Below are 114227 nucleotides of genomic sequence, written 5' to 3'. Positions count from 1 at the left end.
GTCGAGCACTGGGACGCCTGCGTCGACGAGGTCGGCGTCGGCACGGCGCGGGTGTGGGGGCTGTACATGGCCGGCTCCCGGTTCGCCTTCGAACGCAACCAGATCCAGCTCCACCAGATCCTGGGCACGAAGACCACCCGCCTGGGCGACTCCTCCTACCCGTTGCGGCCCGACTGGACCGCCTGACCTCCTCTGCAAGACAGGGCGCCTTCGGGCGCCTTGTTTTCGGGCCCATATATCTGTTAGAAATATCTGACAGATATATGAGGTGGTCATGAGCAGATCCAGTCAGACACAGGTCGCGGTCCTGGGCGGGCTGAGCGTCGAGCCGATGACGGCCTACGCGTTGCGCGAGGCGATCCGGGACGTGCTCGGGCACTTCTGGAGCGAGAGCTTCGGCCAGATCTACCCCACGCTGCAGGCCCTCGAGGACGCGGGCCACGTCGAGCGCCGGGGCGGCGCCAGGGCCCGCTCGTCGGTCTTCGCCATCACCGAGTCCGGCACGGCCAGGCTGATCGAGCTGCTGAACGAGCCCGTGCAGGAGAGCCCGCCGCGAAACGGGCTGCTGCTGCGGCTCTTCTTCGGCCGGGTGCTCGGCCGGGACCGGTGCCGGGAGCTGCTGCGGTCGGCCCGGGACGCGGCCTCGTCGCAGCTCGCCGAATACGAGCGGCTCCTCGCGGGGCTGCAGGCCGCGGAGGGCGACACGCCCGACTGGCCGTTCATCCGCATGACCGTCCTCGCCGGGATCCACCATGCCCGGGCATCGGTCGCCTGGGCCGACGAATGCCTCGACACCCTGCAGGGGGAGCAATGACCCGCGCCCGGCGCAACTTCGTCCTCTTCACCGTCGCGGTCGTCGGCGCCGGTTGGCTCGGCGTCGCCGCCGACCTGGCCGCCGGCACCGACCTCGCCAACGACGCCGCCTTCAGCGACAGCGGCGGCACCCCCGGCATGCTGCTGTTCATCCTCGGCCCGGTGATCGCCGCGGTCGTGCTCCACTTCGCCTCCCGCGACGGCGCCGGCCCACTGGGCCTCACCCTCCGGTTCCCGCACCGCACCCGCTGGTTCGCCGCCGCCGCGCTGCTGTATCCGGTGATCACCGCCGTCAGCGTCGGCGCCGGCGTCGCCGTGGGCGCGGTGACGTTCTCCTGGACGGGCGACGCACCGCTGATCGCCGCCTTCCTCACCGTCTTCGCGGTCCAGGTGATCAAGAATCCGCTCGAGGAGTTCATCTTCCGCGGGTACGGCACGCGCACGGCGATGGCGCTCGGCCTGCCCGGCCGCCTGGCACCGCACCTGCTGGTCGGGGTCGTCTGGTCGGCGTGGCATCTGCCGCTCTACCTGATGTGGACCTCCGCCGCCGACCTGCGCCTCGTGACGTCACTGTCGTGGCCGCTCTTCCTGGTGCTGATGTTCGCCGGCCTCACCGTGGCCGCCGTGCTCTACGGTGAGATGCGGGTCCGCACCGGCTCGATCTGGCCGGGTGTCGTCCTGCACAGCGTGACCAACGCGATCGCGACGCCGCTGGTCGTCGACGGTCACCTCGGCTTCAGCGGTCACGCCGACGCGCTGTTCTCCCCGGTCGCCAGTTCGGTCGTGGTGACGGTGCTGCTCGGCGCGGCGGGCCTGCTCCTGGTGTCCCGCCGTCGCCCCGACGGCGTGCCGGCGCTGGTCGACCGTGACCCGGTGGTGGCACGCTGAGCACCGTGCGCGAGGCTCACGGCGAGTTCCCAGGATAAGTCCAGTTTGGGCGGAGGTGCGTTGTGCAAGGTGGACATCATGAGTGACGAGGACCGCCAGTGGAGCGCACCGCCCGCCGCAGCACATCCCGCGACGCCGGGTCAGCCGCCGGGTGCGCACAGCTCGCCGGAGACCTCTGACCTCCCGCAGACCTCCGGGCCGGCGCCGATCTGGGCCAGGCCGGCTGGTGCGCCGGCCGGTGCGCCGGCCGGTGCGCAGGGCGCCGGGGACAGCACCGGGCCGGTCCCGGCGGGACCGTTCCCGCCGGCGTTGTCCGGCGCCTCGACCACGCCGCTGCCGGGACATCCGCAGCACGTCACCGGTGCCCAGACGCCCGGGCTGCCCGCCGCCCAGGTCGTCCCGGGGATGCCGGGGCGGGCCGCGCCGGGCACGCAGACCTGGCCGACGACCCCGATGACGCAGCACACCGGCGCGTTCCCGACGACCGGCGCGCCGGGCAACGGCTCCACCACTGCCGCGTTCCCGGCGGTCGGCGCGCTGGGACAGGCACCTGGACACGTGCCCGGACACATGCCCGGACAAGCACCCGGACACGTGCCCGGGCAGACGCCCGGTCAGCACCCCGTGAGCGGTCCGGCGTACCCCGGCCAGTACGGCTACAACGGCCAGCAACCCGCGTCCGGTGGCCCGCTGGGCTACCCGCCGGTGTCCGGCCAGCCCGGCTACGGGCACCAGCCGCAGCAGCCCATCCGGGGCGGGCGGGTCGCCGGGCTCATCGTGGCCGGGGTCGTGATCGCGGTCGTGTCGGCGTTCGGCGGCGGGCTCGTGGCGACCAACTTCGCCGACGACCAGGCCGGTCCGACGACCGTCGTCACCCGCAACGCCGCGCCGAACCTCGAGCGTGGCTCGGTCGGCGCCGTCGCCGAGGCGGTCCTGCCGAGCGTCGTGGACATCACGACGCAGGAGGGCGAGGGCTCCGGCGTCATCATGAGCACCGACGGCACCATCATCACCAACAACCACGTGGTGGCCGGCGCGACGAAGCTGACCGTCACGTTCAGCAGCGGCAAGACCGCCAGCGCCACGGTCGTCGGCACGGACCCGGCCGGGGACATCGCGGTGATCAAGGCGCAGAACGTGTCGGGGCTGACCGCGGCGAAGTTCGGCGACAGCGACGCGCTGCGGGTCGGCGACACCGTCCTGGCCGTCGGCAGCCCGCTCGGCCTGCAGGGTTCCGTCACGGCGGGCATCGTCAGCGCGCTGCACCGCACGATCAGCTCGGGGGAGCAGGGCGCGAAGTCGATCGCCGACGCGATCCAGACCGACGCGGCGATCAACCCCGGCAACTCCGGTGGCGCGCTGGTGAACCTGGCCGGCGAGGTCGTCGGCATCAACACCGCGATCCTCACCGCCGGCCAGGACAGCAACGGCAACATCGGCGTCGGCTTCGCGATCTCCGCGAACCGGGCCCGCTCCGCCGCCGACCAGCTGGCGAAGGGCGGGAAGGTCAGCCACCCGTACCTCGGGGTGCAGCTCGGCGACGGCGACAACGGCGCCCTGATCGGCGGGGTCGTGGCCAGCGGGCCGGCGGACAAGGCCGGCATCAAGACCGGCGACCTGGTGACGAAGATCGGCACCACGACGATCAACGGCGCGACCGACCTCATCAACGCCGTCCAGGCCGCGAAGGTCGGCGACCAGGTCACGATGACCATCAAGCGCAACAACGCCGAGCAGCAGGTCACCGTCACGCTCGGCGAGTCGCCCTGAGACAGCAACTCCCTTTCGCAGCAACGGCCCGCGCTCGCCACAGCGCGGGCCGTTGTGTGTCACGGCCCCAGTTCACCGATCAGCGAGCGGAACCGCGCGAACGCGGGTTTCGGCGTGTAGTCCGAGCGGACCAGCCCGAACTGGAACATGAGGTCCGCGTGGTCCGAATCGGCGTCGCGCAGTGAGAAGTGCTCGTACGCGGTGATGTGCAGCGGCCCGGACAGCTCGTCGACGGTCCGCACCACCGTTTCCAGGACGTCGGCCTGCCGCTGGAACGAGCGGTCCGGGCCGGTCGCCCAGCCGTGCTCGGTCACGTGGATCGGCACCGACGCGGGGATGCCCGCCGCGGCGAGGCTGGCGGAGCGAAACCCGTCCAGCACCGCGCCGACGGCGCCGGCGAACGCCTCCACCGGTATCGGACGGAACACGTCGGGAAAGAAGTCCAGGCCGACGTAGCCGAGCGCGCCGGTGAACTCGGCGCCGCCGAGGCGGCCCAGCGCGGTCCAGAAGTCCTGCCCGGGGTCGAAGACCGGGGTGGAGTTGCAGCCGATCAGCACGTCCAGCCCGAGCCGGTCCACCTCGTCCCGGGCGGCCAGGACGCCTTCCACGATCGCCCGCCGGACCTGCGGGAACCCGCCGTCGCCACCGGGGCCGGCGTGGTTGGCCTCCTCGCCGACCTGCAGCGTCGCCAGGACGTCGCCGTGGTCGCGGATGAGCCCGCGCAGGTATGCCAGCCAGCCGGAGAGGTCGTCGCCCGGCTCGTGGAAGCAGGCGACGAGGTCGAGCCGCCGGCCGTTGGTGGCGTGCCGGGCCGGGCGGGGCGGCGCCTCCTGGTGCCCGCCGAGGGCGTCGCTGTAGTGCACGTAGCCGCGCACGAGCTGTGGTCGCAGCTCATCGAGCCGCTCGTCGATGCGGGCCGCGTCCTCCGGCGGTCCAGGGGTGATGACGCCGTTCAGGTCGGCGCCGAGGCCGCCCGGATAGATCCCGAAGTGCAACATGCGGCCACGGTACGACTAATCTTGGTGTGACACCAAATTTGTGGTGACGCTATGATTGTGGGCGTGGCACTGCGGGCGGAGAAGAAGGCGGCGACCAGGACGGCGATCGCGGACGCGGCGCTCGGCCTGTTCCTGGCGAAGGGGTTCGACCGGGTCACGGTCGCGGAGGTGGCCGACGCGGCCCGGGTCTCGGTGAACACCGCGTTCAACTACTTCCCGACGAAGGAGGACCTGTTCTTCGACCGGCAGGACGAGGTCGTCCAGCGCCTCGCCGGCGCGGTGCGCGCCCGCCGGCCGGGGGAGTCACCGGTCGCCGCGGTGCGACGGCTGTTCCTGGAGGAGCTCGACCGTGGCGAGCCGACCCTCGGCCTGTCCCCGGACGTGGCCGTGTTCTGGCAGGTCATCGACGACTCGCCGGCGCTGCAGGCCAGGGCCAGGCTGCTCTCCCAGCGCGCGGAGGAGGCCCTGGCCGAGGTGCTCGGCGGTGCGACCTGGCGGGCCGCCGTGCTGGCCGCCGTCGACCGGGCGTTGCACGCTGTCATCCGCGACCGGATGCGCGCCGGTGACGACCCGGCGGCCGTGCGCGCCGCCGTGCGGGACGAGGCGGAGACCGCCTACGCCGCGCTCGATCAGGTGCTGTGAACCAGGCTCGCCGGCAGGTCGAACAGCGGGAACAGGTCGGATCGGCCCAGGTAGGCGACCGACGACGTGATCAGCGGCCCGCCGGTGAGCAGCAGCAGCGCGAACGGCCGGCCGTCGCGGTACTGCCCGAACGCCGGCCCGCCGTTGGCCCGCACCTGCAGCAGGACGTCGCCCCGGCAGGCGTCGGAGGCGCGCATCGTGGCGCCGATCGCGTCCCGGCCGGACAGCCACCACGAGAACGGCGGCATCGACATCGTCGCGTCCTCGTGCAGCAGCGTCACGAGCGTGTCGACGTCGTGGTTGGTGAACGCGTCGACGTAGCGGTCCAGCAGCGCCTGGTCGATCTCCCCGTCGGTGGTCCGTCGCGGCGCGGGGACGGAGGGCAGTGCGGCCCTGGCCCGTTGCAGGGCGCTGTTGACCGACGGCACGGACGTCTCCAGCAGCGTGGCGACCTCCGCCGCCGACCACGACAGGACCTCGCGCAGGATCAGCACCGCCCGCTGCTTCGGCGGCAGCACCTGCAGCGCCGCGACGAACGCGAGCCGGATCGTGTCCCGCTGCACGGCCAGGTCCGCGGGGTCACCGCCGTCCGGCAGCACCCTGGCGTCCGGGACGGGGCCGACGAACGCGGACTCCGGCAGCGGCGCCCCGAAGTCCCCGCCGGGCGCCCCGGCCGGCGCCAGGTCGACGGCGAGGGCGCGGCGGCCGGCGGCGCGCAGCACGTCCGTGCACACGTTGGTGGCGATCGCGAACAGCCAGGTCCGCAGGCTGGCCCGGCGCTCGTCATACCGGCCGGCGGCGCGCCAGGCCCGCAGCATCGTCTCCTGCACCGCGTCCTCGGCGTCGAACGCGGAGCCCAGCATGCGGTAGCAGTACCCGGTGAGCGCCACCCGGTGCGTGTCGAGGTCCGGCCCGGAGATCACGTCCGGACACCGACCGCGGCCAGGACGGCGTAGGCGTCCGGGTCCTCGACCGGCGGGTCGCCCGGGTCGGCGTGCCACAGCGGCAGGTGGACCAGTCCCGGGTCGAGCAGCTCCCAGCCGTCGAGCAGGCCGAGGATCGCGGCCCGGTCGCGCAGCACCAGCGGTGTGCCGGTGCGCACGTACAGGTTCGCGAGGTCCTCCAGCCGGTCGGGGTGCGAGCCGGCGGTGCCGTGCGACACGGCGAGGACGCTGCCCGGGGCGAGCGCGTCCCGGTAACGGCGCAGGGCCGTGTGCAGCTCCGGCGAGTCCGGGATGAAGTGCAGCATTGCCACCAACAATAGGCAGACCGGCCGGTCGAAGTCGACCAGCGCGCGCACCGCCGGGTCGTCGAGGATCTGGTCCACGTGGTGCAGGTCCGCCTGCAGGACCACGGTGCGCGGGTCGTCACCGAGGATCTGCCGTGAGTGGATCACCGCGATCGGGTCGACGTCGACGTAGACGACCCTGGCGTCGGGGTCGGCGGCGTGGGCGGCCTCGTGGACGTTGCCCTCGGTCGGGATGCCGGAGCCGATGTCGATGAACTGGCGGATGCCGCGGGACGCGGCGAGCCGCACCGCGCGGCGCAGGAACGCCCGGTTGTCCCTGGCCATCTGCGGCAGGTCCGGGACCAGGGTGAACGCCCGTTCGGCGACCTCCCGGTCGACCGCGAAGTTGTGCGTGCCACCGAGGAAGTAGTCGTAGATGCGGGCGGCGCTGGGGCGGTTGGGATCAACGCTCACGCCACCACCTCTTTCCGAAACTCGACTACTGTCCGTTTTTGTCACCTTACGCTGAGTGTTTGGCGCATACGTGCGGGGGCGGTCAGGTGCGGTGGACGGAGACGCTCGCGAGCGGCCTGTTAGAGGTGGCGCCGGACGCGATCGTGGTGAGCGACGGATACGGCGAGATCGCGTTCGCCAACGCGGCCGCGCGGGACATGTTCGGCGCCGACGACCTCGTCGGCCAGTCCGTCAACGTGCTCGTGCCCCCGGCGAACCCGCCGATGGCCGAGCGGGTCCGCGCGTACCTGGGGGTCGCCCAGCCCGACAAGCGCGTGGGACAGCCGCTGCGGGCGGTCCGCCGCGACGGGACGCTGTTCTCCGCGGAGATCACGCTGTCGGTCGTGGAGGGGCACATCTTCGCGGTCCTGCACGACCTCGGCGGCCAGAGCGGCGCCGACCGGGCCCGGTCGCTGCTCGCCTCGATCGTGCAGTCCTCGCACGACGCGATCGTCTCCACCGACCTCGACGGGCTCGTCCTGTCCTGGAACCCGGGTGCCGAGCGGCTCTACGGCTACACCGCGGGGGAGGTGCTCGGCCGGTCGAAGGACCTCATCATCCCGCCGTCGCGCCGGGCCGACGAGGCGGAGATCCGCACGATCGTCGCGGCGGGAGGTCGCGTCGACCCGTACCGGACGCTGCGCCAACGCGCGGACGGCACCGTCTTCACCGTCTCGATGCTGGTCTCGCCCCTCACCGCGCCCGACGGCCGCACGATCGGCGTCACGACGACCACCCGTGACATCAGCGAGCGGGAGCGCGCCGAGGCGCAGATGCAGGCCGTCATCGACGCCGGACCGGACGCGCTCATCGGCGTCGACGAGAGCAACCGGGTCGCGCTGGTCAACAGCCAGGCGGAGCGGCTCTTCGGCTACCCCCGCTACGACCTGCTGGACCTGCCGGTGCGGCAGCTGCTGCCCGACGGCGCCGTGGCCGACGGCTGGTCCGGCCCGGCCGCCCGGCACCGCGACGGCACGCTCGTCCCGGTCGACATCACCCGCAGCGTCCTGCGCACCGACGAGGGCATGATCGAGCTGGCCGGCATCCGTGACGTCACCGACCGCATCGCCGCCCGGGCCGAGCAGGAGCGGCTGCGCGCCGAGGCGGAGCGGCAGATGGACGAGGTCCGCCAGCAGCGCACCCAGCGCCTGGAGAGCCTCGGCCAGCTCGCCGGCGGCGTCGCGCACGACTTCAACAACCTGCTCGCCGTCATCCTCAACTACGCCGAGTTCATCGTCGAGGACGGCGCCGGCACCCCGTTCGCCGAGGACGCCAAACAGATCCTGCGGGCCGGGCAGCGCGGCAGCGACCTCACCCACCAGCTGCTCGCGTTCGCCCGGCGGGAGGTGATCCGGCCCGTGCCGCTGGACGTCAACCGGGTCATCGCCGAGGTCGAGCAGATGCTGACCCGTTCCATCGGCGAGCACATCGAGCTCAGCACCACCCTCGCGGACGGGCTCCCGTCCGTCGTCGCCGACCCCGGCCAGCTCGAACAGGTCCTCGTCAACCTCGCCGTCAACGCCCGCGACGCGATGCCCGAAGGCGGCCGGCTCACCGTCGACACCGGCACCGTCGCCGTCGACGACGAGCACTCCATGACCCGCGACGGCTTCAAACCCGGCCTGTACGTGCGGCTCCGCGTCTCCGACACCGGCACCGGCATGCCCCGCGACGTGCAGGACAAGGCATTCGAGCCGTTCTTCACCACCAAGCCCAGCGGCGCCGGCACCGGCCTCGGCCTGGCCACCGTCTACGGCATCGTCGTGCAGGCCGGCGGCACCGTGCGCCTCTACTCGGAGCCGGGTCTCGGCACCACCATCACGATCCTGCTGCCGGCCACCGACGCCGCACCGCTCACCGCCGGCGACAGCCCGTGCGCCGACCTGCCCGGCGGCACCGGCCAGACGGTCCTCGTCGCCGAGGACGAGGAGGCGCTGCGCGAGGTCACCACCCGCATCCTCGGCCGCGGCGGATACACCGTCCTCGCCGCCTCCGACGGCGCCGACGCCCTGGAGGTCGCGGCCGCCCACGAAGGCCCGATCGACCTGCTGCTCAGCGACGTCGTCATGCCCGGCATGCTGGGCCGGGTCCTCGCCGAACGGCTCCGCCTGGCCCGGCCCGACACCAGGGTGCTGTTCATGTCCGGCTACGCCCAGCCGGTCCTGACCAGCAACGGCATCCTCGACCCCGGCGTCCACCTGGTGGAGAAGCCCTTCACCGGCGCCGACCTCCTCGCCGCCGTGGCGGAGCAACTCACCGCGTAGCGCGCCCGGTACGGTGCTGCGCATGGACTTCGATGCGATCGTGGTCGGGGCACGCGTCGCCGGCGCACCCACCGCCATGCTCCTGGCCCGCCGTGGCCACCGCGTGCTGCTGCTGGACCGGGCCGCCTTCCCCAGCGACGTGCTGTCCACGCACCTGCTGCACGTGCCGGCGATGGCACTGCTGCGGCAGTGGGGTCTGCACGAGCGGGTCGCCGCCTCGGGCGCGCCGCCCCTCGCCGGCTTCCGCATGGACTTCGGCCCGTTCGCCATCAGCGGCCCGCCACCGGCGGTCGACGGCGCCGCCCACCCGTACTGTGTCCGCCGCACCGTCCTGGACAAGATCCTGCTCGACGCCGCGGCCGCGGCCGGCGCCACCGTCCGCGAGTCCACCACGGTGCACGGCCTGCTGCGCGACGGCACCGGCCGGGTCGTCGGCGTGCACGGTGCCGACTTCGAGGCCCGGGCGCCGGTCGTCGTCGGCGCCGACGGGCTGCACTCGCTGGTGGCCCGCGAGGCCGGCGCCACGCTGTACGACGCGACGCCCTCCGCGACCGCCTGCTACTACACGTACTACCGCCTGCCTGCTTCGACCGTCGCGGAGATCTACCAGCTCGGCGACCGTGCCGTGGTGGTGTTCCCGACCAACGACGACCTCGCCTGCGTCTTCGTCGCCTGCCCCACCGCCCAGTTCCACGACTTCCGCACCGACATCGAGGGCAACTTCCTCGCCGCCGTCGCCCGCGTGCCCGGTCTCGCCGCTCGCGTCGCGGCGGGTACGCGGGCCGAACGCTTCCGCGGCACCGCCGACGTGCCGAACTTCTTCCGCACCTCACACGGCCCCGGCTGGGCGCTCGTCGGCGACGCCGGCTACCACAAGGACCCGTGCACCGCGTCCGGCATCACCGACGCCTTCGTCGGCGCCACCCTGCTCGCCGACGCGATCGACGCCGGCCTGCCGTCGGACCTCGACGCCGCGCTCGCCGAGTACCAACGCCGCCGCGACGAACGCTTCCTGCCGGCGCTGCACCTGACCCGCGACCTCGCCTCGATGGAACCGCCGGCCCCGGAGATGGCCGCGCTGTTCGCCACGATCGCCGCGTCGCCGGCGGAGAGCACCCGCTTCCTCGGCGCGATGCAGGGCAGCACCCCGATCCCGGAGTACTTCGCCCCGGACAACATCGCCCGCATCATGTCCACGGCGTGACCGCCCTCACGGCGCCTTGACCTTCCAATCGATGTGAAGGTTTAGCGTCGCCGCATGACCACCAGGAACGCCACCATGCGAGCCCTGCGGCAGGCCACGCTTGCCGGCCCCGACGACCTGCACCTGGTCACCGACGTGCCCGTGCCGGCACCGGGCCCCGGGGAGATCCTCGTCCGGGTCACCGCCGCCGGCGTCAACTTCGCCGACGTGATGCAGGGCCACGGGACGTACGGCGGGGGACCGCGGGCGCCGTACCTCGCCGGTTTCGAAGCGGCCGGCGAGGTCGTCGCGCTGGGCGACGGCGTGGCCGGGCCGCCGGTCGGTGCGCGCGTGGTGGGTGCCGGGCCGGGCGCGTTCGCCGAATACGTGGCGATGCCGGCGGTTTCGGCGGTACGCGTCCCGCCCGGCTGGGCCGACGAACAGGCGCTCGGCCTGGTCCTGAACTGGGCCACCGCCCTGGCCGCCCTCAAGCCGCTGGGCCGCGTCGGCGCCGGCGAGACCGTCGTGATCCACGCCGCGGCCGGCGGGGTCGGGCAGGCCGCGGTCCGCCTGGCCAAGCACTACGGCGCCACCGTCATCGGCGCCGCAGCGAGGGAGAAGCACGGCGTGGTGCGCGCCCTCGGCGCAGACCATGTGCTCGACCGTGCGGACATCGCCGCCGGGGTGCTCGAGCTGACCGCCGGCGCGGGCGCCGACCTGGTCCTGGAGTCGGCCGGCGGCAGCGCGTTCGCCGCCGGCCTGGCGGCCACCCGGCGTGTCACCGGCCGGGTCGTCGTCTACGGCCTGGCGTCCGGCGAGGCCGCGGTCACCAACGCGGACCTCGTGTTCCGGTACCCCATCCAGCTCATCGGCCTGCACATCGGCGTCCTGGCACAGTCGGCGCCGCACGTCTTCGCCTGGCTGACCGGGGAACTGCGCGCGCTCATCGCCGCCGGGGTCTACCCACCCGGGGCGCCGGCCGTCCACGACCTGGCGGACGGTCCGAAGGTGCTGGCGCAGCTCGCCGCCGGGTCCACCACCGGCAAGCTGGCCCTGCGTCCGTGATCGTCAGCGCCGCGCGTAGGGCGCGGCCCACTCGTGCCGGTCGGCGGCGTCGAGGCGCTCCACCTGGTCCGGGGTGAGCTTGAGCTCGACCCCGTCCAGCGCGGCGTCGAGCTGGTCGAGCTTGCTGCCGCCGAGCATCGGCCGGATACCCCGGCTCAGCAGCCAGGCCAGCACCACCTGGCCGCGGGCCGCCCCGGTCTCGGCGGTCACCGCGTCCAGGGCCGCCAGGCGGGCCGTGTTGCCGGGGTGGTCGTACACGTCGGGGATGTCCTTGGCCGGGTTGTCGTAGGCGCCGGACAGCAGCGGCGTGTACGCCCACACCTCCAGCCCGTGCACCGCGGCGTAATCGGCCTGCTCGTCGCTGAGCACGCCGAACCGGTGCGCGACGCCGGGCGGGAGGGTGCCGGGCCGCGGCCGCAGGTAGGTCGCGTTGAGCTGCAGCGCGTCGAACGGCGGCGCGCCGATCGTGCGGGCGTGCGCCCGGCCGCGCTCGACCAGCCAGGCCGGGTGGTTGGAGACACCGACCCGGTCCGCGGGCAGCCCGGCCAGGGCCTCGACGGTCTCCTCGATCGGCGTCGAGCGGTCCTCCTGGTGCAGCCACAGCAGGTCGACCCGGTCGATCCCGAGCCGGTCGAGGCTGCCGGCGAACGCGTCCCGCACGGCGGCGGGGGAGAGCCCCTCCCGGCGCTCCGGCCAGGAACCGGCCTCCAGGGGCTCGGCGCCGAGCTTGGTGGCGATCCGGAGGCCGCGGACGCCGGGCCGGGCGGCCAGCCAGCGGCCGATGACCCGCTCGCTGTCGCCGCCGAGGCCGGTGTCGCTCGCCCAGAACGCATAGCAGTTCGCGGTGTCGATCCACTCGCCGCCACGCTCGACGAACCGGTCCAGCAGGGCGAACGAGGTGTCCTCGTCGATGGTGGTGCCGAACATCATCGCCCCGAGCACCAGCGGGGACCGCGCCGTTTCCGTCATGGCACCGACCCTGGCACCTGGAGCGCGCTCCAGGTCAACCGCGGCCGGCAACCTCGGGGAAGGACCGCCGGAGCTCGGCGAGGAACACCGGGTGCCGGTCGGCGTACGTGGTGACCGCCGCCCAGACCGCCTCGAGGGCCGCCTGCAGCGGGTCCGGCGCCGCCGCGGCCAGCAGGGCGGGCAGCGCCATCGCCCGCGGCTCCACCGGTCCCTTCAGCGCGCTGTGGACCAGGTCCTCGCCCCTGCGGCGGCCCGCCGGGCGCAGCGAGCTGATGGAGTACGTGAAGGTCCGCGCACTCAGGATCCGGGTCAGCAGCGCCGCCATGTCGGTGAACTCGGCCGGCAGCGGGTCGCCGCGGTCCAGCGCCGCCCACGCCGGAGCCATCCAGTCGAGATCGGCGATGCGGGCAACGGTGAACGCCCGCCGCGCCGCCCAGATCGCCACCCGCCGCTGCGTGGCCGGGTCGGCTTGCGCCAGTCCGTCGACCAGGTCCCGGTCCACCAGGACGATGCCGTGGACGTTGCCGCGGACCTGCCGGAGCCGCTCGCTGGGCGCCCGGCCGCCCCACTGCCGCAGGTCGTCGAGCCGTCGGTACTCCTCGTCGCGTCGCTGCCGTTCCAACCGCTGCCGCAACTCCTCCTCGACCCGCTGCCACAGGCTCGGCGGGGGCGGCAGCTCGGCCGCCCAGCGGTGCCAGTACGCGGCGACGTCGCTGCCCTGCCGCAGGACCGCGTCGGCGCGCCCCGCGTCCGGCCCTGTCGGCCCTGTCGGCCCTGTCGGCCCTGTCGGCCAGAAGCACAGCAGGTAGCGGTCCGGCCGTTGGTCCGGGTAACCGATCTCGTCGATCTCGTCGGGGTCGAGCCCGCCGAACGGGTCCCGCCCTTCGTCCATGCCGGCGGCGCAGTACCGCACCCGGAAGGCGGGCAGCGGGCCGGTGCCGTCGGGGATCAGCGGCAGGTGCGCCAGCGACCCGTCGCCCCACGGGACCAGGTCGACGGTCGCGGCCCTCGGCACGAACGACACCTCCACCACGTCCTCCCACGCCCCGGCGGTGGGCGGCGCGGCGTCGTGCAGCTCGACCCTGAACCGGACCCGCCCGGTGTGCGTCCCGGTCATGAGGAACAACGCGCCTGCGTCGCCGGCCCCGCACAACCCGTTCACCTGTCCGGCGAACGCCCTGCTCATGTCCGGCAGCTCGCGGCTGGTGACGTAGATCTGGCCGTACGCGACCGGTGCCGTGCCGTCGAAGAGAACCCGCATCGACCGATCCTGCCATCGACGGACGCGAACCGACCGCGGGGCGGCAGACCTTGCCCTCAGGTCTGGCGGGGGAAGCCCATGGTCAGGCGCGGCGGGCCGCCCAGGGCCGTGGAAAGGATGTCGACGAGGTCCCATGTGGACCCGTCTCCGCTCGAGGTCAGGCTGGCCAGATCGTTCGCGATCAGCTTCCAGCGTGACCCGGTCATGGTGACCGGGGCCTGGGCCGTGCCGGGTGCGGCGCGCCGCACGGCGTCCTCGATCGGGGCCTGCTCCGGCCGGTCGCCGCCGGGGGAGGGCGGCACCGGTCCGAGGACCCGCAGGATCGCCTGCCACCTCGCGGTGGGCAGCGTGACCGTGTACGTGCGGCCGTCGTCCAGGTCCAGGGCGTCGGGTGCGGTCGCGGCGACGGTGAACTCGCACCACGACGACCAGCCGGCGTCGTCGCCGGGGTTCAGGTCCGGGGTGCCGCGGACCCGCCAGCGGTAGGTCACCCCATGCGCGAGGGTCGTGTGCCGGCGCAGGTCCAGGGTCGAGGTCCGCCCGGCGGCGACGGGTTCGCCGGGCAACGTCCCGGCCGGGTCGACGGCGTCGGTGTCGCGGCGGAGCTGGAACGTGGGCTGGACGTACTGCTCGGCCGGCACCCCGGTGAACGACGCGGACAGGGTCGGGTGGACGGTGTCCAGGACCGGGCGGTCCGGGCCGGTCACGCAGCCCCCGCCCGCCGTGGACAGGCCGACCGGCTGCGCGGCGGTGGCGGCCCGCGGCAGCCCGGCGCCCGGTTGTGGTGTTGCCGCCGGCTGTCGCGGGGCCGGCGGGTGCTGTGGGGTCGCCGGGTGCTTTGGGGTCGCCGTCCGGCCGGGATCCGAGGGGCGGGCCGCGACGGCGACGGCGAGCGCCAGGACGACGGCCACCGCGCCACCGACCGCCATCGGCACCAGCGACCGCCGGGCCTGTCTGTCCACAGTGGATGGCTCTGCGGTGAGCGGTCCGACGGTGGGCGGCTCATCGGCGAAAGGTCCGGCGGCGGAAGGCGTCATGGCCGTCGGAGGGTCGGCGGACGGCGACCGGACGTGGAGCGGCGGGTCGGTCGGCGCTGCTGCGGGCGGGACGAACTGCCTGGTCCGGACCTTGCGAGCGGCGGCGTACGCGCCGCCGGCGACGGCACCGGTCACCGCGAGCAGGGCCATCCAGTGGGAGCGGCGGGGCGTGGTCACGGCATGTGCCATCGGCGGCGCGCACCCGGATCTGAGCGGTTTCCGGCGGGACACATGGGGCGCGTGTGGTGTGCGAGACTGTCGCCGCTTTCGAGATCCACGTCGCGCCCGGAGACCTGATGACGCTGCACTACCGCCGCCCGAACTTCTTCCTGCTCGCGCTCTACTTCGCGGCCGGCCTCGGGATCATCTACGGGTCGCAGAACGGCTGGAGTGTGAGCCTGCTGTTCATCATCCCGCTGGGATCGACCGCGCTGCTGGTGCTCGGCGCCGTCGTCGTGCTGTTCGCGTTGTGGAGCGTGCGGCAGGCGTTCCGGCCCGACCCGGTGACCATCGAGCCGGCCGGCCTCCGGCTGCGCGTGGCCGGGATCAACCGGGAGGTGCCGTGGAGCGCGATCGACGCCGTGTTCCTTGAGCCTTACGTCAACCCCGGCGACGACTCCGGCACCCACCGTCTGGTCATCGTGCCGGCGGCCGGCGTCGACCTCGGCACGGCGGCGGACCACCGCAACCAGGCGGACGGGCGGCCGTCGATCGTCCTGCTCGCCCTCGACGAGACCCTCGAGAGCGCGGCCGAAGTGCACCAGGCCCTCGCCGCGCTCGCCGGTCCGCGGTTCGCGCCGCCGGCCGCGGCCGGCCCGTTCATCGCGGAGGGCTGAGCGCGGCCGGCCCGTTCACTGCGGAGGCCCGTTCACTGCGGAGGCCCGTTCACTGCGGAGGACTGGGCGGCGGGGGACTGAGCGCGGCCCGCAGCAGGTGTTCGGCGGCGGCGGCGAGCCGCTCGTGGTCCAGGGTGTCGTCGAGGACGGTCTGCAGCAGCAGGCCCTGATACACGGCGATGAAGATCCTGACCACCGCGTCCACGTCGACGCCCGGCGGCAAGGGGTTGCCGGCGAGCAGGTCCGCGGCGTGCGAGGCGGGACGGTCGACACCCGAACGGACCAGGGCGCGGATCGGCTCCGAGCGGACCGTCTCCGCCCACACCTGCAACGACAGCCGCAGGGCGTCGCGCCCGGCCGGGTCGGCGAGGCCGCGCAGCAGGTCGGCGTACGCGGCGAACGGATCCTCCCGCAGGCGGCGTTCGCGCTGCTCGTGGCGCTCGGCGACGATGGCGGCGATCATGTCGTCCTTGCTGGTGAAGTATCGGTAGACGAGGCCGGCGCTGACCCCCGACTCGCGGACGATGTCCTGCACCGACGTGCGGTGGAACCCTTCCCGGGCGAAGCACGCGGCGGCGGCGTCGAGGATCTGCCGGCGCCGCGCGGCGAAGTGGGCGTCGTCGACCTTCGGCATCAGCGACCACCGATCCCGGAAGCAGCGCCGCCTCCGGAAGCAGCGCCGTCCCCGGAAACGCCGACGTGAGCCAGGGCGACCCGGTAGAACTCGGCCGTCGGCTCGGCCTGGCGGGACGCGGGCAGGAGCCGCCGCGCCGCGTCCCGCGTCGACAGGTCCTCGACCAGGTCCAGCCCACGCTGCCGCAGGTAGCCGGGGACCTCGGCCGGGTCGAGGCCGAACGTCCACGGCTCGCCCTCGCGCCGGACCGCGTCGTGCCACTCGGCGGCGCCGGGGAACGTCGCGGTGCCGTCCAGGACGCCGCGGTCGACGTAGGTGAAGATGACGGTGCTGCCCGGTGGGCACAGCGCGGTGAGGTCCCGCAGCGTCGCGTCGACGGCCGCCGCGGTCAGGTAGTTGGTGACGCCTTCCCAGATGGCCACGGTGCGCACCGACGGCGCGAACCCCGCGTCCCGCAGCACCCTGCCGAGGTCGTCGACGCCCAGGTCGGCCGGCGCGAACACCACCCCCGGGCGGGCGTCGCGCCCGAGCCGCCGCAGCTTGGTCGCCTGGGTCGCGGGGTGGTCGACCTCGAAGAACGTCGCGCCGTCGAAGCGGGTGGCGCGGCTGTCGAACCCGGCGCCGAGCAGCACCACCTGCCGGGCACCGCCGGCCAGGGCGGCCGCCAGCCACTCGTCGATCAGCCGGGTCCGCACGACGGCGGAGGCGCGCGGGCCGCCGGACCAGCGCCGGTCGATGTAGCGCACCAGGGCGCCGTGCACTCCCGGCACCCGGCACAGGTCGATCACCGTGCGGTGCCGCCGGGGCAGCAACCGCCGCGCGGGCGGGTCGCGGAACAGGCCGCCGCCGGGGCGGACCGTCTCCAGGGCGCGGAACAGGGCGACGTGCTCGGCGGTGCGGCTGCTGCGGTCGATCACACCGTCGAGAATAATGAACGAACACCCATTTTTGAAGGGATGCCGTACGCCGCGTCGAGCACCTGCATCGCCGCGCCCGCCGCGATCACGTCGGCGCCCAGGTCGGCCAGGGTCACCGAGACGTCCAGCCAGTGCGAGCGGGGGATGGCGTCGCGCGTCGTCGTCTCGTACACCTCGGAAGAACGGAGCAGATCCGCGCCGGCGAGGACCACGTGGTTGACGTCCGTGGTCTGCAACAGGTTGACGATGCCGGTCGCCAGCACCCGGGCGGCCGTGCCCAGCTGCCCGTCCGCCACCGCGGTGTCGTGCAGGATCTCCAGGCAGCCGGACCGGCCGCAGACGCATCGAGGGCCGTCGAGCTGCAGGACCGTGTGGCCGAACTCGCCCGCGTTGGTGTGCGCGCCCCGGTAGGCCGCGCCGCCGAGCCACAGGCCCGCGCCGATGCCCGACTCCACCATGATGAGCGCGCCGTCGCGGAAGGCGGGCCCACGCCGCCAGGCCTCCGCGGTGACGCCGGCCGTGACGTCCTTGTCCAGGTGCACGGGCAGCGCCAGGCACTCCTGGGCCAGCTCGCGCAGCGGCACGTCGTGCCAGTGCCGCAGCCGGTGGGCGTCGCGGACGATGCCGGCGGCGTGGTCGAGCGGGCCGACCATGCCGATGCCGGCGCCGACCGGGTTGACGCCGGCCTTCCGCACCGCTTCGCGCATGGCGTCCAGCAGCTGGCCGGGCGTGAAGTCGGGCGGCAGCGGCGTGACGGTCGAGGTGAGCACGGTGCCGGCGAGGTCGGTCAGGACCGTGCGCAGCGTGCGGCGGGCCACGTGGAAGCCGACCGCGTGCCGGCTGCCCGGCACGAGCCGGTAGATGCTGGCCGGCTTGCCGACGCCTTGCCGGCGGACCCCGCAGACCTCGACCAGGCCGTGCTCGACGAGACGGCCGAGCACCTTCGACACGGCCTGCGGTGTCAGCCCGGTCGCCTCGGCGACGCCGGCCCGGTCGAACTCGGCCCGGCTCCGGGCGAGCGCGACGACGAGCGACTCGTTGTAGTCGCGCAGGTGCTCCAGGTGCGCGCCGGGCGTGTCCATCACCACATCGTATAACGCAACAGCGTTGCTAAACTCCCCTCATGGACCACCTCACCGCGTCCCGGCGCTGGACCGCGCTGCTCGCCCTCGCCCTGGGCGGCTTCGCCATCGGGCTGACCGAGTTCGTCGCGATGGGGCTGCTCCCCGACATCGCCCGCAACCTCCTGCCGTCGCTGTACGAACGCTCCAGCGCCAGAGCCGTCGCCCACGGCGGCTGGATGATCACCGTCTACGCCCTCGGTGTCGTGGTCGGCGCCCCGACCATCGCCGCGCTGACCGCCCGCGTGCCCCGCAAGCTGCTGGTCGTCGGGCTCCTCGCCCTGTTCACCCTGGGCACCGTCGCGTCCGCGCTCGCCCCGACGTTCGAGCTGGTCCTGGTCGCCCGCTTCGTCGCCGCGCTGCCCCACGGCGCCTACTTCGGCGCCGCCGGCCTCCTCGCCGCGGCGATCATGGGCCCCGGCAACCGGGCCAAGGGCTTCGCGATCGTCCTCGGCGGCCTCACCGCCGCCAACCTCGTCGGTGTCCCCGCCATCACCAGGCTCGGCCAGGCCGCCAGCTGGCGCACCGCGTACATGGTGATCGCCCTCATGTTCCTCCTGACGCTCTTCGCCGTGGCCGCCACCGTCCCCGCCGTCGCCGCGGCCGTCGACGGCTCACCCCGCGCCGAGCTCGCCGCCTTCCGCGCCCCGCAGGTGTGGCTCGTCGCCGCCATCGCCGCCCTGGGCTTCGCCGGCTTCTTCGCCATCGACAGCTACATCGCCCCCGTCACCACCCATGTCGCCGGCCTGTCCACCGGCGCCGTCCCCTGGGTCCTCGTCGCCGTCGGCCTCGGCATGACCGTCGGCAACGCCGCCGGCGGCTACTTCTCCGACCGCGACCTGCGCCGCAGCATCCTCGGTGGCTTCGTCGTGTTCATCGCCGCCATGGTCGTCTTCGCCCTCGTCGCCGGCTCCGCCACCGGCCTGTTCGTCGGCGCGTTCCTGATCGGCGCCAGCGGCCTCTTCCTTGGCCCCGCCATGCAGTCCCGCCTGATCAGCGTCGCCCCGACCGCCCAGCTCATGGGCGCCGCGGTCAACCAGTCCGCGATGAACATCGCCAACAGCCTCGGCGCCGCCCTCGGCGGTCTGGTGATCGCCCGCGGCTGGGGCTACGTCGCGCCGGCCTGGGTCGGCGTCGCCCTCGGCGTCGTGGGCCTGGTTCTGGCCGCGGTGAGCTTCGCCGTCGAGGACCGCACCACCCGCCGCACCGCCACCCACGAACCGGCACTCACCCTCGGCTGACCGCGCGCGGGCGTCTCCTGCGAGGGACTGGTTCCAGATCGACCGACCGCCGAATAACATGCCTCTATGTCACCAGAGGTACGGGGTGTCGACACGGTCGGCAACATTGATGATCGCAATTGTCACCCCGACGCTTCCATTGCGCTCCAACGGGTGACGCGAGGCACCGGGGCGGCCCGTGCCTGAAACGGATCAGCAGCCCAACGCCGAGGCGATCGCCCACCGGCGCCGCATCCGCAAGGAGCTGATCCAGGCGCTGGCGGCGGCGTCGGTGCTTCAGGACGCGGACGGCTGGTCGCTGTTTCTGCAGGAGTTGAGCCTGACGCTGGGGTCCGGCGTTCCTGCGGTCGGCCACAGTTCGTTTCACGTCCGCGTGATCAAGGTGGTCAACCATTGCTCCCGGCGGGCCGATGGGATGCGATCAATCGCCGAGAGTGTCAACCTGCTCGATCCCGAGAGCACGGATACGGCCGCCATCCTTCGCTGCGTGGACGAATGGCACGTTGTCGACCTGTTCGCCGACGTCGATGTCCTCTGGCTCCGGGAAGAACTGCAGGTGCTCCGTGCGACGACCGGTGACCTGCACCGGTGGGCGATCGAGATCCGGATGACCGAACAGCCCGGCTACTGCACCACCGCATGGCAGTTGTTCGCCAGTCTGGCCGGCGAGAACGCCAGCGAGGGGGTGCTGCCCTGCCTCCGCTTTCTGGAGAGAATCCCCCCGCTGCTCTCCGCGGCGGCCGGCGCACGGCTGCGGGAACTGCTGGCCACCCTCTCGAACCGGTGGGAACTGGCCGACTACCGCGCCGAGCACCCGGCCGAGTCGGCCGTGCCGGCGGCGCCCGCCGACATGGCATACCTGATCATCCAGTTCGACAAGTACGGGGGTGACGGCGACTCGTACCTGGTCTCGCACTGGCGCCAATGGGCGACCGTGTGGCAGCCGGTGCGGGGAGAGGACCGCCGGGTGCTCGAATCGGACCTCGAGGCCACCGTGGTGGAGATCGTCGCCGAAGCGGAGCGCAGATGGGCGGAGCACATGGGGCCGGTGACGATCGAGTTCATTCTCCCGGATCCGCTTCTCGACCTGCCGGTCGAGGAATTTCGACGGGAGCTCCAATCGGTCGAGGCGACCCCACTGGCCATCAAATATCCGGTCTACGTCCGGAGCTTGAATCGCCTGCGGTCAACGGAGTGGCACCGGGTCTGGCGAAACCGGTGGCAGCGACGGGCGACTGCCCGGGTCGCCGACCATGTGGTGCATTGCGCCGCGGACGGAAGCGGGGCCGTTCAGGTCGAGGCAAGCCTCGGTGGCGGAGCCGTGGTCATGATGCTCAGCGAACCGCCGCAACTCGGAAGCGCGGGCGAACGGCAACTCCTGGCCGGACTCCGGGCCGGACTTCCCGCGGTCCTCTGGCATCGCCGGACGTATCCACGCCCGCAACGATGCGAAACGGTCACATCGATGATCCGTGATGCCCTTTTGGGCTCAGGGCTGGCGGAACTTCCGATTCATGTTGCAGAGTTGAGAAAACGGGCCTGGGGAGAGGACCCGGCGCAGCGGCATTACCACGTCGGCAATGGAATCGTGATTCTGTGGGACGACCCCGATCGTCTGCCAGACCGTGCCGCGGCCGGCCCGATTACCGGAGAGGCCCGCGGATGAGCGGCAACGGAAACCACGGTGCGGCGGGATCCGGCTGGTGGATCTATGGCGGATCCGACCGGTCGGTCGGGATCGCCGCCGAGACCGATTGGCCGGCCCCGCCGCCGTGGCGTGACTTTCGCGGTGGTCCCGATCTCCTCCCGCCCCCCGATGATCCCGACGAGGCCGCACGCAGGCTCGGCCGGACTGCGGCAATGCGCCCGAAGCGCGACCAGCTCGACATCATCAACGCCGCACTGATGCTGCGCCGTCCTCTCCTGGTGACCGGCAATCCGGGCGTGGGGAAGTCCGGTCTCGCCTATCAGATCGCCCGCGACCTCGGGCTCGGCCGGGTCCTGCACTGGTCGATCACGTCGAGGTCGACGATGCGCTCCGGACTCTACGACTACGACGCGATCGGTCGGGCGCAGGCGGCGGCCGACGCCGGTGACGCCACCACCGGCGCATCGCTTGTCGGGGACTTCATCCACCTCGGACCACTCGGCACGGCGTTGCTTCCGCACGCCCGTCCACGTGTGCTGCTCATCGACGAGCTCGACAAGTGCGACGTCGACCTGCCGAACGACCTGCTCAACGTCTTCGAGGACGGCACCTACACCGTGCCGGAGCTGATCCGGCTGCGGAGCCGGCAGGAAGCGGTCGAGGTGCACATCGCCGACCCGGGCCGCCGGGCCACGATCCGGGACGGCGTGGTGACCTGCCACGCGTTCCCGGTCATCGTCATCACCTCCAACGGGGAGCGCGACTTCCCCGCGCCGTTCCTGCGTCGCTGTCTGCGGCTCGACCTGCCGGACCTCGACGAGTCCGCCCTGGCTGACCTGGTCGCGGCGCATCTGTCGGTGTCCGACGAGCACGTCCGGGAACTCATCAGGACGTTCGTCGAGCGGCGCGGGGAGCACGGGACCGTCGCTGCCGACCAACTGCTCAATGCGGTGTTCCTCGCCCTGTCGGGCGTCGACTCGCTGGCCTCGGCGAGCGAGTGGGACAGGCTCTTCGACGCGGTATGGCGCAGGCTCGCCCCAGGCAGGCTGTAGTGGTCGATTCCACGCCGTCCGCGCGTCCGTCGCCGGGGGTTCCCCGCCAGTGGCCCACGGTGGCCGGGCTCGCCGGGTTCGAGATCGCCGACGCGCTGTGGCTGGCCAGCCGTCCGGGGTTCGGCCGGGCCGCTGTGGACGACGGCGCCGCGACCGAGGCGCCGCGGAAGTCACCGGACGACGTCGTCGACGTCGCGGATCCGCCCACCGGGGGTCCGGGCCTGCCCACCGCCCGGCCGCCGGCGGACGACGGTCCCTACTTCGTTCCGGTCCCGCCGGACGGCTCCGGCGAGACCGGATCCGCGGTCTGGGAGGGCCGGCTCGCAGCCAGATCCGTGGTCGGGTCGCACCGCGTGCCGAGCCGGGCCGACACGCTGGGCGCGCTGCGCCTGGTTGTGGCGTCGCCCGTGACCCGCGAACTCGACGAGGAGTCGACGGCCGAGCTGGGTGTCGTCACCCGGCGATGGACGCCGGTCCTGCGACCGACCGCCGAACGCCGCTGGGACGCGGTCGTCGTCATCGACGAGAGTCCGCTGATCGACGCCTGGCACGACGCCATCGCCGACTTCGTGGCCGGCCTGCGCCGCCAGGCGGTGTTCCGCACCATCCAGGTGCGATGGCTGGTCGAGGGCGAGCACGGCGGCGTCATGCTCCGGTCGGGTCCGGGCGGCGCGCCTGAGACGGCCGCGAGCGTGGTCGACCTCACGGGCCGGCGGATGGTCTTCGTGCTGACCCAGAGCTGGTCCGGGCTGTGGCGCCGCGGTGCCGTGCAACGGGTCGCGGCGAGGTGGGCGGCGAGCATGGTCGTCACCACCGTGCACCTGATGCCGCAGGAGCTCTGGCGGCAGACGCTCGCCACCACCGCGGTCACGTGGCATCCGGACGGGCCGGCCAGGTGCACCGGAAGCATGTCCTGGACGGAGAGCGGCCTCGGCAGGCGGGGAGCGTCCGACTTCCCGGAGCCCGGCACGGTGGCCATTCCCGTGCTCGAACTCGGCGAGGGGTGGCTGAGGCGGTGGTCCCGGCTGGTGGCCGGCACCGGAACGGGTCCGGTCACCATGCCGGCGGTGATCACCTCGCCGCATTACCAGCCACCACCGGCCAGTGGCGGCGCCTCGGCGTCGGACCTCGTCATCGAGTTCCGGGCCTCGCGGTCGCCGACCGCACGGGTGTTGGCGACCCTGCTCGCGGCCGCTCCGCTGACCGACGAGATGATCTGGGCCATCCAGCGGTTCACGCCGAGGGCCGGCCCGAGCCACCTGGTCGAGGTGCTGTCGAGCGATCTGATCCAGCCGACCGGCCTGCCGGGCGCCCGCCGGGACCGGGGCGCCATCGCCTATGAATTCGCCGACGGTGTCCGGGAACGCCTGTTGTCACTGGGACAGCGCGACCGCACGATCGCGGTGCAGGATCTGGTCGAGGAGATACTGGCCGGCGATGTTCCCGGCGTGCGCGGGCTCGGCAGCCGGGTGCGACATCCGCACAGTGTGGCCGCCCATCAGGTGGACCCGGCAAGCCGTCCGCACGCGCGGGTCGAGCTGAAGGTCTACCAGGCCCTGAGCGGTCCTCATCTCGTGGCCCACCGACACCTCAAACAGGTGATCGGGGGACCGTTGCCCATGCTCGGCCGAAATGTCGACCCAGTTCACCTCAACCCGGGCGCATCTACGGAGCGGATCATGTCTGAATCATCGTACTTGCCTACCTCGGGCGCTGATTCACTGCCGGAAGCAGGCGCCGGGTCGGCCGGCGTCGCCAACCCCCGGACCGACCCGGCGTCCGACGGCCGGCCCGACGCCATCACCAACAACCTCCCGCCCCGGAATCTCAACTTCACCGGCCGGCGCGACCTGCTCGACGCGCTGCACCGGCGCCTGCGGTCGGGCACGACAGCGGTGCTACCGGAGGCCGTGCACGGATCGGGCGGCGTGGGCAAGTCCCAGCTCGTGATCGAGTACGTCCATCAGCGGCTCAAGGACTACGACCTGATCTGGTGGATCCCGGCCGAACGCCCGGCACAGATCACGTCGGCCCTGGTGGAGCTGGCCCAGAAGCTCGGCATCTCCGCCACCGCGACGGCTACCACCGCGGTGCCCCTCGTCCTTGACGCGTTGCGGCTCGGCCGGCCGCACTCCAACTGGCTGTTGATCTTCGACAATGCCGAGTCGCCGGAGGAGGTCCAGCGGTTCTTCCCCCTGGAAGGAACCGGCAGCATCGTCGTGACGTCCCGAAATCCACAGTGGACAGATGTGGCCGATGGCCTGCGGGTCGACGTGTTCGATCGGCACGAGAGCATCGAGCTGCTCCGCAAGCGGAGCCCGGCGCTGCTGTTCGACGAGGCCGACCGGTTGTCCGCCGCCCTGGGTGACCTGCCGCTGGCCATCGAGCTGGCGGCGGCGTATCGCGCGGCGACCGAAATGCCTGCCGACGAGTACCTCGAAAAGCTCAACGGAAGCCTTGCCTACTTCCAGGACGACGTGGGTGGGCAGGACTTCCCGGACTTTGTGGCCGCCGCCTGGAACATCGCCCTCGACGCGGTGGAGAAACGCGACCGGGAGGCACTGCGCCTGCTGCAGGTCGTCGCGTTCCTGGCGCCGGAGCCCATCAGCGAGGCACTGCTGCAGCGCTCCGGAACCGCGAATGTGCATCCCGACCTCGACCGCGTGCTCCGCAACAAGAATCGGCTGACGCAGGCGATCCGGTCGATCAGCCGATTCTCCCTGGCACGGATGGACTACCGGACGAACTCGTTTCAGTTGCACAGGCTCGCCCAGCGGGTGCTGATCGCACAGTTGAGCGCCGAGGATCGGGAGGCCATGCGACAGACCGCGCACCTGTTGCTGGCCGGCGCCAACCCGGGATTCCCGGACGAGGCACAGAAATGGCCGCTGTTCGCCGAGCTCTACCCTCACATCATCGCGTCGGCGGCGGAGCGCTCGGTTGACGAACGAGTGCACACCCTGATCCTGGACGAGGCGAAGTACCTGTGGCGGTGGGGAGACCTGACCGGCGCCCGCGACTTTGCCCTTCGCGCCCACGACGCGTGGACCGAGGCACTGGGTGAGGACCATCCCGACACGTTGAACATGGCGTACTGGCTCGGGTTCATGTACTTCGTCGTCGGTGACTACCCCGCCGCCGCCCGTATCAACGCGCGCACCGTCGAGCTGAACCGTGAGACCTTCGGGGAGAACAGCCAGGAGACGCTCAGTGCGATCGGTGCGGTGGCAGCCGACTACCGCATCGCCGGCGACTTCGCCAGCGCCCTCGATCAGTCGAGCACGGTGTACGAACGAGCGCAACGCAACTTCGGCGACGAGGTTCCGGAGACCCTGAGGGCGGCACACAACCTGGCGGTCAGCATGCGTCTGTCGGGCAGGTACGACCAGGCCCTCCAGGTGGGCAGGCAGACACACAACCGTCTCATCCTGATGTACGGAACGAACCACCTCATCACCCTGGACACCTACGGCGGCGTCAACCTCGACAGTCGCGAGCTCGGAGACTGGATCACAGCACGCAACCAGCAGGAGAACGTCGTCGACGCCGTTCGCCGGCTGGTCGGTGACGAGGACCATCCGGACCTGCTCCGGCAGTCCCACAGCCTGGCCATCTTCCGGCGCAAGGCCGGTGACCAGGCCGGTGCGTTGCAGAGCTCGACCGACGTGCTCAAGCGCTACAGGTACCGGTACGGGGACAGGCATCCGGACACCGTGCTGGCAACGCTGACGTCCTCGATCGACCTGCGGGTCACCGGTGACCTCTCAGCCGCGCTCGTGGCCGGAGCGTTCGCCGTGGACCGCCTGCGGGAGCTGTACGGACCCACGCACCCGCACACCGCCGGCGCCGAAGTGGACCACGCCATCATCCTGCGACTGTCCGGGGGGACCGAGGACGCTCGCATCTGGGGCGAGCGCGCCCATCGGGTGCTGGCCGATCGGCTCGACGAGCAGCATGCCCTGGTGCTGGCGAGCGGGATCAACCTCGCCAGTGCCTACTACGCGCTCGGAGCGCTCCAGGCGGCCCACGACCTCGACTTCGACATGCTGCGCCGGTGCCGCAGCCAGCTTGGCGTCAACCATCCCACCACGCTGTGCTGCGCTCACAACCTCGGCCTCGACCTGCGTGGGCTCAGCCGGGAGTCGGACGCCGTCGCCCTTCTGGAGGACACGATGGCAAGGTTCCGGGCAGTGCTCGGCCCGGACCATCCGGCGACCGTCGCGGCGGTGGAGGGCATCCGCGCGAACTGCGACATCGACCTGATGCCGCTCTGAGCGGGGCCGTCAGACCGCCCGCCATCCGATCGGGTCGGGCCGGTCCGGCGGGAGCGCAGCGCCGATCCAGGCAGCGAGCCTGACGACGTCCACGGCGCCGGAAACGGACAACCGGGCGGCCATCGCGCGCACCAGCTCGGGCCGCCGGAGCAGCGCCCGGGCCACCGGGTCGGCGGTCCGGTCCGGCCGTGACAGGCCCAGCCCCACCAGGCCGTGAACGTCGTCCGACGCGGTTTCGACCCGAACCCGGTATGCGCGACCAGCTGCTTCCCGATCCCCGGCGATGAGGGCGACATCGGCCGCGGACGCGCCCAGGACGCTCGCGCTCACCGTCTCCGGGTCATTCTGGAACTGTTCGAAGGCCGATGCTCGCGTCAAGCGATACCTGGCGAGCACCGCACGACTGTCCAGCAGTCCCACGTCAGGGGTCGCCCGAACGGCCGACGATGCCTCGGCCGGGATCGGTGCCGAGGCTCCGCGTGCCCAAGCGGCGACCAGATCCGCGACAACGAGGTCCGGGACGACGATGTTGTGTGCCCGCCACAGCGCCTCGTGGTCGAGCGCCAGGTCGGCGGCCAACGTGGCCTCGACCCTCGGCACCGGCTCGCGCTCGTGCTCCTCGACCTGCTGCAGGAGGTCGCCGACGAACCGGCTGCCGTGGCCGGTCAGGCGACCCGATCCTGCCAGCGTGCGGAGCACCCGCAGCGTCTGCCGGCGCCACAAGGCGAACTCGAAATGGGCCAGGGCCGCTGCGGCCGGTCGGCAACGGAACCGGTGTGTCCGCCAGAACTCCGTCACCCCGGCGAACGCGTAGGCGCCCTGCAGGAGACCACCCGCGGGCCGGGGATCATCGCGCCATCCGGCGTAGTACCGGACTGACGGCTCGTCGGTGGTCAGGGTCAACAGGTGGAGCAGCGCTCCGAGCTTCTGATGCTGAAACTCGTGCACCAGCGTGACGGCGAGCTGGGTGGAGTCGTCCGGAAACGACAGCAGCATGCCGCCGAAGGCCTCACCACCGGAGGCGGAGAGCTGCCGGAACGGCTCCTTGGCGGGCACCGGCGACAGGACCCGGATGCCGGCGGCGATCGCCCTGGCGGCCGGCTGATGGTCCCGGATGAGGATCGCCCATGCCTCGCTGAGCATGCTTCGCCAACGGGCCGTCTCAGCCGGATGCAACGGCCGTGGCGCGGAGGGCCCGCGGAGGTCCCGGTACGCGTCGCGGTCCGCGAGCTCCACCCGGAGATCGGTCTCGTCGTGGCCCACCCGCACGCGGATCGGCTCGTGCCAGGCGGGGCAATCGGTGGCGATCCGCACCACCGCACCCGAAGCGGAGATCTCGGTGCCGCCAGGGCCCGTCCGGACGTGCGCCGTGCCGAACGGGCTGTCCAGCGGCAGCATCGCCGACCCGACGGTGGGAATGACCGCGGTCCCGTGCCGGACCGGGATGTCGAGTTCGGCTGTCAGGCCGGTCCGGATCGCGGCCGCCGCAGCCAACGCGTGCAGGTATCCGAGCTCGGCCCACAGCGGGATGTCCGACGGCGGGTTGCGCCGCAGCCGTCGCAACGTGTGCGACGCCCAGACGCCCACCTCCGGACGGCCCATCAGGTCCTCGGTGACATCGCGATCGACATCGGACGCCCGGGCGAGAAGCGCCCAAGCGGTGTCCAGACCGGCCAGCGGGCTGTCAACCATGGTGCCGTCGGAGACGGAGCCGAGAAGGCTGAACACCAGTGTCAGCCGCCAGCTTCGCTCCGACTGCAACAGGGCGGCAATGAGCGCTTCGTCCCCGGCGCCATGGGCGAGCGACTGGAAATCGCGGACTGATACGGAATGGAATGAGCCAAGAGAACCGACGTCAGTCGACACGGTCCGCCGGCGCCTCAGAATCCGGCCTCATCCGTCCGGAGAACGAACCGCTGTAGCCGCTGATGCTGCCTTCGGTGTCGGCAATGCGCGCGACGACCCGGGTGGTCGCCGCGTCCAGACCCGCCAGGTCTGCTTTTCGTAGCGTCGCGATGGTGACCGACGACAAGTCCAGCAGCTCGGACTCGATATCGGTCGGCGCTCCATCCATCCTAGGGATGCCCCTTCGCGTGGTGTGGCGGTCCCATCCTCCCACGGCATGCGTGCTCCGAGTGGACCGCATTGGCAACGTCTCGTTGCGATTATCACAACCAGCGGTCGGGTCCAGACGATGGGGGGCACCGTCCCAAAGGCGCCGACATCCGGGGGCCGCCGGCCTGACCCGACCGGCATGAGCCGGGCGCAGTCGTCGAGGCGCGAACGGCCAGACGTTGCGGACAAGGGTCCTGTTTCTCACCACCGGAAGTCGCGTCGGCGGGCGCCCGAGGTGACGTTGCGGGGGATTCCTTGGAGCCCCGCGCTCGGCGGCGTGCGGCGGGCGCGCCCGCTGTCAGCGGTGAACGCGCGCTGATCGGGGCTGTCAGCGGGCTGTTAGGGCGCTGTCAGCGGGCCCGGCCAATCTCTGTGCACAGCGGACGACCGGTCCGCACAGCCAGAGGAGCAGGCGATGCAGCAGTTCGAAACCCCCAACCCGATCTCGGCCGTGCTGGACATCCCCGCGGGGCGGGTGCGGTTCGTCGCCGGTGACCGGGCGGACACGACCGTTGAGGTGCTGCCGGTGGACGCGTCGAAGAGCCGCGACGTGAAGGTGGCGCAGGAGACCACGGTCGAATACGGCGACGGCGTCCTGCGGGTGGTGGCGCCGGCGAAACATCAGATCCTCGGCAGTTCGGGATACGTCGAGGTGACGGTCGAGCTGCCGGCCGGATCGCAGGTCGAGGTGAAGGCGGCCAGCGCGGAGTTCCGGGCGGTCGGGCGATACGGCGACGTCGTGTTCGACGCCGCGCACGGGGCGGTCAAGGTCGACGAGGCGGCGAGCGTCCGCCTCACCACCCTCGTCGGTGACGTGTCCGTCGGGCGGGTCAACGGTTCCGCGGAGATCAGCACCGCGAAGGGCGACATCCGCGTCGCCGAGGCCGTGCGCGGCACCGTCACGCTGCGGACCCAGGCCGGCGACGTGTCGATCAGCGCCGCCAACGGTGTCTCCGCCTCGCTGGACGCCGGCACCGGTCACGGTCGCATCCACAACGCGCTGAGGAACACCGACGGCACCCCGGACCTGACCATCCACGCGAGCACCGCATACGGCGACATCCTCGCCCGCAGCCTCTGACACCACCATCACCGAGGAGCCCCCCACCATGTCCAGCCTGGCCATCGCAGCGAACAACCTCCACAAGTCCTACGGCGACAAGGTCGTGCTCGACGGTGTCGACCTGACCGTCCCGGAAGGCACCATCTTCTCCCTGCTCGGCCCGAACGGCGCCGGCAAGACCACCGCCGTCAAGATCCTGTCCACGCTCACCTCCCCGGGCACGGGCACCGGCGCCGTCCGGATCGGCGGCCACGACCTCGCCACGGACCCGCAGAAGGTGCGCGCGTCGATCGGGGTCACCGGCCAGTTCTCCGCCGTCGACAACCTGATCACCGGCGAGGAGAACATGCTCCTCATGGCCGACCTGCACCACCTGACCAAGCGGGAGGGCCGCCGCACCGCCGCGAACCTCCTGGCCCGCTTCGACCTCACCGACGCGGCGAAGAAGCCCGCGTCGACCTACTCCGGTGGCATGAAACGCCGCCTCGACCTGGCCATGACGCTGGTCGGCAACCCGAGCATCATCTTCCTCGACGAACCCACCACCGGCCTCGACCCCCGCAGCCGCCACAACATGTGGCAGATCATCCGCGAGCTGGTCACCGACGGCGCCACCGTCTTCCTCACCACCCAGTACCTCGAGGAGGCCGACCAGCTCGCCGACCGCATCGCGGTGCTCAACCACGGCAGGATCGCCGCCGAGGGCACCGCCGGCGAGCTCAAGCGGCTCATTCCCGGCGGGCACATCCGGCTCCGCTTCACCGATCCCATCGCGTACCGGTCCGCGGGTCTCGCGCTGCGCGACGCCACCGGCGACGACGACGCCCTCGCCCTGCAGATCCCCAGCGGTGGCAGCCAGCGCGAGCTGCGCTCCGTCCTGGACCGGCTGGACTCCGCCGGCATCGAGGCGGACGAGCTGACCGTGCACACCCCCGACCTCGACGACGTGTTCTTCGCCCTCACCGGCGACGCCCACGCCACCGACGCCCGCACCACCAACGCCCACGCCACCAACGCCCACGCCACCGTCCCCGCCCAGGCCAAGGAGGCCGTCCGATGAGCACTCTCGCCCTCACCGTCCGCGACTCGTCCACGATGCTGCGCCGCAACCTCCTGCACGCCCGGCGCTACCCGTCGCTCACGCTGAACCTGCTGCTGACGCCGATCATGTTGCTGCTGCTCTTCGTCTACATCTTCGGCGACGCGATGGGCTCCGGGATCGGCGGCGGGCGGACGGAGTACATCGGGTACATCGTCCCCGGGCTGCTCCTCATGACCATCGGCAGCACGGTCGTCGGCACCGCGGTGTCCGTCTCCAACGACATGACCGAGGGCATCATCGCCCGCTTCCGCACCATGGCCATCCACCGCGGATCGGTCCTCGTCGGGCACGTCATCGGCAGCGTCCTGCAGTCCGTCATGAGCGTGACCGTGGTCGGCGCGGTCGGCGTCGCCATCGGGTTCCGGTCCTCCGGCGCCGGCGTGCTGGAGTGGCTGGCGGCATTCGGCCTGCTCGTCCTCTTCGCCACCGCGCTCACCTGGATCGCCGTGGGGATGGGCCTGGTCAGCCCGAACGCCGAGGCGGCCAGCAACAACGCCACGCCGCTCATCCTGCTGCCGCTGCTGTCCAGCGCCTTCGTCCCGATCCACGCGATGCCGGGCTGGTTCCAGCCGATCGCCGAGTACCAGCCGTTCACGCCGGCCATCGAGACCCTCCGCGGGCTGCTGCTCGGCAGCGAGATCGGCCACAACGGCTGGCTCGCGGTGGCCTGGTGCGTCGGGCTCTCCGTCCTCGGCTACTCCTGGTCCACCTCGAAGTTCAACAGCGAATCGAAGTGACCGCTGGAAGACGGCGCACATCGGCAACACGCCGGTGTGCGCCGCTTCAGTGCGTGCCGATCGTCCCGGTCAGCCGGTCCAGCGCGTCCTGCCGGGACAGCCGGGCACCCCGCTCGTACGCGTCGCGGTAGCCGTCCTCGCCGAGGCGTCCGACGAGCCCGGCGACCAGGACGCGCAACGCCGGCTCGCCGTGGTCGAAGGCACCGCGGATCGCCTCGCTCCAGCCCAGCACCGTGGCCGCGTCGACCGGCCGGTCCTCCAGGGCGAGCAGCTCGCCGACCTGCTCGGCGGCCCAGGCGAGCCCGTTGCTCTGGTTGCGGGTGATGTTGGGCCGCACCGCCCTCGGCAGCAGGTCCCGGGCTCCGGCGGCATCGCGCGCCGCGAGCCGGTTCATCAGCCGGGTGCCGTCGATGAGGTCCCGGGCCATCTGCTCCGGATACGGCAACCGGTCCACCAGGGTCAGCATGGTGTCGAGCGTGCGCTCCGACGCGTCGAGCTCGCCCGCGCGACGCTGCCAGCCGGCGACGCTGAACAGGATCGCCGCCTCCCGCCGTCGCTGGCCCAGCTGCTCGGCCCGGTCCTGCATCGCCCGCAGGTCGCGCCGGGCGCCGTCCAGGTCACCGGCGCGCATCCGTTCCCGGGCCAGCCGGTTCCTGGTCCAGTACAGGTAGTCCTCGGTGCCGAGCTCGGCGCTGATCGCGACCGCGCGTTCGAACGCGGCGATCGAGGTCGCGAAGTCGCCGCGCAGCGACGGCACCCGCCCGATGGCGAGCAGGCTCATGACCAGCCCCCAGCGGTCACCGACCTCCTCGAAGCCGCGCACCGCCTCCTCGCGCGCCGCGGCGCCGCCCTCCAGGTCGCCCTGTTCGACGAGGGTGAAGTTGTGCGCCCAGTGCGCGGTGGCCCGTACCCACGGATCCGGCGACGTCAGCGACTGCTGGAACTGCCCGTCGTCGGAGGCGGCGTCGGGGGTGAACGCCCGTTGCGAGATCCACAGCAGCCGGGCGGGGTGGATCTCCTGCGTGCCGGACGTCGACCGCACCAGGTCGACGGCACGCCGGGCCTCGTCCGGCACGGCGGCACCGAGGTCGGACAGCGCGCCCATGAACGTCTCGAGCTGGTTGTTCAGGCCGCGGTTTCCCCAGTACCAGAACAGCGCCTTGATGAAGCGCGCCGTCCTGGCGACGTCACCGGCGTCCAGGGCGGAACGCAGCGCCGCCGTCATGTTGTCGTGCTCGGCGTCGAAGACCGCGAAGGCCCGCAGCTGCTCCCGCCCGCGCAGCAGCGGCTCGTGCTGCTCGGCCAGGGTCAGGTAGTAGTCGGCGAAGCGGGTCGACACGTCGTCACCCGAGGCGGCCAGCTGCTCCGCCCCGTACGCACGAACCGTCTCCAGCATCCGGTACCGGCCGCCGGTCTGCTGCACGATGGACTTCTCCACCAGCGAGTCCAGCACGTAGAGCACGTCCCGCGACGGCAGGGACGCGTCGGCGCAGACCGCTTCCAGCGCGGTCAGGACGGCCCCGCCGGGGAACGCCGACAGCCGGCGCGCCAGGGTCCGCTCCGCCTCGTCGAGCAGGTCCCAGCTCCACTCGACCATCGCCAGCAGGGTCCGCTGCCGCGGCAACGCGGCCCGGCTGCCCGACGTCAGCAGCCGGAACCGGTCGTCGAGCCGGCGGGCGACCTGGTCGACCGTCATCGAGCGCAGCTTCACCGCCGCCAGCTCCAGCGCGAGCGGCATCCCGTCCAGCCGCCGGCAGATCTCCACCACCGCGTCCACTGTGGACTCGTCCAGCGCGAAGCCTGGTCGTACACCTCCGGCCCGGTCGACGAACAACCGCACCGCTGCCGCCTCGGCCGCCGTGGCGAGGTCCGGTTCCCCGGCGGGCAGTGCGAGGGGTCCGAGGTGGCACAACGCCTCCCCGGTGATCGCCAGGGGCTCCCGGCTGGTGGCGAGGATCCGCAGCTGCGCCAGCCCGCCGAGCAGCTCGTCGGCGAGCTGCGCGGCCGCCCCGACGAGATGCTCGCAGTTGTCCAGCATCAGCACGGCGTCGCCGACGTCGAGCATCTCGGTGAGCCGGTCGACGGCCGCCGCCATCGGCTTCGCGCCGTCGTAGAGGCGCCCGTGCGCCGAGCCGACCACGCTGAGGACGGTGTCGGCCAGCCGCTCCGGGTCGTCCTCGCTGAGCCCGGCCAGCGGCACGAACCACACCCGGCCGCGCTCGTATGCCGGGTCGCGCCGCGCCGCCTCCAGCGACAGCCTGGTCTTGCCGGCGCCGCCGGGCCCGACGATGGTGACCAGCCGCGCGGCGCCCATCAGCCGGGCGACCCGGCCGAGCTCGTCCTCCCGGCCGATGAAACTGGTGACGCTGGCCGGCAACCGGCTCGGCGCGACCTCCACCGCCTGCGTCGCGGGCCGGTCCAGCTCCCCGCGGAGCAACGCCAGGTGCACCTCCCGCAGCTCCACCGTCGGATCGACGCCGAGCTCGTCGCCGAGCCTGGCCCGCACCTCCTCGTAGACGGCGAGCGCGTCCGACTGCCGCCCGGCCGCCGACAGCGCCCGCATGCGGAGCGTGGCGAGCCGCTCGCTGAGGGGCCGTTCCGCGGCGGCCGCCGCGAGACCGGTCAGCGCCTCGGCGTGACGGCCCAGTTGCAGCTCCGCCTCGAAGAGGTCCTCGACGGCGTCGGCCCGCATCTCGTCGAGCCGGGTCGCCGCGGTGCGGGCGAACGGCGCCTCCAGCACGTCGGCGAGGGCCGCCCCGCGCCACAGGCGCCTGGCGGCGGCGAGCGTCGACGCGGCCTCCCTGGCCCGACCGGCCGCCAGCTCGCGGCGGCCCTGCGCGGCCAGCTGCTCGAACCGGTGCACATCCACGTCCTCGCCGCGCACCGGCAGCCGGTAGCCACCGGCGGCGAACTGGACCGCGCCGGCCCCGCCCAGCACCCTGCGCAGCCGGGACGCGAGGCCCTGCAGGGCCGCGGCGGCCCCGGCGGGCGGCTGCTCCCCCCACAGGTCGTCGACCAGGGTGTCGGGGTGCACCGGCCGGCCCTCCTCCAGCGCCAGCCTCGCCAGCAGCATCCGGACCCGGGCGCCGGGCACGGTCACCGGCGTCCCGTCGTCCTCGGTGGCCACGACCGGACCCAGCAGCTCGACACGCACGCGAGCATGATCGCAAAGCCCGGCGCGGGCCGCTGCCCACGGTCCGCGCAGCGTGCCGTTCGTTACGTCGGCCGGGTCGGTGGTACCTGGCCGTCGGCTCGGTCGTCAGCCCGCTAGTGCGTTGACCACATAGGTTGCCGGTATTGGCCTGCTCACGCCGCTACCGTGGTGGTCAACGCACTAGCGCCGATGACGCTGCTGTCAGGTGACGTCGCGCAATAGGTCGGGCAAGAACGCGGCGAACTCCGCGCAGGCATCGGTCCCCAGGATGCCATCGCCCAACGGCAGGCTCACGGTCGAGCCGTCGGCGAACGTGGCAGTGATCCGAGCATCAGTCGGCCAGAACGGCTTGTCCCGCTTGCCCCAGTGGTGCGTGGCGTTCGCCGAGAACTCGAAACTGTGCAGGTCCCGGCGCGGCGTCACCGCCACGTCAAGGTCGCCCTGGTCGCTGCGCTTGATCGAGATGATCTTACCATCGGTGAAGATCATGACCTTGCCCTCGGGGTGCGACGTCCCGCTGAGGTCCGCCGTCACCCAGCGGATCGCCCGTCCGGTCGTGAGCGTCGCGGCCAAGTACGTCACGTCGGGCGGCGCGTTCGACAACGGTGCGGGATTCGTGCGTTCGATGCCGTCGGCGATAACCTTGATCTGGTCCTCGTAATTGTTGGTGCTCATGAGCGGTGTGGTGCCTCCGTCGATATTGGAACCTGTTCAACTGTCACGCGATCCGCAGCGCCGTCCGGCGCCTGGGCGCCTCGACATCGCGGCCAGTGATTCAGCGTCACGGAAGCCTATATCGTAATCGGGCGAACACCAAAAGTGATATCCAGCGTCGTTGGGCTGGTGCCGTCGTCGCCGTGGGCGCAGACGGGTGCTGGTCGTGCGCGATGTCCTGGGAGTCGTTGACATGGCCCGGTGCCCGCAGGATGAGTCGGTTGCACCTCGACCGGTCGCCGGATCGAGTCCTCATCAGCCTGAACCAGCCTCGCAATGACCGGCACACCGTTCCCGCCGGCGGAGGCGAGGACTATCACGGCCCGCCGCAGCCGATTCGCTGAACCGGTCCCACGCCGGGTTGTTCGAAGCAGTTGCCGACCTTCCTGGTCAGACAGCCGCCGCACACGCGCGGGTTCTGCCACCGCCACAGCCTGAGCGCAGATACACCGCCCGGCCTGGAGGCTGAACCGCATGTCATCCAACGCCGTGAACGTTTATGGTCATGCAAGGAGCTCCGGTACTTGATCGGTCCGGGTTCCAGGTTTGCATGAGGATCCCGGTTGGTCCGGTGGGTGGCGTTGAAATGGGGTCTGAGGGAGAGCCTCGTGGCCCTGATTGCCACCGCTGGTCTGGCCCCTCAGCAAGCCCACACGGGGCATGACAGGTCGCGCGCACGCGGCGCAGACAAACGAGGCAACCTGCCCCACCAGCGATCCTCCGACCAGAAGCTAGCCCGGTCAAGCCGGGCCTTGACACCAGATCCCCGATAGGGAATCAGAGCACATGCTTGACGTCGAGGACCTCGAGGTTCAGCAGGATCGAGTGCTCGCCGAACAGGCCGCCGTCATCGAAGTACAGGGTGAGGCGGTCTTCGTCGACGTCGACGAAGGGTCGGCCGGATCTTGGCGCAGAAGCCGTCGCGGTCCAAGCGCTCGTCGTCGTCCTGGCGCCAGGTGCTGTTGTACAGCTCCAGGGAGTCCTCAGCGACGATGTCGTGCAGGACCTGCGGGTCCAGCCGGGCGGGGGTTGCGGCCACCTCGTCCAGACGTCCGGCGGGCAGCTCCGAGTCGTCGAGGACCGTCAGGACGACCCCGTCCTCGTCGGTGTCGCCCAGCGGCGCCGACGAGGACGCCTTCCATACGGCAATCGGGGCGTAGGTCACGGTGCCGAGCGCGGGATGGTGATGAACGGTGCGGTCGCTCATCGCCCGATCGTCGCGGGCACCCGCACAGCTGCGGCTGAGGCGGCCGACGCCGCCGGGGCGGGCGTGGGGGTGCGCGTGCCCAGGACGACGGCGGCGAGGACCGCGGTCGCGCCCAGCAGCTGGCCCGGCGACAGGGACTGGTCCAGCACCAGCCACCCGAGCAGCGCCGCCACCACGGGGCTGAGCAGGCCGAGCAGCGTGACCCGGGCCGGTGCGAGCGCCGTCACCCCGCGGAACCACAGGAAGTAGGCGCCCGCGGTGCCGACCAGCGACAGGTACCCGAAGCCGCCGAGGTTCGTCCACGTCAGCGCGGGTGGCGGGCCCTCCACGAGCAGCATCACGGGTGCGAGCAGCAGCCCGCCGACGGTCAGCTGCCAGCCGGTCAGTGCCAGCAGCGCCGTGCGGCGGTCCGGCAGGCCGGTCGGGGTGCCCCAGCGGCGGCCGAGCACGGTGCCGAACGACATGGACACCATCCCGGCGGCGGCCGCGGCGAGGCCGAGCGGGTCGAGGGCCGCGTCGGAGCGCAGCACCAGCAGGGCGACGCCGGCCAGACCGGCCGCGCCGGCGAGCAGCACGCGGACGGCGGGGCGCTGGTCGAGCAGGGCGAAGGCGATGGCGGCGACGACGAACGGGCCGAGGGCGCCGAGGACCGCCGCGATCCCGCCCGGCAGCCGGTACGCCGCGACGAACAGCAGCGCGAAGAACAGGCCGATGTTCAGGAAGCCGAGCACCGCGGCGCGCCACCACCAGGCGCCGGTGGGCAGGGCGCGGCGGCCGGCGAGGGTCGCGACGACGGCGATCAGCAGCAGGCCGGCGGGCAGGGCCCGCAGCGTCCCGGCGAGCAGCGGGCGGCCGTCCGGCAGCAGCTCGGTGGTGACGAGGTAGGTGGTGCCCCACAGCGCGGGAGCGACGGCGGTGGTCACGGCAAGGTTCCTCATGACTAAGTAGCTTAGCACTAAGCTACTTAGAAACAAGATGTGCGAGGATGGTGTCCGTGACAGACGACGTCGACCGGATCGTCGAGCAGTGGGGGCGCGAGCGACCGGACCTCGAGACCGACGCGATGGCGGTGTTCGGCCGCATCTACCGGCTGGCCCGCATCGTCGGCGACCGGCAGGAGCGCGTCTACGGCGCGCTCGGCATCAACCGCGGCGAGTTCGACGTGCTGGCCACCCTGCGCCGTGCGGGCGAGCCGTTCCAGCTGTCGCCGAAGGCGCTGACCGCGTCGCTGATGCTCACCTCCGGCGGCATGACCGGGCGGCTCGACCGGCTCGAGCGGGCCGGCCTGGTCGCCCGCTCGCCGGACCCCGCCGACCGCCGCGGTCTCGTCATCACGCTGACCTCCGCCGGCCGGACCCTCATCGACGAGGCCGTCACGGTCGGGCTGGCCGCGCAGCGGGAGGTCCTCGAGCGGCTGCCCGAGCCGCGCCGCCGCCAGCTCGGCGCCCTCCTCCGGGACCTCCTGGCCGCCACGGAAATCTGAGCGGGCGATGTTTGGACATTGATCGGCGCGGCAACGACAGGAGGTAGAGCCCTCCGCCCCCGTACTGCCCTATCGACTGCGGAGGCGAGCGGCGACACCGACGGCGGGTCCCGGCACACGAAGCCTGGCCCGCCGTCGTCGCGCATCCCGGCTCCTCCCGGCGGCGTAGATTGCCTACACCCGTGATCGAGGAGGTGCCGTGCTCCGGTTGGTGCTGGGCGCGCTGCGGGCGCGCACCGCGCAGGCGTGGACCGTGTTCGCGCTCGCCGTCCTGCTCGTCACCGCGGCGACCGCCGGTCCGTGGTACGCGGCCGCCGCCGAACGCCGGGCCGCGGCCGCCGACGTCGCCGTCGCGCCGGTCGAGCAGCGCATGCTGTCCGTGCGGCGCCAGCTCGACCCGGACGGCGACGCGCCCGTCGCGCTCACCACCTTCCGCGCCACCGTGGACCGGCTGCTGACCGTCCGCGACGGCGCGCCGGTGCTCGGCATGGCCGTGTCCATGTCGTTCGGCAAGGGCGGCGAGTCCAGCGTCACCGCCGCGTACCGCGACGGCGTGTGTGGGCACCTGCGGATCGAGGGCGACTGCCCGCGGGCGGCCGGCGAGACGATCGTCAGCGGCGCCACCGCCGAGGTGTACGGCCTGCACATCGGCGACACCGTCGTGTTCAGCTCGCAGCCGGGCGCCCCGCAGGAGCAGGCCCGGGTCGTCGGGCGCTACGAGCTCGCCGACCCGGCGGGCGCCTACTGGGCCAACCCGATCTTCCGCCGGGAGGTGGCGGGCAACATCGACCCGTTCTTCCTCGCCGCCGACGCGTTCTCCAGCGGGCGGTTCGTCGACCCGACGTTCGACTACACCACGACGGTGCCCCCGGCGGCCCTCGCCGGAGCGGACCTCGCCGACCAGCTGCGCCGGGCCGACTACACGCTGCGCGGCGCCGGGTACTACCTCATCGCGCCGACCCAGGACCTGCTCGACCGCATCGCCGCCGACCGGGCCGCGATCCGCCGCGGCGTGCTCACCGGTGCCCTGCAGGCGGTGATCCTGTGCTGGTTCGCGCTCGGGCTCGCCGGCCGGCACACCGCCGGGGACCGGCGCGGTGACATCGCCCTGTTGAAACTGCGCGGCAGCACCAGGCGGCGGGTGCTTCGCCTGGCCGCCGGACAGCATCTGGTCCCGTTGTTCCTCGCGCTGCCGGTTGGGTACGGAATAGGCCCCCTCCTCGCCCGTACCCTGGCCGGAGTGGTGCCGGCCGAGGAGTCGGGTGCCGTCTGGCGCTCGTGCCTCGTCGCCGCCGCCGTGGCACTCGCCGGCGGTGCCGCCGCCCTGATCGGCGCCGAGCTGCCGGTGCTGCGGGCGCCGGTCGCGCTGCTGCTGCGCGAGGTGCCGGGCCGCCGGCGCGGCTGGCGGCGCGGCGCCGTCGACGCGGTGCTCGTGGTCCTCGCCGCCGTCGGCGCGTTCCAGCTCGGCCGCAACGGCTTCGCCGCCGCCGTCCCGGTCCTGGTCGCGGTCGTCCTCGCCGTCCCGCTCGCCCGGCTCCTCGGGGCCGCCGCGGACCGGGCCGGCGCGGGCGCGCTCCGGGCCGGGCGGCTGCGGCTCGGGCTCACCGCGGTGCAGGTCTCCCGCCGGCCGGGCGCCGACCGGGTCTTCGCCGTCGTCGCCGTCGCGGTCGCCGGGCTCACCGCCGCCACCGCCGCCCAGGCCGCCGGCGACACCGCCCGCGCCGACCGCAGCGGCCAGGAGCTCGGCGCGGCCCGGGTGCTCAGCGTGCAGGTCGCCAACCCGACGGCGCTGCTGCGCGCGGTCCGCGAGGCCGACCCCGGCGGCCGCTACGCGATGGCCGCCGTCGTCGACGACACCGCCCGCCCGGCGATCCTGGCCGTGGACGCGGCCCGGCTCGGTGCCGTCGGCCGCTGGCTGCCCGCGTACGGGCCGCTGCCGTCGCTGACCGCTGGGGATGCCCCGCCGGCCACGGTCTCCGCGGGGCAGCTCGTCCTGCGGGCCCGCAATGCCGGTGAGCGACCGATGGCGCTGGCCGTGCACCTCCAGGACATCGCGGACGGGTCGCTGCTGACGGTCGCGTTCGGGCCGGTCCCCGCCGGTGAGCACGAGGTCACCGCGGCGGTCGAGGGCTGCGCCGGCGGCTGCCGGGTCACCCGGCTCGATCTGGTCCGCGCCGGCGCCGGTGACTCGCTCACCGTGCAGGCGCTGCGGCAGGCGGACCGGGCCGTGTTCGACAGCGCCGCGCTCGGCGATCCCAGGCTGTGGCGGGGTTCGGCGAAGGGACCGGCGATGTCGGTGGTCGCCCGGCAGGGCACGCTCACGCTCGCGCAGGCGCCGCCGCCGTACCGCGGCGACAGCAGCGCGTTCCCGATGGCGGCCGGCCTGCCGCTGCCCGTCGTCGTCGCCGGTGCCGTGCCCGACGGGTGGCGCCTCGGCGACCCGTCCGTGGACGTGTTCGGCAGCGGCGCCGTCCCGGTCCGGATCGCCGGCACCACGGCTGTGCTGCCCAGCGTCGGGACCTCGGGGATCCTGCTCGACCTCGACGCCGCCCAGCGGCTCGGCACCGGCGGCGGCGGTCGCACCGAGGTGTGGCTGGCACCCGGCGCGCCCGCCTCCGTCGTCGCCGGGCTCACCGCCGCCGGGCTGGTGGTCCTCGGCGACGACACGGTCAGCGCCCGCGCCGACCGGCTCGCCGGGCAGGGCCCCGCCGTCGCGACCCGGCTGCAGCTGATCACCGCCGGGCTCGGCCTGCTCGCCGCGGCGGCCGCCCTCGCCGTCGCGGTCGTCGTGGAGCGCCGCCGGCGCCTCACCGAGCTGCGCGCCCTGCGGCGGCAGGGGCTGCCGGCCCGGGCCGCGGTCACCGCCGGCCGGGCCGGCTACGCCGCGGTCGTCGTCCTCGGCGCCGCGGCCGGGCTCCTCGCCGCCGTCGTCGCGCGCCTGGTGAGCGGGCCGCCGGGCCGGCCGTTCGTCGACGACTGGCAGGTGCTGCCGGCGCCGCCCGCGCTGCCACCGGCGGCGCTCGGCGCGGCGGTGGGTGCCGCGGTGTGCGTGCTCGGCCTGACCTGGTGGCTGGCCGCACTGCCGCTGGCCCGCCAGGTCGCCGGCACCGCACCCAGTGTGTTTGCGGGCGACGGTTCAGGTTCGGAAACGGGTGGGAGGGCGGCGCGATGACGTCGTTGGTGTTGAGCATGCTGCGGGCCCGGCGCGGGCAGGCGGTCACCCTCGCGCTCCTCGCCCTGTTCGCGGTCGCCGCCGCGGTCGCCGCGCCCGCCTACCTGCAGGCCGTCGACCGGGCCGCCGTCGCCGGGCTGGTAGCCACCGCCACCCCAGCCGAGCGGTCCCTGACCGTCCGCGCCGCCGTCAACGAGCAGCGGGAGCCCGGCGGGGTCTCGTTCGCCGACGTCGGCGGCGCGCTCGTCGCGCTGCCCGGGTTCACGCAGGTGTACGCCGAGGAGTTCCCCGCCATCGGCATCGAACCCGACCCGGCGGTGGCGTCGCGGCTGCTGTTCCGGCAGGGCGCCTGCGCCCACCTCACCATCGTCACCGGCCGGTGCCTCGCCGCCGCCGGTGAGGTCGTCGTGGGGGAGCGGACCGCGGCCCGGCTCCACCTCGCCGCCGGCGACCTCATCACCCTGACGTTCGCCTACATCAGCACCGACCCGACCCGGCCGTTCTACGTCGCCGACGGCGACGCCACCCCGCTGACCGTCGCCGGCACGTACCGCACCCCGGACCCCGACGGACCGTACTGGGGCGAGCACGAGTACTTCCGCCTCGACCACACCGGACAGCCCGGCGAGCCGGTCTTCACCGCCGCCGAGACGGTCCGCACCATGTCACACGGCCCGAGCGACGTGTCCATCGACGCGACCGCCGGCCCCGGCACCATCACCGCGTCGACCGTCGACGCCGTGCGCCGCGACCTCGCCGGCCTCGACACCCGCGGTGAGCGCCTCGGCCGTGCGATCACGCTCAGCTCCGCCATCCCGCAGCTGCTCGACCGCATCGACCGCAGCCGTGACCTCGCCCGGCGCAGCATCCCCGTCGGGGCCGCGCCGCTGCTGCTGCTCGCGTACGCCGTCATCTTCATCGCCGCCGACTACGGCACCGAGGGCCGGCGACCCGAGCTCGCGGTCGTCGCGCTGCGCGGCGCCCGCTGGTGGACCCGCTGGTGGCTCACCATCGGCGAGAGCCTCGTCGCGCTGCTCGCCGGTGGCCTCGCCGGCTGCGTCGCCGGCCAGCTGCTCGTCGCCGCCGTCGTCGCCTGGCGCCTCCCCGGCGTCGACGCGCCCGTGCTCAGCCTCGACGCGCTGCGGTGGGCGCCGTGGGCGCTGCTCGGCGCCGTCGCGGCCATGCTGCTCGCCCAGCGGCGGCACCTGGTCAGCAGCGTCGTGGACCTGATGCGGCGGGTCCGGGCCCAGCTGACCGGCTGGCGCCTGATCACCGCCGAGATCGTGGTCGGGCTCCTCGCCGTCACCGCCACCGCCCAGCTGTTCCTCACCGGCGGCACCCTGTCCGGGGTCGCCCTCCTCGCGCCGGCGCTCGTCATCATCGCCCTCGCCGTGGCCGCCGCACGCGCCGTCGTCCCACTCGCCCGCCTGGCCGGGGACCGGGCGCTGCGGCGGGGGCGGCTCGGGGCCGCGCTCGCCGCGTTCCAGCTGGCCCGCCGCCCCGGCGCGCAGCGGCTGCTGCTGCTTCTCGTCGCCGCCGTCGGGGTGCTCGGCTACGCGGTGACCGCCGCCGACGTCGCCGCCCGCGACCGGGACCTCGCCGCCCGGATCGGCACCGGCGCGCCGCGGGTGCTCGACGTCGCCCCGCTCACCCGTTCGCAGCTGCTACACGCGGTGCGGGCGGCCGACCCCGACGGCGCCTACGCGATGGCCGTCGCCTCGCTGCCCGCCGGCGGGCCGGGCGAGGCACCGAAGCTCGCCGTCGACGCGACCCGCCTCGCGACCGCCGCCACCTGGCTCGACGAGTACGGCGACCTCGACGCGGGCACCGTCGGCCGGCGGCTGCGCCCGACCGCCCCGCAACCCGTCGTCATCGCCGGCCGGGACGTGTCCGTCGACGTCACCGTCAAGGGCGCCGTCGCCGACAAGCCGATCGGTTTCAGCGTCGTGCTGTCGTCCGTCAGCGGCCGCGGCACGGCCACCGTCGGCTTCGGCGTGCTCCACGACGGCCCGTACACCTTCCAGCAACGCTCGGCCGTCTGCGCCGACGGCTGCCGGCTCGCCGGCGTGCACTTCACCCCGGACACCACCGCCACCGGCGTCAAGCTCACCGTCGTGCTGCGCGGCATCGGCAGCATCAACCCGCCAGCGGTCGCCGCGGGCGGCGCCGACCTCGCCGAACCGGCCCGCTGGCGCTCCACCGGCGCGACCCTCACCGCCGCGCCCGACGGGCTCCGGATCACCCTCGACGCCCCCGACGGCCTGCCGCACGGCGCCTGGGTCCAGGCCGCCGACGCCCCCACCCCGCTGCCCGTGGTGAGCACCGCCGCGCTGCCCGGGACGCTCGCCGGCCTGGACGGCGCACCGGTCGAGGTGCACCCCGTCGGCCGCCTCACCGCCGTGCCCCGCCTCGGCACCCACGGGACGCTGGTCGACCTCGAGTACGCCGACCGCGCCGCCACCGACGCCGGCGAGGCCCGGCACCCACAGGTGTGGCTCGGCCCCGGCGCACCCCCGGACGTCCTGGACCGGCTGACCGCGCAGGGCCTCATCGTCACCGGCGACACCGGCGTGGCGGACCTCGCGGCCCGGCTCGCCGTCCAGGGCCCGGCACTCGCCGTCTGGTTCCACATCCTGTCCGGGGTCCTCGCCCTCGTCCTCGGCGCCGGCGGCCTCGCCCTCGTCATCGCCGTCGACCGCCGGGAACGCCTCGCCGACCTCGCCGCGCTGCGGGCCCAGGGCCTGGGCCGCCGGGCCGCGGCGCGGACGCTGCTGTGGACGTATCCGGTGCTGGTCGCCACGTCCGGGGTGCTGGGCCTGGCCACGGCGCTGATCGCGTGGCGGTTGACGGGCTGGGCGCTGCCGGTGTTCGGCGAGGACCTGCCGGCCCTGCCGTTGCCGCACTGGCCGGGCCCGCTGCTCGTGCCGGCGACCTGGCTCCTGGCGGTCCTGTCGCTGATGGCGGTCGCGCTCGCCACGGGCCGCCCCCGCGCCGCCACCCCACCCACCCCGGCGGCCGCGGCCCCGCGCGCCTGACCCGCCGCCCACATCGCTCCGGCGAGCATCGCGGCGCCGGTGTGCGGCGGCCGGCTTCTGCGTTGCCGGTGTGCGGCGCCCGGCTCCTGCGTTGCCGTGTGCGGCGGCCGGCTCCCTGCGTTGCCGTGTGCGGCGGCCCGCCCCTGCCGTGCCGCCGATGGCCCGCGTCCACCCGAACCCAGATCGCCCCGGGATGTTCCGGCAGCGTCCAGAGACGGGACGACGGGCCAGGACCTACCCGGATATCGCGCGGTGATCGGCGAGGACGCCCGCGATGACCGCGACCGCCTGCCGGGACCTCGCGCTGTCGCCCGGTCCGAGCCGGGTCGTGAACCATGCGTCGTCCGCCGCCACCGCCCGGATCGCCTCGAGCGCCAGCTGGATCAGGTCATCGCCCGGTGCCGTGACCGCCGCGGCGGCGACCTCCTCGTCGAAGTCCATCTGCGGGATCCCGTCGATCCGTGCCCCGCCCGGGCGACCAGCGCGGCCCCGGCGACGACCTCGGTGTTATCGACCGGCTCGAACGGGCCGTCGGGATGCCGGGGGCCACCCAGGAACACCGCGCGAAGGTTGTCGAGGCGCTCCTCCCGCGTCAGCTCCGCAGAGAGTTCGAGCAGGTCCTGCGCGGTGTCACTGTCGAACGGCCCGGAGTTGTACCTCGCCACGGCGGCCTCCCGCGCCGAGGTTACCGCCGGTCGGGGAGGCGGGACAGGAGGTTCTCGCCCCAGGGGAAGTCAGTGTCGCCGATCAGGGCGTCCGCCGCGGTGCGTTCCGCGGCGGCGTCCTCGACCCGGCCCTGGGTGTTGAGGACCGCGGCGGCGCGAAGCCTGGCCTCGCCCTCGCGGATGCGGTCGCCGAGGCGGGCGTAGCGGGCGGTGGCGTCGCGGTAGTGGGTGAGCGCGGCGTCGAGGTCGCCGCGGCGTTCGGCGATCTGGCCGAGCCCCAGCAGCGCACTACCGACCCCGGCGCCGGTGCCGACGCGCTCGGCGAGGATGCGCATCTGGGTGAAGCCGCGTTCGGCGTCGTCCCAGCGGCCGTCGCCCTCGGCGGTCCAGGCGAGCTCCTGGTGGTAGTACGCGAGGAGGTAGTCGTCGCCGGCGCGGGTGGCGATGCCGGGGACCTCGGCGATGACCGCGTCGGACTCCTCGCGGCGGCCGGCGAAACGGTATGCCAGGCCCAGCGCCAGGAGCACCCAGCCGGCCTGCACGGTCTCGGCGGCGGGCAGCAGCTCGCGGGCGCGTTCCATCATCGGGAGGCTGAGCTCGTGGCGGTGGAAGTTGTTGTACAGGGTGCCGAGCGCGGTGCGTACCTCGACCTCCTCCTCGACCCGGCCGAGCTCGACGAACAGCTCCAGCGCCCGCAGCAGCGCCGCCTCCGACTCGGCGAACCGGTGCAGGTCCCGCAGGACCTCGCCGCGGCGGCGGACGGACTGGGCGATCTCCCACTGGTCGCCGGTGGCCTCGGCGAGCGCGAGGGCCTCGTCCGCGGGCGCCATCGCGCGCTGGACCTCCCCCGCGATCATCAGCGAGTGCGACATCCAGCGGACCGAACGGATCCGGCGGATCCGGTCGTCGCCGGCGGCCTCGGCCGCGGCGGACCACATGGCGTAACGGTCGAACGGGTCGGTGACGTCCGGGTGCACGACGTCGACCAGCGCCAGCACCGCGGCGTGCCGGCCCGCCGAGACGCCCTCGGCGAGCACGGCGGGCAACCCCACGACGTCCTCGGTCCGGTGCGTGCGCAGCCAGGTGAGCAGGCGCTCCGACGCGTCCGCGTGCTCCTGGGCGGTCAGGGTCTCGGTCGCGAACAGGCGCAGCAGGTCATGCAGGTGGAACCGGTCCGGTCCGGGCGACTCGATCAGGAACGCGTCGACGAGCCGGTCCATGGCCGCCTCGGCTCGCGGCAGGTCGACGCCGGCCCGGATCGCCGCGGCGGCAAGTGTGAACACCTGGCCGGGGTGCGAGCCGGCCCGGCGGAACACCAGACGGTCCACTTCGGACAGCTCGGCGTACGCGGCCTGGAACGTCGAGCGGACCGCCAGGTCGCCCTGCCGCAGCTCGTCCAGGCGCCGGTGCTCACCGGCGAGCCGCTCCGCGAGGGCCGACGGCGTCCACTGTGGACGAGCGCGGAGCCGGCCGGCGACGATGAGGACCGCGAGCGGCAGCCCGGCACAGGCGGCGACCAGCGCCCGCGCGCCCGCCGGGTCGCGGCGGACGGTCTCGTCACCCGCGACGCGGGCGATGAGCTCGACGGCCGCTGCTTCCGGGAGCGCTGCCACGGGTACACCATGCGCATTGGCGACACCGGTCAGCTGCCGCCGGCTGGTGACGATCGTGGCGCACCGGGACCCGCCCGGCAGGAGCGCGGCCACGTGCGCGGCGTCGCGGGCGTCGTCGAGCAGGACCAGCACCGCGCGGTCGGCGACGGCGGACCGGAACCGGGCGGCGAGCTCCTCGGTGCCGCCCCGCCGCTCGTCCTCGGGCACGCCGAGCGCGGTCAGGAACCGGACCAGGACCGCCTCGGGCGCGACCGGCTCCGTGGACGCGCCGCGCAGGGTCGCGAACAGCTGCCCGTCGGGGAACCGGGCCCGCACCGCGTGCGCGGCGCCGAGCGCGAGGGACGTCTTGCCGGTGCCGGGCGCGGCGGCGAGGGTGACGACCGGGGACCCGCCGCTCAGCACCCGGACGATCTCGGCGACCTCGGCGTCCCGGCCGAAGAGCGGGGTCGCCGCGGGCAGCTCCGCGGGCACGGGGTGCGGCGGTGGGTCCTGCCCCGGCGGCGGCCCGGGCGGCGGTGGCAGCGCCGGCGGCGTCGACTGCTGCCAGAACGCCAGCGCGGCACCGGCCACGCCGAGGACCCCGACGGCCGGCCAGGCCAGCCACGACACCTCGTCCAGCGGGGCCGGCAGCGTCCCGCCGGTGGCGACGTTGACGGCGACCGCCAGCAGCACCGAGAAGAGGCCGGACACGACCGCCAGCAGCACGCCCAACCTCGTCCGCATGCAGCGATCTTCGCCGATCCGGCGCCGGGTCACCAACCCGGCGTCGTTCCGGTGCCGCGTCACCGAGCCCCGAGCCGTTCCGGTACCGGGTCACCAACCCCGGCGGAGGTCCGGTGCCGTGTCACCAACCCAGGGCGTCGTTCCGGTGCCGCGTCGCCGACCCGAGCGTCGTTCCGGTGCCGCGTCGCCGACCCGAGCGTCGTTCCGGTGCCGGGTCACCAACCCCGGCGGAGGGAGACGGACTCGGCGAGGCGGATCAGGTCGTCGTCGGTGAGCGCGGCGATCGCCGGGTCGACCGCCGGGGTCGGGGTGCGCACCTCGACGTAGCCGGGCACGACCAGGATCACCTCGGTCTCGGTCCGGTCCAGCCAGCCGATCTGCCCGCGGACCGTGACCCGGCGCCCGTTCGCGGTCGGGGTGCTCGCCGCGTCCCGCGCCTGCACGCACCGCGGCGTGTGCTGGTTGTCCCCGGTCCGCGGGCACCACGCCTCGATGTTCGTGCCCGCCTGCACCAGGACGTAGTCGCGGGGCATCAGCCCGAACCGGATCGGCCGGTCCAGCTCCATCGGCCGCTCGACGAGCCCGCGCGCCACCTGCCGGGCGGTGGCGCAGGCGACGCCGGGCGTGACGCCCTTCGCCCGGGCGCGCACGCTGAGCCGCAGCCGGCCGTCCTGCCACAGCAGCTGGCACGACTGCTCGCCCTGCTGCTCGTCGACGCGCTCATACTCGGCGGCGCTGTGCCCGAGCACGTCGACCGGCGGCCCGGTCGGCGGCACCACCGCCGAGGACGGGTCGATGACCGGCGGCTTGGTGCTGGTGCGCAGCTCCACGGCGAGGACGCCGCCGGCGCCGCCACCGAAGTCGTAGTCGACCACCCACACCCCCTCGGCGAGGTTGGCGTCCACGTATGTCCTGGTGACCACCGCCTCCGGCAGCCACGTCGGGGTGACCGGCAGCGTCACGTGGGTGTCGCCGGCCGCGACGAGCGCGTCCCGGCGCGGCCCGTCGGCCCCGCCGGCGAGCACCGGCACGGCCACGGCGGCGGCGATCACGGCGAGGGCCGCCGCGGCCCATCGCTGCCGGGTCCGCCGCCGGTGCACCGGGATGCCGCGCAGGATCCGGCCGGTGGTCCGGTCCGCGTCGGGCGCGAACGGCTCCCGCTCCGTGAACATCTCCCGCAGCTCGTCGTCGATCATCGTGCATCACCTGTCCGGTGGGTCAGCGGGACGCCCCGCTCCGCCCCGTCGCGCAGGGTGGCGAGCGCCCGGGAGATCTGGGACCGCACGGTGCTGACCGAGCAGCCCAGCACGTCGGCGATCGCGGCGTCGTCGAGGTCCTCGTAGAACCGCAGCACCACCGCGGCCCGTTGCCTGGGCGGCAGCGCGGTCAGGCGTTGCCACAGCTCGTGGCGTACCGCCGACGACTCCGCCGGATCGGGCACGCTCTCGCGCTCCGGCACGTCCGCGACCGGCACCGCCCGCCGGAACCAGCCGCCGCGCCGCCAGCCGAGGTAGGTGTTGGTGACCATGCGCTTGACGTACCGGTCGGGCAGGTCGGCGCGCTGCACCCGCCGCCAGTGCAGGTGGGCGCGGACCATCGTCTCCTGCACCACGTCCTCGGCCAGGTGCGGGTCGCCGGTGAGCATGAGCGCATAGCGCAGCAGCGCCGGCAGCCGCAGCGCGAGGTAGGCCTCGAACGTCACCTTCTCCAGATGCGGGCTCCCCCACCGGACATTGCATCCCCGATGGAATTTCTGCCGGCGCTCACGAAGGGCGGAGCAGCTCGGCGACGTCGCGGGCGCGGGACGGGGTGCCGCCGGAGTCGGCGGTCCACACCTCGGACAGGACGGCCTTGACGAAGCCCCAGGCGGCGAGGCGGTCCACCGGCTCGCCCAGCGCCGCCGACAGCTGCCGCAGCCGGGCCGGGACGAGGGCGGTGAGCGCCGGGTCGCGGTCGCCGGGGTCGGGGTTGAACAGGATCGAGCCGATCTCGTAGCCGGGGTCGCCGACCAGGCCGTGCGGGTCGATCACCAGCCACGGGTCGCGGGTGCCGCGCAGCACGTTGTCGTGGTGCAGGTCGCCGTGCAGGACCGCCTCGCGGGTCGCCGTCGCGCACAGGAACCGCATGGCGGCCGCCGCCGGGCCGACCAGGTCGGCGGGGACGGCGCCGCGGTGCCCGTCCAGGGCCGAGACCTGCGACAGCACCGTCGGCAGCCCAGCGACCGGCGGCACGTGCAGGCGGCGCATCAGGCCCGCCAGGACCTCGGTCGCCTCGGGATCGCGGTCCGGGACGAGGTCGCGGAGCCGGTCGCCGGGGGACACCTGCTCCAGGAGCAGGGCGCCGCGGTCGGGGTCGGCGCGCAGCAGGCGGGCGGCGCCGCGGCCGTCGAACGCGGCGAGGGCGGCGGCCTCGACCGACAGCTCGAAGCCGACCTTCAGCACCGCCCGGGTGCCGTCGGCGCACCGCACGGCCGCGACGTAGTGGAACGTCAGGTCATACGGCGGGCCGAGGACGAGGTCCCAGTCCGCGGCGAGGCCGGCGAGCAGGTCGGGCAGGTCGGCGAGCCAGCGTTCACCGGCCGCGCCCCACGCGCCGGCGACGTTGCGCCGCAGCGCCGTCAGGATGCGAACCACGCTCGCAGCTGCGCGGCCGCCTGGGCCAGGGCGACGCGGCTCTCGTCGACGCTCCCGGCCATCGCGAAGAAGCCGTGGGACATGCCGTCGTAGCGGGCGAGGGTGACCGGGACGGCGTCGTCGGCGAGCCGCTTCGCGTAGCGTTCGCCCTGGTCGCGCAGCGGGTCGTATTCGGCGGTGATGATCAGCGCCGGGGGCAGGCCCTTGAGGGTCTCCGCGCGCAGCGGCGACGCCAGGGGGTTCTCGGCGTCGTCGGGGTCGATCAGGTAGTGCCGGCGGTACCAGGCGACGGAGTGGTGGTTGAACTGGAACGGGTCGTCGTTGGCGCGCATGGACTCGTCGTCGGCGAGCTGGTCGGTGTTGGGGTAGACGAGCAGCTGCCCGGCGAGCGCGAGGTCGCCGGCCTCCTGCGCGATCAGCGTCACCCCGGCGGCGAGGTTGCCGCCGGCGCTGTCACCGCCGACCGCGATGCGGGCCGGGTCCGCGCCGAGCTCGGCGGCGCTGTCGGCGACCCAGCGGACCGCGGCGTAGCAGTCCTCGATCGACGCGGGGAACGGATGCTCGGGCGCGAGCCGGTAGCCGGGGACGACGACCAGGCAGCCGGCGCTGTTGGCGAGCGTGCGGGCGATGCCGTCGGCGGTGTCGATGGTACCCAGGACCCAGCCGCCGCCGAAGAAGTAGACCAGCACCGGCAACGGGCGGTCACCGCTCGGGCGGTACACCCGGACCTGCAGCTGACCGTCGGGTCCGGCGATCCAGTGGTCGGTGACGTCCTCGACCGGCTCGGGCGTGCCGCCGGCGGCCTTGATGGAGGCGAGGTCGGCGGCCCGGGCGGCCTCGAGGGTCATCGAGTACAGCGGGGCGACGCCGTCGCGTTCGCGCTGGTTGCGCATCGCCTGCAGCTGCGGGTCGAGTGGCATCTCTAGGCTCCCTGGATCTCACGGGACAGGCGGCGGATCATCTCCGCCGCGGCGATGGCGTGGCTGCGACCGTTGCCGTGCAGGCCGTCGGCGCCGGTGAGGGCGTCACCGGTGCCGATCGCCGGGTGCGTGGCGAGGTCGACGTGGATCGTGCCGAGGGTCTCGGCGAGTGCGGTGGTGCGCCGGCCGAGCATGCTCATTCTGCGGGAGAACGCCGGGCCGAGCCAGGCCGGCATCGACGGGTAGGCCGGCATGACGAACAGCGACACGGTGACGACCCGGGCGCCGGCCGCCTGCAACGGGCGGATCAGCGCGGCCAGCGTCGCGTCGACGGCGTCGGCGCGGGCCTCGTAGCCGGGGCGCATCGCGTCGTTGGCGCCGCAGATCACCAGCGCCAGGTCGGGGCGGAACGCCAGCGCCGGACCCAGCTGGGTCGCCAGGACCTCGGCGGCGCGCAGGTTGCGCACGCCGAGGTTGCGGTGCGCGAGGCCGGGCCGGTGCCGGGCCAGCTCCACCCGCACCCGGTCCGGGAACGCGAGAGGGTGGTAGCCGTCGACCGGGTCGGTGAGGCCTTCGGCGACGCTGTCGCCGAGGATCGCGAACCGGTGCCAGGGGTGGCCGTCGAGGAGGGTGTCGGCCTCCCCGGCGGTGAGGCAGAACGGGTCGGACAGCTCGGCGATCAGCATGCTATCGATGGCCATGTAAGACTTTCGGCTCATGTCGATCCTGGCGTGGCACCGATAGGCTACCGCCTATGGAGCGCCGGTGACACGACCTCGGACGGGGCCGGTGTTGACCGCCTCCGACTATCAGCACCTCGCCCGCGACCTCGTCGATCCCGACGTGTGGGACTTCATCGAGGGCGGTGCGGAGTCCGAGCGCACCCTGGCCGCCAACGTCGCCGCGTTCGACCGGGTGCGGCTGCGGCCCCGGGTGCTGACCGACGTGTCCACAGTCGACACCACCGTGTCGCTGTTCGGCGCGGACTTCGCGACCCCGATCGGGGTGGCACCCACCGCGTATCACCGCCTCGTCGACGCCGAGGGCGAGGTCGCCACCGCGCAGGGCGCGGGCGCCGCGGGGGCCCTGTTCGTGGTCAGCGTCTTCGCCAGCCGCACCGTCGAGGACATCGCGAAGGCGTCCACCGGTGGGCTCTGGCTGCACCTGTACTGGCTCAGCCGCCGCGACGTGCTGGCCGACCTGATCCGGCGGGCCGCCGACGCCGGATACCAGGCGCTGCTGCTCACCGTCGACGCGCCCCGGATCGGCCGGCGCTGGCGCGACATGCGCAACGGCTTCGCGATCCCCGGCGACGTCACCGCCGTCAACGTCGACGAGGCGGTCATGGCCGTGACCCACCGCGGCGGCACGGGCCGCTCCGCGATCGCCGAGCACGCCGCCCAGTCCTTCGACCAGACCGTCACCTGGGCGGACCTGGCCTGGCTCCGGTCGCAGACGAGCCTGCCGATCGTGCTCAAGGGCATCCTGACCGCCGAGGACGCGGCCCTGGCGGTCGAGCACGGCGTCGACGGGATCGTGGTGTCCAACCACGGCGGCCGCCAGCTCGACGGCGCCGTCGCCGCCCTCGACGCGCTGCCCGAGGTCGTCGACGCGGTCGCCGGGGCGATGCCGGTGCTGTTCGACGGCGGGGTCCGGCGCGGCACGGACGCGCTCGTCGCCCTCGCGCTCGGCGCCCGCATGGTGCTGCTCGGCCGGCCGCCGTTGTGGGCCCTCGCCGCCGGGGGCGCCGACGGGGTGGCCGGGTTGCTGCAGACGGCGACCGGGGAGCTGGCGCACGCGATGGCGCTGACCGGCCGGCCCCGCCTCGCCGACCTGGACCGGACCGTGCTGTCGTATCGAGTGGGAGGCGAGCGGTGATGGTGGAGCTGCGCAGGGAAGCGTTGCACGTGTCGGTGTCCGACCCGGTGTCCGCCTCGATGAACTTCCTCAACGAGGTCGCCGGCCGGTACCCCGACGCGATCTCGCTCGCCGCGGGGCGCCCGTTCGACGAGTTCCACTCCGTCACCGACATCGACAAACACATCCAGACCTACCTGACGCACCTGCGCGAGCGCGGCCTCAGCGCCGCGCAGAGCCGGTCGCTGCTGACGATGTACGGGCGGACGAACGGTCACGTCGGCGGGCTCATCGCCAGGATGCTGGACGTCGACGAGGACATCCGCGTGCCCGACGAGGCGGTCATGGTGACCACCGGCTGCCAGGAGGCGATGGTCATCGCGCTGCGCGGCCTGTGCGCCGGCCCCGGCGACGTCGTGCTCGCCGCCGAGCCGTGCTACGTCGGGTTCACCGGCGCCGCGCGGATCCTCGGCATCGACGTGGTGCCGGTGCCGGAGTCGGAGGACGGGCTGCGCCCGTCGACGGTCGCCTCGGTGGCGGCCGCGGTCCGGGCCGGCGGCCGCACCCCGAAGGCGCTCTACCTGGTGCCCAACTTCGCCAACCCGTCCGGTGTCTCGCTGCCGGTGGAGACCCGTCGCGAGCTGCTCGACGTCGCCGCCGAGGCGGACCTGCTGATCCTGGAGGACGACCCGTATGGACTGTTCGGCCTCGACGACGAGCCACGGCCGACGCTGAAGTCCCTCGACACGGACCAGCGCGTCATCTACCTCGGTTCGTTCGCCAAGTCCTACTTCCCGGGCGTGCGGGTCGGGTTCCTCGTCGCCGACCAGACCGTCGTCGACGCGGCCGGCCGCCGGACGGTGCTGGCCGAGGAGCTGTCGACGGTCAAGAGCATGATCACTGTCAACACCTCCGCGCTGTCGCAGGCGGTGGTCGGCGGGATGCTGCTGGACAGCGGGTTCAGCCTGCGCGGCGCCAACCAGGCGAAGATCCGCTTCTACCGGCAGAACCTGCAGACCCTCCTGGCCGCGCTTTCGCAGCACTTCAGCGGCACGCCGGTGCGCTGGAACAGCCCCAGCGGCGGGTTCTTCGTCGTCGTGGACGTGCCGGTCGACGCGTCCGAGGAGCTCCTCGAGGTCTCCGCCCAGGAGCACGGGGTGCTGTGGACCCCGATGCGGTTCTTCTATCTCGGTGGCGGCGGCAGCCACCAGATCCGGCTGTCGTGCAGCGCCCTGGAGCCGGCCCAGATCGAGGAGGGCGTCCGCCGCTTCGCGCGTCTCATCGCGGCCGCATGAGCACCGACGTCGTCCAGGTCTGGCTCGCCGACGCGCGGGTGCCGCAGACCGCGCTGCCGGCCATGTTCACCCTGCTGGACGACGAGGAGCGGCGCCGGCACGCGTCGATCGTCCACCCGATCGACCGGCGGCGGTTCGTGGTGGCGCACGCGGTCACCCGCCGCATCGCCGGCGCCGCCCTCGACGCGCCGCCGCAGTCGCTGAGCTGGGCGTACAACCCGAACGGCAAACCGTCCCTGGCCGGCGCGCACACCGGCGTCGAGGTGAACCTGTCCCACTCGGGCGACCTCATCATGGTGGCCGTCTCGCCCCACCGCCCCGTCGGCGTGGACCTGCAACGGGTCGTGCCGACCCTGGACTGCGCGGCGATGGCCCGCCGCTTCTACCCACCCGCCGAGGCCGCCGAGATCGCCGCCGGCGGCGGGCACGAACGCTTCGCCGAGCTGTGGGCACGCAAGGAGTCCCTGGTGAAGGCGGCCGGTGCCCGGCTCACCCGCGGCCTGGCCACCCCGGTCGCCGGCCCCGCGCCCGTGGTGGTCGAGCACGACGGCCCGTTCCGCATCGAGGACCTCGACGCGCCGGAGGGGTTCCGGGCCGCGGTGGCCCTGGCGGGCGACGCCCCGTTCACCGTCACCCGGCACGGATGTTGAACCTCGGTGACGTGGGTGCTCTTCGCCCGTCACGGATCCTGCCGCCGTGATCGAAGGCGTATGCCGGCTGTGATGACGGCCGGGGTGCGACTTCGATCAATCCGCTGTGACCGATCACGCCCGGACGGCGACTATCCATCGGCGAGCCGGTGCGCGCCGGCGTCGAAACGGCGATCTCTCGTCCTCGGCCTCGATCGAAGGAGCGTCGTGGTCGTCCACACGGCCATCCGAAGACTTCGATCAAGCCGCCAAGATCGTCAGACCTCGGCGCGGGTCCTGCTGGCGCCCCGATTCGGGAAATTTGGTCGAATTTCTGGAAGCTGACGACGACCTGCGTCCCGGACCACCGCCAATCACCGGCGACGTCAATGTGCAACGGCCTCCCGGGCGGCCGCGGGACGACCGCGACGACGTGTCGGCGCTGGTGCAAGGGCACCGAACTGTCCACCCCCGTGAGCAGACGGGCCGTCGTGGGAGGAAGGCGGTCAGCCGAAGGTGGCCACGCAGAGGTAGCGCAGTGCCGGGTCGTAGTCGGCGACCACGATCCGCCCCGCGGTGTCCAGGTCGAGCGCGGCCAGGGCCTCCCACACGCCGGTCATCGGCTGCGCCGGATCCGCCAGGACGACCCGGTCGGCCTTCACGTCATCGGCGAGCCCGGCCAGGCCGCCGCCGAGCACGACCGTGGCAGCGTCGAGACCGTCGAGGCTGTCGAGGACCGCGTCGGAGTCCGGGGTGACGGTGACCGACGCCGGCGGCGCGTCCGCGGCCAGGTGCAGGGCGATGCCGGCGTGGGCGGCCGGCAGCGTCACGGGCACGCCCGGGTCGTAGGGCAGGTCGGCCTGTTCGACGGCGATGAGGACCGCCCGCGGGTGCGTCGCGGCGTAGGTCTGCATCAGGGACAGCGCCGTGAACGCCGCCGCCCGGCCCTGGTCGGACACCGCGAACGACATCGGCGACCCCGGGCAGACGTGCGTCAGGTACGTGCTGACCGCCCGCCCCGGTGAGATGTCCGGCACGTCGTAGGCGAGCACCAGCAGGTCGACCGGATCCGCGGGCAGCAGCGGAACCGCCATCTCACCGTAGGACTGGCCCCGGACCGGGGTGAGCGCGTCCGGTGCGAGCGTCAACCCCTGTGGTGCGAGCAGGTCGGTGAGATACGTCGACAGCCGGGCGGCGTGCCCGGCGTCGGCGGCAAGCAGCGCCGGGGTGGGGTACCGGCGCGACACCGCGCGCCGGAGACCAAGGGCGAACACCGTCACTCCTCCGGGAGCAGGTTTCCGGCGACGTAGTCGGCGAGGCTGCCGACCGTCTCGAAGTTGTCGCGGCCCATGTCCTCGACGCTGATCTCCCGCTCCAGCTTGTCCTCCAGCTCGAGGACCAGCTCCAGGCCGGTGGTGGAGCTCATCCCCAGGTCGTCCATGAGCGTGGTGGTCTCCGAGGCGCCGGACACCTCCCGCTTCAGCACGCGCGGCAGCAGCTCGCAGATCGTGTCGACGACCTGCTGGCGCAGGTCCGGGTCGATCGTCGTGGTGTCGCTCATCGTCAGCAAACCCTTTCAAGAGAACCTAATGCGAGAAGACCATGGCGGAGAACGTCGCGCCGCGACCCGCGCCCGCGGCGGCGATGACATAGTGGTCCCCGGGTTGCAGCAACCCCCGCGCGACGGCGGTGCGGTGGTTGAGGAACGCGTCGGCGCAGAAGACGTGGCCGTAGTCGGCGACGTGGTCCAGCAGGACCCGGTCGAGGGGATAGCCGATCCGCTTGCACACCCGCTGCCACGCCACCACGTTGACGTTGTGCGGCAGGATCAGCGCGATGTCCGACAGCGAAAGACCAGCCGAGGAGACGGCGGACGTGACGGCGGCGCCGAGCGCGTCGTGGTAGATGCGCTGGAACTCCCCGGCGACCTCCTCCAGCTCCCCGTCGAACTCGCCGCGCAGCGAGGCCACATAGGACAGTTGGCGGTCCCGCGGGCCCGACGCGGCGACGAGGCACGCGGCGGCCCCCTCGCCGAACATCGACGTCTCCGGCACGAAGCGGGCCTCGCCGGTGAACGCCTTCTCCCCGGTGAGGACCAGGGCGAGGGCGTCGGGCGGCGCGGAGGCGAGGAGCCGGCCGGCGAGGTCGACGGCGAGCAGCCCGGACGCGCACGCGTGATGCCCGACCGCGAACGCGGAAGCATGTTGTAACCCGAACGACCGGCACACCTCGTGCAGCGGGTTCAGCGGGTAGGGCACCACGCCGGGGAACGTCCGCGCGTAGAGCACGTACCGGATCCGCGCCGCCTGTTCAACAGTCAGCCGCAGGTCGGCGACCGCCAGGCCGAGCAGCTCGGTGAGCGACAATGACGGGGCGTGCGCGGCGGAGCCGAGCTTGTGGTAGCGCCGGAACACCCGTAGTTGCATGGGCGTCAGCTCGAACTCGTCCGCGAGCGACTCGATCGGGACGCGGTCCGGGGGCACGTAGGTGCCGATGGCGACGAGTGCGGTCACGGCGTCTGCCTTTCAAGAGCCTCGAGCGCATGGTGTACGGCCAGCGCCTCCACCTCCCGTGCCAGGGCCTCCACCCGGGCCGGAGGGGTCCGCCACGTGTCCGTGAACCAGGTCAGCCGGAACCGGCCCGGTTCGTCGTCGACGTCGACGTTCAGCGGGTCGTACGGGTCGTCCTGCGCGACGGTCCAGCGGAACTCGCCCGGCCCGGCGGCGCGGACCTGATCCGCGTCCGGACGGGACCCGGGGAACATCTGCCGGCTGATGGTCCGCCGGTCGTTGAGCCAGATCCCGGCCTCGAGGTCGACGTCGAGCGTGGCCGACAACGACGACACCGTCTCCGGGTCGTGATACGCCCACTTGTAGGCCAGCATCGCCGCGATCCCGGTCTTGCGCATCGCGTCCTCGAAGGACAGACCGGCCACGTCCGCCACGCAGATCCCGTGCTGCGCCACCATCGCGACGACGTCGCCGAGCCCCCGGCGGAACCGGTTGTCCACCATGGGCCGGATGATCGCGGGCCGTCCTTCGCCGGCGAGGGCGAGCGCCAGGCAGGTCATCAGCACCTGCGAGGTGTCGATGTCGAAGACGACCGAGGTGGCATGGGTGGCGGTGTAGAGCGCAGCCGACGTGAACTCGCCCCGGTGATACCGCGGCCCGCCGGCCGGCACCAGCGGCGCGACGGGAGGCAGCTGCCGCAGCATCTTGTCCCAGTGCCGCAGCGCCTTCTCGCGCTGCTTCTGCCCGTCGGGGGAGGCCTGCCAGCGCACCTGCTCCAGTGGTTGCATGCCGAGGGTCGGGCCGCACTCGTGCCGCGCGGCGACCTCGCGGAGCATCAGCAGCCCGCCGACGCCGTCGGTGACGAGGTGGCAGGTGACGGTCGACAGGTAGGCGGGCACACCGTCGACCCGGACGACCCCCATCCGCACCGGCCACTGCGACGCGAAGTCGTAGGGCTCGGCCCGGTAGTGGGCGTCGACCGCGGCCGTGAACGACGCGGGGTCGGCACCGGGCGGCACGTCGAACACGTCGAGCCAGATCGTGCCCGACGCGGCGACGGACTGCGCCGGCACGCCGTCGAAGCCGTCAACGTCGAAGCGCAGCCGGGTCCGGAACGTGGGGTACCGCCGCATCGCCCACCGCAGATCGGCCGCGACGTCCTCGAGCGTGGTCCCGTCCGGGACCGCCGCCCATCCGCCGATGGGCAGCCAGGAACGCTGGCGGACCATGTCCTGCCAGATGGATCGCTGTCCCCACGACAGCGGGCCGATCCCGGCCCCCTCGCCGTCGAACCGCACCGGGATCCGGGTGGTGGCGACGAGCTCGAGGGCCGGCAGGATCGTGTCAGGCATTCGCCATCTCGGCGAGGTGCCGTTGCCGCATCAGGAACTTGCGGACCTTGCCGGTGGGGCCGGTGACGATGTTCTCGTCGGGGAACACGACGACCTTGCGCAGCGTCGCCGCGGCCGCCGGGGTCAACGCCGCCGTGACGGCGGAGGTGTGGTCGACGGTCGGGTCGGCGCTCTCGTGCAGCGACAGCAGCACGTCGGAGACGACGCCGGCGTCGGTCTTGAACGACACGATGGTGCAGTCCCGCACGTCGGGCACGGCCCGCAGGATCTGCTCCTCCGACATGGCGGTGTAGAGCCAGTTGCCGCCGCCGAGGTCGACGGAGTCGACGGCCCGGTCGACGTGGTAGTAGTAGCCCTCCTCGTCGCGGAACATCAGGTCGCCGGTGAGGTAGTAGCCGTTGAGGCGGTTCTTGTACGTGTTGACGTGGTCGTTCCAGTACCCCGGCGCGAGCGTGGGCGACTTCAGGCCGAAGTGGCCGACCTGCCCGACGGGGACCTCCTCGCCCGTCACGGTGTCCAGCAGCGCCACGTCGGCGAAGACGTGCGGGACGCCGACGCAGCGGCCGTAGCGTTCGGTGTCGGGCCGGTGGGTGATGTGGAAGGCGGAGTGCCCCATCTCGGTCGAGCCGAGCCCGTCGACGAACATCGAGCCCTTCACCCGGGAGACGCCGGCTCGCGTGACGGTGTTGCGGCTACCGACGTTGACCAGGTTGCGGATGTGCGGCTCGTGCGCGCAGTCGCCGGTGTTGAACCACAGCGCCACCGAGTCCATCTCGTGCTGCGACAGGTCGAAGCGGGCCAGCTCGGACCAGGTGACGGCGAAGCCGAACACGCCGGTCGGCTTCCACTTCTCGATCGCGTCGAGCACCGCGCCGCCGTCGCTCTGCTGCGACAGGAACAGCAGCTCGGACCGGTTGCTCAGGGCGTGGTTGATGGTCATGATGCCGGCCGCGTGCGGGGCTGGCAGGGCACTGAGGATCCGCTCGGTGCCCTGGGCCCTCGGGCCGCTCAGCCGGATCTTGCGGGTGGCGTGGAACAGGCTGGCGTGCGAGTGCACGACGGCGGTCGGCATGCGGGTGGTGCCGGAGGAATGGGTGATCGCGATCGGGTCGTCGGCGTGGTGCCGGAACGGCGCGGGCGCCTGCGCCGGGTCGCCGGTGCCGGTGTCGGCCGCGTCCAGCACGGGGATGCCGACGTCGTGGCCGTCCAGGCGGGCGATGTGCGCGGCGTCGGTGATGAGCGCCGTCGCCCGGAGCTTGCCGATGTACGCGGCGGCGATGTCGCCGGGGATGTTCGGGTTCATCAGCGCCGGGATCGCGCCGAGCCAGACCAGGCCCATCCAGTTGAGGAAGCAGTCCGCGGAGCTGGTCACGTAGATCGCGACCGGGTCGCGGCGGGTGATGCCGTAGGCGTGCAGCCACGCCGCCCGGGCCGCGGCCCGCTCCCGCAGCTCGCCGAGGGTGAGGCCCTGCCAGGCGGGGAAGCCGTCGACGTCGACGTCGAAGGCGATGCCCGGCCCGTCCAGTGCCGCGCCGTGCTCGATGAGCTTGTGCAGCACGTTGCCGGCACCGACGTCGGGGTCGGCGGCGAGCGCCGCCCGGATGCTCGTGGACGCCATGGGTCTACTCCTCGGTCTGCGTTGAATATGAGGTCTTCGCGACCTGTTCGATCGCGGTGCGGATCTGCGCGCGGGTCGGCTGCAGCGCCAGGTCCAGCTCGCGGGCGAAGGGCAGCACCGCCCCGTCCGGCCGGGTGATCCGTTTCGGTGGCGCGACGAGACGCAGCTGTTCCGCGGCGGTCGCCAGGATCTCCCCGCCGATGCCGCAGGAGCGGTTGGAGTCGTCGACGACGACGAGCCGGCCGGTGCGCTCCAGCGACTCGGCCAGCCCGTTCCAGTCGAAGGGGTGCAGCGTCCGCGGGTCGAACACCTCCACCGACACGGTGCCTTCGAGCTCCTCGGCGACGGCGAGAGCGTCGTGGACGAGGTGGCCCACGGCGACGACCGTCACGTCGTCGCCGGGTCGGTGGATGCGGCCAACGCCGAGGGGCACCGGGGCGAGGGCGGCGAAGTCGACGTTGTCGCGGACCCCGATCGCGCCGGCCGGGGCGAAGACGATGACCGGGTCGTCGTCGCGGATCGCGGTCAGCAGCAGCCCGTAGGCGTCGGCGGGGGTCGCGGGCACGACCGTCTTCACGCCGACGTGGGCGAAGAGGCTGTACGGGTGGTCGGAGTGCTGCCCGGCCCAGCCGCCGCGGGAGCCGGAGCTGGGCAGCAGGTAGGTGACCGGGACGTTGACCTGCCCGCCGGTCATCAGGGAGAACTTGTGGGCCTGGTTGACGATCTGCTCGAACGCCAGGAACAGCAGCGCCGGGATCTGGAACTCGATCACGGGGCGCTGCCCGGCCATCGCGGCGCCGGTCGCGAAGCTGGTGAACGCCTGCTCCGAGATCGGCATGTCGACGACCCGTTCGGGGCCGAACTTCTTGAGCAGGCCGGTGGTGACGTTGCTGACCGCGACGCCGACGTCCTCGCCGAACACCACGACGCTCGGGTCGGCCTCCATCTCGGTGCTCAGCGCCCGGTTCAGTGCCTTGAGATACGACAGGATCGGCATCAGGAGACCCCCGCCCTGGCCCGCAGGCCGTCCGCGTACAGATGGTCCAGCGCGCCGGCCGGGTCGGGCAGCGGGCTGTCGACGGCGAAGCGGACCGCCTCGTCGAGCAGCGCCTCGATCTCCGCGTCGATGCGCTCCCGGTCCGCGGCCGGGATGCGCGAGCCCTGCAGGGCCACCGGATCGCGCCGCATCCCGACGGCGACCTCGTCGTCGGTGCGGTACCGCGGCCGGGCGCTGTGCTCCCACGTGTGGTGGGCGTCGAAGCGGTAGGCGACGCATTCGATGAACGACGGGCCGCCGCCGGACCGGGCCCGGTCGACGGCCTCCCGCGCCGCGCCGAGGACCGCCTCCGGGTCACTGCCATCCACTGTGGACGCCGGGATGCCGAACGCCTCGGCCCGGCCGGTGATGGACCCGGCCACCGCGTCGGCGACCCGGGTCGTGGTGGCGAAGCCGTTGTTCTCGCAGACGAGCACGACCGGCACCTTCCACAGCGACGCGAGGTTCATCGTCTCCAGGACGACCCCCTGGCTGACCGCGCCGTCGCCGAAGTAGGTGACGGCGACGAGGTCCTTGCCGGCCCGCCGCGCCGCCCAGGCGGCACCCGTCGCGATCGGCACCGCGGCGCCCACGATCGCGTTGGCGCCGAGGATGCCGAGGCTGAAGTCCGCGGCGTGCATCGAGCCGCCGCGGCCGCCGTTGAGCCCGGTGGCCCGGCCCGCCAGCTCGGCGAGCATGCGGGCCGGGTCGGCACCCTTCGCGAGGACGTGACCGTGACCGCGGTGGGTGCTGGTGATGACGTCGCCGGGGCGCAGCGCGCCGCAGGTCCCGGCCGCGATCGCCTCCTGTCCCAGGTACGGGTGGATCCCGCCGACGATCGTGCCGTCCTTGACCAGTTCGATCGCACGCTCCTCGAACCGTCGGATCAGGCGGACCGTGCGGTACAGCCCGGCGGCGTCAGTCACTTGCCACTCCTTGTAAGAGGCGGAATTACGCCGCGAGGACCTTCTCGTCGATCTTGGCGAGGATGCCGCTCCAGAGCTTGGCGCGGGCGACGAGCGCGAGGTTGATGGTCTCCACGCACTCGTTCCACTTGTTCTCGTCGTCGCCGCACAGGTCGGTGACCATCTGCATGGCCATCGGCGTGTGGAACTCGCCGTCGACCTCGATGTGCCGCTCCAGGTAGTCGACGAACGTGTCGAGCTGCCCGCCCTGCTCGTTGACCTTCACGACCTGGGTGAACATGTCCGGGATCAGGTCCTCCCGGCCGAACGCGAACGCCGCCGCCTGGCAGTGGATCGGCGCGGTGTCGATGAGGTGCCAGGTCAGCCCGACGAACTCCGCGGACGCCTCGGGGACGCCCGCGGCGGCCATCGCGGCCGGCACCGGGGTCTTGTCGCGCAGCAGACCGATGAAGGTGTCGATGACGGTCGTGTCGGCGCCGGCCTCCCGCATGCCGAGCAGGTACAGCTCGAAGTGGCTGATGAAGCCGCCGCGCAGCTCGTCGCTCTCCTCGACCAGCACGATGTCGTTGATGAGCCGCCGGCTGCCGGTCGGCCCGGTCGGGATCCACGGCACCTCGACGCAGGTCAGGTTGCGCTGCAACGACTTCAGGAGCGACATGAAGTCCCACACCGCGAAGACGTGGTGCTCCAGGAACGTCTGGATCGCCGGCAGGCTGTCCAGGCGGGCGTAGATCGGGTGGGACACGACGTCGTTGCGGGCATCGGCGATCAGCGCCTCCAGCCGGTCGATGCCCGGGTGTCGCTGACCCCAGTCATAACGGGACATGATGAGCCTCCTGAAAGGGTTAGGGCGTACGCCACAACACGGGGCAGTACTCGGGATCGGAGTAGTCGGGACGGCCGTCTTCGGTGCGCCGCACCAGCACGTCGTGGTTGTAGGTCACGACGTCGCCCGTGCTGAGCTCGAACCGGCGGTACTCGTTCGCACCGTCCTGCAGGTGGAAGGAGACCGCGCGGCGGGGTTTGTCGCTGCGGTTGGGTCCGCTGCCGTGATACGTGCGGCAGTGGTGGAAGCTCATGTGCCCCTTGGGAATGACCATCGGGACCTTGACGACCTCGACGTGGTTGTACGCGGCGTTCTCCGCGAGCATGACCTCCAGGTCGTTGCGGTCCCGCTCGGCGAAGTGCTTCGTCGTGGTGTCGTCGCGGAGGATCTCCTCCCACCGGTGCGACCCGTCGACCATCGTGATCGTGCCCATCTCCTCACCGCAGTCGTGGAAGGGGATGAACGCCGTGAGCATGTTCTCCGACGTGCACGGCGACCAGTAGTGCCGGTCGAAGTGCCACGGGACCACGTTGCTGGGCTCGCCGACGATCGGCGGCTTGTAGATCAGCGTCGACTGGAAGACCCGGATCTCGTCGGCCTTCGCCAGCCGTGCCGCTACCGCGCCGATGAGCGGTTTGCGCAGGATCCGCGCGATCGGGTCGCTCTCGTAGTGCACGTAGTCGTGGTGGCGTTGCACGTCACCGTGCGACGGATCCCAGTACGCCAGCCGCGGCGGGCGGATCGGCAGCGTGCGGCTGCGCTCGCCGGCGTAGAAGCGTTCGCTTGCCGCGACGAGCTCGTCGACCTCGTCGTCGGTGAAGAGCTTCTTCGTCAGGTACCAGCCGTGCCGGGCATAGTGCTCGACGTCATCGTCCGACGGCAGCAGCGCCAGCTCGTCGTCGGACAACGAGAATGCCTGGCTCACTGAGATGGTCAAGGTCATGTCCTTTCGAAAGTCGTGGCAAGGATCAGCTGCGCAGGCCGTCTGTGGTGTCGCGCACCGCGGCGAGCTCGCGCTCCTTCGCCGCGTACAGCGCCGGGATGTTGCTGGTGCCGAAGGTCCGGGCGCCGTGCCGGTCGATGAGCTCGAGGAAGTACGTCCGGCGGATGTGTGTCGACTTGGCGAAGATCTGGTACATCTGGCCCCAGTGGTCCCGGTCGACGAGGATGCCCAGCGGCCGCAGCTGCTCCACGGGCACGTCCACCGCGCCGAGCCGCGCCTCGAGCATGTCGTAGTAGCTGGCCGGGGTCTGCGCGAACTCGACGCCCCTGGCGCTGTAGGCGCGCACCGCGGTCACGATGTCGTGGGTGCTGTAGGCGATGTGCTGCACGCCGGCGCCCTCGTGCCAGGACAGGAAGTCGTCGATCTGGCCGGCGCGGCGGCTCAGGTCCGGCTGGATCAGCGTGAACGTCACGCCACCCGACGGGCTCTGCACCACCTTGGACTGCATGCCCTGCTCGCCGACCTCGATGTACTCCTGGAAGATCATGGTGAAGCCGAAGACCCGCTCGTAGTACTGCACCGTCGGGTCGAGCTCGCCGGCCTGCAGGCAGATCGCGGCGTGGTCGATGGTGTGCAGCAGGTCCGCGTCCGTGGTCGGCACCGGCGTCTCGGCGATCGCCCCGGGCAGGAACTGCTCACCGCTGACGCGCTGGACGAGGCGGTGGGTCACGTCGCCGAAGCCGGACACCTCCGCCGTCACCACCACCGAGCCGTCGTGTTCGAGGCGCCGTGGTGCCTCGATCGGGGTGGCGCCGGCGGCGACGGCCTCGTCGAAGGCGGCCTGCACGTCGGTGCAGCCGAAGGCGATGACGGACACGCCGTCGCCGTGCTGCGCGACGTAGCGGCTCGCGCGGTGGTCGCCGTTGAGCCCCGAGGTGAGCAGGATCCGGATGTCGCGCTGGCCGAGCAGCACGCTGCGCTGACCCGTGAGGCCGGTCTCCGGGCCGCCGTGCCCGTAGACGTGGAAGCCGTATGTGGCGCACAGCTGGTGCGCCGCCTGGCGCGCGTCGCCGACGAACATTTCGATGTGGTCGGTGTCGAGGATCTGCATGGCCTGCTTCCCTTTCGGGTTCTGATCGGTCGTTCCCAGGTGGCTGCGACGAGCGGGCGTCACGCCGTGCGTGTCTCTGGGCCTGTGTCTGAGCGTGTCCAGGCGGACTCCGGCCGGCCGAAGATCAGGCTCACGTTGTGGCCGCCGAAGCCGAAGGAGTTGGACAGCACGTGGGTCACCTCGGCGGGGCGGGGCTTGATGAGGTGGTCCACGTCGCAGGCGGGGTCGGGCTCGTCCAGGTTGTGTGTCGGCGGGAGCAGCCCGCGGAGCATGGCGTGCACCGACACCGCGGCTTCCACCACCCCGGAGGCGCCGAGCATGTGGCCGGTCACGCCCTTCGTCGAGCTGACCGGCGGGGTACCGGCACCGAACACCGCACGGATCGCGGTGGACTCGGCCACGTCGCCGAGTTTGGTGCTGGTGCCGTGCGCGTTGACGTAACCGACGTCGCCGGGTGTGATGCCCGCGTCGGCGATGGCCCGGCTCATGCAGGCGGCGGCGGCCGACCCGTCGGGGCGCGGGGTGGTCGGGTGGTGGGCGTCGTTGGTGGCGCCCCAGCCGACGAGGTCGGCGTAGCGGCGGGCCCGGCGGGCCTCGGCGTGCTCGGCGCGTTCGACGACGAACACCCCGGCGCCCTCGCCGAGGACGAGCCCGTTGCGGCGGCGGTCGAAGGGGCGGCTCGCCGCGGTCGGGTCGTCCCAGCCGCGGGCGAGCGCCCGGGCGTTGCCGAACGTGTCGGCGAGCGTCGGGAACAGCGGGGCCTCGCTGCACCCGGCGACGACGACGTCCGCCTCGCCGGCCCGCAGCAGCCGCACGGCCTCGCCGATCGACTGGGCGCCGGCCGCGCAGGCGGTGCCGATGGAGGAGCTGTACCCCTGGATCCCGTGGCGCATCGCGACCCGCGCCGCGCCCATGTTCGGCAGCATGCCGGGCAGCAGGTAGGGGCTGACGCCGAGGCGGCCCTTCTGCGAACGCAGCACCGCCTGCGCGTCGAGGGTCGCGAGACCGCCGGTGCCGGACAGGATGATGGCGATGCGGTAGGGGTCGACGTCGCGGCCGACCTCGATGCCGGCGTCGGCGAGGGCCCGTTCGGCGGCGGCCATCGCCATGATGATGTACCGGTCGACCACCCGCGTCTCCGGCGCCGGCAGCACCGACGTCGGGTCGATCGGCGGGGAGAACGCGGCCACGTCGGTCGATCCGAAGAGAGGATGGTCGGCGGCGGGCCGGGTCAGGCCGGAGCGCCCGTCGCACATCGCGTCGAAGACCTCGGCGCCGGTGCTACCGACCGGGGTGACGAGCCCGATCCCCGTGACAGCTATGGACCTGCTCATGACGCACCTCTTTCGACGGTTCGTTCAGCGAGGAGCACCACTGCCGCGGTGTCGTGGCTGGTTCCGGTGATGGCCTCGGGCGCGGCGGCCTGCTCGAGGAGGACGACGAGGACCTCGCCGGCGTCGCCGTCGGCGAGCAACAGCCGGGCCACGGTGAGCCCGGCGTCGGTGCTGTCGACGCACACGACCGGGCCGGTCAGCCGCCAGCGGGAGGCGACGTGACCGGCGACGGCGTTGGGCACCGACTGGAAGAAGAACAGCGGCCCGACCCGGCCGCCGGTGTCGACGGCCTCGGCGACGTGCGCGGCGCTGGCCACGTCGCCGAGGGAGGTGACGAGCACGATCGCGGTGACCGCGGGTGGAGCGCTCTCAGGGCGGCGCTGGAGGCAGCGCCCGGCGGCGGCGGCGACGAGCGGGTTGAATGTCGAGTGCACGAAACCGGCGAGCTTCGGCAGCTCCTCGTCGCCCGGCTCGGGCCAGTCGGCGGCGGCGAGGACCTCCAGGCCGGCCCGCGCGGCGAGCGCGGTCAGCGGCGGGATGTCCTCGACGAACAGTTCCGCCGTGCCGAGTCCCTGCTCCTGCTCTTCGGGGCCGACCAGTAAGCCGCTCATGCTGATCCCACCAGCAGGGCGGTGTTGGCGCCGCCGAAGGCCGCGTTCAACGACAGGGCGTAGGTGGGCGTCACCGCGGTGAAGCCGTCCAGGACCAGGTTCAGCGGGCAGTGCCCGTCCGCGGCCAGGAACCCGGCGTTGACCGGCAGCCGCCCCGAGCGCAGCGCGTGCAGGGTGACGATCAGCTCCAGCACCCCGGACGCTTCGAGGGCCTGGCCGTGCAACGACTTCGTCGAGGAGACCGGCACGGTGCCGGCGTGCTCGCCGAGCGCGGTGTGCAGCGCCGCGGACTCCGCGACGTCGCTCTGCGCGGTGCCGGAGCCGTGCGCGTTGACGTAGCCGAGGTCCGCCGGGCCGATGCCCGCGCGCTGCAGGGCGGCGGTGATCGCGCGGGCGAGCCCGTGCCCCTCCGGGTGCGGCTGGCACGGGTGATACGCGTCGCCGGCGCGACCCCAGCCGGCGAGCCGGGCCAGCGCCGGGACGCCACGCTCGCGGGCCGCCGCGGCGGACTCCACGACGACCGCGCCGGCACCGTCGCCGAGCAGCAGCCCGCGCCGTCCCTCGCTGAACGGCCGGACCTGTCCGTCAGTGGACAGTGCACGGCCCGCGTCGAAGAGGGAGAACTGATCAGCGTCCACCAGGTAGCCGCCGGCCACGACGACCCGGTCGAGCTCGCCGCGGGCGATCGCCGCCGCCGCGTCGGCGACCGCGGTGCTCGCCGCGACGCACGCCGTGGTGTACGCCCGGATGCCCGCGCCGAGCGGGAGATCGGCGAGTCCGGTCGTGGTGGCGATCGCGGCGGTGAACGCGGTGCTGCTGTGCCGGCGGCGGTCGGCCTCGGCCACCCGGGCCAGGGCGGGGTCGCCGTGCAGGGCGAGGAAGAGTGGCGCGCCGGCCCGCTCGGCGGTGCTGAGCTTGGCCTCGTCACAGGCCTCGTCCACCACGCGCACGAGCTCGTCGGTGAGGGCGGGGGAGCCGGGCACGGCCGCGGCCACCCCGACCCGCCGTCCCGTCACGTCGAACCGGTCGACCGGCTGGAACGCCGGCGTCCCCGCGTCGAGGCCGTCGGCCAGGGCGGTCATGCCCCGGCCGAACGCGCTCAGCACGGCCGCTCCGGTCAGCACCACCTCACCCGGACCGCGCCGAGCGGTCATGGTGGTGGTCATCGCGAACCCGTCTCGACCTTCAGTTCCTGGAGGACTTCGAGCGTGCCGCTCACCGTCGACATCCGGGCGAGGGCTTCGTCGTCGAGGTCGAGCGGCCCGCCGTAGTGCTGTTCGAGTTGGTGGACGAGCCAGGCGAGTTCCAGGGAGTCGATCCCCTCGGCGATGTCAGCCGGCGAGCGGTCGCCGTAAGTGGCGAGCATGGCCAGGACGTCGTCGCGGGTTGGTGCAGTGGCCACGCTCAGCTGCCCGCCGTTGCAGCGGCGGACCGGCGCTCGGCGACGGCGGCGATGAACTCGCCGACGGTCATCCCGGCCAGCTTCTCCGCCTCGTCGTCGTCGAAGCGGACGCCGAAGCGGTCCTCGACGCGCACCGCGAGCTCGGCGAGCGACAGCGACTCGAGGTCGGCGCCGGCCGGGCCGAGCGCGGTGTCGTCGTCGACGTCCTCGACGCTGTAGTTCATCTCGGTCAACGAGTCGAGCAGGAACTGGCGAATTTCCTGATTCGTGGTGTCGTTCATCAACGGTTCCCTTCCTTCACGGGTGCCGGCGCGACCGGGTCGGTCGCGCCATCGGTCACGTCTTGTCCCGCACGCTGCCCTGGGATCACGGCTGAGATCGCCGCCGGGATCGCGGGCGCGGCATCGGCGGCGGCTGCGAGCAGCGCGGCGCGGTCCCGGACGAGCTTGCCGGTGGCGGTGCGCGGCAGCTGTTCCACGACCTTCAGCACGCGTGGGCGCTTGAAGCCGGCGAGGCGCTCGGCCAGCCGCTCCTGGACCTGCGCCGAGGTGGCGCCGTCGCGCAGCATCACGTACGCCTCGATGGCCTTGTCGAACGTCACGACGGCGCTGGCGACACCGGGCAGTGCGGCCAAGGTGTGCTCGACCTCGGTCAGGTCGACCTTGAGGCCGCCGACGGAGACCTGCGAGTCGCGCCGGCCGTGGATGCGCACGCGGCCGGTGGCCGCATCGACGCTGCCGGCGTCCTTGGTGTGCAGCCAGCCGTCGGCCCAGCGGGCCGGGTCGACGAGGCCGAGGTACGGCGACGCGGGCAGCGACACGAGCAGCTCGCCGGCTTCCTCGCGGACGGTGAGGCCGGGTGCGGGGGTGAGGGAAGGGCGGTGTTCGCCGAACAGGTCGGTGGCGATGACGCCGACCTCGGTCATCCCGTACATGTTGCCGAGCCGGATGCCGTAGCGGTCGACGAAGCCTCCGTAGACCTCGGCGCGGACCAGTTCCCCGCCGGTGGTCATGCCGGTCAGCTGTGGAAGTTTCATCGGGTGTTGCACCGACGAGAGCAGCTCGATGTGGAACGGGACGCCGAGCAGCGTGGTCGGCGCCGGGTCGGCGGCGACCGTGGACAGGATGCCGTCGGCGGTCATCCGCGCCGGCACCACGAACTGAACGCCGGCGTGCAGGCCGTAGAGCAGGCCGCCGACCAGACCGAGCACGTGCACCATCGACGCGAGCGAGACGATCCGCTCGCCGCCCTGCGGCACCCCGGCGCCGATCTTCACGTACCGCTCGACCTCCTCGACGAGGTTCGCCGCGGTGCGGGCGATGACCTTCGACGGGCCGGTCGAGCCGGAACTGAGCTGGATGAGCGCGTGCGCGGTGTCGGCGGGCCGCCCCGGGTAGGTGGCGACGCGCTCCTCGATCTCGACGAAGCCGCGCAGCGGCCCGCCGGTGACGTGCTTGGCGGTGACCACGACCTGCGGCGCCAGCCGTTGCAGGGCGTTGTCGACCTCGAAGGCGGTGAGGCGGTGGTCGAGCAGCGCCGCGCGGGCGCCGAGGCGCCAGGCGGCGAGCAGGTTGGTGACGAACGCGAGCGACGGGGCGAGGCACAGCGCGACGGAACCGCCGCGGCCGAGCCCGGCGGCGGCGAGGACGGACTGCTTGGCGGAGATCAATCTGCGCAGGTCGGCGCGGGTGACGGGGGTCTCGAAGACCAGGGCGACCTGGTCCGCGGGGCCGGCCAGCAGCACCTCGTCGACCCACGAGGGGTCGATGCCCGGGGTCGGTTGGGCGTCGTCGGTCACCCGGAACCCCTTTCTGCGCACACGGCTGCCCCGCTGACCGGACGGCCCACGTTGGCCGGCGATCAGCGTGTGCAACCCCCGAATGACACACTGCGAACGTCGAGCGAGCCTGCTGCCGCCGGTGCGAATCACGCCCGGACACAATGCGCAGGAATTAGTCGGCTCGACTAGCCATAGACCTTACGCAATCAAAGCGGTTTTACAAGAGTGCACAACCCGACCGTGCAGCCGTATGTCCGTTCTGCCACGCCTACGCCCGCTAAAAATCGTTTGCATCGATACGTTCTGCGCCGTCTTCGGTCCTGGGATCGTTTTACAAAACCCCGAGGTCAGCCCGGTTCCGGAACTTGTTGTGACAGCCAAATGGGGCAATATGCGACGCTAACCGGCGCACCGGATAGAACCGGTATCTACCCTGAGAACACTCTCCTCACGCCCAAGCTCATACGGTACGGTGCGCAACCGTCACGATTGACACCCGTGAACGTCCGCCCAGGTTGATATACCGTTTCCCCATGTATGGCGGCATGATGAGCGTCCGCCTGCGCGATCAGCGACAGTGCAGGCCGGGGGCGGTTGCCGGCCGGGTAACGTGCATTGACAAGCGTCGGCGCGTCGCCCATACAATGGCCGGGCTCCGTGCGTCCCTAAACCGGGAACGCGCCCAAAGCTGGTGATCCCATTCGGAGATTTGCGACTGTGAAAGCAAATGCCGGTTCCGCATACCCGTCCGCACCGGCCGGGCCCGGGCTGAACGCCGCCGTCGAACGGTATTACGACACGACCCTGGACCTGTACGAGGACCTGTGGGGCCAGCACGTGCACCACGGCTTCTGGGACATCGGCGAGCGGCCGGGCAACGACGACGACCGGCACACCGCGACCGACCGGCTCGTGCGCGAGCTGGTCGACTTCGCCGGCATCCCGGCCGGCGCCCGGGTCCTCGACGTCGGCTGCGGCATCGGCGGACCGGCGATGCACCTCGCCGGACCCCTCGGCTGCACCGTCGAGGGCGTCACCCTCAGCGCCGCGCAGGCCGCCCGGGCCAACGAGAAGGCCGCGGAGCTCGGCCTCGGCGAGCGGACGAGGTTCCGCCAGTGCGACTTCATGGCCAACGACTACCCGGACGGATCGTTCGACGTGGTCTGGGCCGTCGAGAGCCTCATGCACATCGCGGACCGGGAGGCGTTCTTCGCCGAGGTCCTGCGGGTGCTCAGACCGGGCGGCCTGGTCGCGATCGCCACCTGGTCGGTCCGTGACGGCGAGCTCACCGCGGAGGAGACCCGCACCGTCGACCAGATCCTGCGCCACCAGGTCATGCCCAGCTTCTCCTCCCTGGAGGAGCACGAGCGGCTCGCCGCCGCGGCCGGGTTCACCGGGATCGCGTTCGTCGACTGGAGCGCCAACGTCGCCAACTCCTGGGAGCCCGGGTTCGCCCAGGTCAAGGAGCTCGACAACGGCCGGTCGATGATGCGCGACCTGGCCCGCGACCGGGGTGTCGACGTGCTCGGCTTCTTCTACGCCGGCCCGCTGATGCTCAAGGGTTTCCAGACCGGCGCGGTGACCTACGGCGCCGTGCGCGCCACGAAGCCGGCGGCAGGGGACTGATCGTCATGGCCGCGCCGCCCCACCAGGAGATCGTGGAGCTGCTGCGCCAGGTCACCGGCGAGGACGAGGCCTGGGCGGCGGCGGTCACCCCCGCCACCCGGGTTGACACAGACCTGTTCATCGACAGCCTCGAGATCGTTGCCCTGAGCGTCAGGATGCGGGAGGTGTACGGGGTCGACCTCGCCTCGCACCTCACCGGCCTGGACCTGCCCGGGCTGATCGACCTGACCGTCGGGGACCTGGCGGAGCTTGCCGGAGCCCGTACATGAGCCGGTTCTTGTTCTTGTCCTTGCCGTTGACGGGCCACGTCAACCCGATGGTGGCCGTGGCCAAGGTGCTCCTGGCGCGCGGCCACGAGGTGCTGTGGGCCGGGTCGGAGTCGTTCCTGCGGCCCCTCGCCGGCCCGGACGCGGCGATCCACCCGATCCCGCTGCGCGCCCACCGTGGCCAGGCCGAACGCGGCCTCGACGCGACCCGCTCGCGGTGGGAGGGCTACATCCTGCCGCACACGAAGTACACCCGCAAAGGTGTCGAGGCGGCGGTCGAGGCGTTCCGGCCGGACCTGCTCGTCGTCGACCAGCACGCGATCGCCGGCCCGATCGTGGCGCACCGCTTCGGGCTGCCGTGGGCCACCGTCGCGTCCAGCGCGATGGAGCTGACCAGGCCGTTCGCCCGTGGCCTGCCCCGCGTGGAGGAGTGGATCCAGCAGCAGATGCGGGCCGCGTGGACCACCGCGGGGCACCCCGGCGAACCGCCGTGGGACCTGCGGTTCTCGCCGGACCTGGTGATCAGCTTCCTCGGCGAGGACCTGCTGGACGACCCGGCGCAGCTGCCGCCGAACACGGTCACCGTCGGCCCGTCGATCGCCCCGCGCGCACCGGATCCGGACTTCCCGTTCGACTGGCTGGACCCGGCCCGCAAGCACGTCCTGGTCACCATGGGCACGCTGAACATGGACCAGGCCGCGCACTTCTACCCGCGGGTCCTGGCCGGCCTCGAACCGCTCGGCGAGCAGCTGCAGGCGGTCGTGGTCGCGCCGCAGGGCACCATCACCGGCGAGCCGGGCCACGTGCTCGTCCGCCGGCCCGTGCCCGTGCTCGACCTGCTGCCGCACCTGCACGCGGTGGTCAGCCACGGCGGCGCCAACACCGTCAACGAGTCCCTGGTGCACGGCGTGCCGCTGCTCGTCGCCCCGATCAAGGGCGACCAGGCGCTCATGGCCTCGGCGGTGGCGCGGGCCGGCGCCGGGCTGCGGGTGTCGATCGACCACAGCCGGCCCGAGGCGCTGCGGGCCGCGCTGCTCGACCTCCTCGACGACCCCCGCTACGCCGAGGCGGCGCGGGTGACCGGCAAGCGACTGCTCGCGGGCGGCGGCGCCGACGCCGCCGCGACGGCCCTGATCCAGCTGGCACGCCGGTCCGGCAGCTCCTCGATCCTCCCCGAACGCACGACGTCTGAAAGCGAGCAAGCGCGTGAAACTCCTGCGTGACACCTGGTTGATCTTCCAGCGGCACATGCTGCTGATGCTCCGCTCGCCGCTGTGGGTGGTCCTCGGCGTGGCCCAGCCGGCGGTCTACCTGATCCTCTTCGCGCCGCTGCTCAAGCCGGCGCTCGCCTCGGTCGGGGCGAACACGATGAGCGACGCGTACAAGATCTACGTGCCCGGCATGCTCATCGCCCTGGCGCTCGCCGGCGGGCTCTACGTCGGCTTCGGCCTGCTCGGCGACCTCGCCAACGGCGTCATCGAGCGGTCCCGGGTGACCACGGTCAGCCGGGTCGCGCTGCTGCTGGGCCGGTCGCTGCGCGACGTCGTCACGGTCATCGTGCAGTGCATCATCATCACCGTCCTGTCGCTGCCGTTCGGTGTGTTCGTCAACATCGGCAGCCTGCTGCTCGGTTACGCGATCCTGGCCCTGTGCGCGCTGTCGTCGGCGTCGATCTCCTACGGCATCGCGATCCGCGTCGCCAACCCCAGCGTGCTCGGGCAGGTCGTCAACAACATCGCCCAGCCGTTGATGCTGCTGTCCGGCACCCTGCTGCCGCTCGCCCTCGCGCCGCTGTGGCTGCGCACGGTCGCCGACTTCAACCCGTTCAACTGGGCCGCCAAGGGCCTGCGTGCGCTGTTCATCGGGGACACCGGCAACCCGGCGATCTGGCAGAGCATCGTCATCGCCGCCGGCCTCATGGTGGTCGCCGTGATCTGGTCGGCCCGCACATTCTCGCGTTCGGTCCGGTAGTCCGGTCGGTATAGGAGCACTGTCATGATCAAGATCAAGGGCCTGAAGAAGGTCTACAAGTCCGGCCGCGGCAAGAAGGCGACCAGCGTCGAGGCGGTCAAGGGCATCGACCTGGACGTCGCGCAGGGCGAGATCTTCGGCTTCCTCGGCCCGAACGGCGCCGGCAAGACCACCACACTGCGCATCCTCGCCACCCTGCTGTCGGCCTCCGACGGCGAGGCGACGATCGCCGGGGCGAACCTGCGCACCGAGCCCGAGGCGGTGCGGCGCCTCATCGGCTTCGTGGCGCAGGGCGGCGGCACCACCGACGACGTGACCGGCCGCGAGGAGATCGTGCTGCAGGCGCGCATGTACGGCATCGGCAAGGCCGAGGCGGAGAAGCGCGCCGAGGCGGCCCTGGCGGCGTTCGACCTCACCGAGTACGCCGACCGCAAGTGCAAGACGTACTCCGGTGGGCAGCGCCGCCGCGTCGACATCGCCATGGGCGTCATCCACCAGCCGCAGGTGCTGTTCCTGGACGAGCCGACCTCCGGCCTGGACCCGCAGAGCCGCGCCCACATGTGGGACGAGATCCGCCGGCTGCGCGCCGAGGGCATGACGGTCTTCATCACCACGCACTACCTCGACGAGGCCGACGCGCTCTGCGACCGGATCGCGATCATCGACCACGGCGAGATCGTCGCCGAGGGCACCCCGGCCGACCTGAAGCGGGAGATCTCCGGCGACGTCGTCACCGTCGTGGTCGCCGAGGAGGCCGAGCGGGCCGGTGAGCTGCTGGGCAAGGAGTCCTACTCCAACGGCGTCGAGGTCCGCGAGGACAACGAGCTGCGGCTCAACGTCGACGCCGGGGACTCGGCGATCCCGCAGATCATGCGCACCCTCGAGGGCGCCGGGATCAAGCTGGAGACGATCGAGCTGCACCGTCCGACGCTGGACGACGTCTTCCTCACCAAGACCGGACGGTCGCTGCGCGACTGATCCGCCCGGGCACGACGAAGGGCGCGACCCGGAGCGGGTCGCGCCCTTGTCGCCTGCTCAGAGCCGTTCGCCGCCGATCGTGCCGGCGAGGTGGTCCTGGATCGTGTGCAGCATCGTCGTCATCGCGGCGTCGTCGAAGCCGTGCCGCCTGGTGCGGAAGACCAGGTCCAGCGACGTCAGGCCGCGCACGATCAGGTAGAAGCCGGGACCGGTCGCGCGGGCCGGCTCGAAGCGCTCGATCCGCGGCGCGACCAGGCGGTCCTCGGACGGGAAGCCGGGCGGCGCGAGCATCGGGTTGTAGGAGAAGCCGGGGTCGACGGGCGGGTCGAGGCGCTCGTGCTCGTCACGGATCACCCACATCGCGTCCGGTGAGCAGACGCCGTTCTTCAGCGCGTTGAACGCCTTCCAGTGCACCTTGGGCAGGATCTCCTCGAACGGCTCGTCCGGCTCGAACTGCAGCAGCAGCGGAGTCCACTGGTTGAGGCTGGTGACGACCCGCGCGTGCGTCTCGTCGAAGCGGTTGGACGACATGAGCAGCAGCAGCACCGCGTCCTGCCCGGTAGCCGCCTGGATGCCGCGGTAGTAGGCGGCGAGGATGAGGCTGGCCAGGGTCACCTCGAACTTGCCGATGGCCTCGTTGGCCAGCGGCATCGGGATGCCGGTGTGCAGCACCGCGCCGAGCGGCTCCGCGTCGCCGCCCGGGGGCCGGTGGGGTGCGGCGCTGATGGTCCGCCGCCAGTAGCGCTCGGCGTTGCGCAGCCGCCCGCTGCCCTCGCCCTGCTGGTCGAGGGCGAGCTCGATCGGCCCCGGCGCCGGCGGCAGCTCGGTGCCGCCGAGGATGGTCTCGAAGTCCTCGCGCAGGACGAGCCCGCCGACCCCGTCCGCGGCCATGTGGTTGAACACGACGAGGACCTGCTTCGGGGTCCCGCCGTCGAGCAGGATCCAGGCGCGCCAGGGCAGCTCCGCGGTGGTGTCGATCGCCCGCTGCAGCTCGGCCGTGTCCTTGGCCTCGCGCTCGGCGACGTCGGCGGTGCCCTGCCTGACCTGGGCGAGGACCTCCTGCACGGAGTGCGCGGCGACGCGCTGCCGGGGGAATCCGCCCTCGTCGAGCACGTAGGTGGTGCGCATCGAGGCGTGCCGCATGGCGGCGGCGCCGAGCGCCGACCAGATCCGCTCCTCGCCCCAGTCGCCCTCGGGTAGGTCCCAGACGGAGGAGAGGTTCGCCTCCCACAGCCGGTCGGCCGGCAGCCGCTCGATCTCGCGCCAGACGGACAGCTGTCCGACGGTCGCCGGATACGTCTCATCGCCGGACACGCTGTGCCTCCAGGGTGCTGCTCGCTGCGGTGGTCGTGCGGAGGAGGGGAACCCGGCCGGACCCTGGTGACACCCATGCCCGTCGGGTGCCGTCCGGGGGTGCCGGTGCGGGCTCCCCACCTGTGCGGTGGTGCTCGGTTCGGTGGTGCCGTCAGGTCAGCCCGAGATGGCGCGGCGGCCCGAGATGGCGCGACCCGAAATGGCCCGGCCGGAGATCGCCCGACCCGAGATAGCGCGGCCGGAGATGGCCCGACCCGAGATGGCGCGGCCCGAGATGGCCCGGCCCGAGATGGCGTTCGACATGTTCACCTCCTCATATCGTTTGGCACATCACAGTGCGATATGGAATGGCAGGGCACACCTCATCCGTCGACTTCACGACGAATCTGCAGAAGCCCCTGCGGTCATTTTGAACGACCGAAGTCTATGACCGACAGAAGCATCGCCCGGGGTTTGCAGCGTGTCAACCGCCGGTGTTCCCACTTCGTAAACTTTCAATGCCTTTCGCATTTCCCCGACGCTTCCACGGAAATCGGACATAACGATCGTTAAAATTCGGACCTTCGGGCATTGATTGGATGAGATCAATACTCACCTCTTTCGTCAGGTAGAAGACAGCCGATAGGCTCCGGTGCAGTGCTTGCAGGGTGGGCCCGCGCGATCGTCCGGGTCCGAACAGGTCTGGAACCGGACAACACGCCAGTGGTCCCTTTCGAGCACTTTCCAGTGACCAGGCAAGGGAGGTGCGAAATGAAGGCTGCTCAGCTGCGTGGTAGCAACGCTCAGCTCCGTAACGCCCGGCTCTAACCCTGTCGTGGCGGCCGGCCGGCACGGCGCAGGCGGCGCCGGCCGGCCGCCCCGCAGTCCCTTCGGCCGGCGTTTGCACCGACGATTACGAGGCGAGAGGTCATGGCGGAGACTGCAACGGCGCAGCGCATCCCGGTCCGATTCAAGGGTGAGGGATCGGGTGTCGAGGAATTGACGTGGGGCCAATGGGCGGCATGGAGATCCATGGAGCTCGGCGGTGGCCGGGTCGACTGGGCCGGCGGCACGATGCCGCTGCTCGACGGCCAGACGATCGACCAGATCGTCATGGAGCTCGCGTTTCTCATCGGCCGGCACCAATCACTGCGGACCCGCTACCGGCTCGGCGAGGACGGCCTGCCCCGGCAGGTCCTGTCCGGCGAAGGCGAGATCCTCATCGAGATCGTCGAGGCGGGCGAGGACGACCCGGCCGAGGTCGCCGCGGCCCTCGACGCCGCGCTCCAGGACGCGCCGTTCGACAACGCCGAGGACTGGCCGGTGCGCGCCGCGGTCGTGTGCCGCGACGGGACCCCGGCGTGGTTCGTCGTGCTGTACTCCCACATGGCGATCGACGCCTACGGCATCGAGGCGCTCATCGCCGACATGGCCAACCTGGACCGGGCCACCGGCGAGCACCTCGCCCCGGTCGCCGGCGTCCAGCCCGCCGACCTGGCCCGCCGGCAGCGCGGGGGCGCGGGGCGGCGGCAGCACAACACGTCGCTGCGGCACTGGGAGAAGCAGCTGCGCGAGATCGCGCCGGAGCGCTTCCCGCCGGTGCCGGACCCGCCGTCGCCGCGGTACTGGGAGGCGAGCTACTCCTCACCCGCCGCCTACCTCGCCCTCGGCCGGATCGCCGAGCGGACCAAGGCGCACAGCAGCACGATCCTGCTCGCCGCCTACGTGCTGATGCTGGCGCGGATCTCCGGCGACCCCACCACGGTGGTGCGGATGCTGGTGAGCAACCGCTTCCGGCCCGGCTTCAAGGAATCGGTCGCGGGTCTGGCGCAGAGCGCCCTGTGCGTGGTGGACACCGCGGACGTGAGTTTCGACGAGGTCGTCGCCCGCGTCTGGAAGACCCAGCTGACCGCCGGCATGCACGCCTACTACGACCCTCGCGACCTGTGGGACATGATCGCCCGGGTGGGCGAGGAGCGCGGCGCCGCCCTCGACCTGCAGTCCTACTTCAACGACCGGCGCCGGACCATGGCGACGGCGGAGGTCCTGCCGCACGCGAGCGCGAGCGACATCACCGACGCGTTGCCGGAGAGCCGGCTGCGGTGGGGCACGAACTCCGACGACCCGTACGCCACGGTGTTCTTCCTGATCAATCCGGTGCCGGACACGGTCGACATCAGCCTGCGCGTTGACACCCAGCGGGTGGCACCGGACGATCTGGTGGCGATTCTTCGTGGAATCGAGGAACTGGTGGTCGTCGCCGCGCTGCAGGAGTAGCCGATGCACGTTGCCACGTCCCGCCTGGCCGTGCCGTTCCACGGCGACGGCGCCGGCACCGCGCCGCTCACCTGGGGCCAGTGGGAGATCTGGCAGACGATGCGGCGCACCGGCCGGACCCTGAACATCGGCGGCACCGTGGCCCTCGGCCCGGACGCGTCCGTCGCCGAGCTCGCCGGCACGCTCGGCCGGCTGGTGAGCCGGCACCAGGCGCTGCGCACCCGCTTCAGCCTCGCCGGGGAACCACCGCGACAGATCCTGTCCGCGTCCGGCGCCGTCGACCTCGACGTCATCGCGTCCACATCGGACGGTGCCGCGGCGGCGGCCGAGGCGCTGCGCAGCCGATACGAGTTCACCCCGTTCGACCTGGCCACCGAGTTTCCGGTCCGGTGGGGCGTGGTCACCGTCGACGGCACGCCGAGCCACCTCGTCGTGCAGTACTCCCACCTCGCCGTCGACGGCTTCGGCATCGAGGCCCTCGTGCGGGATCTCCCGCACCTCGCCGACGACGCACCGGCCGGCGGTGTCCGTCCCCTGGACCTCGCCCACCGCCAGGCGCTGCCCGCCGAGCGCCGGCACAGCGCGAAGTCGCTGCGGCACTGGGAGGCGGCGCTGCGGGACCTGCCGGCGGCCCGGTTCGGCACCTCCGACGACCCGCGCACCCCGCGCTTCTGGGAGGTCGTCTGCCACTCGCCGGCGCTGCACCTGGCCCTGCAGGTCGTCGCCGCGCGGGCCGGCGTGGAGACCGGGCACGTGCTGCTGGCCGCCTACGGGGTCGCCCTGTCCCGGGTCACCGGACGCACCCCGAGCGTCGCGCAGGTCCTGGTGAGCAACCGGTTCCGCCCCGGCTTCGCCGACGCGGTGTGCCACCTGACCCAGCCCGGCATCTGCGTCATCGACGTCTCCATCGGCGACGTCTCCATCGGCGCCGGCGACGGCGGCGGTGGAGACGGCGGCGGCTACCTGGACGCCGTCGCGAAACGGGTGTGGCGGGCCGCGACGAGTGCCTACCTGCACGGCTACTACGACCCCGCCGACCACCGGGCGATGCTGGACCGCCTCGCCGCCGACCGCGGCGAGCCGATCGACATCTCGTGCTTCGTCAACGACCGGCGCGGCCCGGCGGCGGCACTGCCCGCGGTGCCGCCCACCGCCGACCAGGTCCGCGCCGCGCTGCCGGGCACCACGCTGCGCTGGGACCGGACCCTGCCGACCTACGACGGCACCTTCTACCTGCAGGTCGACGCCGCCGACGCGGCCGTCGACCTGGCCATCTGGGCGGACACGCACCGGCTGTCCCCGGCGCAGGTCGAGGCGTGCGCCCGCGGCATCGAGTCCGCCGCCGTCGACGCCGCGCTCAACCCGCCCGGGTGAAGTCCATGACCCAGTTCGTCTCCCACGTCCGCCCGCCGTCGGCGGAGAACTCCTGCTCCCACCGGGCCGACTCCGGCGTGATCGCCGACCAGATGTAGTTGCAGCGGATCGGCGTGCCGTCGTGCACGTCGTCGCCGCTGAACACGCCGCGCCCGTCATCGCCGAACCGGCCCACCATCGGCGGCAGTACCAGCCCGGTGCGGGTGGTGGCCCAGTACAGCGACCACAGCTCCGTCGCAGGGTCGTACAGCCGCAGCGTCATGCCGCTGGTGCCCTGGTCGGGGAACTCGATCTCGTCGACGTTGGCAGCCCCACCCATGACGTTCCAGCAGCGGACGTTGCCGGGAAACTCGTACCAGTCGTCACTTCCGGCGAGGATCTTGCGCAGCCGCCGTTGCGTCGAGGTCCACGTGCCGACGAAAAAGTCGAAGTTGTTCATGGCGGCGACGCTATCCAGGGTCCCCTGACACCTGCTGTCAGTGGAAAATGATCAGGTGCGCGCCGGTCGACTGGTCTCCCTGATCCTGCTGCTGCAGGCGCGCGGCCGGATGACCGCCGACGCCCTGGCCGCGGAGCTCGAGGTGTCGGTGCGCACGGTGTACCGCGACATCGAGGCCCTGCACGGCGCCGGCGTCCCGCTGCACGGGGAGCCCGGCCACGACGGCGGCTACCGGCTGCTGCCCGGCTACCGCACCCAGCTGACCGGCCTCACCGGCGACGAGGCCGCCGCGCTCGCCCTGAGCATGCTCCCAGCCGCCGCCGCAGATCTCGGCCTCGGCCCGGCCGCCGCCGGCGCGGCGACGAAGCTGCGCGCCGCCCTCACCGACGACCTGAGGGCCCGCGCCGACCACGTCCAGCACCGGCTGCACATCGACCTGCCCAACTGGTACGACGAACAGCACGACCACCCGCTGCTCGCCCCGGTCGCCGACGCCCTGTGGCGGCAGCGGCGGCTGCGGGTCGGGTACCGCCGCTGGGAGGCACCCCAGGAGGTCACCCGCGTCCTGGAACCGTTCGGCCTGGTGCTCAAGGGCGGCCGCTGGTATGTGGTGGCCCGCGTCGACGGGCAGATGCGCACCTACAAGGTCGCGAACCTGCTCAGCGCCGTCGCGACCGGGGAGCGGTTCGAGCGGCCGGACGGGTTCGACCTCGCCGCGCACTGGCGGCGCTATCTCGATGACTTCGCCGAGCGGCGGCACACCGGCACCGCCACGGTCCGGCTGTCCGCGGAGGGCCTGCGACGGCTGCCGGACCTGTGCGCGCCGGCGGTCACGCGGGCGGCGCTCAGCTCGGCCGGCCCGCCGGACGCCGGCGGCCGGGTCGAGCTGACGCTGCCGATCGAGTCGGTCGACCACGCGCACGGCGAGCTGCTCCGCTTCGGCACCGACCTGGAGGTCCTCGCCCCGCCGGAGCTGCGGGCCCGGCTGGCGGCGACCGCCGCCGGGCTCGCCGCCCGCTACGGCAGCCGGATCGACTGCGGGGTCGAGAACACGTCGTCCGGGTCGTAGCGCAGCTTCACCTGCTGCAGGCGGGGGTAGTTCGCGCCGTAGTAGGCGCCCGCCCAGTCGGTCAGGTCGCGGCTGGCGTAGTTCTGGTACACCTCGCCGGTCAGGTGCGGGGCGAGCTGCTCGACGAAGTCGTCGATCCACGTCACGTTGGCGTCGGTCTCCTCGTCGCCCTGCCACTGCGCGATGACCGAGATGTAGTGCACCGGCGCCCGGTGCACGAACGCGGTCGCGTCGGGAGCGACCCGGCCGATCGCGCCGCCGCCGAGCAGGTCGAACCGGACCATGGAGTAGCCCGACGGCAGCCGCCGGAAGTTGTCCAGGATCGTGGCGAACGCGGGCTCGTCGAACCCGGCCGGGCCGAAGTAGCCGCCGAGCCACTTCGACTGCAGCCCGTACATGATCTCCTCGCCCATGCCCTGCATGAGGTCGAAGTACGACGTCTCCCCGATCGAGCTGAACAGCGGCTCCCCGAGCGCCTCGATCGGTGTGAGCGCCTCCGCCGCCTCGCCGGGCGGGCCGACGTACAGGCCGTACATGACGACGACCGGCTCGCCGTCCGGATACGGCTCGGTGGTCAGCAGCAGGCAGAACGCGAGCCGTTCGTCGGTGCGCCCCTCGTACAGGTCGCGGTAGGCGGCGAAGACCTCCTCGGCCTTCGACAGCGGCCACGCCACGACCCCGCCGACGACGGTCTTCGGCAGCGGGTTCAGCCGGTACGTCAGCGACGTCACCACCCCGAACCCGGCCCCACCGGCGCCGCGCAGCGCCCAGAACAGGTCCGGGTGCTCGTCCGCCGTGACCCGTAGCACGGTCCCGGTCGCGTCGACGACCTCCGCGGCGACGATGTGATCGCAGCCCAGCCCGAACGTGCGGCCGAGCGGGCCGTAGCCGCCGCCGAGGCTGTAGCCGGCGTTGCTCACCGTCGGGCACTCACCGCCGGGACCGGCGAGACCGTACTCCAGGCCGTCGTCGCCGGTGAACGAGTGCTCCACGTAGGTGACCTTGTCGATGTCGCGCCACCCGACGCCGGGCCCGACCGTCACCGTGCGCGCCCCGGCGTCCAGGCTGACCGATCGCAGGCCGCCGACGTCGACGACGACGCCACCCTCGACCAGCGACAGCCCGGCCGCGTGGTGCCCGCCACCGCGGACGGCCAGGGGCAGCCCCGCCTCCCGGGCGAACCCGATCGCGGCGGCGACGTCGGCGGCGTCCGCGCACTGCGCGATCAGCGCCGGCCGGGTCCGCACCCGGGTGTTGAACAGCACCCGAGCCGCCTCGTAACCGGGGTCGTAGGGGGTCACCAGGGTGCCGTGGAACGTGTCGCGAAGTTCTGCAAGATCGAGCCGCACCCGCAGATACTGTCATCGACCCGATGCGTCGGCAAGCAGCTCCAGGACCGCCGCCCCGGACCGCTCCCGGGTGCCGGTCCACATAGGACGCCCGGAGGCCCGGGCGTTACGGTGGCAACCGGCCACCTGGCAGTTCAGCCGGGCTCGGAGCACAGGCAGAACGGCTTGCCCACCGGGTCCAGGAAGACGCGGAAGGTCGTGCCGGTGCTCGGGACCCTGGTGGCGCCCAGCGCCAGGGTCGCCGCCTCGGCCGCGTCGAGGTCGTCGACCAGGACGTCGAGGTGGAGCTGCTGCGGGTGGGCCGGGTCGGGCCAGCGGGGCGGGTGGTAGTCGTCGACCTGCTGGAACATCATCGGCTGCGCACCCACCTCCCCGATCATGGTGAACCCGTCGTCGTCGTTGTGGGTCAGCGGCTTGCCCAGCAGGGCGGTGTAGAAGAAGCTCAGCGTCAGTGCGTCCGGGCAGTCCAGAACCGGGGCGAGCAGCTCGAACCCGGCGCCCCCAGGCTGCCAGGCCAGGTCGAAGGGGTGCCCGGCCGGGTCGGCGACGGTGAGCCAGCGCTCGTTGCGGCGCAGCAGGGTGCCGCCCAGGGCCAGGACCCGCTCCAGGGCCGGCTCCAGGTCGGGGACCCGGAGGTCCAGGTGCGCCTGCTGCGGGTGCTCCTGGCCGGGCCAGTGCGGCGGGCGGTGGTCGGGGGACAGCTGGAAGCCGACCTTCCAACCGTCGTTGGCGCGCAATGTGACCCAGTCGTCGTCGGCGTAGGTCTGCTCCCAGCCGGTCAGCTCGCCGTAGAACGCGGCCAGGCCCTGGTAGTCGGCGGCGTCGAGGACGACCACGTCCAGCTTCCCGATCATGTACCTGAGCATATGACGCCTCAGGACAGCCGGCGGCGGGACCTTCGCCCCGCCGGCGCGGCGTTGTGCCGGTCGCGTCTCAGGACAGCCAGCGGCGGACCTTCGCGCGGCCGGCGCGGCGCCGGGCCCGTGGCAGCGCCGCCAGGGCGGCCCGCCCGTGCTCGGCCTGGCGGGCGTGCAGCAGCCCGTAGGTGAACGCGTTCTCCCCCTCGGCGAACGCCCGCAGCCCGTAGGTCCGCAGCAGTTCGGCGGTGACGATCGCGTCCTGGTGCGAGCCCAGCACGTCCTGCAGGTCGGTGAACCGGTCGGCGAGCTTCGCCGCGGGCGTCCCGGCGATCGGGGTGGCCAGCTCGGCGGCGTACCGCGCGCGCTTGTAGGCCTTGCGCGCCTCGTGCAACCGCTCGTCGGTCTGCGCGCCTGCGCCCGCCGCGGCGGCGAGGCGCCGGTCGGCGCGGCGGACCGCCCGGCGGGCGAGGTGGCGCACCTCGCGCTTGCCGACCCGGCCGGCCCCGCCGACCGCCGCGACCAGCGCGTCGAGGTCGTTGAGCAGGGTGATGTACCGCTGGCCGTCCAGCTCCGCGATGAGTCGCCGCCGGGCGTCCTCGGTGCTCGCGGCGAGCCGCTGCGCGATGCGGGCCGGCACCGGGCCGATCACGAGCTCCACCGGCTCGGCGGCGAGCAGGTCCGCGAGGCGCTGGGCCATGACGTCGCCGTCGCGCACCTCGCCGAGCAGCCCGGTGAGCCACTTGACCTCGTCGTGCAGCCGGTCCAGGTCGCCCTCGGACACGTCCAGCAGCGGCGCGAACGTGCGCAGGGTGGAGCGCAGCCGCCGGGTCGCGACCCGCATCCTGTGCACCGCCTCGGCGTCGCCCGCGCGCACCTCGGGGTCGTGGCCGACGACGGCGTCGCGAGCTGCCGCCACGTAGTCGGCGAGGGCGCGCCGGCCCGCGGAGCGCGGCGCGGCGGCGGTGGCCGGGCGCGGGTGGTCGGGGCCGAGCGCCAGGGACAGCTTCGACGGCGACGCCGACGGCCGGGCGCCCGCGGCGCGTAGTGCCTTGTCGATGCGGGTGAGATCGGCGGGGGAGCCGTCGACCAGCTCGACCTCCAGCTCCCGCCAGTGCTGCACGACACCGGCGCCGATCAGCGACTCGGTGTCGACGGTATCGTCGGCGACGAGCGCGATCGTCGCGCCGGCGGCGTTCTGCAGGCCCCGCTCGATGCGGTGGGTGCGCACGCGCGCGATCGGCTGCAGCGGCTCGCCGCGGGTGAGCGCCCGCACCTGCGTGGTGATCTCGGGTGGCGCGGTGCGCTGCCTGGCCTTCGCGGGCACCTGCAACTCGCTGCGCTCCCCGCCGGACGGCCGTTTGAGGTGCCAGCCCGCGTCGTTTCCGCCAGTGCGACGGCGCAACGTCACCCTGCCGGAGGTGAGGCGCAGTCCCACTGTGTCGTAGTAGGTCGCGTCCAGACGTTGGTCATCAGGAGCTGTAACCCTGGCCACACCAGCGATTCCGATCATCGAGGGCATCGCGAAGTCCTCGGGCAGCTCGTACTTCCGTTCTACCTCAAGCTTTTCGGCCATATCGACAGCCTACCGAGCGAACACCTCGTCGCGAAAAGGTAAACAGGAGACCAAGAAAAGGTGACCGAGACCCTGTCGATTTCCGTCAACTGCCGCTACGGTGTTGACAGCGCAAGGATTTGAGGCCGATCGAGGCCCCGGACGGCGCATGTTCACTGGGGAGAGGAGAGCGTCATGGCGAAGAAGTCGAAGAAGGACAAGAAGGGCAAGAAGGGCAAGAAGAAGTAGTTCCGCCCGCCCTGTGCCGCCCCCGCTCCGTCATCGGTGCGGGGGCGTCAGTGCGTTCGGGCCCGGTCGGCCCGGTCCGGACCGCGGTCACCCGCTCGGATGAGCGTACTGTTTCCAGGGTGTTTCGTTCGGAAATGCGCGTGATCAGCGAGACGTAACCTTGGTCGGGTGAGCTGGCTGATGCGTGTCCTGACGTCGTCCGTGATCGGGCAGCGGGTCCGCTTCGCCGTGCGCATGCTTCGGGACTGGCGGCTCACCATCGCCTGGGGCAAGTCGCTGCTGCGCAGCGGCATCACCTCCGTCGTGGTCCTCGCGGCCACGTTCTGGCTCCTGCCCGGCGTCACCGCGACCGGGGGACCGGCCGCACTGGTGGAGCTGGCCGTCCTGCTCGCGCTCATCGGCACCCTCATGCGGCTCGTCCTGTTCGGCGTCGCCGTCGTCGTCGGCGGGCTCGGGGTCCTGCTCGTCGGGGTCCTGCTGCAGACCGGCGTCATGTTCACCGCCCTGCGGGTCGCCGAGGGTGTCTCGGTCGGCAGCGTGCTGGACGCCTGGGTGGCCAGCTGGACCGCGGCCGTCCTCACCGCGCTGGTCAACTGGCTCGCCGACGCCGGCAGCGACGATGTGTTCCTCGGCCAGACGCTGCGGCAGATGGTGCGGCGCAACCACGACCGGCCCGCCACCGATCCCGGCGTGCTGTTCGTGCAGCTCGACGGGCTGTCCGCGCCGCTGCTGTCGTGGGCGGTCAAGGCCGGCAACCTGCCCAACCTCGGCAAGTGGCTGCGCACCGGCACGCACTCGCTGGTGCCGTGGCACACCGGCCTGCCCGCGACGACCCCGGCGAGCCAGGCCGGGATCCTGCACGGCAGCGAGTCCGAGGTGCCGGCGTTCCGCTGGTACGAGAAAGCCACCGGCAGGCTCGTCGTCACCAACCGCCCCAGGGATGCCGCCGAGGTCGAGGCCCGGATCTCCACGGGGCGCGGGCTGCTCGCCGACGGCGGCGCCAGCATCAGCAACGTCTTCTCCGGCGACGCCCCCACCAGCCTGCTCACCTTCAGCAATGCCGGCCTGCCGGGCCGCACCGCCCGCGGCTACCTGGCGTTCGTCGCCAGCCCCTACGGCTTCGCGCGGGCCATCGTGCTGTCGGTCGGCGAGATGCTCAAGGAGATCCAGCAGGCGCGCCGGCAGCGGTTTCGCAACGTGTACCCGCGGGTGCCCCGCACCGGCGCGTACGTGGCCCTGCGAGCCGTCACCAACGTGCTCCTGCGCGACCTCAACGTCTCGCTCATCGCGGAGCAGATGACCCGCGGCGCGCCGGCCATCTTCTGCGACTTCGTCGACTACGACGAGGTCGCCCACCACGCCGGTCCGCTGCGCCCGGAGGCCATGCAGACCCTCGAAGGCCTCGACCGGGTCCTCGGCGCCCTGCACCGCCTCGCGCAGGTCGCCCACCGCCGCTACGAGATCGTCGTGCTGTCCGACCACGGCCAGAGCCAGGGCGCCACGTTCTCCCAGCGCTACGGCCAGACCCTCGAGGAGGTCGTCGCCTCGATGGCCGGGCAGGTCGCCGCCGCGATCCCGGACCCGAACGACGACGAGCGCGCCCGCGCCCACAACCTGCTGCTGGCCGTGGCGGGCCGCCCGGACCGCTCGACCCCGCCCGCCCCGCCCGCACCCGTGGTCACCGTCGCCTCGGGCAACCTCGCGATGCTGTACCTCACCGAACACCCCGGCCGCGCCACCGTCGAAGAGATCGGCGCCGCCCGGCCCTCCCTCATCCAGGGTCTCGCCGAACACCCGGGAATCGGCCTCGTCGTCGGCCTGTCCGCCGTCGACGGCCCCGTCGTGTTCGGCCCGGCCGGCCGGCACCGCCTGCGCGACGGCCACGTCGACGGCGAAGACCCCCTGCTGCCCTACGGCCCGCACGCCGTCCGCGACCTGCTCGCCCACCAGGCGATGGCAAACGTCGGCGACCTGGTCCTGGTCAGCCGCGTCGACCAGGGCACCGAGGAGGTCGCCGCGTTCGAGGAACTGGTCGGCTCGCACGGCGGCATCGGCGGCTGGCAGACCGAGGCGATCCTGGTGTACCCGGCGGCCTGGTCCTGCCTGAACCGCGCGCCGGTCGGCCCCGCCGCGGTGCACCGGCAGCTGGTCCAGTGGCTGGACGACCTCGGCCTCCGCGCCGACGACACGGACACCACCGACCCGGACGCCGCGCGAGCGCTGCCCGAGCCCCGCGGGGCGTTGCAGTCCGCTGAGGCCGCTTCTTCTCCCAAGAGCCTGTGACGGCTCCCCAAGCGCCGGTGACGGCTGCCGGTCGAGGTTCCTGGTGAGGGCAATCCGCGTGGCGCCAAGCTGGTGTCGTCCTTGGGGTTCGGCGGTTCCGCGCAGCTGCTCCCCGAGCCCCGCGCAGCTGCTCCCCGAGCCCGCGCAGCTGCTCCCCGAGCCCGCGCAGCTGCTCCCCGAGCCCGCGCAGTTGCTCCCCGAGCCCCACGGGCCTGACCTCCCGCTGCAACCTGCGGGCCGCCAGCACAGGCCGGGCCCCGCTCAGGACCGTGGCAACCTGCCGGCCACCGGCACAGGCCCGGACCCGCTCAGGACCGCGGCAACCCGCCGGCCGTCAGCACTGACCAGGCCCCGCTCAGGACACCAGGCCCCGCTCAGGACACCAGGCCCCGCTCAGGAACAGCTCACGTCACGGCCCGGACGGATCGCGCCGGGCGGTGCTGAGTGGCCGTCTTTCATCACGCTACCCCCACCGTCCTAATCGATCTCCAGTCTCGTCGCTGTCCGTAGTTTACCCTGCTGGACGTGACTGCCTGTCGGTCTCTGCTGGTGCTGGAACCGCTGCGCGGCGTTCGCGGCGGTGGCGGAGCCAGCTTGCCAGTTGCGTGGCGCCCAGGGCGATGACGAGCGCCGCCACCACGCCCTGCCACGGCTGTGGGAAGACCGACCGGCCGAGCAGGCCGATCGCCGCGTACGTCGAGGACCACAGCAGGCACGCGGCCACGTTCGCCGCCGCGAACCGGCGCCACGACAGGCCGACGATCGCGGCGGTCAGCAGCACCGGGATTCGGCCGCCGGGGACCAGGCGGGACACGAGCAGCGCGCTCACCGGGTTCGCCGTCAGCCGTCGCTTCACCGCCTCGGCGAGTTCGAGCCGGACCGGCTGGCGCAGGATGCGCAGGCGGCGGGTGAGGGCCTCGCCACCGGCCCGGCAGATGGCGTAGGTGGCGGCGTCGCCGCAGTACGCCCCGACGGCGCCGGCCAGCACGACGGCGAGCAGGGCGAACGGGCTGCGGTGTGCGGCTACGACCGCGGTCGCGCTGACCGCGGCGCCGGTCGGCAGGATCGGCACGGTGGAGCCGACGGCGACGACCGCGAAGAGGCCGCCGAGCGCCGCGAGCAGGCCGGCGAAGGTCGTCACGCAGCCACCGTGAGCGACTCGCCGGGTGCGAGGACCCGCACGTCGGTCTTCGGGGCGGCGGCGGCGCTCAGCTCCGCGAACTCGTCGCCGGGGCGGTGGAAGCGGTCCGGCCGGACCCGTTTGCAGCCGACGGGCCACAGGGTGCCCCAGTGGATCGGGACGGCCTGGGCGGGGTTGATGATGCGCATCGCCTCGGCGGCGCCGGCCGGGTCGAGGTGTCCGGCGCCGAGGGTCCAGCCCCAGCCCCACACCGGGACCAGCGCCAGGTCCAGCGGGCCGAGGGTGCTCATCTCGTCGAAGAGCCCGGTGTCGCCGCCGAACCACGCGGAGCGGCTGCCCTCGATCACGTAGCCGAGTGCCTCGGCGCGGATGCGGGATTTCGGGGTGCGTTCGCCGGAGTGGTTTGCGGGCACCGCGCGGACGCGGAGTTCACCGACGTCGACGGACTCGCCGGCGGAGACCTCGACGATGTCCCGGCCCGGCCCGAGCCGGGAGGGGCCCGGGCCGAGCCGGGAGCGCAGGAACGCGCCGGCGCCGCGCGGCACCACCAGCCGGGTCGAGGGTGGCAGGGACCGCAGCGACGGCAGGTCGCAGTGGTCGCCGTGCAGGTGGGAGATGACGACCGCGTCCGGCGCCGCGGCCAGGGCCGGGCGGGGGCCGCGGCGGCGGTGCAGGTGCGCCAGCCGGTTGCGCAGCACCGGGTCGGTGAGGATCGTGGTGCCGCGGTCGGCGACCGCCACCGTGGCGTGGCCCCACCAGGTGATGTTCATGCACCCATACTGCCCGACCGGCTGTCACGCTCCGCTGCTTGTGGGCCACTGCACGACATGTTTAGATCAATCAACTTTTGCGTGGAAGGAATCCCCAACGATGTCCACCGATGCAGCGGGCTTAGCCTGGGACTGGGAAGACCCGCAGGGGATCGAGGCGGTGGTCGATTCGTTCACCGCTGACCTCGGCAAGTGCGAGAAGCTCGAGCTCCTGGTCAGCACGGATCTCATCACCCGTGAGCAGCTCGAACAGCTGGGCATCACCGGCATCGAGTTCGCGGCGTTCAAGACCGACCACCCGCAGGCGCTCGGCACCGACCTGGTGTCCGTCAGCAGCCCGGAGCTCACCACTGAGCGGGGCAACATCTACCGGGTCGACGGGTCGGCGTTCTTCGCCGAAATGGACATCTCGCAGCCGCTGCCGGTCGTCGACGACGCCGTGGACTGGGTCTACGCGGAGCATCTCATCGAGCACGTGTCGATGAAGATCGGCATCGGGTGGCTGAAGGAGGTCAAGCGGGTGCTCAAGCCGGGCGGGTTCGTCCGGATCACCACGCCCGACCTGAAGATCTACGCGCAGAGCTATGTGAACGGCGACGGCTTCTTCGGCAAGCACCGCCGCCGGGTCGACCGTGCGTTGACGGGGGTGGCACCGAAGATGCCGCCGCGCGGCGCGTTCATGTTCAACCAGCTGTTCTACGTGTACGGGCACCGCTGGATCTACGACCTCGAAGAGTTGCGGCACGTCCTGACCGCGGCCGGGTTCGACCCGGAGGGGATCACGGTGCGCGCGTACCGCGACGGCGCCCGGCAGGACGTGGCCGACCTCGACCAGGTCCTGCGCAACGACGAGAGCATCTACATCGAGGCAACGGCCTGATCTGACACCGCAGCGGCGGCGGAGACCGTGAAGGTCTCCATCGCCGGAAGCAGCCGGCGTACCTCCGCCAGCGGCATGTGGTGCGCGTCGAAGTCGACGGTGATCTGGGCGGTGCCGACGGCGTCGTCGATGTTCACCATCAGCTTCTCGTTGAAGAAGACCACCGGCGTCTCGGAGACCATCCCGGTCAGCGGCATCGCTGAGCGGATCTCGTCCATGCTCGGCATCGTCTCCAGGGGGTCCTGGGTCTGGATCACGCCGACCCGCCGGTCGTTGTAGAACACGGAGAGGTCGAACGGCTCGTCGTGCTCGCGGCCGATCCGGTCGATCAGGGCGAGCCGGGCTTCCGGCTCGTAGTAGGCGTGCTTGGACGCGTTCATCGACGCCCGGCGGGCCCGGCCGATGGCCTCCTGGGCGGTGACACCGTCACCGCTCACGTCGAAGACGACGATGCCGTTCTGCGCCATGGGGCTGACGATGTCGGCGAGGCCGGGCCGGAACCGGTTGCCGACGATGACCTGCGTGGCGAACGGTGCCGTCTGGCCGGTCACGGTGTTGAACGCGGCACCGTACGCAGCGAGCAGCACCGGCGCGGTGTCGATGCCGAGCGCGGCCGCGACCCGCTCCGCGGCCAGCATGAGCGCCGTGGAACGCCACGTCACCCGCCACCACCGGGGGCCGTCCTGGTCGGCGACGGCGCCCGGCGGGAACGGGTCATGCGAAGCGCGAGGCGGGAACGGGTCATGCGAAGCGCGAGGCGGGAACGGGTCATGCGAAGCGCGAGACGGGAACGGGTCACGCGAAGCGCGAGACGGGAAGCGGCGCGGCCGGATCGAGCGCAGTTGCGCCTCCCAGTAGCGCATCGCGGTGTCGGTCTGCCGCTGGGTGGTGCGCTGCGCGGCGACGAGTTCGAGCGGCTGCATCGCCGTGTACGGCCGGAGCGGCGTGTCCCGTTCGCCCAGCTCGCGGATCATCGTGCCGAGGCCGCTGCCGTCGGTGGCGACGTGGCAGATGACCACGACGACGTGGGTGATCGTGCCGTCCTGCCGGACGACGGCCTCGCGGATCGGCCATTCGGTGGTGTAGTCGAACTTGCGGGCCTTCCACGCCACGTGGAGGGCGTCGGCGACGGCGGCCGGGTCCTCCCCGGGGCCGGCGTCGTGGACCTCCAGGACCGTCTCGCCGCGGGCGACGATCTCCTGCCGCACCAGGTGGCACACGTCGAGCGAGGTGGCGTGCCACGGCTCGTCGAACACCAGGCGGGAGCGCAGCGCCGCGTAGCGGCTCATCAGGAACCTCAGCTCGTCGACGAAGTCCGCCACGGTGCGGCCGTCGGTGACGGGCACGACCCCGCCCATGCTCATGGAGGTGTCGATCTCGACCATCGCCCGCCAGACCTGCTGCTGGCCCCAGGTGAGGCCGCCGACTCCGGCGCCGTCGCCTTCGAACGGGACGACGATCCGCTGCACGATCCGCTCCACCATGACCGACCTCCACACGCCGCGCGCCAGGACGCGTGGATCGTCGCACAGGGATCGACGGCGATCATATCGACGAACGGCGGCCTATGAGTGCCGGTGCGGACAGTGCCGCGACGTCGTGTGGCGCCAAAGGTCGTGCGTACAGGTAGCCCTGCCCGAAGCGGTATCCGAGGCTGCGCAGCATCCGCGCCTGTGCCTCGGTCTCGATGCCCTCGGCGACCGCGGACAGCTCCAGGGCCTGCGCCATGCGGATGACGGCGGTGGCGACGGCCTCCTGCCGGGCGACGGTGGTGATCCCGTCGACGAACGTGCGGTCCAGCTTCAGCGACGTCACCGGGCACGTGAGCAGCAGCCCCAGCGACGACGCGGCGGTGCCGAAGTCGTCCAGGGCGAGCTTGACCCGCAGCCCGCGCAGCGCGTGGAGGGCCGCGATCGCCTCGGCCCGGTCCAGGACGGCGGTCTCGGTCACCTCCAGGGTGAGCCGCCCGGCGTCGAGGCCGGCGTCGTCGAGGGCGGCGACGACGTCGGCGACGAACTGCGGGTCGGTCAGCTGCCGGCCGGCGACGTTGACGCTGACGGACTGCGGCGCTTCGTCGCCGAGGTCGCGCAGCCACCGCGCCTGCTGCCGGCACGCCTCCCGCAGCACCCAGCGGCCGAGCGCCACGATCAGGCCGGTCTGCTCCGCGGCGGGGATGAAGTCGCACGGCGGCACGACCCCGCGCTCCGGGTGCCGCCACCGCACGAGGGCCTCGGTGGCGGTGGTCCGCCCGTCGTCGAGGCGCACGATCGGCTGGTACAGCAGGAACAGCTGACCCAGTTCGATCGCGTCGCGCAGCTGGGCGCCGAGCTCGGCGTGCGCGACGATCCGGGTGGTCATGCCCGGCACGTAGACGAAATGGCCGCCCTTGCCGTGTTCCTTCGCGGCGTACATGGCGAGGTCGGCGTTGCGCAGCAGGGTGTCGAGGCGGTCGCCGGGGGCGGAGGCGGCGACGCCGACGGAGGCGTGCACGAGCAGGTCGTGGCCCGCGGTGTGGATGGGGGTGCCGAGGGTGTCGCGGATGCGCCCGGCCACGTCGACGGCGTGCGCACCGTCGACGTCGTGCAGCAGCATCGCGAACTCGTCGCCGCCGAGCCTGGCGACCACGTCGTCGTGGCGCACCGCCCGCCGCAGCCGCTCGGCGACGGTGACCAGGACCTCGTCGCCGACGGCGTGGCCGAGCGTGTCGTTGATGAGTTTGAAGTCGTCGAGGTCGATGAGCAGCACCGCGACCGGCCGGGTGGCGGTGCTGAGGGCCGCGTCGAGCAGCTCGGTGAAGTGCGCCCGGTTCACCAGCGTGGTGAGCGCGTCGTGGCTGGCCTGGTAGCGCAGCCGCTGCTCGTGCCGGCGGACCGAGGTGAGCAGCTGCGCGTTGTCGCGCAGCGCGACCAGCTGGCGCAGCCCGACGACGGCGCTGACCGCGATCGCGCCGGTGGCGACGGGGCCGACGCCGGCGTGGTCACCATAGGCGACGGCGGCGAGCAGCAGTGACGTGGCGGCGACGGCGAAGTACGGCAGCTTGCTGTAGGTGCGGGTGCGCGCGGCGGCGACCGGCTCCGAAACCGGCCGGGTCTGCGCGTGCGCGGCCCACGCCACCAGCAGCGCCTCGAACAGGGTGATCATCGGCTGGATGCCCACCAGGCGTGGCGAGGCGATCAGCGGCGACACGGCCGAGCCGAGCCCGCCGGCGAGGATCGCCGAGGCGAGCAGCCGCATCGAGCGGGGGCTGACCGGGCCGCTGCCGAGCAGGACGACCTTCATCACCGCCACCAGCGCGACCAGGCAGGTCGTGGCCAGCATCAGCAGGCCCAGCGCGAGCCGCACGTCGGTGTGCCGCTCGACCATCGGCCGGAGCGCCAGGTGCCACAGGAACAGGGCGGTGGTGATGAGCACGGTCAGCCCGTCCAGCCCGAGCCGGACCCACTCTCCCCGGGACTGGGCCCGCACGGGCAGCCGCAGCAGCGCGTACATCGCCAGCCCGATGCCCAGCACGAGCGCCGGCGCCGACAGCTGGATGATCCGCAGGGCGTTCGGCATGTCCGGGTTGAGCCTCGCCTGGCCCATGATCGTCGCGCCGACCCCGGTCAGCAGGATGCACACGGTCAGCTGCCGCCAGAACCGGGGCCCGCCCGGGGCCAGTCCCGGCGTGCGGGCCGCGACCAGCGCGGTCAGCCCGGCCAGCCCCATCGCCGCCGGCACCAGCAGCAACGCCAGCACCTTCGGCACCGGCAGCCCCGCCGCGTACGCGGTCGTCCAGGCGGCCTCGGCGAGCAGGCACCCGGCGACCGCACCGACGAGCCGCCGCGACGACGGCAGGCGCAACGCAGCCGGCACCCGTACCTCCTCCTGTGATCTTCCGGTAGCTCATCGGCAACGCCCGCCCGGAGGTGAGCGGAGGTGCCGGGTAGCATTGCCGGACATGTACCGCCCCGTGCCCGCCCAGGTGGACCTGGCCGCCCTCGACCATGACGTGCTGCGCTTCTGGGAGAGCGGCGACGTCTTCACCCGCAGCCTCGAGCAGTCCCGTGGCCGGCCGGAGTGGGTCTTCTACGAGGGGCCGCCGACCGCCAACGGCATGCCCGGCGCGCACCACATCGAGGCGCGGGTGTTCAAGGACGTGTTCCCGCGGTACCGGACGATGAAGGGCTTCCACGTCGAGCGCAAGGCCGGCTGGGACTGCCACGGCCTGCCGGTGGAGCTGGCGGTGGAGAAGGAGCTCGGCTTCGCCGGTAAACAGGACATCGAGGACTACGGCATCGCCGCGTTCAACGCGAAGTGCCGCGAGTCGGTGACCCGGCACACCGACGCGTTCGCCGAGCTCACCCACCGCATGGGCTACTGGGTCGACATGGACGACGCGTACCGCACGATGGACGCGCCCTACATCGAGTCCGTCTGGTGGTCGCTCAAGCAGATCTTCGACAAGGGCCTGCTGGTCGAGGACTTCCGGGTCGCGCCGTGGTGCCCGCGGGACCAGACCGCGCTGTCCGACCACGAGCTCGCCCAGGGCTACGAGACCGACGTGGACCCGTCGGTGTTCGTCCGGTTCCCGCTCACCTCCGGCCCCCTGGCCGGCCGGGTCGCGCTGCTGGTGTGGACGACCACGCCGTGGACCCTGGTGTCCAACACGGCGGTCGCCGTGAACCCCGACGTCACCTACGTGGTCGCCACCGACGGCACCGAGCAGCTGCTGCTCGCCGAGCCGCTGGTCGCGTCGGTGCTGGGGGAGGGGTGGACGCTCACCGGCGAGTCGTTCACCGGCAAGGAGCTGGAGCGCTGGACGTACCGGCCGCCGTTCGACCTGGTCGACGTCCCCGACGCGCACATCGTCATCCTCGCCTCCTACGTCACCACCGACAGCGGCACCGGCCTGGTCCACCAGTCGCCGGCGTTCGGCGCCGACGACCTCGCCAGCTGCCGGGCCTACGGCCTGCCGATGATCAACCCGGTGCGCCGCGACGGCACCTTCGAGGCGGAGATCGCGCTGGTCGGCGGGCTGTTCTTCCGCACCGCGAACACGCCGCTCGTCGATGACCTCCGGGAGCGTGGCCTGCTGTTCCGGCACGTGCCCTACGAGCACAGCTACCCGCACTGCTGGCGCTGCCACACCGCGCTGATCTACTACGCGCAGCCGTCGTGGTACGTGCGGACCACCGCGATCCGGGACGACCTGCTGCGCGAGAACGAGCGCACCAACTGGCAGCCGGAGAGCGTCAAGCACGGCCGCTACGGTGACTGGCTGGTCAACAACGTCGACTGGGCGCTGTCCCGGCAACGCTACTGGGGCACCCCGCTGCCGATCTGGCGCTGCCCCGAAGGGCACCTCACCTGCGTCGGCTCCCTCGCCGAGCTCGGTGAGCGGGCCGGACGGGACCTGGCGGACCTCGACCCGCACCGGCCGTTCATCGACGAGATCACCTTCGCCTGCCACTGCGGCGCGACCGCGACCCGCGTCCCGGACGTCATCGACGCCTGGTACGACTCGGGGGCGATGCCGTTCGCGCAGTTCGGGTACCCCTACCGCAACGCCGACCTGTTCGAGAAGCGCTTCCCGGCGCAGTTCATCTCCGAGGCGATCGACCAGACCCGCGGCTGGTTCTACACGCTGATGGCCGTCAGCACCCTCGTCTTCGGCCGCAACTCGTACGAGAACGTGGTCTGCCTCGGCCACATCCTCGCCGAGGACGGCCGCAAGATGTCCAAGCACCTCGGCAACATCCTCGAACCGATCCCGCTGCTCGACCTGCACGGCGCCGACGCCGTCCGGTGGTTCATGGCCGCCGTCGGCTCGCCCTGGTCGGCGCGCCGGGTCGGGCACACCACGCTGCAGGAGGTCGTCCGCAAGACCCTCCTGACCTACTGGAACACGGTCGCGTTCCAGGCCCTGTACGGCCGCACCGCCGGCTGGACCCCGTCCCCGTCGGACCCGTCGCCGGCCGACCGGCCCGTCATGGACCGCTGGGTGCTGTCGGAGCTGCACACGCTGGTCGGCAAGGTCGACGCCGCGATGGACGCGTTCGACACCCACGAGACCGGCAAGCTCCTCGCCGCGTTCGTCGACGACCTGTCCAACTGGTACGTGCGCCGCAGCCGCCGCCGCTTCTGGCGCGGCGACCCGGCCGCCCTCGCCACCCTGCACGAGGTCGTGTCGACGGTGACGCTGCTGCTCGCCCCGATCGTCCCGTTCATCACCGAACGGGTCTGGCAGGACGTCGTCGTGCCCGTTTCGCCGGGCGCGCCGGCGTCGGTGCACCTGGCGACCTACCCGGCCGTCGACGCCGCGCTGGTCGACCCGGCCCTGTCGGCGCAGATGGCCGTCGCCCGCCGCCTCGTGGAGCTCGGCCGGGCCGCCCGCGCCGACTCCGGCATCCGCGTGCGGCAGCCGCTGTCGCGGGCCCTCGCGTCGGCGAACGGCTTCGACAAGCTCTCCGCGGAACTCCTCGCCGAGATCGCGTCGGAGCTCAACGTCGGCTCGGTCGTCCCCGTCGACGCCGCCGGGTCGTCGCTGGTCGACGCGACCGCCAAGGCCAACTTCCGGGCGCTCGGCAAGCGGTTCGGCAAGGGCGTCCAGGACGTCGCGAAGGTCATCGCCGCCGCGGATGCCCTGGTACTGCGGGACGCGTTGCGTGACACCGGCACGGCGACGGTCCTCGTGGCCGGCGAGCCGGTCGAGCTGACCCCGGACGAGGTCTTCATCACCGAGACCCCGCGGGAGGGCTGGACGGTCGCCGCCGACTCGGGCGCGACCCTCGCCCTGGACCTGCGGCTCACCCCGGAGCTGGAGCGGGCCGGCCTGGCCCGTGACGCCGTCCGGCAGATCCAGGAGGCGCGCAAGTCCAGTGGCCTGGACGTCGTGGACCGCATCGAGCTGCGGTACACCACCACCCGCGACGACACCGCGCTCGCCCTGACGGAGCACCGGGACCTGGTCACCGACGACGTCCTCGCCACCGCCTACGCCGAGGGCGAGCCGACCTGGCCGGACGCCACCGCGTTCACCGACGAGTCGCTCGGCCTCACCTTCTGGCTCCGCAAGGCCTGACCCGTCCCGCCGCGCCGCTGTCCTGATCGATCAGGACAGCGGCGCCCGCTTTCAGCTCGACACCCACGGGCGGATCGCATCCGCCCGCCCTTCCGGCTGCCCATATGTTACGTAACTCATATTGTCTGAGTCGCGAACTCATTTAATATGGAACTCGTATCGTACGGGATGTGAACTGGCAGGAGCTGAGCATGAGACTCGTCATCTTCGCCGCGACCGGGGGCATCGGCCGGCATCTGCTCGAACAGGCCCTCGCCGCGGGTCACGACGTCACCGCCGTGGCCCGGAACCCGAGGAGCCTGCCGGCCGGGGTGCGGACCGTCGCCGCCGACCTCGCCGATCCGGACCCGGCGGCGCTCGCGGCCGCGGTCGACGGTGCCGACGCGGTCCTGTCCGGCCTCGGCCCGCGCAACCCGAGGTCCGACGCGGGCATCACCTCGCGCGGCACCCGCGCCATCGTGGCGGCGATGCAGGCGGGCCACGTCCGGCGCATCATCGTGGTCAGCGCCGCGCCGGTCGGCACCGTGCCGTCACCCGGCCGCCCGAACCCGCCGAAACACGATCCCGGCGACGGGTTCTTCATGCGGCACCTGGGCGCCCGGATCGCCAACACCCTGTTCCGCGCGCACTACGCCGACCTCGCGCTGATGGAGGACATCCTCGCCGGCAGCGGCCTGGACTGGACCGTCTCACGACCGCCGAAACTGACCGACAAGCCCCTGACCGGCGTGTACCGGACGGCATTCGGGCAGAACATCCGCGGCGGCTTCTCCGTCCCGCGCGCCGACGTCGCCCACCACATGCTCCGCATGCTCGATCAACCCGGGACGGTCAAGCAGGTCGTCGGCATCGCCCACTGACGGACGGGAACCACCATGACCGACAGCCTGACCGGCACCATCGCGCGCGCCGCGGGCCTGCTCTTCGGCGGGCTCTTCACCGGGTTCCTCCTCACGGTCCTCGTCCTCGAGTCGACGCTGCGAAGCGCAGGCGGCCCGGTGTACACCCAGGTCCGCCAGGTCGAGTTGGACCGGTTGGACAGCCTCGCCTCCGCCACCCTCATCCCGGCCCTGGTCGCCACGGCGATTCTCGTCGCGTCCGCGGTCCGCGGCCGCCGGCGCGTGCTCTGGCCGGCGGTGGCCCTCGTCCTGCTGCTGAGCGTCGTGGCGACGACGCTCGTGTTCAACGTCCCGATCAACACCGATCAGCTGACCTGGAACGTGCAGGCACCCCCGTCGGACTGGGCGGACGTCCGCGACCGCTGGCAGCTCGCCCATGCCGTGCGGACCGGCGCGGCCGGGCTCGCGTTCGGCTGCCTGATCGCGGCGACCACCCGTCGGGCGCCGGCGCCCTGACCGGTCGCTTCGCCCTGCGATCGTCGAAGCATGTCGACGGGTTCGAGGTGTGCCGGCGGCTGCGGGCGGCCGACCGGGATCAGTCCAGCGGCGGCCGGTACAGCACCTCGATGTGGACGATGATGCCCCGCACCACGTCGAGGACGAGGTACCCCGGCCAGGGCGGGTCGAGCCACACGTTGCGGTGCCCTGGCCCGTAGGCCTTGCCGGTCGCCGGCGCGGTCCGGAAGCTCTGGCAGAAGTCGTCCTCGCACGAGCACATCTGCACGACCCGCAGCCGCGAGGCCCGGCGCCGCAGCGACTTCTCGCCGACCGCTGCCAGCGCGGCGTCGAGCTCACCGGCGAGCACCGGCCACCGCTCCCGCAGCAGCGGCGCCTGCCCCGGGTCTCCGTCCACCGGGCGAGCCTATCCAGCTGCGTTGGCCCGGTGGTGCCGGTCTGCGACCATCCAGGTGTGTCGGAGCTGGTGTTGGCTGGTGTGGTGACGGCCGGCGCGGCCGCGTTCTACGCCGGGCTGCTGGCGGTGTGGCTGCGGCGGTGCAGGAGGCACCGGAGGGCGGGGGCCGGATACCTGCGCGACATCGAGATCGAACCGTTCCACGCGCTCGCCAAGACGGGGTGGTCCAGCAAGGTGGTGAACCACGCCGCGATGGAAGACGCCGCGGTCGCCACGCTGCTGATCGACGAGCTCGTCGTGATCGACACCGAGGGCAAGCTGACGCCGACGGCTCGCGGCGGCGATCCGACGTACGCGCCCGAGCACGGCGTCGTGGCCGCATGGCTCGAGTGTCTGCGTCGCGCCGAGGGACCGGCAACCGTGTCGCAACTGCGTGACGACCCCGAGCTGCGGCAGCGGTGCGAGGCGTTCGTGCAGGAGCAGGACGCGCTGCTGGACCCTCCGACCAGTCCGCCGTCAGACTCCTTCATCTGGGTCCTCTACCTGGTCGCACCGGCGCTCGGCCTCTTCTACGCCACCCTGATGGTGTCCCCTGGTGAGCCCGGCCTGACCGCTCAGTTCCTCGGTGGGGTCTTCGAAGTCGCGCTTTTCGGGCTGACGTACCTCACCGCGGCGATCTTCATGATCCTCGCCTACGGCCTCTACGGCCTCGCCGGCTACCCCCACTACCCGGACGTGGTCCGGGAGCACTGCGTCGGGCTGCCGCCGCATCCGGCCACCGCCGCGCTCGGCGCCGACGAGCGGGCGTTGCTGCTGACCAGCGCCGGATCAGCGGCGACGCCGGCAGGTGCCGACAGCTAGCCGTCTGCGTCAGCGCAGGTTGAGGCCGCCGTCCAGGAGGATCACCTCGCCGGTCAGGTAGGTGTTGCCGATGACGGCGGCGATGAGGTCGGCCACGTCCGACGGCTGCGCCGGGCGGCGCATCGGGCTGGCCGTGTTCCACAAGGTGTGCGCGTCGGCCCAGTCGGCGGTCAGCGGGGTGTCGACGAGCCCCGGGGCGACGGCGTTGACCCGCACGTCCGGCCCGAGCGCCGCGGCCAGCAGTCTGGTGACGTGGTTCAGGGCGGCCTTGCTCGCGGCGTACGCGATCGAGCTGCCCTTCGGGCGCACCCCGGCGTGGCTGGTCACGTTCACGACGCAGCCGGTCGACTCCCGCAGCGCCGGGAGGGCCGCGGTGCACAACAGCCACGGCGCGATCAGGTTCACGTCCAGCAGCCGGCGCCAGTCGGCGGCGGTGAGCGCGCCCAGGTCCGTGTGCGGCACGGGCCAACTGATCCCGGCGTTGTTCACCAGCACGTCGAGCCGCCCGTGCTCGGCCAGCACCCGGGGGACCAGCGCCGCCGCCGCGTCGTCGTCGGCGAGATCGGCCTGCAGGTAGGTCCCGCGGAGCTCGGCGGCAAGAGCGGTGCCGGCCGCCCGGCTCGCCCGCGAGTGGACCACCACGGTCATCCCGTCGGCCGCCAGCCGCCGCGCCGTCGCCGCCCCGATCCCGGACGCCGACCCGGTCACCAACGCCACCTTCCGCATCCGCCGAGCCTACGTCCGTGGTGGTGCCGCTCTGCGACCATCCAGGTGAGTCGGATCGGGCGTTGGCAGTTGTCGTGACAGCGGCCACGGCCGCGATCTTCGGCTAGTGGACGGCGCCGACCTGCTTGACGTGGCGCAGGGCGGGGGCGGTCTCGACGCGCTCGACGCCCGGGAGCGGGCCGATGCGGTGGGTGAGGTAGTCGTACAGGCCGGCCATGTCGGGGCAGATGATCGTGGCGACGAGGTTGGTCGCGCCGGTCGTCGCCGCCGCGAACACGACCTCCGGGTGGGTGCACAGGGCCCGGCCGACCGTCTCCAGGTGCGCGGGGGCGACGGACATCCACAGCAGGATGCGGGCGTTGTAGCCGAACAGGACCGGGTTCACCTCGACGTCGAAGAAGATCGCGCCGGTGTGCAGCAGGTGCTCGAGGCGGCGGCGGACGGTCGACTCCGACCAGCCGGTGGCGGCCGCGAGCTCGGGCAGCCCGGTGCGGCCGTCGCGGGCGAGGGCGGCAACGAGCGGCTGGTCGGAGTCGAGCAGCACGGCCGGCCCCTCGGCGGCCGGCGGCCGCACCGCGGCGGCCTGCTCCGGGGTGAGCGCGTTCGGGCCGGCGGCGTCCACGGCGCCGCCGGCGAAGTAGTGGATGAGGCAGTGCGCCCGCACCGACACCAGCCGCGGGGTGTTCGGCAGCTTCCGCAGCAGCAGCGCGTCGCGGTCGGCGGTGCCGGGGTTCTGCACGATGCAGGTCACCTCGGCGCCGCCGGAGGCGATGGTCACCCACGTCGTGTCGGGGCGGCGGGCGAGGGCCTCCGCGATGGCCGACGCACCGCCGGGGGTGCTCTGCACGCGGATCATCCACTTGTCGTAGCCGAGGCGGATGCCGTTGGGCAGGCCGACGACCCGGACGCCCGCCTCGGTGCGCAGCCGGCGGAACCGGCGGGCGACCGTCTGGTCGGAGACGCCGAGGAGCTCGGCGATCCGGCTGAACCCGGCCCGGCCGTCGACTCGCAACGCGTCCACGATCTGCCGGTCCAGCGTGTCGATTTCCACCAGCGAAGCGTAACGCAACGTCGGAATACGCCACCTCATCGCGGATGGCTTCGTCAGGCGGTCAGCGGTGTCCCATGCTCGCCGGCATGCGCAAATGGTCTCCGCTGATCGCCGTGTCGATCGGCACCTTCATGCTCCTCGTCGACGTCACGATCGTGACGGTGGCGCTGCCGGCGATCGCCGGTGACCTGCACGCCTCGCTGGACGGGCTGCAGTGGGTCCTCGACGGTTACGCCCTGGCCCTCGCGGCGCTGCTCCTCGGCGCCGGGGCCCTGGCCGACCGGCACGGCCGGCGCCGGATGTACCTGGCCGGGACGGTGGTGTTCGCCGCGGCGTCGCTGCTGTGCGCGGTCGCGAACGACGCCGGCGTCCTGGTCGCGGCACGCTTCCTGCAGGGGATCGGCGGGGCGGCGATGTTCGCCACGACGGTGGCGCTGCTCAACGTCACGTACCACGGCAAGGACCGCGGCGTCGCGTTCGGCGTCTGGGGCGCGGTCAACGGCGCCGCCGCGGCCGCCGGGCCGATCGTCGGCGGGCTGCTCACCGAGCACCTCGGCTGGCGCTGGATCTTCCTGGTGAACCTGCCGGTCAGCCTCCTCGCGGTGTGGTTCACGGTCCGCGGGGTCACCGAGTCCCGGGGACGCGCCGACGCGCGCTTCGACCTGCCGGGCACCGTCGCGTTCACGATCAGCGCGGCCGCGGTCACCTACGGCCTCATCCGCGGCGGCGAGGCCGGCTGGACCGCGGCGTCGACCCTGACCGCGTTCGCGGTCTCCGCCGCCGCGCTGCTGGTGTTCGTGCTCGTCGAACGGGCCACCGACCACCCGATGCTGGACCTGCGGCTGTTCCGCAGCGGGTCGTTCACCACGCTGATGGTGGCGGCGGTGCTCGCGCAGGCGGCGGCGTTCGCGTACCTGCCGTTCGTCACCGTCTGGCTGCAGCAGTTCCTCGGCAAGGGCCCGGTCGACGCGGGCCTGCTCGGCGCGCTGCCGATGAGCGTCGCGTCGTTCGTCGTCGCCGCGTTCGGCGGGCGGCTGCTGCAGCGGGTCGCCCCACGGTGGACGATCGGGCTGGGGCTGCTGCTCGTCGGCGCCGGGGACCTGCTGCAGGCCCGGCTCACCGCGTCCAGCCCGGGCACGGCGCTCATCCCGGGCCTGGTCGTGGCCGGTGTCGGGGTGGCCATGGTGCTGCCGGTCCTCGCCTCGGCGGCCCTCGCCGCGGCGCCGCCGGAGCGCAGCGGCATGGCCAGCGGCGCGGTCAACACGTTCCGCCAGCTCGGGTTCGCGCTCGGCGTCGCCGTGTTCGGGGCGGTGTTCAGCCACCGTCTCGCCGCGCACCGGGACCCGCGCGCCGGGGTCGCCGACGCGCTGGACCAGACGCTGCTCGTGGCCGGAGTGGTCGCATTGGCGGCGGGTGTACTGGTGCTGCTGTTCGTCCGCCGTCCGGCCGGCGCCACGCCGGCCTCAGCCGGGGATCGGGTGCAGGTCCGGCTCGACCCAGCCGTTTCTGGCGGCCACTGACGCGAGGGTGGTGCTGCGGTAGAACCGGGTCAGCAGCCGCTTGTCGAGCAGGTCCGGGCAGCGGGCGAGGAAGGCGTCGAAGTCGTCCTCGCCCGCCTCGGTATGGCAGGCGACGAGCTCGACCCAGGCCCGGCTGATCGTGACGTGGTACCTCTGCGGCACCCCGGCGTATCGGGCGGTCCGGAGTATCACGGCAAGGCGGTGATCCAGGCGTCGTCGACGTGGGTGGCGTACGGGCCGCCCGGCGGGTCCACCACCCACACGTGGATCATCTCCGGCAGGGTCGTGGCGAACGTGAACCCCGGGCACGAGCCGAACGGGGACACCACGCCGAAGCCGAGCGGCAGCAGGCTGACGCACACGTCGTGGGCGTGCCACCGGGTGTCGGCGCCGCCGATCGCGGGCCCCCGGTCACCGGCGACCGGCACCTGGAACACCACGCCGAGCAGGCGCGTGCGGTCGCCGCGGACGGCGTAGACGAGCTGCTCCGGCGCCGCCGGGTCGAGCACCCGGTCGTCGTTCTGGTGCCCCTTGTGCTCGAAGTGCACCTGCAGGCCGGTCCGCGGGCCGGTGGCGTGATACCCGTCGGCCTCCGCCGCCGCCAGGGTCGCGTAGCGGGCGGTGGACGCGCGGACCTGCGCGGCGAGGTCCCGGGCCGCGGCCCGCTGGACCGCGGTCGAGGCCGGCCCGGCCGGGCGCTGCACGGTGCCGGCCTGGATGCGGTCGACGCCGTCTCCGTCGTGGTGCTCGTCGTGCCCGGCGATGGACACGACCCACATCGCGGTGCCGAACACGACCACGAGCGCGACCGTCCCGACCCGGGCGAGGGCCCGCCGGCACGAGATGGACAGCAGCATCAGTTCCAGGGCGGCGACGGTCAGGCCGACCTGATCGGGAGTCGCTGCCCGTACCCCTGCCGCGGCGACGAACAGCAGCAACTGCGCCGTCACGAGGAACCCGGCCTGGACCCGCCACGACCGGCCGGCGACGCACCGCACGGCCAGCCATCCGAACAGCCCCGCCGACAGCACCGACCCGAACCACACCGGCAGTCCCAGGTGGACGACGGCGAGGGTGCCGAGCAGGCCCGAGCACCACCGGACCTCGGTGGGCGCGGCCCGCCAGGGCCGGATCTGGACGAGCAGCAGCGGCGCCGCGAGGAGGCACAGCAGGCCGACGCGGTGCTCGGGGGCGATGCCGAGCCAGAAGTCACGCACGCGCGGTCACGCGGCTCGCGCACAGGACCAGCACCGTCACCGGCAACGCCAGGGTGGTGAGCAGGCCGGTGAGGTTGACGGTGAAGTCCAGCTGCGGCAACAGCCCGAGCAGCAGCTGCAGCTCCCAGCCGGCGACGGCGAGGACCTCGGCGACGATGACGGTGACGAGCGCCCACCGGCGCCGCCGCAGCAGCGCGCCGAGCGTCATGAGCAGCGCGGCGTGCGCGACCGGCGCGACCGCGTAGAGGGGGTTGAACCCCATCAGCGTGAGCACGCCGAGGGTGCCGGTGAGCCCGAACGCACCCTGCAGCACGAGCAGTCCCCGCACCACGGCCATGCCGCCAAGCGTCGCCCCGCCCGATGAGCGGTCGATGAGCGGAGGTTAAGAAGACGATGAGAGCGGCAGGTCCGCGACGAACGACGCACCGCCGGTGGCGTTGTTGGCCGCGACGATCGTGCCGCCGTGGGCGTCCACGATGGACAGTGCGATGGCCAGGCCGAGGCCGGCGCCGGGGCCGGTGCGGGCCTCGTCGCCGCGGTGGAACCGTTCGAAGATCCGACGTTCGGCGCCGGGCGGGATGCCGGTGCCGTCGTCGGTGACGTTGAGCTGGGCCCGGTCGCCGCGCTGCGTCACGGTGACCCACACGTTGCCGCCGGCCGCGGAGTACTTCACGGCGTTGTCGAGCAGGATCCACACCAGTTGGGTGAGCGCGTCGACGGACCCGTGCACCGGCGGGGCGGGCGTGATCGCCCGGTGGAACGTCCGGCCGGGGTGCTGCGCCTCCGCCTGCCGGCACACGTCGGCGACGAGCGCACCCAGGTCGACCGCGGCCAGCTCGAGCCCCGACGCGTCGGACCGGGCGAGGGTCAGCAGATGCTCGACGAGGCGGCTCATCCGGGCACTCTCCCCGGCGATGTCCCGCACCGCGGCGGCCACGTCCTCGGGCGCCGCGTCCGGATGCCGTTGCAGGAACCCGGCGTTGTTGCGGATCGTGGTCAGCGGCGTGCGCAGCTCGTGCGACGCGTCGGCGACGAACCGCCGCTGCGCGGCGTAACCGCCCTGCAGGCGTTCCATCATCGTATTGAACGCGGCGGTGAGCCTGCCCACGTCGTCGCGGACCGGCACCGGCGGCAGCCGCCGGCTGAAGTCCTGCTCCCGCCCGATCTGCTCCACGTGCCCGGTCAGCTGCCGCAGCGGTCGCAGTGCCCTGCCGGTGACGAGCCAGGTCGCGCCGGCCGCGGCGGCGAGCGCGAGGACCGCGTAGACGCAGACCAGCACGAACAGCCCCCGCCGGTCGTCGGTGACCTTCCGGGTCGGCTGCGCCGCGATCACGTGCCCACCGGCGGCCTGCCGCACCGCGACCCGCACCGGCACCCCGATGTCCACAGTGGACTTCTGATCGGTCAGCGCCGCCGCCGGTACCGATGGGAAACGCCCGTCGAACGCGCCGGTGCTGTAGAGCACGCGCCCCTGCGGGTCGACGAGCATGACGAAGATGTCGGAACTGGTCCGCACGTCGACCGCGGCCGGTGCCGGGCCCTCCGCGGCGGCCGGCAGCCCGGTCACGGACGCCGCGACCGCGTCGGCTCGGGCCGCGAGGGCGGTGTCCTGTCCGGCGGCGGCACCGGCGGCCAGCAGCAGATACACCGCGGCGCAGAACAGCCCGAGGACCGCCCCGGCGACGCCGAGCCCGAACAGCGTGATCCGCAGCCTGATCGACATCACGGCGCCTTGAGGACGTAGCCGACGCCGCGGATCGTGTGCAGCAGCCGCGGCTCCCCGAGCTTCGCCCGCAGGTAGCCGACGTAGACGTCGACGACGTTGCTGGCGGTGGCGAAGTCCATGCCCCACACCGCGTCGAGCAGCTGCGCCCGGCTCAGCACCTGCCGCGGGTGGGCGAGGAAGTGCTCCAGGAGCCGGAACTCGAGGGCGGTCAGGTCGAGCGTGAGGTCGCCGCGGCGGCACTCGTGCGCGGCCGGGTCCAGCCACACGTCCTGGAACTCGAGGCGTTCGGGGCGGGCCCGCCGCAGCAGTGCCCGCACCCGGGCGAGGAGCTCGTCGTAGTCGAACGGTTTGACGAGGTAGTCGTCGGCGCCGGCGTCGAGGCCCTCGACCCGGTCGGCGGTGGCGTCGCGGGCGGTGAGCATGAGCACCGGCAGGTCCCGGTCGGCCGCCCGCAGCCGCCGGCACACCCCGACCCCGTCGAGCCCCGGCAGCATCCGGTCGAGCACCACCAGGTCGGGCCGCTCCGCCGCGACGGCGTCCAGCGCCGCGGGACCGGTCGCGGCGACGGTGACCCGGTAGCCGCCGTAGACGAGCGCACGGCGCAGCGAGTCCGCGAGGGGTGGGTCGTCGTCGACCACCAGCACGTGCGCCACGGCACGCATCATAGGCCCGCGCGGCCACCGTCCTGACCGGCGCTCTTGCTGATCAGCTCCTGGTCGGCGGCGAGCCCCGCGAGGGCCGGATGCGGCGGCAGCCGGGTGCGGTATTCGCGGAGCAGGTTGGGGCGGTCCGTCGCGGCGAGCGCCGCCGCCTTCCTGACGGCAAGTGCCACCGCCGCCGCGCCGGCCGGCCTCGTGTCGCCCGTCGTCCAGCCGGGCCAGCCCGCCGCCACGGCGAGCGCGTGGAACGGGTCGAGCTCGACCTCGGGCAGCCGCGCGGCCGCCGCCCTGCGCCTCGCGGCGAAGCGCCGGCGTTCGAGGAAGGCGAGCCCCGTGAACAGCACCACGGCGCCCGCCGTCACCACGCCCGCCAGGATCAGGCTCGACATCCTTCGATGATTGCAGGGCCGGTCATGGCCGCGGGCGCTCAGGAGCCGGTGGTGAAGCGTTCCGCGTCGGTGCTGCCGTTGAACTTCTTCGCGGTGCTGTACCCACCGACGGCGTACACGGTCTTGCCGGCGGTCGCGACGGCCATGCCGGCGCGCGGGACGGCGAGCTTCGGCAGCCGCGAGGCGACGCCGTCCTTCGCGCACCACCACTGGTAGACCTTGTCGCCGTTGTTGCCGCCCAGCACGCACAGGCCGAAGCCCGCCAGGTTGACGGCGGAGGCGCCCTCGCGGGGCTGAGGCAGCTTGCGCGGGTTGCCGGGCTTGCGCTGCACGAGCACGTCGATGTCGTCGTACGTGTGACCGCCGCCGCTGCCGCCGATGAACCAGGCGGTGCCGGCGCCGTCGGTGGCCGCGGTCAGCTTCGCCCTGGGCTGCGCCAGCCGGGCGGGCAGTTCCTCCCAGCTCTGGCCGTCGGACTTCAGCGCCCAGATCGTGTCCTTGGGCTGGCCGTCGCTGCCGACGCCGCCGGCGAAAATGACCGTGGTGCCGTCGTGGACCGCAGCACCCGCCAGGCGGGCCTCGGGCAATGACGTCTTCTCGTCCCAGCGCCCGGCGGCGGCGTTGAGCTGGTAGGTGTTCTCGGTGGCGCCGGTCTCCGTGTAGCCGCCGATGATGTACAGCTGATCGGTCGGCGTCACCACGACCGCCATCTGGGACGTCCCGAAGTCCAGTCCCGGGCCCGGTGACCAGGTGTTGGATGCCGGGTCGAAGATCCACACAGTGTTGAGCCACTTGCGGGGCGGGTCTGCGGTGTAGCCGCCGATGACGTACAGCTTGCCGTGGAAGAACGCGGCGCCGGCGCCTTCGATGCCGATGGAGGTGCCGTCGAGCGCGGTCGGCACCTTCGGCAGGGTCTCCCAGCTGGGCCGGGTGAGGTACCAGGCGGCACCACCGGCGACGAGCAGCAGCGCCACAACCGCCGCGGCGACCAGCGCGAGCCGGCGCCGCTTCGCGGGCCGTGCCGGCACGTGCGGGAGCACCGGAGCGGTCGCGGGAGCGCCGGCGGTGTGCACGGGCGGCGCCGAGACCGGTGGCCCGGAGACCGGCATGCCGGAGACGGGAATGCCGGACACCGGCAGGCCGGACACCGGCACGGCGGAGACGGGCGCGTCAGCCGGAGAGACCGGAGAGACCGGAGAGACCGGAGAGTGCGGGGATGCCGGGCTGACCGGAGGCGCCGAGGTGGGCTGCGTGCCGTAGACGACACCGCTCTGGCCGGTGAGCTGCTGCGCCGGATACCCCTGGGTCTGATACGCCACGCCCGGTGACGTCTGGCGCGGCAGCTGGCCGGCGACGGACGCGGTGCCGGTCGCGCTGGTGCCGGTGAGCTCCGCCGGGTGGACGACGGCGCCCTCGGCGACCGGCAGCTCCGGCTGCTCCAGGACGGTGGGCACGACGCCGAGGGCGCGGTGCAGCATGCGGGCGACCAGCGGCACCCGCGACGACCCGCCGACGAGCATGATCCCGGTGAGCTGGTTCGGGGCCAGCCGGCAGCTCGCCACGACCCGGGACGTCTCGGCGATCGTCTGGCGCAGCATCGGCTCGACGAGCGCCTCGAGCTCGTCGCGGGTGAGGTGCAGCGCCGCCTCGATGCCGGGGACGGAGATCGGGGCGGCGGCGGTGCGCGACAGCATCTCCTTCGCGCCGCGGACGTCCTCCCAGAACAGCCGCCGGTCGCGGCGGTCCTGCGCGGTGACCGGTGCCTGCAGGCGCTGCCACACGGCGGGGTCGGAGCGGCGCAGGTGGGCGCCGACGTGCTCGACGAGGGTGGCGTCGATGTCGAGGCCGCCGATGTCCTGCAGGCCGCCGGCGCCGACGACGGTGAAGCCGTCCGGGGAGTGGCGGACGACGGCGATGTCGACGGTGCCGCCGCCGAAGTCGTAGACGACCATGGCCGCGCCGAGCGGCAGCGGATGGTTGAGGGTGCTGATGAAGTAGCGGGCGGCGGCGACCGGCTCCGGGACCAGGCTCACCTGGCGCCAGCCCGCGAGGGTCGCGGCCTCCTGGAGCAGGGAGCGGCGGGTGTGCGCCCACGACGCCGGATAGGTGAGCACGACCGGCGGTGGGGTGCGGGTGATCTCCGCGACGCCGACGGCGGCGGCCCACAGCACCGAGGCGAGCATCTCCCGGGTCGGGACCTCGGTGTTGCCGAGCAGGACGGTGGTCTCGTCGATGCGGCGCTTCGGGTTGGGTTCGTAGCGGCCCGGGTCGAGCTGGGCCAGCCGCTGCGCGTCGCGGCCGACCGCGAGCTGACCGTTGTCCTGCAGGAACACCGCGGACGGCATGAGCGGGGCGCCGTCGAAGAGGACCGGGCGGCGCCGGCCGTCGGGGGAGCGGATCACCGCGACGGTGTTGGAGGTGCCGAGGTCGATGCCGACGACGTATCCCGTCACGATGTGCTCCCGGAGCGACGAACGACCAGCGGCACCATGTCAGGAGCGTAGGACGCGGTGAAGTAGGGCTGCGAGATCCCGGTCGCGAACGCCTTGGACGCCGCTGGGGTCGCCGCGATCCGCCAGTCGGTCTCCTTGACCGACTCGTACCAGAGGAACCCGATGATCTCCGGGTGCTTCGGCAGGGTCTTGAGCAGGTCGGTGATCCACTCAGCCTTGCGGCCGGCGGCGTCGGTGGCGGCGACCTCGGTGACGACGATCGGCCGCTTCGAGATCGCGGTGACCGACGTCAGGGTCTTGCGGTAGATCTGGTCGAAGGTCTGGTACTGCTCGAGCCCGCCGGTGCCGTAGTAGCCGGACAGGCCGACCCAGTCGACGTAGTCGTCGCCGGGGTACAGCTGCTGCAGCGGGGTCGAGCCGTCGTAGGCGACGTTGGGGCTCCACACCCAGGTGACGTTGTCGGCGCCGGCGGCCTCGAAGAGGTCGTGCACGTGCCGCCACGCGGCGACGTAGTCGCCCTTGCGGTTGCCGTTGGCGGACTCGCACCACGGGTACCAGTAGCCGTTCATCTCGTGCGCGAAGCGGATCGCGACCGGGTAGCCGAGGCTCTTCACACCGGCCGCCCACGCCTTGATGTAGCCGTCGTAGGCGCCGCCGCTGATCTTCGACAGCCGGTAGTCGGGCTGGTTGCCGCGGGAACTGTCCTGTTTGGACTCGGAGCGGAAGTTCCACGGCTCCCAGCCGAGCATCGGCAGCATGCCCCGGTTCATGATGCGGTCGAACGGCTGCCGGTCGAACGTCTTGGCGACCGCCCACCCCTGCGAGAACATCATCACCTGCGGTGCCTTGCCGGCGGCGGCGACGAACCCGTCGTATTCGGTCAGGTCGGTCGGGCCGCGGGAGGTGAACACGCCGAAGAACGCCTTGCTCGCCTGCGGGAAGGCGACCTTCCGGCCAGGGGAGGGGGTGAAGGTCGGGCGCGGCTCGGCCCGGGAGGTCTCCCAGCGGACCGCGGGGCCGGTCGCGGCGGCGACCCGCGGCGCGACCACGAACGTGTAGCCGCCGACGAGCAGCAGCGCGGCGAGCATGAGCCGGGGCAGCGTGATCACACCGGCTCCTTCGCAACCACCGCTGGTCGCTGGCCGGGCACGATCAGGTCGAGGCCGGGCACGTGCGGCAGGTCCGACAGCCGGATCGTCGACGTCGTGGTGATCGACTCGCGGACCACGGCGGCCTTGCCGCGCACGGTCATGACGAGCGGGCCGGTGGACGTGGTCAGGTCGGCCTCCTGCTCGGTGATCCGCCGGTTGCGCAGCCACGTGATCCACGCGATGAGCGGTGGCGAGACCCCGGCGACGATGCTGAGCGCCGACCAGAACCACAGCGCGCCGGAGTGGTGACCGAGCCACCCGCTCACCCCGAGCAGCGCCGCGGACACCCCCGCCCATGCCGCGTGCAGCCGGAACGACTTCGGCCCGTCGGCGCTGGCGAGGCGGCCCTTCGCGGTGACCGCGTAGGCGAGCGGGCGGCGCAGCAGGGCGGCGACCCCGGCTACGACGTACACCGGGACCGCGAACAGGGCAAGGAGCATGCCGTGCACGCCGAGCTCGCGACGCTCGTGCTCCGCGAGGTTGAACCGGCGCAACCACAGCCAGAGCAGTGCCCAGCTGCCCATGCTCGCCGACCACAGGAGCAGCCACAGCTGCCACTCGACCCGCATCGCGCCGATGCCGAGGCCCAGATAGGCGGCGGTGGCGAGGGTGCCCGACACCGCGGACAGCGCGACGCTCGGGTAGTAGGACTGCACGAGGCCGTAGCAGAGCCGCTGCCCGGCACTGAGGTTCCTCAGGTGTTTCCGGCTGCTGCGCAGCAGGATCTCCCACACCCCGTAGGCCCAGCGCTTCTGCTGGTTGAAGTAGTCCGTCCAGGTTGTCGGGCCCTCACCGACGGCGATGACGTCGGGGGTGTAGACGCCCTTCCAGCGGCGGTCGGTGAGCGGGTTGTTCGATCCCATGACGACCATCGAGGTGAGATGGTCCTCGATGATGCTGTCCTGGTACCCGTCGATCAGCGCCCACGCCAGGGGCCGGTAGAGGTGGTTCGTGCCGATGAGCAGCGGCGCGCCGAGCCCGTTGCCGCCGCGTTCGATCAGGCCGCTGAAGAGGTACTGCTGCACCGACGCGCCGTGCACGACCCAGCCGCCGTACATGTTGCCGTACACCTGCGGGGCGACGACGAACGCGACGTCGGGGTCGCGGAAGTAGCCGACGGTGCGCTCCAGGAAGCTCGGCAGCGGCACGTGGTCGGGGTCCATCTGCGCCACCACGTCGTAGACGTGCTCGTGGGTGAAGCGCCACGCGTTGTGGTTGCCGGCCTTGGTCTTGGCCCGGAACGGGCCGTCGGGCTGGTTGAACTCCGGCCTGCCGCGGCGGCTGAAGTGCTTCACGCCGAGCTTCTTCGCCATCGCCTTGACCCGCGGGTCGTTGCCCTCGTCCAGGATCCAGATGTCGACGTGCCCGGGGTAGCGGACCTTCTGCATCGCCTTCAGCGACCGTTCGACGACGTCGATCGGCTCCTTGGCCGGCACGATCGTGGTGAGCATCGCGATGCGCAGGCCCGGCTCCGGCACCATCGGCACCGGGTCGGCGGCCTTCCACGCGAACACCCACACCGCCAGGTTCTGCAGCAGCCGGACCAGCTCGACCAGGATCACGAAGCAGAACGCGACCCGCGCGACGATCACGTGCCAGTCGGTGGCGTCCGCCTGGGACATGGCGCCTGGGATGTGCCGCGGCAGGGCGAGCCAGCCGATGAAGACGATCGCGGTCAGGAAGTTCAGCGAAATGAGGACGCTGAGCATGAACCGCTGCGCCGGGCGGGCCGTGCTTCTGTACACGACCGGCAAATGGGGACCGGCAGGGGTGGTGAGGGGACCGGTGAGGGTGTTGCAGGCCGCATAGGCGCGGTGGGTGTCGGCGTCGCGCAGGCGTCGCGCCAGCGCTCGTTTTTCGGCGGGCGTGGTGCGGACGGTCGCGAGCTGCTCGTCCGTCACGTTGCCTGCCTCCTCACCGGTCCTTGCGCGATTGCCGAAACGGCTTGAACTAGCCCGATCGTAGGTGAGCCCGCCCATCGCGCCGAGTCCACTTCCGGCTGCTATCGCATTGGTACGGGTGAATTGTTGTGCCGATGTTCTGCCAGGTGGAAGCGGTTCAGGCGGGACGCATTACCAGTCTTTCCGGCCTGATACACGGGAGAATGTAGAAGATCCGACAGCCGTCACACGTTCGGATTACCGGACTTTTCCTGACATGCGACGGCCTTCACCGGTTCGTGCTGGGGCGCCGCTCCGGCCGCGGGTGCCGCCGTCGGCAGCAGCGGGTCGACCAGCAGCGCGCTGAGCGCCGCGGCGATGAGCAGCGCGGCAGCGAGCGCGACCGCCCGCACGCTGACGTCCTCGATGATCACGCCGCCGATGAACGAGCCGGCCGAGATGCCGATGTTGAACGAGGAGCTGCTGCCGGCCGACGCCATGTCGGTGCTGCCGGGCGCGACCTGCAGCACCCGGTTCTGCACCGCCGCCGCGAACGCCGCATATGCCGCGCCGGTCGCCGCGAGGGACGCGATGGTGAAGGCCCGCACGGTGCCGCCGGCATACAGGACCACGGCCGCCGCGCACAGCAGCGCCACCGGCACCGCCAGGGCGGGCCAGGGGTGCCGGTCGAGGAAACGGCCGACGACGAGCGTGCCGACGACCCCACCGGCACCGGAGACCAGCAGCAGCGGCCCGAGCGACGAGGCGTCGAAGTGCGTCACGTCCAGCAGGAACGGGGTCACGTAGGTCTGCGCCGTCATTGACCCCGCCACGCCCAGCGAGGTGACGAGCAGCAGCAGCAGGTAGCGCCGCCGGTCCGGGGTCATCGCGCGGGCGGAGGCGGCACCCGACGGCAGCGACGCCGGCAGCAGCGTCACGACCGCCACGCACGTCGCCGCCCCGATGACCGCCATCACCCCGAACGCCGCCCGCCACCCCAGCTGCTGGCCCAGCCACGTGCCGAGCGGCACCCCGAGCACCGGCGCGAGCGACGCCCCGATCGACATCCTGGCCACCGTGCGCCCCCGCTGCGACGGCGGGAACATCGCGGTCGCGGTCGACGCCACGATCGACCAGAACAGCGCCTGCGTCAACGCGACGACCAGCCGCGCCCCGAGCAGCATCGCGTATCCCTGCGCGACCGCCGACATCGCCGTCGCCGCCGCCGACACCCCGAGGGTCGCGCCGAGCAGCAGCCGCCGCGGCAGCCTGCGGGTCAGCGCCGCCATCGGCACCGACAGCAGGACCACGACCGCCGCATACCCCGTGAGCAGCAGCCCGACCTCGGCCCGGCTGCGGTGCAGGTCGTCCGCGATCAAGGTCAACAGGCCGATCGGCATCACCTCGACGGTGACGAACGTGAATGTCGCCACCGACAACGCGGCGAGGGCGGCGTTGGCGCGGCGTTCCACAAGAGCCACTTTA

At 72.7% G+C, this 114227-nt stretch carries 98 protein-coding genes (1 of these 98 running past the window's edge); 37 read left to right on the top strand and 61 right to left on the bottom strand.

The window, feature by feature from the left end; all coding sequences use genetic code 11:
* From Dsi01nite_RS02875 to Dsi01nite_RS02860, 4 genes are all read left to right on the top strand, one after another.
* Positions 1 to 186 carry the end of a class I SAM-dependent methyltransferase gene (locus Dsi01nite_RS02875; protein ID WP_203844402.1) on the top strand. Its footprint begins 1131 nt before the window's first position, so 186 of the gene's 1317 nt are visible here — the last part of the coding sequence; its start codon lies off the left edge, out of view; it ends in the stop codon at positions 184 to 186.
* 88 nt (positions 187 to 274) lie between these two features.
* The gene (locus Dsi01nite_RS02870; RefSeq protein WP_203844401.1) at positions 275 to 814 is read left to right on the top strand and encodes a PadR family transcriptional regulator; all 540 of its coding nucleotides are present in this window, start codon (positions 275 to 277) and stop codon (positions 812 to 814) included.
* Positions 811 to 1701, top strand: a complete 891-nt coding sequence (locus Dsi01nite_RS02865) for a CPBP family intramembrane glutamic endopeptidase (protein ID WP_203844400.1) — start codon at positions 811 to 813, stop codon at positions 1699 to 1701. Before Dsi01nite_RS02870 ends, Dsi01nite_RS02865 begins: the two co-directional genes overlap by 4 nt.
* 78 nt (positions 1702 to 1779) lie before the next feature.
* On the top strand, positions 1780 to 3471 hold the full coding sequence (locus Dsi01nite_RS02860; protein WP_203844399.1) for a S1C family serine protease: 1692 nt from the start codon (positions 1780 to 1782) through the stop codon (positions 3469 to 3471).
* Positions 3472 to 3530: 59 nt separating this feature from the next.
* On the opposite strand, the gene Dsi01nite_RS02855 is transcribed toward Dsi01nite_RS02860, so the two are convergent.
* Positions 3531 to 4469, bottom strand: coding sequence for a hypothetical protein (locus Dsi01nite_RS02855; RefSeq protein ID WP_203844398.1), 939 nt, complete (start codon positions 4467 to 4469; stop codon positions 3531 to 3533).
* 63 nt (positions 4470 to 4532) lie between these two features.
* On the opposite strand from Dsi01nite_RS02855, the gene Dsi01nite_RS02850 reads away from it, so the two are divergent.
* Positions 4533 to 5111 carry a TetR/AcrR family transcriptional regulator gene (locus tag Dsi01nite_RS02850; protein WP_203844397.1) on the top strand — a complete coding sequence of 193 codons (579 nt, stop codon included), beginning with the start codon at positions 4533 to 4535 and terminating at the stop codon, positions 5109 to 5111.
* On the opposite strand, the gene Dsi01nite_RS02845 is transcribed toward Dsi01nite_RS02850, so the two are convergent.
* Both Dsi01nite_RS02845 and Dsi01nite_RS02840 read right to left on the bottom strand, forming a co-directional pair.
* Positions 5099 to 6034: an RNA polymerase subunit sigma-70 gene (locus Dsi01nite_RS02845; protein ID WP_239135636.1), complete on the bottom strand. Its 936-nt coding sequence runs from the start codon at positions 6032 to 6034 to the stop codon at positions 5099 to 5101. The genes Dsi01nite_RS02850 and Dsi01nite_RS02845 overlap by 13 nt on opposite strands.
* Entirely contained in the window at positions 6031 to 6813 is a 783-nt protein-coding gene (locus Dsi01nite_RS02840; protein ID WP_203844396.1) for an SAM-dependent methyltransferase, read from the bottom strand. The genes Dsi01nite_RS02845 and Dsi01nite_RS02840 overlap by 4 nt, the downstream gene beginning before the upstream one ends.
* 86 nt (positions 6814 to 6899) lie before the next feature.
* Between Dsi01nite_RS02840 and Dsi01nite_RS02835 the strand changes: the two genes are divergently transcribed.
* The 3 genes from Dsi01nite_RS02835 to Dsi01nite_RS02825 are packed head-to-tail and all read left to right on the top strand — an operon-like array spanning position 6900 to position 11364.
* A complete protein-coding gene (locus tag Dsi01nite_RS02835; RefSeq protein ID WP_239135635.1) occupies positions 6900 to 9116 on the top strand; it encodes a PAS domain S-box protein in 2217 nt (738 codons plus the stop codon).
* Positions 9117 to 9138: 22 nt separating this feature from the next.
* On the top strand, positions 9139 to 10320 hold the full coding sequence (locus tag Dsi01nite_RS02830; RefSeq protein WP_203844395.1) for an NAD(P)/FAD-dependent oxidoreductase: 1182 nt from the start codon (positions 9139 to 9141) through the stop codon (positions 10318 to 10320).
* Between the two features lie 54 nt (positions 10321 to 10374).
* A complete protein-coding gene (locus tag Dsi01nite_RS02825) occupies positions 10375 to 11364 on the top strand; it encodes a zinc-binding dehydrogenase (protein WP_203844394.1) in 990 nt (329 codons plus the stop codon).
* A 3-nt stretch (positions 11365 to 11367) separates the two neighbouring features.
* Here the strand turns inward: Dsi01nite_RS02825 and Dsi01nite_RS02820 are convergent, their stop codons facing one another.
* Genes Dsi01nite_RS02820 through Dsi01nite_RS02810 form a run of 3 tightly spaced genes read right to left on the bottom strand, consistent with a single transcriptional unit; the run spans position 11368 to position 14820 of the window.
* Positions 11368 to 12333 carry an aldo/keto reductase gene (locus tag Dsi01nite_RS02820; RefSeq protein WP_203844393.1) on the bottom strand — a complete coding sequence of 322 codons (966 nt, stop codon included), beginning with the start codon at positions 12331 to 12333 and terminating at the stop codon, positions 11368 to 11370.
* Positions 12334 to 12367: 34 nt separating this feature from the next.
* Entirely contained in the window at positions 12368 to 13594 is a 1227-nt protein-coding gene (locus Dsi01nite_RS02815) for a hypothetical protein (protein WP_203844392.1), read from the bottom strand.
* A gap of 56 nt (positions 13595 to 13650) precedes the next feature.
* Positions 13651 to 14820 (bottom strand): hypothetical protein, encoded by a 1170-nt coding sequence (locus Dsi01nite_RS02810; protein ID WP_203844391.1) that lies wholly within the window; start codon positions 14818 to 14820, stop codon positions 13651 to 13653.
* A 53-nt stretch (positions 14821 to 14873) separates the two neighbouring features.
* On the opposite strand from Dsi01nite_RS02810, the gene Dsi01nite_RS02805 reads away from it, so the two are divergent.
* A complete protein-coding gene (locus tag Dsi01nite_RS02805) occupies positions 14874 to 15467 on the top strand; it encodes a hypothetical protein (RefSeq protein WP_203844390.1) in 594 nt (197 codons plus the stop codon).
* A gap of 49 nt (positions 15468 to 15516) precedes the next feature.
* Here the strand turns inward: Dsi01nite_RS02805 and Dsi01nite_RS02800 are convergent, their stop codons facing one another.
* Genes Dsi01nite_RS02800 through Dsi01nite_RS02790 form a run of 3 tightly spaced genes read right to left on the bottom strand, consistent with a single transcriptional unit; the run spans position 15517 to position 18100 of the window.
* Entirely contained in the window at positions 15517 to 16101 is a 585-nt protein-coding gene (locus Dsi01nite_RS02800) for a TetR/AcrR family transcriptional regulator (protein WP_203844389.1), read from the bottom strand.
* On the bottom strand, positions 16101 to 17018 hold the full coding sequence (locus Dsi01nite_RS02795) for a class I SAM-dependent methyltransferase (protein WP_203844388.1): 918 nt from the start codon (positions 17016 to 17018) through the stop codon (positions 16101 to 16103). The genes Dsi01nite_RS02800 and Dsi01nite_RS02795 overlap by 1 nt, the downstream gene beginning before the upstream one ends.
* Positions 17015 to 18100 carry an ROK family transcriptional regulator gene (locus Dsi01nite_RS02790; protein ID WP_203844387.1) on the bottom strand — a complete coding sequence of 362 codons (1086 nt, stop codon included), beginning with the start codon at positions 18098 to 18100 and terminating at the stop codon, positions 17015 to 17017. Before Dsi01nite_RS02790 ends, Dsi01nite_RS02795 begins: the two co-directional genes overlap by 4 nt.
* A gap of 41 nt (positions 18101 to 18141) precedes the next feature.
* On the opposite strand from Dsi01nite_RS02790, the gene Dsi01nite_RS02785 reads away from it, so the two are divergent.
* From Dsi01nite_RS02785 to fxsT, 4 genes are all read left to right on the top strand, one after another.
* On the top strand, positions 18142 to 19380 hold the full coding sequence (locus Dsi01nite_RS02785; protein WP_203844386.1) for an MFS transporter: 1239 nt from the start codon (positions 18142 to 18144) through the stop codon (positions 19378 to 19380).
* A gap of 178 nt (positions 19381 to 19558) precedes the next feature.
* The gene (locus Dsi01nite_RS02780; protein ID WP_203844385.1) at positions 19559 to 21046 is read left to right on the top strand and encodes a VMAP-C domain-containing protein; all 1488 of its coding nucleotides are present in this window, start codon (positions 19559 to 19561) and stop codon (positions 21044 to 21046) included.
* A gap of 194 nt (positions 21047 to 21240) precedes the next feature.
* Entirely contained in the window at positions 21241 to 22080 is an 840-nt protein-coding gene (locus tag Dsi01nite_RS02775) for an AAA family ATPase (protein WP_203844384.1), read from the top strand.
* On the top strand, positions 22080 to 26354 hold the full coding sequence (gene fxsT / locus Dsi01nite_RS02770) for an FxSxx-COOH system tetratricopeptide repeat protein (RefSeq protein ID WP_203844383.1): 4275 nt from the start codon (positions 22080 to 22082) through the stop codon (positions 26352 to 26354). The genes Dsi01nite_RS02775 and fxsT overlap by 1 nt, the downstream gene beginning before the upstream one ends.
* A 9-nt stretch (positions 26355 to 26363) precedes the next feature.
* Here fxsT and Dsi01nite_RS58225 read toward each other — a convergent pair whose 3' ends face one another.
* Positions 26364 to 28082, bottom strand: a complete 1719-nt coding sequence (locus Dsi01nite_RS58225) for an HEXXH motif domain-containing protein (RefSeq protein WP_275423325.1) — start codon at positions 28080 to 28082, stop codon at positions 26364 to 26366.
* A 127-nt stretch (positions 28083 to 28209) separates the two neighbouring features.
* A complete protein-coding gene (locus Dsi01nite_RS02760; RefSeq protein WP_203844381.1) occupies positions 28210 to 28428 on the bottom strand; it encodes a hypothetical protein in 219 nt (72 codons plus the stop codon).
* 456 nt (positions 28429 to 28884) lie between these two features.
* Between Dsi01nite_RS02760 and Dsi01nite_RS02755 the strand changes: the two genes are divergently transcribed.
* From Dsi01nite_RS02755 to Dsi01nite_RS02745, 3 genes are read left to right on the top strand one after another with little or no spacing between them, the layout of a single operon-like run.
* A complete protein-coding gene (locus Dsi01nite_RS02755) occupies positions 28885 to 29550 on the top strand; it encodes a DUF4097 family beta strand repeat-containing protein (protein ID WP_203844380.1) in 666 nt (221 codons plus the stop codon).
* Positions 29551 to 29578: 28 nt separating this feature from the next.
* Complete coding sequence (locus Dsi01nite_RS02750; protein WP_203844379.1) at positions 29579 to 30592, top strand: ATP-binding cassette domain-containing protein; 1014 nt, start codon at positions 29579 to 29581, stop codon at positions 30590 to 30592.
* Entirely contained in the window at positions 30589 to 31371 is a 783-nt protein-coding gene (locus Dsi01nite_RS02745; protein WP_203844378.1) for an ABC transporter permease, read from the top strand. The genes Dsi01nite_RS02750 and Dsi01nite_RS02745 overlap by 4 nt, the downstream gene beginning before the upstream one ends.
* Positions 31372 to 31417: 46 nt before the next feature.
* On the opposite strand, the gene Dsi01nite_RS02740 is transcribed toward Dsi01nite_RS02745, so the two are convergent.
* From Dsi01nite_RS02740 to Dsi01nite_RS02725, 4 genes are all read right to left on the bottom strand, one after another.
* Positions 31418 to 34525, bottom strand: coding sequence for an ATP-binding protein (locus tag Dsi01nite_RS02740; protein ID WP_203844377.1), 3108 nt, complete (start codon positions 34523 to 34525; stop codon positions 31418 to 31420).
* Positions 34526 to 34726: 201 nt separating this feature from the next.
* Positions 34727 to 35200 (bottom strand): hypothetical protein, encoded by a 474-nt coding sequence (locus Dsi01nite_RS02735; RefSeq protein WP_203844376.1) that lies wholly within the window; start codon positions 35198 to 35200, stop codon positions 34727 to 34729.
* Between the two features lie 886 nt (positions 35201 to 36086).
* Positions 36087 to 36446 (bottom strand): hypothetical protein, encoded by a 360-nt coding sequence (locus Dsi01nite_RS02730; protein ID WP_203844375.1) that lies wholly within the window; start codon positions 36444 to 36446, stop codon positions 36087 to 36089.
* Positions 36443 to 37384 carry an EamA family transporter gene (locus Dsi01nite_RS02725; protein ID WP_203844374.1) on the bottom strand — a complete coding sequence of 314 codons (942 nt, stop codon included), beginning with the start codon at positions 37382 to 37384 and terminating at the stop codon, positions 36443 to 36445. The genes Dsi01nite_RS02730 and Dsi01nite_RS02725 overlap by 4 nt, the downstream gene beginning before the upstream one ends.
* A gap of 47 nt (positions 37385 to 37431) precedes the next feature.
* Here Dsi01nite_RS02725 and Dsi01nite_RS02720 point away from each other — a divergent pair, with 47 nt between their 5' ends.
* The 3 genes from Dsi01nite_RS02720 to Dsi01nite_RS02710 all read left to right on the top strand — a co-directional run bounded on the left by Dsi01nite_RS02720 (position 37432) and on the right by Dsi01nite_RS02710 (position 44136).
* Positions 37432 to 37929, top strand: coding sequence for a MarR family winged helix-turn-helix transcriptional regulator (locus tag Dsi01nite_RS02720; RefSeq protein WP_203844373.1), 498 nt, complete (start codon positions 37432 to 37434; stop codon positions 37927 to 37929).
* 199 nt (positions 37930 to 38128) lie between these two features.
* On the top strand, positions 38129 to 41101 hold the full coding sequence (locus tag Dsi01nite_RS02715) for an ABC transporter permease family protein (protein ID WP_203844372.1): 2973 nt from the start codon (positions 38129 to 38131) through the stop codon (positions 41099 to 41101).
* Complete coding sequence (locus Dsi01nite_RS02710; protein WP_203844371.1) at positions 41098 to 44136, top strand: FtsX-like permease family protein; 3039 nt, start codon at positions 41098 to 41100, stop codon at positions 44134 to 44136. Before Dsi01nite_RS02715 ends, Dsi01nite_RS02710 begins: the two co-directional genes overlap by 4 nt.
* A 234-nt stretch (positions 44137 to 44370) precedes the next feature.
* Here the strand turns inward: Dsi01nite_RS02710 and Dsi01nite_RS02705 are convergent, their stop codons facing one another.
* The 7 genes from Dsi01nite_RS02705 to Dsi01nite_RS02675 all read right to left on the bottom strand — a co-directional run bounded on the left by Dsi01nite_RS02705 (position 44371) and on the right by Dsi01nite_RS02675 (position 51391).
* Positions 44371 to 44577, bottom strand: coding sequence for a hypothetical protein (locus tag Dsi01nite_RS02705; RefSeq protein WP_203844370.1), 207 nt, complete (start codon positions 44575 to 44577; stop codon positions 44371 to 44373).
* Positions 44578 to 44821: 244 nt separating this feature from the next.
* A complete protein-coding gene (locus tag Dsi01nite_RS02700) occupies positions 44822 to 47137 on the bottom strand; it encodes an ATP-binding protein (protein WP_203844369.1) in 2316 nt (771 codons plus the stop codon).
* A 215-nt stretch (positions 47138 to 47352) separates the two neighbouring features.
* Positions 47353 to 48333: a hypothetical protein gene (locus Dsi01nite_RS02695; protein ID WP_203844368.1), complete on the bottom strand. Its 981-nt coding sequence runs from the start codon at positions 48331 to 48333 to the stop codon at positions 47353 to 47355.
* Positions 48330 to 48839: a SigE family RNA polymerase sigma factor gene (locus tag Dsi01nite_RS02690; protein WP_203844367.1), complete on the bottom strand. Its 510-nt coding sequence runs from the start codon at positions 48837 to 48839 to the stop codon at positions 48330 to 48332. Before Dsi01nite_RS02690 ends, Dsi01nite_RS02695 begins: the two co-directional genes overlap by 4 nt.
* 61 nt (positions 48840 to 48900) lie before the next feature.
* A complete protein-coding gene (locus Dsi01nite_RS02685; RefSeq protein WP_203844366.1) occupies positions 48901 to 49770 on the bottom strand; it encodes an aminoglycoside phosphotransferase family protein in 870 nt (289 codons plus the stop codon).
* Positions 49755 to 50690: a LipP1 family hormone-sensitive lipase gene (lipP1, locus tag Dsi01nite_RS02680; RefSeq protein WP_203844365.1), complete on the bottom strand. Its 936-nt coding sequence runs from the start codon at positions 50688 to 50690 to the stop codon at positions 49755 to 49757. Before lipP1 ends, Dsi01nite_RS02685 begins: the two co-directional genes overlap by 16 nt.
* A 2-nt stretch (positions 50691 to 50692) precedes the next feature.
* On the bottom strand, positions 50693 to 51391 hold the full coding sequence (locus Dsi01nite_RS02675) for an SGNH/GDSL hydrolase family protein (RefSeq protein ID WP_239135634.1): 699 nt from the start codon (positions 51389 to 51391) through the stop codon (positions 50693 to 50695).
* 64 nt (positions 51392 to 51455) lie between these two features.
* Between Dsi01nite_RS02675 and Dsi01nite_RS02670 the strand changes: the two genes are divergently transcribed.
* From Dsi01nite_RS02670 to Dsi01nite_RS02660, 3 genes are read left to right on the top strand one after another with little or no spacing between them, the layout of a single operon-like run.
* A complete protein-coding gene (locus Dsi01nite_RS02670) occupies positions 51456 to 52568 on the top strand; it encodes an alpha-hydroxy acid oxidase (protein ID WP_239135633.1) in 1113 nt (370 codons plus the stop codon).
* Complete coding sequence (locus tag Dsi01nite_RS02665; RefSeq protein ID WP_239135644.1) at positions 52568 to 53842, top strand: aminotransferase-like domain-containing protein; 1275 nt, start codon at positions 52568 to 52570, stop codon at positions 53840 to 53842. Before Dsi01nite_RS02670 ends, Dsi01nite_RS02665 begins: the two co-directional genes overlap by 1 nt.
* Positions 53839 to 54492 carry a 4'-phosphopantetheinyl transferase family protein gene (locus Dsi01nite_RS02660; protein ID WP_203844364.1) on the top strand — a complete coding sequence of 218 codons (654 nt, stop codon included), beginning with the start codon at positions 53839 to 53841 and terminating at the stop codon, positions 54490 to 54492. The genes Dsi01nite_RS02665 and Dsi01nite_RS02660 overlap by 4 nt, the downstream gene beginning before the upstream one ends.
* A 485-nt stretch (positions 54493 to 54977) precedes the next feature.
* Here the strand turns inward: Dsi01nite_RS02660 and Dsi01nite_RS02655 are convergent, their stop codons facing one another.
* The 16 genes from Dsi01nite_RS02655 to Dsi01nite_RS02580 are packed head-to-tail and all read right to left on the bottom strand — an operon-like array spanning position 54978 to position 69938.
* Entirely contained in the window at positions 54978 to 55745 is a 768-nt protein-coding gene (locus Dsi01nite_RS02655) for a 2-hydroxy-acid oxidase (RefSeq protein WP_203844363.1), read from the bottom strand.
* 2 nt (positions 55746 to 55747) lie between these two features.
* A complete protein-coding gene (locus Dsi01nite_RS02650) occupies positions 55748 to 56032 on the bottom strand; it encodes an acyl carrier protein (RefSeq protein ID WP_203844362.1) in 285 nt (94 codons plus the stop codon).
* 25 nt (positions 56033 to 56057) lie between these two features.
* Complete coding sequence (locus tag Dsi01nite_RS02645) at positions 56058 to 56984, bottom strand: 3-oxoacyl-[acyl-carrier-protein] synthase III C-terminal domain-containing protein (protein ID WP_203844361.1); 927 nt, start codon at positions 56982 to 56984, stop codon at positions 56058 to 56060.
* On the bottom strand, positions 56981 to 58333 hold the full coding sequence (locus Dsi01nite_RS02640; RefSeq protein ID WP_203844360.1) for a condensation domain-containing protein: 1353 nt from the start codon (positions 58331 to 58333) through the stop codon (positions 56981 to 56983). The genes Dsi01nite_RS02645 and Dsi01nite_RS02640 overlap by 4 nt, the downstream gene beginning before the upstream one ends.
* Positions 58326 to 59951 (bottom strand): class I adenylate-forming enzyme family protein, encoded by a 1626-nt coding sequence (locus tag Dsi01nite_RS02635; RefSeq protein WP_203844359.1) that lies wholly within the window; start codon positions 59949 to 59951, stop codon positions 58326 to 58328. The genes Dsi01nite_RS02640 and Dsi01nite_RS02635 overlap by 8 nt, the downstream gene beginning before the upstream one ends.
* A 4-nt stretch (positions 59952 to 59955) precedes the next feature.
* A complete protein-coding gene (locus Dsi01nite_RS02630; RefSeq protein ID WP_203844358.1) occupies positions 59956 to 60948 on the bottom strand; it encodes an alpha-ketoacid dehydrogenase subunit beta in 993 nt (330 codons plus the stop codon).
* Positions 60948 to 61913, bottom strand: coding sequence for a thiamine pyrophosphate-dependent dehydrogenase E1 component subunit alpha (locus tag Dsi01nite_RS02625; protein WP_203844357.1), 966 nt, complete (start codon positions 61911 to 61913; stop codon positions 60948 to 60950). The genes Dsi01nite_RS02630 and Dsi01nite_RS02625 overlap by 1 nt, the downstream gene beginning before the upstream one ends.
* Positions 61914 to 61938: 25 nt before the next feature.
* Positions 61939 to 62739 (bottom strand): DUF3050 domain-containing protein, encoded by an 801-nt coding sequence (locus Dsi01nite_RS02620; protein WP_203844356.1) that lies wholly within the window; start codon positions 62737 to 62739, stop codon positions 61939 to 61941.
* A 19-nt stretch (positions 62740 to 62758) separates the two neighbouring features.
* Entirely contained in the window at positions 62759 to 63670 is a 912-nt protein-coding gene (locus tag Dsi01nite_RS02615) for a phytanoyl-CoA dioxygenase family protein (protein WP_373318717.1), read from the bottom strand.
* Between the two features lie 37 nt (positions 63671 to 63707).
* Positions 63708 to 64793, bottom strand: coding sequence for a 4-hydroxyphenylpyruvate dioxygenase (gene hppD / locus Dsi01nite_RS02610; protein ID WP_203844354.1), 1086 nt, complete (start codon positions 64791 to 64793; stop codon positions 63708 to 63710).
* 59 nt (positions 64794 to 64852) lie between these two features.
* On the bottom strand, positions 64853 to 66127 hold the full coding sequence (locus tag Dsi01nite_RS02605; protein WP_203844353.1) for a beta-ketoacyl-[acyl-carrier-protein] synthase family protein: 1275 nt from the start codon (positions 66125 to 66127) through the stop codon (positions 64853 to 64855).
* Positions 66124 to 66738 (bottom strand): beta-ketoacyl synthase chain length factor, encoded by a 615-nt coding sequence (locus Dsi01nite_RS02600; RefSeq protein WP_239135632.1) that lies wholly within the window; start codon positions 66736 to 66738, stop codon positions 66124 to 66126. The genes Dsi01nite_RS02605 and Dsi01nite_RS02600 overlap by 4 nt, the downstream gene beginning before the upstream one ends.
* Positions 66735 to 67904, bottom strand: coding sequence for a beta-ketoacyl synthase N-terminal-like domain-containing protein (locus tag Dsi01nite_RS02595; protein ID WP_203844352.1), 1170 nt, complete (start codon positions 67902 to 67904; stop codon positions 66735 to 66737). The genes Dsi01nite_RS02600 and Dsi01nite_RS02595 overlap by 4 nt, the downstream gene beginning before the upstream one ends.
* Entirely contained in the window at positions 67901 to 68104 is a 204-nt protein-coding gene (locus Dsi01nite_RS02590) for a phosphopantetheine-binding protein (RefSeq protein ID WP_203844443.1), read from the bottom strand. Before Dsi01nite_RS02590 ends, Dsi01nite_RS02595 begins: the two co-directional genes overlap by 4 nt.
* Before the next feature lie 38 nt (positions 68105 to 68142).
* Positions 68143 to 68421, bottom strand: coding sequence for an acyl carrier protein (locus Dsi01nite_RS02585; protein ID WP_033361430.1), 279 nt, complete (start codon positions 68419 to 68421; stop codon positions 68143 to 68145).
* Entirely contained in the window at positions 68421 to 69938 is a 1518-nt protein-coding gene (locus Dsi01nite_RS02580) for a class I adenylate-forming enzyme family protein (RefSeq protein ID WP_373318714.1), read from the bottom strand. Before Dsi01nite_RS02580 ends, Dsi01nite_RS02585 begins: the two co-directional genes overlap by 1 nt.
* A 699-nt stretch (positions 69939 to 70637) precedes the next feature.
* Here Dsi01nite_RS02580 and Dsi01nite_RS02575 point away from each other — a divergent pair.
* From Dsi01nite_RS02575 to Dsi01nite_RS02555, 5 genes are read left to right on the top strand one after another with little or no spacing between them, the layout of a single operon-like run.
* Positions 70638 to 71546 (top strand): methyltransferase domain-containing protein, encoded by a 909-nt coding sequence (locus Dsi01nite_RS02575; protein ID WP_239135631.1) that lies wholly within the window; start codon positions 70638 to 70640, stop codon positions 71544 to 71546.
* Positions 71547 to 71551: 5 nt separating this feature from the next.
* A complete protein-coding gene (locus Dsi01nite_RS02570) occupies positions 71552 to 71815 on the top strand; it encodes a phosphopantetheine-binding protein (RefSeq protein ID WP_203844351.1) in 264 nt (87 codons plus the stop codon).
* Positions 71812 to 73035, top strand: coding sequence for a glycosyltransferase (locus Dsi01nite_RS02565; RefSeq protein ID WP_203844350.1), 1224 nt, complete (start codon positions 71812 to 71814; stop codon positions 73033 to 73035). Before Dsi01nite_RS02570 ends, Dsi01nite_RS02565 begins: the two co-directional genes overlap by 4 nt.
* Complete coding sequence (locus Dsi01nite_RS02560) at positions 73019 to 73783, top strand: ABC transporter permease (protein ID WP_203844349.1); 765 nt, start codon at positions 73019 to 73021, stop codon at positions 73781 to 73783. Before Dsi01nite_RS02565 ends, Dsi01nite_RS02560 begins: the two co-directional genes overlap by 17 nt.
* A gap of 24 nt (positions 73784 to 73807) precedes the next feature.
* Complete coding sequence (locus Dsi01nite_RS02555; protein WP_203844348.1) at positions 73808 to 74761, top strand: ATP-binding cassette domain-containing protein; 954 nt, start codon at positions 73808 to 73810, stop codon at positions 74759 to 74761.
* A gap of 57 nt (positions 74762 to 74818) precedes the next feature.
* Here Dsi01nite_RS02555 and Dsi01nite_RS02550 read toward each other — a convergent pair whose 3' ends face one another.
* Positions 74819 to 76075 (bottom strand): condensation domain-containing protein, encoded by a 1257-nt coding sequence (locus Dsi01nite_RS02550; RefSeq protein ID WP_203844347.1) that lies wholly within the window; start codon positions 76073 to 76075, stop codon positions 74819 to 74821.
* A gap of 156 nt (positions 76076 to 76231) precedes the next feature.
* Positions 76232 to 76378 carry a hypothetical protein gene (locus Dsi01nite_RS02545; protein WP_203844346.1) on the bottom strand — a complete coding sequence of 49 codons (147 nt, stop codon included), beginning with the start codon at positions 76376 to 76378 and terminating at the stop codon, positions 76232 to 76234.
* Positions 76379 to 77086: 708 nt separating this feature from the next.
* On the opposite strand from Dsi01nite_RS02545, the gene Dsi01nite_RS02540 reads away from it, so the two are divergent.
* Entirely contained in the window at positions 77087 to 78331 is a 1245-nt protein-coding gene (locus tag Dsi01nite_RS02540) for a condensation domain-containing protein (RefSeq protein WP_239135630.1), read from the top strand.
* A gap of 3 nt (positions 78332 to 78334) precedes the next feature.
* Complete coding sequence (locus Dsi01nite_RS02535; RefSeq protein ID WP_203844344.1) at positions 78335 to 79705, top strand: condensation domain-containing protein; 1371 nt, start codon at positions 78335 to 78337, stop codon at positions 79703 to 79705.
* On the opposite strand, the gene Dsi01nite_RS02530 is transcribed toward Dsi01nite_RS02535, so the two are convergent.
* The gene (locus tag Dsi01nite_RS02530) at positions 79689 to 80144 is read right to left on the bottom strand and encodes a hypothetical protein (RefSeq protein ID WP_203844343.1); all 456 of its coding nucleotides are present in this window, start codon (positions 80142 to 80144) and stop codon (positions 79689 to 79691) included. The genes Dsi01nite_RS02535 and Dsi01nite_RS02530 overlap by 17 nt on opposite strands.
* Before the next feature lie 55 nt (positions 80145 to 80199).
* On the opposite strand from Dsi01nite_RS02530, the gene Dsi01nite_RS02525 reads away from it, so the two are divergent.
* The gene (locus Dsi01nite_RS02525; protein ID WP_203844342.1) at positions 80200 to 81213 is read left to right on the top strand and encodes a helix-turn-helix transcriptional regulator; all 1014 of its coding nucleotides are present in this window, start codon (positions 80200 to 80202) and stop codon (positions 81211 to 81213) included.
* Here the strand turns inward: Dsi01nite_RS02525 and Dsi01nite_RS02520 are convergent.
* From Dsi01nite_RS02520 to Dsi01nite_RS02510, 3 genes are all read right to left on the bottom strand, one after another.
* A complete protein-coding gene (locus Dsi01nite_RS02520; RefSeq protein ID WP_203844341.1) occupies positions 81162 to 82562 on the bottom strand; it encodes an FAD-binding oxidoreductase in 1401 nt (466 codons plus the stop codon). The two genes, Dsi01nite_RS02525 and Dsi01nite_RS02520, sit on opposite strands and share 52 nt — an antisense overlap.
* Before the next feature lie 134 nt (positions 82563 to 82696).
* Positions 82697 to 83416 (bottom strand): VOC family protein, encoded by a 720-nt coding sequence (locus Dsi01nite_RS02515; protein ID WP_203844340.1) that lies wholly within the window; start codon positions 83414 to 83416, stop codon positions 82697 to 82699.
* Between the two features lie 79 nt (positions 83417 to 83495).
* The gene (locus Dsi01nite_RS02510) at positions 83496 to 84995 is read right to left on the bottom strand and encodes a CYTH and CHAD domain-containing protein (protein ID WP_203844339.1); all 1500 of its coding nucleotides are present in this window, start codon (positions 84993 to 84995) and stop codon (positions 83496 to 83498) included.
* A 396-nt stretch (positions 84996 to 85391) separates the two neighbouring features.
* Here Dsi01nite_RS02510 and Dsi01nite_RS02505 point away from each other — a divergent pair, with 396 nt between their 5' ends.
* Positions 85392 to 87506 carry an alkaline phosphatase family protein gene (locus Dsi01nite_RS02505; RefSeq protein WP_239135629.1) on the top strand — a complete coding sequence of 705 codons (2115 nt, stop codon included), beginning with the start codon at positions 85392 to 85394 and terminating at the stop codon, positions 87504 to 87506.
* Positions 87507 to 88017: 511 nt separating this feature from the next.
* Here the strand turns inward: Dsi01nite_RS02505 and Dsi01nite_RS02500 are convergent.
* Positions 88018 to 88647 (bottom strand): DedA family protein, encoded by a 630-nt coding sequence (locus tag Dsi01nite_RS02500; RefSeq protein WP_239135628.1) that lies wholly within the window; start codon positions 88645 to 88647, stop codon positions 88018 to 88020.
* Positions 88644 to 89417 carry an MBL fold metallo-hydrolase gene (locus tag Dsi01nite_RS02495; protein WP_203844338.1) on the bottom strand — a complete coding sequence of 258 codons (774 nt, stop codon included), beginning with the start codon at positions 89415 to 89417 and terminating at the stop codon, positions 88644 to 88646. The genes Dsi01nite_RS02500 and Dsi01nite_RS02495 overlap by 4 nt, the downstream gene beginning before the upstream one ends.
* Before the next feature lie 100 nt (positions 89418 to 89517).
* Between Dsi01nite_RS02495 and Dsi01nite_RS02490 the strand changes: the two genes are divergently transcribed.
* On the top strand, positions 89518 to 90297 hold the full coding sequence (locus Dsi01nite_RS02490; RefSeq protein ID WP_203844337.1) for a class I SAM-dependent methyltransferase: 780 nt from the start codon (positions 89518 to 89520) through the stop codon (positions 90295 to 90297).
* Here Dsi01nite_RS02490 and Dsi01nite_RS02485 read toward each other — a convergent pair.
* Both Dsi01nite_RS02485 and Dsi01nite_RS02480 read right to left on the bottom strand, forming a co-directional pair.
* Positions 90276 to 91781: a condensation domain-containing protein gene (locus tag Dsi01nite_RS02485; RefSeq protein ID WP_203844336.1), complete on the bottom strand. Its 1506-nt coding sequence runs from the start codon at positions 91779 to 91781 to the stop codon at positions 90276 to 90278. The genes Dsi01nite_RS02490 and Dsi01nite_RS02485 overlap by 22 nt on opposite strands.
* A gap of 61 nt (positions 91782 to 91842) precedes the next feature.
* Positions 91843 to 94149 (bottom strand): putative bifunctional diguanylate cyclase/phosphodiesterase, encoded by a 2307-nt coding sequence (locus Dsi01nite_RS02480; protein ID WP_203844335.1) that lies wholly within the window; start codon positions 94147 to 94149, stop codon positions 91843 to 91845.
* Positions 94150 to 94234: 85 nt separating this feature from the next.
* Between Dsi01nite_RS02480 and ileS the strand changes: the two genes are divergently transcribed.
* The 3 genes from ileS (at position 94235) to Dsi01nite_RS02465 (ending at position 98712) form a co-directional block, all read left to right on the top strand.
* Positions 94235 to 97357, top strand: a complete 3123-nt coding sequence (ileS, locus tag Dsi01nite_RS02475) for an isoleucine--tRNA ligase (protein WP_203844334.1) — start codon at positions 94235 to 94237, stop codon at positions 97355 to 97357.
* Between the two features lie 191 nt (positions 97358 to 97548).
* Positions 97549 to 98217, top strand: coding sequence for an NAD(P)-dependent oxidoreductase (locus Dsi01nite_RS02470; RefSeq protein ID WP_203844333.1), 669 nt, complete (start codon positions 97549 to 97551; stop codon positions 98215 to 98217).
* Between the two features lie 15 nt (positions 98218 to 98232).
* A complete protein-coding gene (locus Dsi01nite_RS02465) occupies positions 98233 to 98712 on the top strand; it encodes an anthrone oxygenase family protein (protein WP_203844332.1) in 480 nt (159 codons plus the stop codon).
* A gap of 79 nt (positions 98713 to 98791) precedes the next feature.
* Here the strand turns inward: Dsi01nite_RS02465 and Dsi01nite_RS02460 are convergent, their stop codons facing one another.
* A complete protein-coding gene (locus Dsi01nite_RS02460) occupies positions 98792 to 99109 on the bottom strand; it encodes a hypothetical protein (protein WP_203844331.1) in 318 nt (105 codons plus the stop codon).
* 57 nt (positions 99110 to 99166) lie between these two features.
* On the opposite strand from Dsi01nite_RS02460, the gene Dsi01nite_RS02455 reads away from it, so the two are divergent.
* Positions 99167 to 99970 (top strand): hypothetical protein, encoded by an 804-nt coding sequence (locus tag Dsi01nite_RS02455; RefSeq protein WP_203844330.1) that lies wholly within the window; start codon positions 99167 to 99169, stop codon positions 99968 to 99970.
* 9 nt (positions 99971 to 99979) lie between these two features.
* Here Dsi01nite_RS02455 and Dsi01nite_RS02450 read toward each other — a convergent pair whose 3' ends face one another.
* The gene (locus Dsi01nite_RS02450; protein ID WP_203844329.1) at positions 99980 to 100696 is read right to left on the bottom strand and encodes an SDR family NAD(P)-dependent oxidoreductase; all 717 of its coding nucleotides are present in this window, start codon (positions 100694 to 100696) and stop codon (positions 99980 to 99982) included.
* Positions 100697 to 100799: 103 nt separating this feature from the next.
* The gene (locus tag Dsi01nite_RS02445; protein ID WP_203844328.1) at positions 100800 to 101747 is read right to left on the bottom strand and encodes an Lrp/AsnC family transcriptional regulator; all 948 of its coding nucleotides are present in this window, start codon (positions 101745 to 101747) and stop codon (positions 100800 to 100802) included.
* A gap of 86 nt (positions 101748 to 101833) precedes the next feature.
* Here Dsi01nite_RS02445 and Dsi01nite_RS02440 point away from each other — a divergent pair, with 86 nt between their 5' ends.
* Complete coding sequence (locus Dsi01nite_RS02440) at positions 101834 to 103267, top strand: MFS transporter (protein WP_203844327.1); 1434 nt, start codon at positions 101834 to 101836, stop codon at positions 103265 to 103267.
* Here Dsi01nite_RS02440 and Dsi01nite_RS02435 read toward each other — a convergent pair.
* The 10 genes from Dsi01nite_RS02435 to Dsi01nite_RS02390 all read right to left on the bottom strand — a co-directional run bounded on the left by Dsi01nite_RS02435 (position 103211) and on the right by Dsi01nite_RS02390 (position 114214).
* Positions 103211 to 103459 carry a hypothetical protein gene (locus tag Dsi01nite_RS02435; RefSeq protein ID WP_203844326.1) on the bottom strand — a complete coding sequence of 83 codons (249 nt, stop codon included), beginning with the start codon at positions 103457 to 103459 and terminating at the stop codon, positions 103211 to 103213. The genes Dsi01nite_RS02440 and Dsi01nite_RS02435 overlap by 57 nt on opposite strands.
* Positions 103456 to 104484 carry a hypothetical protein gene (locus Dsi01nite_RS02430; RefSeq protein ID WP_203844325.1) on the bottom strand — a complete coding sequence of 343 codons (1029 nt, stop codon included), beginning with the start codon at positions 104482 to 104484 and terminating at the stop codon, positions 103456 to 103458. Before Dsi01nite_RS02430 ends, Dsi01nite_RS02435 begins: the two co-directional genes overlap by 4 nt.
* Positions 104477 to 104821 (bottom strand): hypothetical protein, encoded by a 345-nt coding sequence (locus tag Dsi01nite_RS02425; RefSeq protein ID WP_203844324.1) that lies wholly within the window; start codon positions 104819 to 104821, stop codon positions 104477 to 104479. The genes Dsi01nite_RS02430 and Dsi01nite_RS02425 overlap by 8 nt, the downstream gene beginning before the upstream one ends.
* 45 nt (positions 104822 to 104866) lie before the next feature.
* A complete protein-coding gene (locus Dsi01nite_RS02420) occupies positions 104867 to 106207 on the bottom strand; it encodes a sensor histidine kinase (RefSeq protein WP_203844323.1) in 1341 nt (446 codons plus the stop codon).
* The gene (locus Dsi01nite_RS02415) at positions 106207 to 106872 is read right to left on the bottom strand and encodes a response regulator transcription factor (protein WP_203844438.1); all 666 of its coding nucleotides are present in this window, start codon (positions 106870 to 106872) and stop codon (positions 106207 to 106209) included. Before Dsi01nite_RS02415 ends, Dsi01nite_RS02420 begins: the two co-directional genes overlap by 1 nt.
* On the bottom strand, positions 106872 to 107258 hold the full coding sequence (locus Dsi01nite_RS02410; protein ID WP_203844322.1) for a hypothetical protein: 387 nt from the start codon (positions 107256 to 107258) through the stop codon (positions 106872 to 106874). Before Dsi01nite_RS02410 ends, Dsi01nite_RS02415 begins: the two co-directional genes overlap by 1 nt.
* A gap of 38 nt (positions 107259 to 107296) precedes the next feature.
* Positions 107297 to 109711, bottom strand: coding sequence for an Hsp70 family protein (locus tag Dsi01nite_RS02405; RefSeq protein WP_203844321.1), 2415 nt, complete (start codon positions 109709 to 109711; stop codon positions 107297 to 107299).
* Positions 109708 to 110820, bottom strand: a complete 1113-nt coding sequence (locus Dsi01nite_RS02400; protein ID WP_203844320.1) for a glycoside hydrolase family 26 protein — start codon at positions 110818 to 110820, stop codon at positions 109708 to 109710. Before Dsi01nite_RS02400 ends, Dsi01nite_RS02405 begins: the two co-directional genes overlap by 4 nt.
* Positions 110817 to 112763 carry a glycosyltransferase family 2 protein gene (locus Dsi01nite_RS02395; protein ID WP_239135626.1) on the bottom strand — a complete coding sequence of 649 codons (1947 nt, stop codon included), beginning with the start codon at positions 112761 to 112763 and terminating at the stop codon, positions 110817 to 110819. The genes Dsi01nite_RS02400 and Dsi01nite_RS02395 overlap by 4 nt, the downstream gene beginning before the upstream one ends.
* A gap of 224 nt (positions 112764 to 112987) precedes the next feature.
* On the bottom strand, positions 112988 to 114214 hold the full coding sequence (locus Dsi01nite_RS02390) for an MFS transporter (RefSeq protein ID WP_203844318.1): 1227 nt from the start codon (positions 114212 to 114214) through the stop codon (positions 112988 to 112990).
* Between the last annotated feature and the right edge of the window lie 13 nt (positions 114215 to 114227).

It is taken from the genome of Dactylosporangium siamense, assembly GCF_016862795.1.
GTDB lineage: Bacteria > Actinomycetota > Actinomycetes > Mycobacteriales > Micromonosporaceae > Dactylosporangium > Dactylosporangium siamense.
The sequence above is the reverse complement of the archived record's forward strand: the minus strand, read 5'-3'. Positions and strand labels throughout refer to the sequence as shown.

Bases quoted from the DNA above. Each gene is read 5' to 3' on its own strand.
- Dsi01nite_RS02775 (WP_203844384.1), top strand. From the start codon at position 21,241: ATGCGCCCGAAGCGCGACCAGCTCGACATCATCAACGCCGCACTGATG.
- Dsi01nite_RS02465 (WP_203844332.1), top strand. From the start codon at position 98,233: ATGACCGACAGCCTGACCGGCACCATCGCGCGCGCCGCGGGCCTGCTC.
- Dsi01nite_RS02660 (WP_203844364.1), top strand. From the start codon at position 53,839: ATGAGCACCGACGTCGTCCAGGTCTGGCTCGCCGACGCGCGGGTGCCG.
- Dsi01nite_RS02665 (WP_239135644.1), top strand. From the start codon at position 52,568: ATGGTGGAGCTGCGCAGGGAAGCGTTGCACGTGTCGGTGTCCGACCCG.
- Dsi01nite_RS02810 (WP_203844391.1), bottom strand. From the start codon at position 14,820: ATGGCACATGCCGTGACCACGCCCCGCCGCTCCCACTGGATGGCCCTG.
- Dsi01nite_RS02490 (WP_203844337.1), top strand. From the start codon at position 89,518: ATGTCCACCGATGCAGCGGGCTTAGCCTGGGACTGGGAAGACCCGCAG.
- Dsi01nite_RS02735 (WP_203844376.1), bottom strand. From the start codon at position 35,200: ATGAGCACCAACAATTACGAGGACCAGATCAAGGTTATCGCCGACGGC.
- Dsi01nite_RS02695 (WP_203844368.1), bottom strand. From the start codon at position 48,333: ATGATCGACGACGAGCTGCGGGAGATGTTCACGGAGCGGGAGCCGTTC.
- Dsi01nite_RS02820 (WP_203844393.1), bottom strand. From the start codon at position 12,333: ATGACGGAAACGGCGCGGTCCCCGCTGGTGCTCGGGGCGATGATGTTC.
- Dsi01nite_RS02620 (WP_203844356.1), bottom strand. From the start codon at position 62,739: ATGTCCCGTTATGACTGGGGTCAGCGACACCCGGGCATCGACCGGCTG.
- Dsi01nite_RS02830 (WP_203844395.1), top strand. From the start codon at position 9,139: ATGGACTTCGATGCGATCGTGGTCGGGGCACGCGTCGCCGGCGCACCC.
- Dsi01nite_RS02855 (WP_203844398.1), bottom strand. From the start codon at position 4,469: ATGTTGCACTTCGGGATCTATCCGGGCGGCCTCGGCGCCGACCTGAAC.
- Dsi01nite_RS02415 (WP_203844438.1), bottom strand. From the start codon at position 106,872: ATGCGTGCCGTGGCGCACGTGCTGGTGGTCGACGACGACCCACCCCTC.
- Dsi01nite_RS02720 (WP_203844373.1), top strand. From the start codon at position 37,432: ATGGTGTCCGTGACAGACGACGTCGACCGGATCGTCGAGCAGTGGGGG.
- Dsi01nite_RS02600 (WP_239135632.1), bottom strand. From the start codon at position 66,738: ATGAGCGGCTTACTGGTCGGCCCCGAAGAGCAGGAGCAGGGACTCGGC.
- Dsi01nite_RS02785 (WP_203844386.1), top strand. From the start codon at position 18,142: ATGGACCACCTCACCGCGTCCCGGCGCTGGACCGCGCTGCTCGCCCTC.
- Dsi01nite_RS02565 (WP_203844350.1), top strand. From the start codon at position 71,812: ATGAGCCGGTTCTTGTTCTTGTCCTTGCCGTTGACGGGCCACGTCAAC.
- Dsi01nite_RS02510 (WP_203844339.1), bottom strand. From the start codon at position 84,995: ATGGCCGAAAAGCTTGAGGTAGAACGGAAGTACGAGCTGCCCGAGGAC.
- Dsi01nite_RS02800 (WP_203844389.1), bottom strand. From the start codon at position 16,101: ATGCCGAAGGTCGACGACGCCCACTTCGCCGCGCGGCGCCGGCAGATC.
- Dsi01nite_RS02605 (WP_203844353.1), bottom strand. From the start codon at position 66,127: ATGAGCAGGTCCATAGCTGTCACGGGGATCGGGCTCGTCACCCCGGTC.
- Dsi01nite_RS02410 (WP_203844322.1), bottom strand. From the start codon at position 107,258: ATGTCGAGCCTGATCCTGGCGGGCGTGGTGACGGCGGGCGCCGTGGTG.
- Dsi01nite_RS02630 (WP_203844358.1), bottom strand. From the start codon at position 60,948: ATGCCGATCCTGTCGTATCTCAAGGCACTGAACCGGGCGCTGAGCACC.
- Dsi01nite_RS02545 (WP_203844346.1), bottom strand. From the start codon at position 76,378: ATGTCGAACGCCATCTCGGGCCGGGCCATCTCGGGCCGCGCCATCTCG.
- Dsi01nite_RS02815 (WP_203844392.1), bottom strand. From the start codon at position 13,594: ATGCGGGTTCTCTTCGACGGCACGGCACCGGTCGCGTACGGCCAGATC.
- hppD (WP_203844354.1), bottom strand. From the start codon at position 64,793: ATGCAGATCCTCGACACCGACCACATCGAAATGTTCGTCGGCGACGCG.
- Dsi01nite_RS02745 (WP_203844378.1), top strand. From the start codon at position 30,589: ATGAGCACTCTCGCCCTCACCGTCCGCGACTCGTCCACGATGCTGCGC.
- Dsi01nite_RS02585 (WP_033361430.1), bottom strand. From the start codon at position 68,421: ATGAACGACACCACGAATCAGGAAATTCGCCAGTTCCTGCTCGACTCG.
- Dsi01nite_RS02555 (WP_203844348.1), top strand. From the start codon at position 73,808: ATGATCAAGATCAAGGGCCTGAAGAAGGTCTACAAGTCCGGCCGCGGC.
- Dsi01nite_RS02860 (WP_203844399.1), top strand. From the start codon at position 1,780: ATGAGTGACGAGGACCGCCAGTGGAGCGCACCGCCCGCCGCAGCACAT.
- Dsi01nite_RS02485 (WP_203844336.1), bottom strand. From the start codon at position 91,781: ATGGTGGAGCGGATCGTGCAGCGGATCGTCGTCCCGTTCGAAGGCGAC.
- Dsi01nite_RS02865 (WP_203844400.1), top strand. From the start codon at position 811: ATGACCCGCGCCCGGCGCAACTTCGTCCTCTTCACCGTCGCGGTCGTC.
- Dsi01nite_RS02760 (WP_203844381.1), bottom strand. From the start codon at position 28,428: ATGGATGGAGCGCCGACCGATATCGAGTCCGAGCTGCTGGACTTGTCG.
- Dsi01nite_RS02675 (WP_239135634.1), bottom strand. From the start codon at position 51,391: ATGGCCATCGATAGCATGCTGATCGCCGAGCTGTCCGACCCGTTCTGC.
- lipP1 (WP_203844365.1), bottom strand. From the start codon at position 50,690: ATGCCACTCGACCCGCAGCTGCAGGCGATGCGCAACCAGCGCGAACGC.
- Dsi01nite_RS02650 (WP_203844362.1), bottom strand. From the start codon at position 56,032: ATGAGCGACACCACGACGATCGACCCGGACCTGCGCCAGCAGGTCGTC.
- Dsi01nite_RS02710 (WP_203844371.1), top strand. From the start codon at position 41,098: ATGACGTCGTTGGTGTTGAGCATGCTGCGGGCCCGGCGCGGGCAGGCG.
- Dsi01nite_RS02825 (WP_203844394.1), top strand. From the start codon at position 10,375: ATGACCACCAGGAACGCCACCATGCGAGCCCTGCGGCAGGCCACGCTT.
- Dsi01nite_RS02420 (WP_203844323.1), bottom strand. From the start codon at position 106,207: ATGTCGATCAGGCTGCGGATCACGCTGTTCGGGCTCGGCGTCGCCGGG.
- Dsi01nite_RS02755 (WP_203844380.1), top strand. From the start codon at position 28,885: ATGCAGCAGTTCGAAACCCCCAACCCGATCTCGGCCGTGCTGGACATC.
- ileS (WP_203844334.1), top strand. From the start codon at position 94,235: ATGTACCGCCCCGTGCCCGCCCAGGTGGACCTGGCCGCCCTCGACCAT.
- Dsi01nite_RS02725 (WP_203844374.1), bottom strand. From the start codon at position 37,384: ATGAGGAACCTTGCCGTGACCACCGCCGTCGCTCCCGCGCTGTGGGGC.
- Dsi01nite_RS02530 (WP_203844343.1), bottom strand. From the start codon at position 80,144: ATGAACAACTTCGACTTTTTCGTCGGCACGTGGACCTCGACGCAACGG.
- Dsi01nite_RS02705 (WP_203844370.1), bottom strand. From the start codon at position 44,577: ATGGACTTCGACGAGGAGGTCGCCGCCGCGGCGGTCACGGCACCGGGC.
- Dsi01nite_RS02495 (WP_203844338.1), bottom strand. From the start codon at position 89,417: ATGAACATCACCTGGTGGGGCCACGCCACGGTGGCGGTCGCCGACCGC.
- Dsi01nite_RS02640 (WP_203844360.1), bottom strand. From the start codon at position 58,333: ATGCCTGACACGATCCTGCCGGCCCTCGAGCTCGTCGCCACCACCCGG.
- Dsi01nite_RS02470 (WP_203844333.1), top strand. From the start codon at position 97,549: ATGAGACTCGTCATCTTCGCCGCGACCGGGGGCATCGGCCGGCATCTG.
- Dsi01nite_RS02570 (WP_203844351.1), top strand. From the start codon at position 71,552: ATGGCCGCGCCGCCCCACCAGGAGATCGTGGAGCTGCTGCGCCAGGTC.
- Dsi01nite_RS02515 (WP_203844340.1), bottom strand. From the start codon at position 83,416: ATGATCGGGAAGCTGGACGTGGTCGTCCTCGACGCCGCCGACTACCAG.
- Dsi01nite_RS02635 (WP_203844359.1), bottom strand. From the start codon at position 59,951: ATGGCGTCCACGAGCATCCGGGCGGCGCTCGCCGCCGACCCCGACGTC.
- Dsi01nite_RS02440 (WP_203844327.1), top strand. From the start codon at position 101,834: ATGCGCAAATGGTCTCCGCTGATCGCCGTGTCGATCGGCACCTTCATG.
- Dsi01nite_RS02590 (WP_203844443.1), bottom strand. From the start codon at position 68,104: ATGCTCGCCACTTACGGCGACCGCTCGCCGGCTGACATCGCCGAGGGG.
- Dsi01nite_RS02870 (WP_203844401.1), top strand. From the start codon at position 275: ATGAGCAGATCCAGTCAGACACAGGTCGCGGTCCTGGGCGGGCTGAGC.
- Dsi01nite_RS02750 (WP_203844379.1), top strand. From the start codon at position 29,579: ATGTCCAGCCTGGCCATCGCAGCGAACAACCTCCACAAGTCCTACGGC.
- Dsi01nite_RS02535 (WP_203844344.1), top strand. From the start codon at position 78,335: ATGCACGTTGCCACGTCCCGCCTGGCCGTGCCGTTCCACGGCGACGGC.
- Dsi01nite_RS02595 (WP_203844352.1), bottom strand. From the start codon at position 67,904: ATGACCACCACCATGACCGCTCGGCGCGGTCCGGGTGAGGTGGTGCTG.
- Dsi01nite_RS02425 (WP_203844324.1), bottom strand. From the start codon at position 104,821: ATGGCCGTGGTGCGGGGACTGCTCGTGCTGCAGGGTGCGTTCGGGCTC.
- Dsi01nite_RS02700 (WP_203844369.1), bottom strand. From the start codon at position 47,137: ATGCGGACGAGGTTGGGCGTGCTGCTGGCGGTCGTGTCCGGCCTCTTC.
- Dsi01nite_RS02730 (WP_203844375.1), bottom strand. From the start codon at position 36,446: ATGAGCGACCGCACCGTTCATCACCATCCCGCGCTCGGCACCGTGACC.
- Dsi01nite_RS02790 (WP_203844387.1), bottom strand. From the start codon at position 18,100: ATGGACACGCCCGGCGCGCACCTGGAGCACCTGCGCGACTACAACGAG.
- Dsi01nite_RS02540 (WP_239135630.1), top strand. From the start codon at position 77,087: ATGGAGCTCGGCGGTGGCCGGGTCGACTGGGCCGGCGGCACGATGCCG.
- Dsi01nite_RS02450 (WP_203844329.1), bottom strand. From the start codon at position 100,696: ATGCGGAAGGTGGCGTTGGTGACCGGGTCGGCGTCCGGGATCGGGGCG.